This window comes from Bradyrhizobium algeriense (assembly GCF_036924595.1).
GTDB lineage: Bacteria > Pseudomonadota > Alphaproteobacteria > Rhizobiales > Xanthobacteraceae > Bradyrhizobium > Bradyrhizobium algeriense.
Genome location: NZ_JAZHRV010000001.1, coordinates 5,165,711 through 5,279,814, shown reverse-complemented (window position 1 = coordinate 5,279,814; position 114,104 = coordinate 5,165,711). Strand labels below are relative to the sequence as shown.

110 protein-coding genes, 1 tRNA gene and 1 pseudogene (2 of these 112 running past the window's edge) are annotated in these 114,104 nt (G+C 61.5%); 64 read left to right on the top strand and 48 right to left on the bottom strand.

Going from position 1 to position 114,104, the window contains the following annotated elements; genetic code table 11:
- The 4 genes from V1286_RS25510 to V1286_RS25495 all read left to right on the top strand — a co-directional run.
- Positions 1-1,363, top strand: the 3' portion of a protein-coding gene (locus tag V1286_RS25510; protein WP_334484156.1) for an alkaline phosphatase D family protein. It extends 224 nt beyond the left edge of the window; 1,363 of the gene's 1,587 nt are visible here — the last part of the coding sequence; the start codon falls outside the window, past its left edge; it ends in the stop codon at positions 1,361-1,363.
- Positions 1,364-1,543: 180 nt separating this feature from the next.
- Positions 1,544-1,984, top strand: coding sequence for a GlcG/HbpS family heme-binding protein (locus V1286_RS25505; protein ID WP_334484154.1), 441 nt, complete (start codon positions 1,544-1,546; stop codon positions 1,982-1,984).
- A 25-nt stretch (positions 1,985-2,009) separates the two neighbouring features.
- A complete protein-coding gene (locus tag V1286_RS25500; RefSeq protein ID WP_334484151.1) occupies positions 2,010-3,026 on the top strand; it encodes a Gfo/Idh/MocA family protein in 1,017 nt (338 codons plus the stop codon).
- Positions 3,027-3,057: 31 nt separating this feature from the next.
- A complete protein-coding gene (locus V1286_RS25495; RefSeq protein WP_334484149.1) occupies positions 3,058-4,053 on the top strand; it encodes a Bug family tripartite tricarboxylate transporter substrate binding protein in 996 nt (331 codons plus the stop codon).
- Between the two features lie 35 nt (positions 4,054-4,088).
- On the opposite strand, the gene V1286_RS25490 is transcribed toward V1286_RS25495, so the two are convergent.
- A complete protein-coding gene (locus tag V1286_RS25490; RefSeq protein ID WP_274542286.1) occupies positions 4,089-4,217 on the bottom strand; it encodes a hypothetical protein in 129 nt (42 codons plus the stop codon).
- Between the two features lie 134 nt (positions 4,218-4,351).
- Here V1286_RS25490 and V1286_RS25485 point away from each other — a divergent pair, with 134 nt between their 5' ends.
- Both V1286_RS25485 and V1286_RS25480 read left to right on the top strand, forming a co-directional pair.
- Positions 4,352-5,170, top strand: a complete 819-nt coding sequence (locus V1286_RS25485) for an aldo/keto reductase (RefSeq protein WP_334484144.1) — start codon at positions 4,352-4,354, stop codon at positions 5,168-5,170.
- 100 nt (positions 5,171-5,270) lie between these two features.
- Positions 5,271-6,443, top strand: coding sequence for an acetyl-CoA C-acyltransferase (locus tag V1286_RS25480; RefSeq protein WP_334484142.1), 1,173 nt, complete (start codon positions 5,271-5,273; stop codon positions 6,441-6,443).
- A 77-nt stretch (positions 6,444-6,520) separates the two neighbouring features.
- On the opposite strand, the gene V1286_RS25475 is transcribed toward V1286_RS25480, so the two are convergent.
- Positions 6,521-6,751, bottom strand: coding sequence for a hypothetical protein (locus V1286_RS25475; protein WP_334484140.1), 231 nt, complete (start codon positions 6,749-6,751; stop codon positions 6,521-6,523).
- A gap of 309 nt (positions 6,752-7,060) precedes the next feature.
- On the opposite strand from V1286_RS25475, the gene V1286_RS25470 reads away from it, so the two are divergent.
- Positions 7,061-8,341: an amidohydrolase/deacetylase family metallohydrolase gene (locus V1286_RS25470; RefSeq protein WP_334484138.1), complete on the top strand. Its 1,281-nt coding sequence runs from the start codon at positions 7,061-7,063 to the stop codon at positions 8,339-8,341.
- 5 nt (positions 8,342-8,346) lie between these two features.
- On the opposite strand, the gene V1286_RS25465 is transcribed toward V1286_RS25470, so the two are convergent.
- Both V1286_RS25465 and V1286_RS25460 read right to left on the bottom strand, forming a co-directional pair.
- Positions 8,347-9,216, bottom strand: a complete 870-nt coding sequence (locus tag V1286_RS25465) for a DMT family transporter (protein WP_334484135.1) — start codon at positions 9,214-9,216, stop codon at positions 8,347-8,349.
- Positions 9,217-9,223: 7 nt separating this feature from the next.
- Positions 9,224-10,894 (bottom strand): FAD-dependent oxidoreductase, encoded by a 1,671-nt coding sequence (locus tag V1286_RS25460; RefSeq protein WP_334484132.1) that lies wholly within the window; start codon positions 10,892-10,894, stop codon positions 9,224-9,226.
- A 144-nt stretch (positions 10,895-11,038) separates the two neighbouring features.
- Between V1286_RS25460 and V1286_RS25455 the strand changes: the two genes are divergently transcribed.
- Positions 11,039-11,911 carry a Bug family tripartite tricarboxylate transporter substrate binding protein gene (locus V1286_RS25455; RefSeq protein ID WP_334484129.1) on the top strand — a complete coding sequence of 291 codons (873 nt, stop codon included), beginning with the start codon at positions 11,039-11,041 and terminating at the stop codon, positions 11,909-11,911.
- A gap of 231 nt (positions 11,912-12,142) precedes the next feature.
- On the opposite strand, the gene V1286_RS25450 is transcribed toward V1286_RS25455, so the two are convergent.
- Both V1286_RS25450 and V1286_RS25445 read right to left on the bottom strand, forming a co-directional pair.
- Positions 12,143-13,384 carry an aminotransferase-like domain-containing protein gene (locus V1286_RS25450; protein WP_334484127.1) on the bottom strand — a complete coding sequence of 414 codons (1,242 nt, stop codon included), beginning with the start codon at positions 13,382-13,384 and terminating at the stop codon, positions 12,143-12,145.
- Between the two features lie 87 nt (positions 13,385-13,471).
- On the bottom strand, positions 13,472-13,990 hold the full coding sequence (locus V1286_RS25445) for a DUF3124 domain-containing protein (protein WP_334484125.1): 519 nt from the start codon (positions 13,988-13,990) through the stop codon (positions 13,472-13,474).
- A 76-nt stretch (positions 13,991-14,066) separates the two neighbouring features.
- Between V1286_RS25445 and V1286_RS25440 the strand changes: the two genes are divergently transcribed.
- The 5 genes from V1286_RS25440 to V1286_RS25420 all read left to right on the top strand — a co-directional run bounded on the left by V1286_RS25440 (position 14,067) and on the right by V1286_RS25420 (position 21,489).
- A complete protein-coding gene (locus V1286_RS25440; RefSeq protein ID WP_334484123.1) occupies positions 14,067-15,794 on the top strand; it encodes a cation:proton antiporter in 1,728 nt (575 codons plus the stop codon).
- Positions 15,795-16,404: 610 nt separating this feature from the next.
- A complete protein-coding gene (ltrA, locus tag V1286_RS25435) occupies positions 16,405-17,778 on the top strand; it encodes a group II intron reverse transcriptase/maturase (RefSeq protein WP_334484120.1) in 1,374 nt (457 codons plus the stop codon).
- A 194-nt stretch (positions 17,779-17,972) separates the two neighbouring features.
- On the top strand, positions 17,973-19,049 hold the full coding sequence (ribB, locus tag V1286_RS25430; RefSeq protein WP_334484118.1) for a 3,4-dihydroxy-2-butanone-4-phosphate synthase: 1,077 nt from the start codon (positions 17,973-17,975) through the stop codon (positions 19,047-19,049).
- 168 nt (positions 19,050-19,217) lie between these two features.
- Entirely contained in the window at positions 19,218-20,432 is a 1,215-nt protein-coding gene (locus V1286_RS25425; protein ID WP_334484116.1) for an acyl-CoA dehydrogenase, read from the top strand.
- 133 nt (positions 20,433-20,565) lie between these two features.
- A complete protein-coding gene (locus tag V1286_RS25420) occupies positions 20,566-21,489 on the top strand; it encodes an MBL fold metallo-hydrolase (protein WP_334484114.1) in 924 nt (307 codons plus the stop codon).
- Positions 21,490-21,606: 117 nt separating this feature from the next.
- Here the strand turns inward: V1286_RS25420 and V1286_RS25415 are convergent, their stop codons facing one another.
- The gene (locus V1286_RS25415; protein WP_334484112.1) at positions 21,607-22,455 is read right to left on the bottom strand and encodes a DUF1499 domain-containing protein; all 849 of its coding nucleotides are present in this window, start codon (positions 22,453-22,455) and stop codon (positions 21,607-21,609) included.
- Between the two features lie 447 nt (positions 22,456-22,902).
- Between V1286_RS25415 and V1286_RS25410 the strand changes: the two genes are divergently transcribed.
- From V1286_RS25410 to V1286_RS25400, 3 genes are all read left to right on the top strand, one after another.
- The gene (locus V1286_RS25410) at positions 22,903-24,159 is read left to right on the top strand and encodes an SEL1-like repeat protein (RefSeq protein WP_334484110.1); all 1,257 of its coding nucleotides are present in this window, start codon (positions 22,903-22,905) and stop codon (positions 24,157-24,159) included.
- 248 nt (positions 24,160-24,407) lie between these two features.
- The gene (locus tag V1286_RS25405) at positions 24,408-24,722 is read left to right on the top strand and encodes a TAXI family TRAP transporter solute-binding subunit (protein ID WP_334484108.1); all 315 of its coding nucleotides are present in this window, start codon (positions 24,408-24,410) and stop codon (positions 24,720-24,722) included.
- Positions 24,716-24,877 (top strand): hypothetical protein, encoded by a 162-nt coding sequence (locus V1286_RS25400; protein WP_334484105.1) that lies wholly within the window; start codon positions 24,716-24,718, stop codon positions 24,875-24,877. The genes V1286_RS25405 and V1286_RS25400 overlap by 7 nt, the downstream gene beginning before the upstream one ends.
- Before the next feature lie 175 nt (positions 24,878-25,052).
- Here the strand turns inward: V1286_RS25400 and V1286_RS25395 are convergent, their stop codons facing one another.
- Positions 25,053-26,681 carry a fatty-acid--CoA ligase gene (locus V1286_RS25395; protein ID WP_334484102.1) on the bottom strand — a complete coding sequence of 543 codons (1,629 nt, stop codon included), beginning with the start codon at positions 26,679-26,681 and terminating at the stop codon, positions 25,053-25,055.
- 86 nt (positions 26,682-26,767) lie between these two features.
- Here V1286_RS25395 and V1286_RS25390 point away from each other — a divergent pair, with 86 nt between their 5' ends.
- Positions 26,768-27,934, top strand: coding sequence for an extensin family protein (locus V1286_RS25390; RefSeq protein ID WP_417021184.1), 1,167 nt, complete (start codon positions 26,768-26,770; stop codon positions 27,932-27,934).
- A 28-nt stretch (positions 27,935-27,962) separates the two neighbouring features.
- Here V1286_RS25390 and V1286_RS25385 read toward each other — a convergent pair whose 3' ends face one another.
- Positions 27,963-28,652 (bottom strand): L,D-transpeptidase, encoded by a 690-nt coding sequence (locus V1286_RS25385; protein WP_334484096.1) that lies wholly within the window; start codon positions 28,650-28,652, stop codon positions 27,963-27,965.
- Positions 28,653-29,042: 390 nt separating this feature from the next.
- On the opposite strand from V1286_RS25385, the gene V1286_RS25380 reads away from it, so the two are divergent.
- A complete protein-coding gene (locus tag V1286_RS25380) occupies positions 29,043-30,020 on the top strand; it encodes a magnesium transporter CorA family protein (protein WP_334484094.1) in 978 nt (325 codons plus the stop codon).
- Positions 30,021-30,149: 129 nt separating this feature from the next.
- Positions 30,150-30,368, top strand: coding sequence for a hypothetical protein (locus V1286_RS25375; protein WP_108518681.1), 219 nt, complete (start codon positions 30,150-30,152; stop codon positions 30,366-30,368).
- A gap of 174 nt (positions 30,369-30,542) precedes the next feature.
- On the opposite strand, the gene V1286_RS25370 is transcribed toward V1286_RS25375, so the two are convergent.
- Entirely contained in the window at positions 30,543-31,295 is a 753-nt protein-coding gene (locus V1286_RS25370; protein ID WP_334484092.1) for an SDR family NAD(P)-dependent oxidoreductase, read from the bottom strand.
- Between the two features lie 40 nt (positions 31,296-31,335).
- Positions 31,336-31,977, bottom strand: coding sequence for a pyridoxamine 5'-phosphate oxidase (gene pdxH, locus V1286_RS25365; RefSeq protein WP_334484091.1), 642 nt, complete (start codon positions 31,975-31,977; stop codon positions 31,336-31,338).
- Positions 31,978-32,099: 122 nt separating this feature from the next.
- Here pdxH and V1286_RS25360 point away from each other — a divergent pair, with 122 nt between their 5' ends.
- Complete coding sequence (locus V1286_RS25360; protein ID WP_334484088.1) at positions 32,100-32,507, top strand: RT0821/Lpp0805 family surface protein; 408 nt, start codon at positions 32,100-32,102, stop codon at positions 32,505-32,507.
- 162 nt (positions 32,508-32,669) lie between these two features.
- On the top strand, positions 32,670-33,644 hold the full coding sequence (locus tag V1286_RS25355) for a DnaJ C-terminal domain-containing protein (protein WP_334484085.1): 975 nt from the start codon (positions 32,670-32,672) through the stop codon (positions 33,642-33,644).
- A gap of 432 nt (positions 33,645-34,076) precedes the next feature.
- On the opposite strand, the gene V1286_RS25350 is transcribed toward V1286_RS25355, so the two are convergent.
- Both V1286_RS25350 and V1286_RS25345 read right to left on the bottom strand, forming a co-directional pair.
- On the bottom strand, positions 34,077-34,847 hold the full coding sequence (locus tag V1286_RS25350) for an anti-sigma factor family protein (protein ID WP_334484084.1): 771 nt from the start codon (positions 34,845-34,847) through the stop codon (positions 34,077-34,079).
- A 67-nt stretch (positions 34,848-34,914) separates the two neighbouring features.
- Positions 34,915-35,403, bottom strand: a complete 489-nt coding sequence (locus tag V1286_RS25345) for an RNA polymerase sigma factor (RefSeq protein ID WP_057855117.1) — start codon at positions 35,401-35,403, stop codon at positions 34,915-34,917.
- Between the two features lie 213 nt (positions 35,404-35,616).
- Here V1286_RS25345 and V1286_RS25340 point away from each other — a divergent pair, with 213 nt between their 5' ends.
- Together V1286_RS25340 and aroC are read left to right on the top strand one after the other, a co-directional pair.
- Positions 35,617-36,216, top strand: coding sequence for a histidine phosphatase family protein (locus V1286_RS25340; RefSeq protein ID WP_334484079.1), 600 nt, complete (start codon positions 35,617-35,619; stop codon positions 36,214-36,216).
- 147 nt (positions 36,217-36,363) lie between these two features.
- Positions 36,364-37,452 (top strand): chorismate synthase, encoded by a 1,089-nt coding sequence (aroC, locus tag V1286_RS25335; RefSeq protein WP_334484076.1) that lies wholly within the window; start codon positions 36,364-36,366, stop codon positions 37,450-37,452.
- Between the two features lie 16 nt (positions 37,453-37,468).
- Here aroC and V1286_RS25330 read toward each other — a convergent pair.
- A pseudogene (locus tag V1286_RS25330) lies at positions 37,469-39,155 on the bottom strand (GMC family oxidoreductase).
- Between the two features lie 122 nt (positions 39,156-39,277).
- Between V1286_RS25330 and V1286_RS25325 the strand changes: the two are divergent.
- Complete coding sequence (locus tag V1286_RS25325; protein WP_334484073.1) at positions 39,278-40,462, top strand: adenylate/guanylate cyclase domain-containing protein; 1,185 nt, start codon at positions 39,278-39,280, stop codon at positions 40,460-40,462.
- A gap of 100 nt (positions 40,463-40,562) precedes the next feature.
- Here the strand turns inward: V1286_RS25325 and clpS are convergent, their stop codons facing one another.
- Positions 40,563-40,868: an ATP-dependent Clp protease adapter ClpS gene (gene clpS / locus V1286_RS25320; protein WP_108518712.1), complete on the bottom strand. Its 306-nt coding sequence runs from the start codon at positions 40,866-40,868 to the stop codon at positions 40,563-40,565.
- 554 nt (positions 40,869-41,422) lie between these two features.
- Between clpS and V1286_RS25315 the strand changes: the two genes are divergently transcribed.
- Positions 41,423-42,295 (top strand): DUF1194 domain-containing protein, encoded by an 873-nt coding sequence (locus V1286_RS25315; protein ID WP_334484069.1) that lies wholly within the window; start codon positions 41,423-41,425, stop codon positions 42,293-42,295.
- A gap of 175 nt (positions 42,296-42,470) precedes the next feature.
- Here the strand turns inward: V1286_RS25315 and V1286_RS25310 are convergent, their stop codons facing one another.
- The 10 genes from V1286_RS25310 to V1286_RS25265 form a co-directional block, all read right to left on the bottom strand.
- The gene (locus tag V1286_RS25310; RefSeq protein WP_334484067.1) at positions 42,471-43,718 is read right to left on the bottom strand and encodes a class I SAM-dependent RNA methyltransferase; all 1,248 of its coding nucleotides are present in this window, start codon (positions 43,716-43,718) and stop codon (positions 42,471-42,473) included.
- Positions 43,711-44,466: a TlyA family RNA methyltransferase gene (locus V1286_RS25305; RefSeq protein WP_334484064.1), complete on the bottom strand. Its 756-nt coding sequence runs from the start codon at positions 44,464-44,466 to the stop codon at positions 43,711-43,713. Before V1286_RS25305 ends, V1286_RS25310 begins: the two co-directional genes overlap by 8 nt.
- Positions 44,467-44,483: 17 nt before the next feature.
- Positions 44,484-45,047 (bottom strand): nucleoside 2-deoxyribosyltransferase, encoded by a 564-nt coding sequence (locus V1286_RS25300; protein WP_334484061.1) that lies wholly within the window; start codon positions 45,045-45,047, stop codon positions 44,484-44,486.
- Positions 45,048-45,146: 99 nt separating this feature from the next.
- Positions 45,147-47,093 carry a 1-deoxy-D-xylulose-5-phosphate synthase gene (gene dxs / locus V1286_RS25295; protein ID WP_334484059.1) on the bottom strand — a complete coding sequence of 649 codons (1,947 nt, stop codon included), beginning with the start codon at positions 47,091-47,093 and terminating at the stop codon, positions 45,147-45,149.
- A gap of 330 nt (positions 47,094-47,423) precedes the next feature.
- Positions 47,424-48,719 carry a hypothetical protein gene (locus V1286_RS25290; RefSeq protein WP_334484056.1) on the bottom strand — a complete coding sequence of 432 codons (1,296 nt, stop codon included), beginning with the start codon at positions 48,717-48,719 and terminating at the stop codon, positions 47,424-47,426.
- A 119-nt stretch (positions 48,720-48,838) separates the two neighbouring features.
- The gene (locus tag V1286_RS25285; protein ID WP_108518728.1) at positions 48,839-49,090 is read right to left on the bottom strand and encodes an exodeoxyribonuclease VII small subunit; all 252 of its coding nucleotides are present in this window, start codon (positions 49,088-49,090) and stop codon (positions 48,839-48,841) included.
- 131 nt (positions 49,091-49,221) lie between these two features.
- Positions 49,222-50,148 (bottom strand): histone deacetylase family protein, encoded by a 927-nt coding sequence (locus tag V1286_RS25280; RefSeq protein WP_334484053.1) that lies wholly within the window; start codon positions 50,146-50,148, stop codon positions 49,222-49,224.
- Positions 50,149-50,237: 89 nt separating this feature from the next.
- On the bottom strand, positions 50,238-51,908 hold the full coding sequence (locus V1286_RS25275; RefSeq protein ID WP_334484050.1) for a bifunctional metallophosphatase/5'-nucleotidase: 1,671 nt from the start codon (positions 51,906-51,908) through the stop codon (positions 50,238-50,240).
- A gap of 235 nt (positions 51,909-52,143) precedes the next feature.
- Complete coding sequence (locus tag V1286_RS25270; protein WP_334484048.1) at positions 52,144-52,458, bottom strand: DUF6678 family protein; 315 nt, start codon at positions 52,456-52,458, stop codon at positions 52,144-52,146.
- A gap of 41 nt (positions 52,459-52,499) precedes the next feature.
- Complete coding sequence (locus V1286_RS25265; protein WP_334484045.1) at positions 52,500-53,264, bottom strand: crotonase/enoyl-CoA hydratase family protein; 765 nt, start codon at positions 53,262-53,264, stop codon at positions 52,500-52,502.
- A 131-nt stretch (positions 53,265-53,395) separates the two neighbouring features.
- Here V1286_RS25265 and V1286_RS25260 point away from each other — a divergent pair, with 131 nt between their 5' ends.
- The 5 genes from V1286_RS25260 (at position 53,396) to V1286_RS25240 (ending at position 57,769) form a co-directional block, all read left to right on the top strand.
- On the top strand, positions 53,396-54,349 hold the full coding sequence (locus V1286_RS25260) for a ring-cleaving dioxygenase (RefSeq protein ID WP_334484042.1): 954 nt from the start codon (positions 53,396-53,398) through the stop codon (positions 54,347-54,349).
- 207 nt (positions 54,350-54,556) lie between these two features.
- Positions 54,557-54,760 (top strand): type II toxin-antitoxin system VapB family antitoxin, encoded by a 204-nt coding sequence (locus tag V1286_RS25255; RefSeq protein WP_334484040.1) that lies wholly within the window; start codon positions 54,557-54,559, stop codon positions 54,758-54,760.
- On the top strand, positions 54,757-55,158 hold the full coding sequence (gene vapC / locus V1286_RS25250) for a type II toxin-antitoxin system VapC family toxin (RefSeq protein ID WP_417021183.1): 402 nt from the start codon (positions 54,757-54,759) through the stop codon (positions 55,156-55,158). The genes V1286_RS25255 and vapC overlap by 4 nt, the downstream gene beginning before the upstream one ends.
- Before the next feature lie 375 nt (positions 55,159-55,533).
- Complete coding sequence (locus V1286_RS25245; protein WP_334484037.1) at positions 55,534-56,727, top strand: DUF262 domain-containing protein; 1,194 nt, start codon at positions 55,534-55,536, stop codon at positions 56,725-56,727.
- Positions 56,720-57,769: an MAE_28990/MAE_18760 family HEPN-like nuclease gene (locus V1286_RS25240; protein WP_334484035.1), complete on the top strand. Its 1,050-nt coding sequence runs from the start codon at positions 56,720-56,722 to the stop codon at positions 57,767-57,769. Before V1286_RS25245 ends, V1286_RS25240 begins: the two co-directional genes overlap by 8 nt.
- Positions 57,770-58,664: 895 nt before the next feature.
- Here V1286_RS25240 and V1286_RS25235 read toward each other — a convergent pair.
- Positions 58,665-58,880, bottom strand: a complete 216-nt coding sequence (locus V1286_RS25235) for a hypothetical protein (RefSeq protein WP_334484033.1) — start codon at positions 58,878-58,880, stop codon at positions 58,665-58,667.
- A gap of 678 nt (positions 58,881-59,558) precedes the next feature.
- Between V1286_RS25235 and V1286_RS25230 the strand changes: the two genes are divergently transcribed.
- From V1286_RS25230 to V1286_RS25220, 3 genes are all read left to right on the top strand, one after another.
- Positions 59,559-59,750: a hypothetical protein gene (locus V1286_RS25230; RefSeq protein WP_108518742.1), complete on the top strand. Its 192-nt coding sequence runs from the start codon at positions 59,559-59,561 to the stop codon at positions 59,748-59,750.
- Positions 59,747-60,853: a hypothetical protein gene (locus V1286_RS25225; RefSeq protein WP_334484030.1), complete on the top strand. Its 1,107-nt coding sequence runs from the start codon at positions 59,747-59,749 to the stop codon at positions 60,851-60,853. The genes V1286_RS25230 and V1286_RS25225 overlap by 4 nt, the downstream gene beginning before the upstream one ends.
- A 128-nt stretch (positions 60,854-60,981) precedes the next feature.
- The gene (locus V1286_RS25220; protein WP_108518747.1) at positions 60,982-61,311 is read left to right on the top strand and encodes a GcrA family cell cycle regulator; all 330 of its coding nucleotides are present in this window, start codon (positions 60,982-60,984) and stop codon (positions 61,309-61,311) included.
- Between the two features lie 116 nt (positions 61,312-61,427).
- Here the strand turns inward: V1286_RS25220 and V1286_RS25215 are convergent, their stop codons facing one another.
- Positions 61,428-62,777, bottom strand: a complete 1,350-nt coding sequence (locus tag V1286_RS25215; protein ID WP_334484025.1) for a hypothetical protein — start codon at positions 62,775-62,777, stop codon at positions 61,428-61,430.
- 207 nt (positions 62,778-62,984) lie between these two features.
- A complete protein-coding gene (locus tag V1286_RS25210) occupies positions 62,985-64,769 on the bottom strand; it encodes an acyl-CoA dehydrogenase (protein WP_334484023.1) in 1,785 nt (594 codons plus the stop codon).
- Between the two features lie 278 nt (positions 64,770-65,047).
- Between V1286_RS25210 and V1286_RS25205 the strand changes: the two genes are divergently transcribed.
- Positions 65,048-65,122: transfer RNA gene (locus V1286_RS25205), tRNA-Gln, on the top strand.
- A gap of 316 nt (positions 65,123-65,438) precedes the next feature.
- Positions 65,439-66,296, top strand: coding sequence for a hypothetical protein (locus tag V1286_RS25200; RefSeq protein WP_334484021.1), 858 nt, complete (start codon positions 65,439-65,441; stop codon positions 66,294-66,296).
- A gap of 1,147 nt (positions 66,297-67,443) precedes the next feature.
- Here V1286_RS25200 and V1286_RS25195 read toward each other — a convergent pair.
- On the bottom strand, positions 67,444-68,793 hold the full coding sequence (locus tag V1286_RS25195; protein WP_334484018.1) for an MFS transporter: 1,350 nt from the start codon (positions 68,791-68,793) through the stop codon (positions 67,444-67,446).
- Between the two features lie 280 nt (positions 68,794-69,073).
- Here V1286_RS25195 and V1286_RS25190 point away from each other — a divergent pair, with 280 nt between their 5' ends.
- From V1286_RS25190 to kce, 9 genes are all read left to right on the top strand, one after another.
- Positions 69,074-70,057, top strand: a complete 984-nt coding sequence (locus V1286_RS25190) for an NADPH:quinone reductase (protein WP_334484015.1) — start codon at positions 69,074-69,076, stop codon at positions 70,055-70,057.
- An 86-nt stretch (positions 70,058-70,143) separates the two neighbouring features.
- Complete coding sequence (locus tag V1286_RS25185; protein ID WP_334484012.1) at positions 70,144-71,073, top strand: LysR family transcriptional regulator; 930 nt, start codon at positions 70,144-70,146, stop codon at positions 71,071-71,073.
- A 107-nt stretch (positions 71,074-71,180) separates the two neighbouring features.
- On the top strand, positions 71,181-72,959 hold the full coding sequence (locus V1286_RS25180; protein WP_334484010.1) for a CocE/NonD family hydrolase: 1,779 nt from the start codon (positions 71,181-71,183) through the stop codon (positions 72,957-72,959).
- Positions 72,956-73,834 (top strand): FAD binding domain-containing protein, encoded by an 879-nt coding sequence (locus V1286_RS25175; RefSeq protein ID WP_334484007.1) that lies wholly within the window; start codon positions 72,956-72,958, stop codon positions 73,832-73,834. The genes V1286_RS25180 and V1286_RS25175 overlap by 4 nt, the downstream gene beginning before the upstream one ends.
- Entirely contained in the window at positions 73,827-74,315 is a 489-nt protein-coding gene (locus V1286_RS25170) for a (2Fe-2S)-binding protein (RefSeq protein WP_334484004.1), read from the top strand. Before V1286_RS25175 ends, V1286_RS25170 begins: the two co-directional genes overlap by 8 nt.
- A gap of 2 nt (positions 74,316-74,317) precedes the next feature.
- Positions 74,318-76,708, top strand: a complete 2,391-nt coding sequence (locus tag V1286_RS25165) for a xanthine dehydrogenase family protein molybdopterin-binding subunit (RefSeq protein ID WP_334484001.1) — start codon at positions 74,318-74,320, stop codon at positions 76,706-76,708.
- A 9-nt stretch (positions 76,709-76,717) separates the two neighbouring features.
- Positions 76,718-77,320: an SRPBCC family protein gene (locus V1286_RS25160; protein WP_334483998.1), complete on the top strand. Its 603-nt coding sequence runs from the start codon at positions 76,718-76,720 to the stop codon at positions 77,318-77,320.
- Positions 77,317-78,063, top strand: coding sequence for an SDR family oxidoreductase (locus V1286_RS25155; RefSeq protein ID WP_334483996.1), 747 nt, complete (start codon positions 77,317-77,319; stop codon positions 78,061-78,063). Before V1286_RS25160 ends, V1286_RS25155 begins: the two co-directional genes overlap by 4 nt.
- 38 nt (positions 78,064-78,101) lie before the next feature.
- Positions 78,102-79,034 (top strand): 3,5-dioxohexanoate:acetyl-CoA acetone transferase, encoded by a 933-nt coding sequence (gene kce, locus V1286_RS25150; RefSeq protein WP_334483993.1) that lies wholly within the window; start codon positions 78,102-78,104, stop codon positions 79,032-79,034.
- A gap of 444 nt (positions 79,035-79,478) precedes the next feature.
- Here kce and V1286_RS25145 read toward each other — a convergent pair whose 3' ends face one another.
- From V1286_RS25145 to V1286_RS25135, 3 genes are all read right to left on the bottom strand, one after another.
- Positions 79,479-79,853, bottom strand: a complete 375-nt coding sequence (locus tag V1286_RS25145) for a nuclear transport factor 2 family protein (RefSeq protein ID WP_334483990.1) — start codon at positions 79,851-79,853, stop codon at positions 79,479-79,481.
- A 147-nt stretch (positions 79,854-80,000) separates the two neighbouring features.
- Entirely contained in the window at positions 80,001-81,209 is a 1,209-nt protein-coding gene (locus V1286_RS25140; RefSeq protein WP_334483988.1) for an ABC transporter substrate-binding protein, read from the bottom strand.
- 66 nt (positions 81,210-81,275) lie between these two features.
- Entirely contained in the window at positions 81,276-82,217 is a 942-nt protein-coding gene (locus V1286_RS25135; protein ID WP_334489879.1) for an NAD(P)H-dependent flavin oxidoreductase, read from the bottom strand.
- Between the two features lie 293 nt (positions 82,218-82,510).
- On the opposite strand from V1286_RS25135, the gene V1286_RS25130 reads away from it, so the two are divergent.
- Together V1286_RS25130 and V1286_RS25125 are read left to right on the top strand one after the other, a co-directional pair.
- Positions 82,511-83,263, top strand: a complete 753-nt coding sequence (locus tag V1286_RS25130) for an SDR family NAD(P)-dependent oxidoreductase (RefSeq protein WP_334483986.1) — start codon at positions 82,511-82,513, stop codon at positions 83,261-83,263.
- 233 nt (positions 83,264-83,496) lie between these two features.
- Positions 83,497-84,516, top strand: coding sequence for an NADP-dependent oxidoreductase (locus tag V1286_RS25125; RefSeq protein WP_334483983.1), 1,020 nt, complete (start codon positions 83,497-83,499; stop codon positions 84,514-84,516).
- Between the two features lie 172 nt (positions 84,517-84,688).
- Here V1286_RS25125 and V1286_RS25120 read toward each other — a convergent pair whose 3' ends face one another.
- Both V1286_RS25120 and V1286_RS25115 read right to left on the bottom strand, forming a co-directional pair.
- Positions 84,689-85,822: a CaiB/BaiF CoA transferase family protein gene (locus V1286_RS25120; RefSeq protein WP_334483980.1), complete on the bottom strand. Its 1,134-nt coding sequence runs from the start codon at positions 85,820-85,822 to the stop codon at positions 84,689-84,691.
- A gap of 126 nt (positions 85,823-85,948) precedes the next feature.
- Positions 85,949-86,770 (bottom strand): TetR/AcrR family transcriptional regulator, encoded by an 822-nt coding sequence (locus V1286_RS25115; RefSeq protein WP_334483978.1) that lies wholly within the window; start codon positions 86,768-86,770, stop codon positions 85,949-85,951.
- 532 nt (positions 86,771-87,302) lie between these two features.
- Here V1286_RS25115 and V1286_RS25110 point away from each other — a divergent pair.
- Positions 87,303-88,091, top strand: a complete 789-nt coding sequence (locus V1286_RS25110; protein WP_334483975.1) for an SDR family NAD(P)-dependent oxidoreductase — start codon at positions 87,303-87,305, stop codon at positions 88,089-88,091.
- Between the two features lie 85 nt (positions 88,092-88,176).
- Here the strand turns inward: V1286_RS25110 and V1286_RS25105 are convergent, their stop codons facing one another.
- Complete coding sequence (locus V1286_RS25105; RefSeq protein ID WP_334483973.1) at positions 88,177-88,950, bottom strand: crotonase/enoyl-CoA hydratase family protein; 774 nt, start codon at positions 88,948-88,950, stop codon at positions 88,177-88,179.
- Between the two features lie 191 nt (positions 88,951-89,141).
- Between V1286_RS25105 and V1286_RS25100 the strand changes: the two genes are divergently transcribed.
- The 9 genes from V1286_RS25100 to V1286_RS25060 all read left to right on the top strand — a co-directional run bounded on the left by V1286_RS25100 (position 89,142) and on the right by V1286_RS25060 (position 97,393).
- Complete coding sequence (locus V1286_RS25100; protein ID WP_334483971.1) at positions 89,142-90,695, top strand: class I adenylate-forming enzyme family protein; 1,554 nt, start codon at positions 89,142-89,144, stop codon at positions 90,693-90,695.
- A 15-nt stretch (positions 90,696-90,710) separates the two neighbouring features.
- Positions 90,711-91,958 carry a thiolase family protein gene (locus V1286_RS25095; RefSeq protein ID WP_334483968.1) on the top strand — a complete coding sequence of 416 codons (1,248 nt, stop codon included), beginning with the start codon at positions 90,711-90,713 and terminating at the stop codon, positions 91,956-91,958.
- A 32-nt stretch (positions 91,959-91,990) separates the two neighbouring features.
- Positions 91,991-92,752: an enoyl-CoA hydratase gene (locus tag V1286_RS25090; RefSeq protein ID WP_334483965.1), complete on the top strand. Its 762-nt coding sequence runs from the start codon at positions 91,991-91,993 to the stop codon at positions 92,750-92,752.
- Between the two features lie 151 nt (positions 92,753-92,903).
- On the top strand, positions 92,904-93,866 hold the full coding sequence (locus V1286_RS25085) for an NAD(P)H-dependent flavin oxidoreductase (RefSeq protein ID WP_334483962.1): 963 nt from the start codon (positions 92,904-92,906) through the stop codon (positions 93,864-93,866).
- 188 nt (positions 93,867-94,054) lie between these two features.
- Positions 94,055-94,213: a hypothetical protein gene (locus V1286_RS25080; protein WP_334483959.1), complete on the top strand. Its 159-nt coding sequence runs from the start codon at positions 94,055-94,057 to the stop codon at positions 94,211-94,213.
- A 126-nt stretch (positions 94,214-94,339) separates the two neighbouring features.
- Positions 94,340-94,483: a hypothetical protein gene (locus V1286_RS25075; RefSeq protein ID WP_334483956.1), complete on the top strand. Its 144-nt coding sequence runs from the start codon at positions 94,340-94,342 to the stop codon at positions 94,481-94,483.
- A 2-nt stretch (positions 94,484-94,485) separates the two neighbouring features.
- Complete coding sequence (locus V1286_RS25070) at positions 94,486-94,731, top strand: ABC transporter substrate binding protein (protein ID WP_334483953.1); 246 nt, start codon at positions 94,486-94,488, stop codon at positions 94,729-94,731.
- Positions 94,732-95,111: 380 nt separating this feature from the next.
- On the top strand, positions 95,112-96,032 hold the full coding sequence (locus V1286_RS25065) for a hypothetical protein (protein WP_334483951.1): 921 nt from the start codon (positions 95,112-95,114) through the stop codon (positions 96,030-96,032).
- Positions 96,033-96,853: 821 nt separating this feature from the next.
- On the top strand, positions 96,854-97,393 hold the full coding sequence (locus V1286_RS25060) for a DinB family protein (RefSeq protein ID WP_334483948.1): 540 nt from the start codon (positions 96,854-96,856) through the stop codon (positions 97,391-97,393).
- 1,563 nt (positions 97,394-98,956) lie between these two features.
- Here V1286_RS25060 and V1286_RS25055 read toward each other — a convergent pair.
- Entirely contained in the window at positions 98,957-99,148 is a 192-nt protein-coding gene (locus tag V1286_RS25055; RefSeq protein WP_334483943.1) for a hypothetical protein, read from the bottom strand.
- 219 nt (positions 99,149-99,367) lie between these two features.
- Positions 99,368-99,544 carry a hypothetical protein gene (locus tag V1286_RS25050; protein ID WP_334483940.1) on the bottom strand — a complete coding sequence of 59 codons (177 nt, stop codon included), beginning with the start codon at positions 99,542-99,544 and terminating at the stop codon, positions 99,368-99,370.
- Positions 99,545-100,037: 493 nt separating this feature from the next.
- On the opposite strand from V1286_RS25050, the gene V1286_RS25045 reads away from it, so the two are divergent.
- The 4 genes from V1286_RS25045 (at position 100,038) to V1286_RS25030 (ending at position 102,673) form a co-directional block, all read left to right on the top strand.
- Positions 100,038-100,181, top strand: a complete 144-nt coding sequence (locus V1286_RS25045; RefSeq protein ID WP_334483938.1) for a hypothetical protein — start codon at positions 100,038-100,040, stop codon at positions 100,179-100,181.
- A 148-nt stretch (positions 100,182-100,329) separates the two neighbouring features.
- Positions 100,330-101,232: a non-homologous end-joining DNA ligase gene (gene ligD / locus V1286_RS25040; RefSeq protein WP_334489876.1), complete on the top strand. Its 903-nt coding sequence runs from the start codon at positions 100,330-100,332 to the stop codon at positions 101,230-101,232.
- 427 nt (positions 101,233-101,659) lie between these two features.
- Positions 101,660-102,223, top strand: a complete 564-nt coding sequence (locus V1286_RS25035; protein ID WP_334483936.1) for a hypothetical protein — start codon at positions 101,660-101,662, stop codon at positions 102,221-102,223.
- 291 nt (positions 102,224-102,514) lie between these two features.
- Positions 102,515-102,673: a hypothetical protein gene (locus tag V1286_RS25030; RefSeq protein WP_334483934.1), complete on the top strand. Its 159-nt coding sequence runs from the start codon at positions 102,515-102,517 to the stop codon at positions 102,671-102,673.
- A gap of 1,478 nt (positions 102,674-104,151) precedes the next feature.
- Here the strand turns inward: V1286_RS25030 and V1286_RS25025 are convergent.
- The 6 genes from V1286_RS25025 to V1286_RS25000 all read right to left on the bottom strand — a co-directional run bounded on the left by V1286_RS25025 (position 104,152) and on the right by V1286_RS25000 (position 108,306).
- Entirely contained in the window at positions 104,152-105,024 is an 873-nt protein-coding gene (locus tag V1286_RS25025; protein WP_334483932.1) for a tetratricopeptide repeat protein, read from the bottom strand.
- Positions 105,025-105,210: 186 nt separating this feature from the next.
- Positions 105,211-106,029: a Crp/Fnr family transcriptional regulator gene (locus V1286_RS25020; protein ID WP_334483929.1), complete on the bottom strand. Its 819-nt coding sequence runs from the start codon at positions 106,027-106,029 to the stop codon at positions 105,211-105,213.
- 255 nt (positions 106,030-106,284) lie between these two features.
- On the bottom strand, positions 106,285-106,617 hold the full coding sequence (locus tag V1286_RS25015) for a hypothetical protein (RefSeq protein ID WP_334483926.1): 333 nt from the start codon (positions 106,615-106,617) through the stop codon (positions 106,285-106,287).
- 54 nt (positions 106,618-106,671) lie between these two features.
- Complete coding sequence (locus tag V1286_RS25010; protein ID WP_334483923.1) at positions 106,672-107,367, bottom strand: cupin domain-containing protein; 696 nt, start codon at positions 107,365-107,367, stop codon at positions 106,672-106,674.
- Between the two features lie 82 nt (positions 107,368-107,449).
- A complete protein-coding gene (locus V1286_RS25005; RefSeq protein WP_057902424.1) occupies positions 107,450-107,818 on the bottom strand; it encodes a VOC family protein in 369 nt (122 codons plus the stop codon).
- Between the two features lie 236 nt (positions 107,819-108,054).
- Positions 108,055-108,306: a DUF1488 family protein gene (locus tag V1286_RS25000; RefSeq protein WP_057902425.1), complete on the bottom strand. Its 252-nt coding sequence runs from the start codon at positions 108,304-108,306 to the stop codon at positions 108,055-108,057.
- Between the two features lie 443 nt (positions 108,307-108,749).
- Between V1286_RS25000 and V1286_RS24995 the strand changes: the two genes are divergently transcribed.
- Positions 108,750-108,995, top strand: a complete 246-nt coding sequence (locus V1286_RS24995; RefSeq protein ID WP_334483915.1) for a hypothetical protein — start codon at positions 108,750-108,752, stop codon at positions 108,993-108,995.
- 237 nt (positions 108,996-109,232) lie between these two features.
- Here V1286_RS24995 and V1286_RS24990 read toward each other — a convergent pair whose 3' ends face one another.
- Both V1286_RS24990 and V1286_RS24985 read right to left on the bottom strand, forming a co-directional pair.
- Positions 109,233-109,469 (bottom strand): zinc-finger domain-containing protein, encoded by a 237-nt coding sequence (locus V1286_RS24990; RefSeq protein ID WP_334483912.1) that lies wholly within the window; start codon positions 109,467-109,469, stop codon positions 109,233-109,235.
- A 180-nt stretch (positions 109,470-109,649) separates the two neighbouring features.
- On the bottom strand, positions 109,650-110,423 hold the full coding sequence (locus V1286_RS24985; protein WP_334483909.1) for an RNA polymerase factor sigma-32: 774 nt from the start codon (positions 110,421-110,423) through the stop codon (positions 109,650-109,652).
- Between the two features lie 350 nt (positions 110,424-110,773).
- Here V1286_RS24985 and V1286_RS24980 point away from each other — a divergent pair, with 350 nt between their 5' ends.
- Positions 110,774-110,932 (top strand): hypothetical protein, encoded by a 159-nt coding sequence (locus tag V1286_RS24980; protein ID WP_334483906.1) that lies wholly within the window; start codon positions 110,774-110,776, stop codon positions 110,930-110,932.
- A 245-nt stretch (positions 110,933-111,177) separates the two neighbouring features.
- Here the strand turns inward: V1286_RS24980 and V1286_RS24975 are convergent, their stop codons facing one another.
- Positions 111,178-111,477: a hypothetical protein gene (locus V1286_RS24975; RefSeq protein ID WP_334483904.1), complete on the bottom strand. Its 300-nt coding sequence runs from the start codon at positions 111,475-111,477 to the stop codon at positions 111,178-111,180.
- 1,323 nt (positions 111,478-112,800) lie between these two features.
- Between V1286_RS24975 and V1286_RS24970 the strand changes: the two genes are divergently transcribed.
- The gene (locus V1286_RS24970; protein ID WP_334483901.1) at positions 112,801-112,992 is read left to right on the top strand and encodes a hypothetical protein; all 192 of its coding nucleotides are present in this window, start codon (positions 112,801-112,803) and stop codon (positions 112,990-112,992) included.
- Between the two features lie 468 nt (positions 112,993-113,460).
- A complete protein-coding gene (locus V1286_RS39020; protein ID WP_417021182.1) occupies positions 113,461-113,739 on the top strand; it encodes a DUF2934 domain-containing protein in 279 nt (92 codons plus the stop codon).
- Here the strand turns inward: V1286_RS39020 and V1286_RS24965 are convergent.
- Both V1286_RS24965 and V1286_RS39015 read right to left on the bottom strand, forming a co-directional pair.
- Complete coding sequence (locus V1286_RS24965) at positions 113,717-113,941, bottom strand: hypothetical protein (protein ID WP_334483899.1); 225 nt, start codon at positions 113,939-113,941, stop codon at positions 113,717-113,719. The genes V1286_RS39020 and V1286_RS24965 overlap by 23 nt on opposite strands.
- Before the next feature lie 103 nt (positions 113,942-114,044).
- Positions 114,045-114,104, bottom strand: the end of a protein-coding gene (locus V1286_RS39015; RefSeq protein ID WP_417021181.1) for a hypothetical protein. Its footprint extends 414 nt past the window's final position; 60 of the gene's 474 nt are visible here — the last part of the coding sequence; the start codon falls outside the window, past its right edge; it ends in the stop codon at positions 114,045-114,047.

Sequence of the window (114,104 nt, the reverse complement as noted above, 5' to 3'; positions counted from 1 at the left end):
ATGTTCTGTTGTCGAGAGCTTCAAGACCATCCTTCGCATCGTTACCGCCGATGCCTTGCCGGACAGCGACTTCGTCTCAAAAGTTCTGCTCGATGGCCTGCCGGCGGGGCAGGACATTTTCTATCGTGTGCGCTTCGACGATATCAGCGAGAGCGGCATCGAAGGCGAGGTGCAGGTCGGGCATTTCCGCACCGCGCCCACCGCGCGAAGCCATATTTCGTTCGCGTGGTCCGGCGATACCGCCGGCCAAGGTTGGGGCATCGATCCCTCGCGCGGCGGTATGCGCACCTACCGCACCATGCTCGACAACCGTCCGGACTTCTTCATCCATTCCGGCGATCACATCTATGCAGACTGTCCGGTGGAACGCGAGCTGAAGCTGCCCAATGGCGAGATCTGGCGCAACATCGTTACCGAACAGAAGTCCGTGGTGGCGCACAGCCTCGAACAGTTCCGCGCCAACTACAAATATAATCTGCTCGACGACAATCTGCGCGCCTTCAACGCCGAAGTGCCGATGTTCGCGCAATGGGACGATCATGAGGTGACCAACGACTGGGCGCCGATCGGCACCGCCGACGAGACCGGCTATGCCGAGGACGGCTCTTCGCTTCTGGTGGCGCGGGCGCGCCGCGCGTTCCATGAATTCATGCCGATGCGCGTGACGCCGGCGCAGGACGGCCGCATCTATCGCAAGATCGTCTATGGCCCGCTGCTCGACGTCTTTATGATCGACATGCGCAGCTACCGCGATTCCACCTTTAACAAGCGCGACGACCAAAGCGAGACCTGCATCCTCGGCGCGGCGCAACTGGCCTGGCTGAAGCGCGAACTGGTGGCCTCCGATGCGACCTGGAAGGTGATCGCCGCCGACATGCCGATCGGCCTGATCAGCGAGGATGCTATTGCGCTCGGCGATGGCCCGCCGGAGCGGCGCGAGCACGAGATTGCCGATCTGCTGTCGTTCATGAAGCGCGCCGGCATCCGCAACACGGTGTGGCTGACCGCCGACATGCATTACACGGCCGCGCATCATTACGATCCGAACCGCGCGGCGTTTCAGGATTTCGAGCCGTTCTGGGAGTTCGTCTCCGGCCCCTTACATGCGGGCACCTGGGCGCCGGCGCCGCTCGACAACACGTTCGGGCCGAAAGCTGCGTTCCAGAAGGGCTGCAGCGCGGAGCAGGGCGAGAATCTCGCGCCCTGTTTCGGCCTGCAATTCTTCGGCCGCGTCGACATCGACGGCAAGACCGAAGTGATGAGCGTGACGTTGAAGGACGTCGACAACCGTGACCTCTGGTCGGTCGATATCGAGCCCCGCCCGGATGCGCGGCCCGGCCGGATCATGGCGCAGCATATCTGACGCTTCGATCGCGAGACCGTTGGATCAACCCCTCCATGTTCGCGCCGCATAGTTTGGCTAGGCTTCGCCGCTTGCCGACGCGTGCGGTACAAGATCGCATCCGGAAGTTGCGTATTAATTCTTGAAGGAGGCGCAGCGGTGGCGCACACTTCGCCTGTCCTTCCCGACCGGAGCGCTGCCATGTTTGTCGCCGAGAGCAAGCGCCTGACGCATCAGGGCGCGAAGATGATCATGGCGACGGCGGTGGAATTGGCCGGCCAGGCCAAAATCGCGATCTCCTGTGCGATCGTGGATTCCGGCGGGCATGTGATCCTGATCGAACGAATGGACGGCGGCCGCTTCCATACCGTGCACTCCTGCACCACCAAGGCGGTTTGCGCCGCGTCAAACCGGCGCCCGACCACGGCCAAAGGCGCGGCCGGCCAGGACCTCGACGTCAGCCATGCGATCGGACTTGCGCTCGCCGCCGGACCGGAACGGTGGACGGCCATGGAAGGCGGCGTACCGGTGCTGGTTGGCTGCGAATGTATCGGCGGCGTCGGCGTGAGCGGCGGTGATTGGGAGACCGATTTGCGGATCGCCAAAATGGCCGTCGAGTCGATCGGCGCGAATTGGGAATGACATCGTCCTGGGGGAGAGCAAAGTGATGAGCGCCGATCCGCTCCGCGTCGCCTGTATCGGGATGGGATGGTGGTCCGACGTTCTGGCGGATGCCATCCAGCGCTCGGGCAAGTTCGAGATCCGCGGCTGCTACACCCGGTCCGAGGAAAAGCGAAAGAATTTCGCGGCAAAATACCGCTGCCGGCCGGCCGCGAGCTATGAGGCGCTGCTGGCCGATGCCGAGATCGAGGCGATCATCAATACCACGCCGAACGACGTGCATCTGACGACGACCTGCGCGGCCGCCGCCGCCGGCAAGCACGTATTTCTGGACAAGCCGATCGCCAACAGCATTTCCGACGGCCGCGCCATCACCGAGGCCTGTCGCAAGGCCGGCGTGGTCCTGGCGCTCGGCTATCAGCGGCGGCGCGAGAGCCATTTCCGCTGGATCAGGCAGCAGATCGATGACGGCTTGTTCGGCAAGCTCGTCAACGCCGAGGCCAACATCAGCCGCGACCGTCTCGGCAAGATCGATCTCACCTCGTGGCGCTACCAGGCCGCGGGAATGCCGGGCGGCGTGATGCTGCAGATCGGAATCCACTATATCGACGTCCTGGAATATTTGATCGGGCCGATCCGTGCGGTGCGCGGACAATCGGCGCAACTGGTGCTGCCCGGCGACAATCCGGATGTCGCGAGCCTGATTCTGCAGCACGAGAACGGCGCGCTCTCCACACTGAACGCGAGCTACGCCTCGGCGTCCGAATACTATCTGATGAACGTCTACGGCAAGGACGCCACCGCCTACTACGATTTGCACAACGGGCTTCGCCTGCTCAAGCGCGGCGAGATCACGCCGGTGGTGGTGCCATGTGCTGAGAATGACACCCTGGTCGAGGAACTGGAGGAGTTTGCGGCCGCAGTTCGCGGGCAGGGCCGGTACGAAGTCGGGGGCGAGTACGCGACGCGATCGCTCGCCGTGGTACGCGCCGGCATACTCTCGGCGCGTGAGGGACGTTCGGTCGAGATTGCCCAACTATTGAACGGCGATGCGAAAATGTGACGGCGCAGAGCTAAGGATAGGAGCGCGCGTTATGAAACGTGGCATTTGTGTCTGGAAAGCTTGTGTTGGAGCATGCGCGGCGGCGATGGTATTGGCCGGCATGGTCGGGCCGGTGCGCGCGCAGGACTACCCCTCCAGGGCGATCACGGTGGTCGTGCCGTTCCCGCCCGGCGGCGCCAGCGACATCGTTGCGCGCATCGTCACCAACCAGATGTCGAAGATCCTCGGGCAATCCATCGTCATCGAGAACGTCAGCGGCGCCGGCGGCACCGTCGGCAGCGCGCGCGTGGCGGCGGCTGCGCCCGACGGCTATACCCTGCTTGCCGCGGCGATGGGCTCGCATGTCGCAGCTCCCGTGCTGACGCCGAACCTCAAATACGATCCCGTTGCCGACTTCGTGCCGATCGGCTTCACCGCCCACTCCCCGGCAGTGATCATCGCGCGGAAGGATTTCCCGGCACAGGATCTCAAGGAATTCGTCGCGGCGCTGCGGCAACGGGGCGACGCGGTGAAGCTGGCCCATGGCGGCATCGGCGCGTCCTCGCATATGGCGTGTCTTCTCTTCACGGCGGAAGTCGGCGCGAAGCCGGCGCTTGTCGCCTATCGTGGTTCAGGCCCGGCATTGAACGATCTGGTCGGGGGGCACGTCGATTTCATGTGCGAGCAGTCGGTCAGCGTGGCTGAGTCGGTTTTGGCCGGCTCGGTCAAGGCCTTCGCGGTGTCTGCCGCGAAACGCCTTGAAACGCTGCCTGACGTTCCGACCGCGAAGGAGGGCGGCATCAACTACGAGATGAGCGTCTGGGCAGGACTGTTTGCGCCAAAGGGCGTTTCGCCCGAAATCATCGCCAGGCTTTCCGCAGCGCTCGACCAGGCGCTTGATGAGGCTGTCGTGCGCGAGCGGATTGCCCAGCTCGGCGGCTCGATACCGGCAAAGGACGAACGCAACCCGGCTTCATTCGATCGTTTTGTCCGGTCCGAGATCGCACGCTGGTCACCCATTCTTGCGGCGGCCGGAACGGGGAAATGAGGCGTGTGCCGAAGCGGTGGGTCGGCGAGGACCGCTCAGGGCCTCGCCACGAGATAACCGACCACCACCATCAGTACGGAAATCGTCATGACCACGCCGAGCACGGCGGCGATGATCGCGGGCAGTTGATGGTTGTCCAGCCATTGTCGCAACGCCCTTACCATCGCACCCCCTGATCTTGATTTGCCCCGCGCCCTGCGCGCAAACTATTCAATAGCGGCCTGTTCTCCTCAATGAAATACTGTTGGGGCGGCTTTCGCTACGCACGCGGCGCTTTTTCCTTTCCGGGAGAGCCATCATGGAACATCTGCAAACCCAAGGTATCAGCCTGCCGAAGCTTGGTCTCGGCACCTTTCGCATGCAGGGCGATGCCTGCCGCGCGGCCGTGGAGGGCGGGCTGGCGTTGGGCTACCGGCATCTCGACACCGCCGAAATGTATGACAATGAGGAGGCCGTGGGTGCCGCGATTGCAGCCTCGCGCGTTCCCCGCAAAGACCTGCATGTCACCACAAAAGTCTGGAACGAAAATCTGGCGCCGGATGCGCTCCGCCTGGCGTTCGATACTTCCTTGAAAAAACTCCGGCTCGACCATGTCGACCTCTATCTGGTGCACTGGCCGGCGCCGAATATGAACCTGCCCAAGATCTTCGAAACGCTGATGCGGCTGAAGGAGGAAGGCCGCACCCGCGCCATCGGCGTCGCGAATTTCAACGTTGCGCTCGTGAAGGCGGTGGTCGAGGAGATCAGGGCGCCGATCGCCTGCAACCAGGTCGAATACCATGTGATGCTGGATCAGACTCGGCTGCGTCAATTTCTCACTGCGAAATCGATCCCGCTGATCGCCTATTCGCCTCTGGCCAAGGGCCTTGCGGCTTCCGACGCAGCGCTCGCCGCGATCGGGCGCAAGCACAACGCCAGCGCCGCGCAAGTCGCGCTGAAATGGCTGCTCGATCAGGATGGCGTTGCCGCGATCCCGAAGGCGTCGCGCGCGGAAAGCCAGCAAGCTAATCTCGACGCGCTCAAGCTGAGCTTGGATGACGCCGACAGGCAGGTGATCGCGGCCTTGCCGAAGGACAAACGGTGTGTAAATCCCGGCTACGCGCCGGCGTGGGATTGATGAAGATTCTTTCCTTTTCCGTCCGCCGGAATTCGGGTTTTTGCTACACACGGGCGCGGCTCCAGTCCATACTGGATCGCATCAAAGGGAGGTCTTCAAAATGCGTGAAGCTGTCATCGTTTCCTATGCACGTACCGGGCTGGCGAAGTCCGGCCGCGGCGGGTTCAACATCACTCCGCCGATGTCGATGGCGGCCCACGCCATCAAGCACGCCGTCGAGCGCGCCGGCGTCGAGAAGGAATATGTCGAGGACTGCTATCTCGGCAATTGCGCGCATGGCGCCCCGAATATCGGCCGCCAGGCCGCGTTGCTCGCCGGCATGCCGAAGTCGACCGCGGGCGTTTCCGTGAACCGCTTCTGTTCGTCGGGACTGCAGACCATCGCGATGGCCGCCAACTCGATCCGCTCCGATGGCGCCGACTGCATCGTGGCCGGCGGCGTCGAGAGCATCTCGATCCCCGGCGGCGGCTCGCCCAAGGAATCGATCGACCCTGATTTGCTCAAGGCCGCGCCCGACATCTTCATGGCGATGATCGACACCGCCGATATCGTCGCCGAGCGTTACAAGCTCAGCCGCGAATACCAGGACGAATACTCGCTGGAATCGCAGCGCCGCATGGCGGCCGCCCAGCAGGCCAACAAGTTCAAGGACGAAATCGTCCCGATGAAGACCAAGATGAAGGTGGTCGACAAGGCGACGAAAGCGGAAAGCATCGTCGACTACACCGTCGATCGCGACGAGTGCAATCGCCCCGAGACCACCATGGAAGGCCTCGCCAAGCTCGAGCCCGTCAAGGGTCCCGGCAAGTACGTCACCGCGGGCAATGCCAGCCAGCTCTCGGACGGCGCGGCCGCCGTCGTTCTGATGGAAGCCAAGGACGCCGAGAAGCGCGGCCTCAACCCGCTGGGCCGCTTCGTCGCCTGGGCGGCGGCGGGCTGCGAGCCGGACGAGATGGGCATCGGGCCGATCTACGCCGTGCCGAAGCTGTTGAAGCGCCATGGCCTGAAGATCGACGACATCGATCTCTGGGAGCTCAACGAAGCCTTCGCCAGCCAGTGCCTCTATTCGCGCGACAAGCTCGGCATCGATCCCGAGAAGTACAACGTCAACGGCGGCTCGATCGCAATCGGCCATCCCTTTGGCATGACCGGCGCGCGTCTCACTGGCCACATCCTGCAGGAAGGCCGCCGGCGCAAGGCCAAGTGGGGCGTCGTCACGATGTGCATCGGCGGCGGCCAGGGCGGCGCAGGCCTGTTCGAGATCTATAGTTGAGCTGACAAGCTCACGTCACTGACACGAACAAAGAAAATGGCTCCGCAAGGAGCCATTTTCAGTTTGAGGTGTCGGCCTCAGTAGCGATGCCTCTTGATGATCACGACCTTGTCGCGATGACCATGCCGCCATCCGCGATGGTAGCCGCGGTCGCGGTGGCCTCGGAATTCGGCACGCGCGCCATAGCCGTGATGATGATGACCATGGTAGCCGCCACGCTTGATCACGACGGTCTCGGCGCTCGCAATCGACGGCGCCGCGATGACAAGTGCGCCAAGTGCGGCGATAACGTATCCAAGCTTCTTCATTCCAATTCTCCTCAATTGAGCGAGGATAAAACATTAGATTGCAGGGAACGTTCCCGAGGAACTTCGAGAGAATTCTGAACGCTTGTTCAGACGCGTGTGTCGCGCGCGTATGCCGTTAGTTTCGTAGGATGGGTGGATATGCCGGTGGACAGTCGGTGCGAGCTCCGGCAGGCAAACGCGCTGGTCTGCCCACTCCGGGATGATCGGCTCCACGATTGGTTTTGCGTGGGACGATGCACGCGCGGCTTGCGGAATGCCGGTGCCCGGCGCATCATCGCAGCATAAAAAATCACAGGGGGGAGCGTTGCCATGAGCGGGGTTTCACGCCGTCATTTTCTGAGTCTGAGCGGCTCGGCCGCGGTCGCAGCCATATCGGGCCCTGCCAACGCCGCAATGGGGCCGAACGACAAGTTCGATCTCGTGATCAAGGGCGGCGACGTGCTCGATCCCAGCCAGTCGCTGCGGGGCAAGCGCGACATCGGCATTCGCTGGGGCGTGATCGAGGCGGTCGAGAACGAGATTCCGGCCGCCCGTGCCGCCAAGACCATCGACGCCTCGGGCAAGCTTGTAACGCCTGGCCTGATCGATCTGCATTCCCACGTTTACCCCTACGGCTCTGCGATCGGCATTCCCGCCGACGAACTGGTGCAGGCGCAGGCCACCACCACGGTGGTGTCGGCGGGCGATGCCGGCGTCAACAATCTCTCCGCGCTGCGGCGCTACATCGTGGCGCAATCGCGGGCGCGGATTTACGCCTTCGTCCACATCGCCAATAACGGCCTATCCGGCTTTCCAGTCGCCGAACTCTACAACATCGACTATGCGCAAGTGGAAGCCTGCGCGATGGCGCTGGCCGAAAATCCGGATTTCCTGCTCGGTGTAAAGGTCAGGATGTCGGAAAACGTCATCGCCAGGCACGGCGTGGAGCCGTTGAAGCGCGCCATCAAGGCCTGCGAGATGTGCGGCTGGCCGGCCAAGATGATGGTGCATATCGGCGGCGTCGAGACCAAGGAATTGATGTCGGATATTCTCGACCTGCTGCGGCCGGGCGACGTGCTAACCCATTGCTATTCCGGCGCGCCGAACATCGCCGGCGCCTTCACCAACATCGTGCAGGATGGCAAACTGCTCCCGGCGGCGCTCGCCGCCAAGCAGCGCGGCGTGATGTTCGATGTCGGCCATGGCGGCGGCAGTTTTGACTTTACCGTGGCGGACGTGGCGATCCCGGGCGGCTGTACGCCGGACACGATCTCCTCCGACATCCACGTCTTCTCCGGCAATTCGCCGGGCATGCCCTATCTGCCGAACGTCATGAGCAAGTTCATCCCGCTCGGCCTTACACTGGAGCAGGTGGTGGCGGCGGCGACGGTGACGCCCGCAAAAATCATCAACCGTGCGCCGAAGATCGGCACGCTGCAGATCGGTGCGCCCGGCGACGTCGCGATCATGGAGCTGGTGGAGGCGCAGACCTCGTTCGTCGACACCCGCAACAACAAGCGCGAGGGCAAGCTGCTGCTTAAACCCGTGCAGACCGTGATCAACGGCGTGCCGTTCGGCCGGCCCTACCAGGCGCCGTTCGCGGTGCGGTGAATCAGTCAGCGCTGCGTGCGGCTGTCGCCGACGATGTCGGCAATGACGGCGCCCATCACCAGGGCGCCGCCGATGAGAACCCGCAGCGCGGGAATCTCGGCAAATCCCACCCATATCCAGAACGGCATCAGCGGCGTCTCCAGCGTGGAGATCAGGGCTGCCTGGCCGGACGGCAGCAGTCGCGAGCCGAGGAAGAACAGCGTGAGGCCGATGGCGACCTGAAAGCATCCGAACATCGCGAGAATGAGCAGGTCGAACCCGGTTATCCCTGCTATTCCGTGGGCGAAGGGAATGCTGATGACGCTGCCCAGGATGTTCGACATCGCGGCAGCGGCGACCATCGATGTATTCTTGTGCCGCCGTACCATCACCGTCATCGCGGCGATCGCCAGCGCCATGAAGCAGGCGAGGGCTATCCCGAGAACGTCGGAACCGGAGCGTGCGCTGCCGACGATGACCATGACGCCGCAGAGCGCCACGATGCTCGCCAGCATGGTTCGCAGATGGGGGATTTCCCGCAGCCATACCCAGGCGAGCGCCGCCGCGAGGAAGGGACCCGTCGCGATGATGATGGCGACATTGGATACATCCGTGAGCTGCAGCGAAGGGATGAAGGCGATCATCGCCAATGTCGAAAACAACGCAACAAGCCAGCCGTTTTTGTCGATCCTGGTCAGATCCCGCAGGCCGGCACGCCCCTGCAACAGCACCATCAAGACCATGATCATGCCGCCGCCGAACAATCCGCGCCAGAACAGGATGGTCCAGGAGTCATAGGGAAGCAGCCGCGTGAACAACGGCGCCGTGCTCCAGGCGATGGCGGCGGCGACAACAAGGGCAATGCCCAAGCGATGCTGGGAGCGTACCTCCGCCATGAGGCGATCAACCCGGACTGGGGTTGGAGCTTCGGCCGAGCAGCTTGTCGACGAGGTGCGCTGGATTGTCAGGGATCGCGTCGCCGCGCCAGGCGACGTGCTGATCGGTACGCGCAAGAATGAGTTTGTGATCAGGATCAGGAGCGGAGGCGTCGACGATTGTAAACGGCACGCCGTTGACACGCATCGCCTCGGCCAGCGGCGCTACTGCTACATCCGGATCGTAGCGCAACAGTGTGTAGCCCGGCCCGAGCGCGTCATAGATCGGCCGGCCATCGGATAGTTTCGCGAACGGAAGCCGGCAGCCCGGCGTTGAGGACGGCGTGAAATCCGCCATCGTAAAACCCGGTTGCTCGGCGCCGTCATAGGCGATGATCGGGGAGCGATCGTAGAAATAACCGAAGTTGAGGCCGGCGCAGCAATATTGCTGCACGTTCAGATCATAGGCGGCTTGACCCACCTGCTTGCGGACAGCATCACCTTCAGGCCCCGGCTGTTCGATTTCATCGGGAACGGTGCGACGCTGGCTTAGCACCTTGCCGGCCATCTCCATTGCAAAGCGGGACACCTGTTCGGTGATGGGAAGGCGTTCGGCCTCATAGGCATCGAGGATGGCGATGTCGGCCCACCCTTGCAGATAGGCGGCCAGCAGCCATGCGAGGTTGGTCGCATCAGCGATCCCGGCATTCATGCCGTAGCCGGCATAGGGCATCCACAAATGCGCGGCGTCGCCGCAGATGAACGCGCGGCCCTTGCGAAACCGGTCGGCGACCAGGCGGCGGCCGACCCAGTCCTCCTTGCTCAGCACCTCGTATTCGAAATCGGGGCCGACGCCGAGGATAGCGCGGATCGAGGCGTCGCGATCAACGGATTCGAAGGTCTCGTCTTCGCGATTGAGATGGTTATGGATCAGCCATTTTTCGCGGCCGTCGATCGCAACCACCGTGCCGCAGCGCCGCGGATTGAGCGACAGCGTCATCCAGGCGGGGTGGTCCATCAGGGCGAGCAGTCCGGGCGCGTGTATGTAGGTCGATTGCACGCGCTGGATGATCGGCGTTCCCTGCAGATTGGCGTCGATGGCCTTGCGAACGAGCGAACGCGCCCCATCGCAGCCCACGATGAAATCGGCATGAATTTGGAGGGCGGTTCCGGTGTCGAGATTGCGGACGGTCGCAACGACGCCGTCATTGCCTTCGCTAAAATCCTCGAACGCGGTGCGGTTCAGAATCTGAAGCCCGTCGATGGAAGCCGCGTGCGCGAACAGCACGGGTTCCATGTAGATCTGGTTGATGCGGTGCGGCGGCTCGGCCGTCGGCCAATCGGTATCCGGCCCATTGGTGGCGGTATAACGATCGCGCCGGCAGGGAATCAGGATGCGCGAGAGCTCGATGCCCGTTGCCGTGGTGCGGTAGGAGCAATCGTTGGGGTAGTCGGCCGGCAATCCGGCGTCGCGCAGCTTCTGCGCCAACCCGAGCCTGCGGAAAATCTCCATCGAACGGGACGAGACATGGTTGCATTTCACGCTTGGCGGTTCCCCGGCGGCGCGGGTTTCCACGATAGTTACGGATATTCCCCGCGTTGCGAGGTCCATTGCCAGAGTGAGTCCGACCGGACCGGCCCCCACCACCAGAACGCGAGTTTTCACCATGTCGCTTGCTGCCCCTGGACGATCATGCATAAACTAAATGCCACAGAGATCATCGGGGGACCCTGAATGTTTCCGTCGATCCGGCGAGGCATGATCCATGCCCTTGTTGTTGTTTTGTCGCTGTCAGCGATTGAAGCAGCAAACGCATATCCTGATCAACCGATCAAGATCATCGTGACGTTTCCACCCGGCGGCAGTGCCGACATCGTGATCCGCGCCCTGCAGCCGGCGCTCGCGGAATCCCTGAACCAGCCGATCGTCGTCGAGAACCGGGCGGGCGCGGGCGGCAATATCGGGATCGGGGTCGTGGCGCAGGCCGCGCCTGACGGATACACGCTCGGCGTCGCGGCGGCCGGCGTGCTCACCGTCAATCCCCATCTCAATCGTGCGGCGATGCCGTTCGATCCGGTCAAGGATCTGGCGCCGGTGACGATGCTAGCGGAAATCCCGTTCGTGCTGGTGTCCTCGCAGCAGTCGGCCATTGCCTCGGTCGCAGACCTCATCGCCAAGGCCAAGGCGCAACCGCAGGGCCTGTCGATCGGTCATGGCGGCAACGGCACGGCGATGCACCTGACTTCGGCCTTATTCAACCAGAAGGCCGGCGTCGGAATCCAATTGATCGCCTATCGCGGCACCGCGCCGGCGACAACGGACGTTCTCGCCGGCCACGTCCCGCTCGCGGTGCTGGACATTCCCGCATCCAAGCAATTGATTGGCGACGGCAAGCTGAAGGCGCTCGGGGTCTCCGCCGCCAAGCGCGTCGCCTTCCTGCCCGATGTGCCAACCTTGGCCGAGCAGGGCCTGAGCGGATTCGAGTCCGTCGGCTGGTTTGGGATCGTCGCGCCCGCCGGCACGCCGCCCGAAATCATCGGCAAGTTGAACGCGGCTTTCGTGAAGGCATTGAGCGATCCCGCCGCGATCGAGAAAATCCGCGTTCTCGGCGCCGAACCCGCGCCCACCTCGCCCGAGGCTTTTGCAAAATTCATCCAGAGCGAAAGCGCGAAATGGGGGAAGCTGATCGCCGAGGCCGGGATCAAGAGCGAATGAATTAAGTACTGCGCCGGAGGCGGTAGCAGCTAAAAGCTGGATTGCTTCGTCGCTAACGCTCCCTTGCGCAAACGCTTCGCGTTTGTCGCAGGCAATGACGTTGAAGCAGTCACACTCCCGTCATTGCGAGCCAACGGGTCGCGCGAATGCGCGCCCGGCGACGAGCGCAATTGCGCTCGCACAGTGATGACAGGCTCCGCGAAGCAATCCATAGCGCGGCATAGTAAGGAGCTAGCCGCGTTTGCGCTCCACGTTGGCAATCCGCGCCGGCACGCCAAATTCCTTGCGGCAGACTTCGGCGAGCAGGGCGACGCCCTCGCGGATCTGTTCGCGCGATGGGCTGGCGAAGCACAGCCGCAGCCGGCTGCCGGCATAGGCCTTGTCGGTCGACCATTCCGGTCCGGGATTGATCGCGACGCCGGCGGCGAGTGCGGCCTGATAGAGTTTTAGCGTGTCGACATTGTCGGGCAGCTTCACCCACAGGAAGATGCCGCCCTCGGGCGCTTCGAATTCGGCCGCGGTGCCGAACTGCTCGTTGAGCGCTTCCATCAGCGTGTCGAGCTTGGCGCGCAGGCCGCGCGTCAGTTTTGGCACATGGGTGGAAAAATGCGGCGCGCAATATTCCGCCAGCACCATCTGTTCCAGTGCGCCGCTTCCGGCATCGGTCTTCAATGCCAGCATTCGCGACATCATTTCCCAGGGCGCGACGATGAAGCCAACGCGCAGGGCCGGCGCAATCGATTTCGAGAACGAGCCGATGTGGATGACGCCGCCGTGCCCGCTCATCGCGTAGATCGCGGGCGGCCGCTCGCCGTTCCAGATCAGGTCGGCATAGCAATCGTCCTCGAAGATCGGCACGCCGTATTCTTGCGACAGCTTTAGCATCCCCACGCGCCGGGATTCCGGCATGATCGATCCGGTCGGATTCTGCACGGTCGGGATGGTGTAGATGTATTTCGGCGTGATGCCGCGGCTCTTGTGGTCGGCGAGGGCTGTCGCCAGCGCGTCCATCCGCATGCCCTGATCGTCAAGGGGAATGCCGACCGCCTTGACGCCGAGTCGCGTCAGCCGGGTCAGTGCGCCCTGATAGGTCTCCTGCTCGACCAGCACGGTGTCGCCGCGCGCCAGCAGGGTCTGGTTGACGAGATCGAGCGCCTGCAGCGAACCCGAGACGATCATGATGTCGTCGGCGGCGCAGGCGATGCCGGCGTCGCGCTTGAGTTTCGTCGTGAGGAATTCGCGCAGGGGACGATATCCCTGCGGGCCGCTGGCGAGGCCGTAGGTCGCGAGCGTCTTGCCCTCGCGCCTCAGCACGGCACTGACAGCCTCGATCAGGCCGTCGACCGGAACCTGGTCGGGATCGTTGTTGCCGCCGACGAAACTGTATTTGGCAAGGCCCGTCCACCGCGCGGCCGGGGCCGGCAATCCGGCGGGCAGCAATGGCGCGAAATCGAAGGGGGTTGCGGCAGACATGGATGTTCACTCCCGTTTTGTTTTTCGTTGAGAAGGCTGTGGAGCCTTCTTGCAGGCTAGTTCTTGCAGGCTTGTTTCTTGACAGGGCTAATTCTTGACCACCTTGATCGGCCGCCCCTGGCTGATGAAGGCATAATGCCCGGCGCCGACGCCGCCGACCATCAGCGCCTCGACCGTGGGCTCGGCGATTTCTCCTGTGGCCGCCCAGTCGACCACGAAATTGGCTCCCGTTCCGCCGCGCACGTCATTCGCGGCGATGAAGACTTCGACAGTTGCGAACGGTTTTAGCGCAACCGGCGACTTGAGGTAGCTCTCCACGATCTTGCCTGATGTGTCGAAATAGGCGATCCGCTTCAGCACCAGCGGGCGGGTTTCGGAAGCGTTGTGGACGCTGAGCGTGACCGAAAAATCCGCCCGCAGCTTGCCCTGGCTCATCGAGACGCTGGAATAGACCGGCACGTAGAATGCGCCTGTGACGGCGAGGCCTTCCGCAGGCACCGCGGTGAGCGAGGCGGCGAAGTTCTGTTCGATCGCGCCGGTCTGCGCGCCCGCGACCGTGGAATAGAGTATCGACAGTACGGCCAGAATCGCGAGAAAAGCCTCCATTCCATGGCTGTGACACATTGCTTGTTTGACCCCCGCGCCGGGACCTCTAGGTTGGGGTAGGGGCAAGATCGGACCTATGCACGAACTTATTCGCGATATCACCTTATGTATCCTGTTCGCCTGGGTGCTCGGCCTGTCGGCGCATTTTTCCCGGCAGCCGCTGATCCTGGCATACCTTATCGCCGGGTTCCTCATTGGTCCATTCGGCATGGGCTGGGTCAAGTCCCAGGAATCGATCACCGTCATCTCCGAGCTCGGCCTGATCTTCATGCTGTTCATGATCGGGCTGGAAATCGACCTGAAGAAGATCGTGCGCGCCGGCAAGGTCATTCTGTTCGCCGCCGGCGGGCAACTGATCGGCGGCGTCCTGCTCGGGATATTGTTCTTTGTCGGGATCGGGCTGTCGATGGCCAATGGCCATTTCGACGCGCTCTATCTCTGCATCGCCTGCGCGCTGTCGAGCACGGTCATCATCGTCAAGGTGCTGTACGAGAAGCGCGAACTCGACACGCTGCCGGGGCGGATCACGCTCGGCGTGCTGGTGCTGCAGGACATTTTTGCGATCCTGTTTCTCGCCGTGCAGCCGAGTCTCGGCAATCTGCAGGTCAGCGTGATCCTGTTGTCGATCGCCCGCGTCGGCGTGCTGGTAGCGACCGCTTTGGTGCTCAGCCGCTACGTGCTGCCGCGGCTGTTTCACCAGATCGCGCGCCGGCCGGAACTGGTCCTGCTCGGGGCGCTGGCCTGGTGCTTTCTGATCGGCGAGATCGCCGAAAAACTGCATCTGTCGCGCGAGATGGGCTCGCTGGTGGCGGGCGTCTCGCTGTCGACGTTCCCCTATGCGCTCGACGTTACCGCCAAGGTGACCACGCTGCGCGACTTCTTCATCACACTGTTCTTCGTCTCGCTCGGCATGACGATCCCGATCCCCGGGGCATCGGTGATCGGGCTGGCGCTGATGATTGCCGCTTTCACGGTCGTCAGCCGCGTGGTGACAACGTTCGCGCCGCTCTATCTGATGAAACAGGGCCTGCGGGCGAGCCTGTTGCCGGCGATCAACCTGGCGCAGATCTCGGAGTTCTCGCTTGTCGTGATCCAGACCGGCGTTGCGGCGCACCATATCAGCACCGAGACCGCGAGCGCAGCGTCGTTCGCCTTCGTGGTGCTGGCGGTGTTGAGCACCTTCGTCATGGGCCGCAGCGACCAGGTCACGCGCGGCCTCATTGGCCCCCTGAAGCGGATCGGTTTGCGCGATCTCGATCACAAGCATGAGGCCGACGCCGGCCATGAGGGCGGGCACGAGGAGGCGCGCCGGATCGTCATCCTTGGCTTCTTTCGCGCCGCCAGCGCGCTGTTGAGCGAGATCGAGCGCCGCAGTCCGGCGGTGCTCGAGCAGATCACGGTGATCGATTTCAATCCGCTGGTGTTCCGGACCCTGACGGACCGCGGCATGCACGTGGTTTATGGCGACATCAGCAATGTGGATACACTGGTGCATGCGGGCGTCGGCAAGTCGGAGCTGATCATCCTCAGCATCCCGGACTCGCTGTTGAAGGGCGCCGACAATGAAAAGCTGGTCCGGCATGTCCGCTCGCTGAACCCGACCGCCAAGATCGTCGCGACCGCGGAGATCCTGGCCAACGTCAACGATCTTTACGAAGCGGGCGCCGATTACGTGACCGTGACCAGGCTCAGCGACGCTGACGAGCTCTATAAAGTCATCGAGGCGGCCCAGGCCGGGCTGCTGGAAGACAAGCGCGCCGAGACCGACGTGCTGCTCAGCGAGCGCCGAGAAGTGCTGCCGTAGCAATGGGAGCTGTAGCGCGCGTAGCCCGGATGGAGCCAACGGGTCGCGCGAATGCGCGCCCGATGACAGGCTCCGCGCAATCCGGGACTCTGGCAAACGGCTCGACTTCCCCGGATTGCGCTGTGTGCCCCGAAGGGCGCGTGTCACCAGTGGAGGAGGAATCCACCCAGATAATTGTCGATAGTCTGGTAGCTGACGAGCAGGTCGGTTGGGTAACTGGCCGATTTGAAGCCTCGTGACAAAGGTCGCCTTGGGCGGCTGAGCGATCCAATGGGCCGTAATGTGAGTGAAGCCTGAGCAGGCCTCGAAAGTGAAGATGCGGATGCCGACCCGCCAGCGTAACGGGGAAGGCCGCACGGATGGGGAAGCAATCGACGCGCGCACCCGTCCGATCCGCCGGGGTAATGGGCACGGCACGCTGGAAAGGTGATGCGGGCAACGGGGGAGACCCGTCGTGGCGAGGGTAGCGGCCTCAACGTCGCTTCAAGGCGGCGGCCCTGACGGGAGTCGGACAGGGACGTAGTACCGGTGAAGCCGGGTAACTCCGGTGGAGGGAAGGACCCTGACTTCTGGTGCGCTGACGAAGAGGGCGAGGATCGGGTGATTGGCGATGAGCCTTGAAACACCGGTAAAGATCAGGAGCCTTCAGAGGAAGCTGTATTGCAAGGCGAAGGCAGAGCCCGCCTTTCGTTTCTACCTGCTCTACGACAAGATCTGTCGGGAAGACATTCTGCGCCACGCCTATGCGCTGGCCCGCGCCAATGCGGGAGCGCCGGGAGTGGACGGAGAGAGCTTCGCGGCGATTGCGGCGGCGGGCGAGGAAGAATGGCTGGCGGGCCTGAGACAGGAACTGACCACGAGGACGTACCGGCCGGCACCGGTGCGGCGTGTGACGATCCCGAAGCCGGGGGGCGGCGAACGCCCGCTCGGCATCCCGACGATCCGGGATCGGATGGCTCAGACCGCCGCGAAGTTGGTGCTGGAGCCGATCTTTGAAGCGGACCTGGAAGAGAGCGCTTATGGCTATCGGCCCGGTCGTGGTGGAACGGACCCTGTCAAGGAAGTGCACCGGCTGCTGGGCCGGGGCTACACCGACGTGGTTGACGCCGATCTATCGAAGTACTTCGACACGATCCCGCATTCGGAGCTTCTCAAGTCGGTGGCGCGTCGCATCGTCGATCGGCATGTGCTTTGGCTGATCAAGATGTGGTTGAAGGCGCCGATCGAGGAGACGGGTGGGGGTGGTGAAGGCAAGCGGCGCATGACGGGAGGCAAGCGCAACACGCGAGGCACGCCGCAAGGCGGGGTCGCAAGTCCGATGCTTGCCAACCTGTACATGAACCGCTTCCTGAAGCATTGGCGGATGACCGGACGCGGCGAGGCATTCTGCGCAGATGTCGTCTCTTATGCCGACGACTTCGTCATTCTCAGTCGCGGACATGCGGCTGAGGCCTTGGCGTGGACGACGCAGGTGATGACAAGGCTCGGGCTGACGCTCAACGGGGCCAAGACCACGTTGAAGGATGCCCGCAAGGAATGCTTCGACTTCCTTGGCTACACGTTTGGGCCCGAGTACCACCGCAAGACGGGTCGCCGATACCTGAGCGCGAGCCCATCCAGGAAGAGCGTCCAGAGGCTCAAAGGCAAAATCGATGGGCTTCTGGTCTCCGGCAACAAAGACCCGTGGCCTGAGGTGCGCGACCAACTGAACCGACTTCTGCGCGGCTGGTCGAGTTACTTCAGCTACGGCACGCGGCTGATGGCCTACCGGGCGGTCGACAATCACGTCTATGATCGCGTGCGACACTTCCTGCGAAGAAGGTGCAAGGTGCAAGGACGCGGCACACGAAGGTTCCCCGCTGACCATGTCTTCGGGACCGTCGGCGTGCTGCGGCTCCGCCGCGTGCATCTTGGTCTCTGCCGCGTGCCATGTGATGAAACCAGTCGGAAAGCCGGATGCCGGAAATCGGCACGTCCGGTTTGATGAGCGGGGAGAGGAAACGGGACGTTGCCGAATGGCCCAAGTCACCGCGCCTCTCCTCGACTCTACTCGCTCCATCCGGGCTGCGGGCCGGCATCCTGGTATGCCTGCGGGCGACGTTGCCCTGCGTATTGATGCTGGCGCAGACCATTAAGTCCGGCTAATGCACTGGCTGAAGATAGCGAGATTTTGAGAAAATGGCCGATACCATCCAGGAAGTTCTGCAAGCCTTTGCCAAGGGTGAACTCGTCGTCGTCACCGACGATGACGATCGGGAGGGCGAGGGCGATCTGATCGTCGCCGCCTCGCTCTGCACCGCGGAGAAGATGGCGTTCATCATCCGCCACACCTCCGGCATCGTCTGCGCGCCGATCACCACCGACGACGCCCGCAGGCTGCGGCTCGATCCGATGGTGGCGCACAACGAGTCCAACCACACCACCGCCTTCACGGTCTCGATCGACTACAAGCCCGATGGCGGTACCGGCATTTCGGCGGATGAGCGCGCCTCCTGCTGCCGCGCGCTCGCCAATCCCAACGCCGGCGCCAACGACTTTGCCCGGCCCGGCCACATCTTCCCGCTGATCGCCCGCGACGGCGGCGTGCTGTTGCGCTCGGGCCATACCGAGGCGGCCGTCGATCTCTGCAAGCTTTCCGGCCTGCCGCCGGTCGGCGTCATCTCTGAATTGATGAACGACGACGGCACCGTAATGAAGGGCGAGCAGGTCGCGCGCTTCGCCGCCACCCACAAGCTCAAGCACGTCACGATCGCTGACATGATCGCCTACCGCCAGGCGCGCGAGAAGCTGATCGAGCGGGTCGCAACATTCACCGTCGACAGTCCGATCGGTCCGCTGCAAGGCTTCGCCTACCGCTCTCCGTTCGACGAGATTGCACATGCCGCGTTCGTCTATAACGGCATCGGCGACGGCAAGAACGTGCTGACGCGATTGCACAAGCCTAACATCGTCAAGGACATCTTCGCCGGCCCCGCGCGCATGCAGATCGTGCTGGACCATTTCAAGCGGGCGGGGCGCGGCGTGCTGGTCTATCTGCGCGACGGCGCGGCGGGAGTTCCCGTCGAGCCCGTCGGCGAACAGAAAACGGCGGAAGCCGATCGCCATCGGCAATGGCGTGAAGTCGGCGTCGGCGCGCAGATCCTGCGTGATCTCGGTATCACCTCGATCGTCAACCTCACGTCGTCCGTGCACGACTACAAGGGACTGTCCGGTTTCGGCATCGAGATCGTCTCCAGCGAAAAGTTGGAGGAATAGACATCGTCATTCCGGAATGGTCCGCAAGGACCAATATCCGGAATCTCGAGATTCCGGGTTCGTGCTTCGCACGCCCCGGAATGACACCGGGAAAGATTTGCGCTTCGGCCGATAGCGCATTATTTTGTCGACAATTTCCATGAGGACAGTGATGCGAAAGGGATTTTCATGAGCGTGCGCCCTCAAGCCAAGGACAAGCCGGCGGCGGCTTCTTTCCAGTGGGACGACCCGCTCCTGCTCGATGACCAGCTCACCGAAGACGAGCGCATGATCCGCGACACCGCGCGCGCCTATGCGCAGGACAAGCTGTTGCCGCGCATCGTCAAGGCCTATCTCGAAGAGAAGACCGACCGCGAGATCTTCAACGAGATGGGCGAACTCGGTCTGATCGGTATCACGCTGCCGGAGGAATATGGCTGCGCGAACGCGAGCTACGTCGCCTATGGCCTGGTGGCGCGCGAGATCGAGCGCGTCGATAGCGGCTATCGCTCGATGAACTCGGTGCAGTCGTCGCTGGTGATGTACCCGATCTATGCCTATGGCGACGAGAACCAGCGCAAGAAATACCTGCCCAAGCTCGCCACCGGCGAGTGGGTCGGCTGCTTCGGCCTAACGGAGCCGGATGCCGGTTCCGATCCCAATGGCATGAAGACCCGCGCCGAAAAGGTGTCCGACGGCTACCGGCTGACCGGCAGCAAGATGTGGATTTCCAACGCGCCGATCGCCGACGTGTTTGTGGTGTGGGCCAAGTCTGCTGCGCATGACAACCAGATCCGCGGCTTCATTCTCGAAAAGGGCATGAAGGGCCTGTCGGCGCCGAAGATCGGCGGCAAGCTTTCCTTGCGCGCCTCGATCACCGGCGAGATCGTGATGGACGGCGTGGTGGTGCCGGAGAGCGCGCTGCTGCCCAACGTATCGGGCCTGAAGGGGCCGTTCGGTTGCCTCAACCGCGCCCGCTACGGCATTTCCTGGGGCGCGCTGGGCGCCGCCGAGGACTGCATGCACCGCGCCCGCCAATACACGCTCGACCGCAAGCAGTTCGGCCGGCCGCTGGCGGCAACCCAGCTGGTGCAGAAGAAACTCGCCGACATGGAGACCGAAATCGCGCTGGGCCTGCAGGCCTCATTGCGCGTCGGCCGCTTGATGGACGAGGGCAAAATGGCCCCGGAAATGATCTCGATCGTCAAGCGCAACAATTGCGGCAAGGCGCTCGACATCGCCCGCGTGTCCCGCGACATGCACGGCGGCAACGGCATCCAGATCGAGTACCACGTGATGCGCCATACCGCGAATTTGGAAACCGTGAACACCTATGAAGGCACGCACGACGTCCACGCCCTGATCCTGGGCCGGGCGATCACGGGTATTCAGGCGTTTTCGTAAGCCGCTAGCTCGTCATTCCGGGGCGCGCCGAAGGCGCGAACCCGGAATCTCTCGCGCCGTATTCTTTTTTCCCACCTCGGGATTCCGGGTTCATCGCTGCGCGATGCCCCGGAATGACGCCAAGAAAAAACCCATGGCCGACAACGACGACATCCCGTTCAACCGCGACTTCCCGCTCAAGCCGGGTGTCGTCGATGAAGTCCGCCCCGGCGTGCGGCGCGTTCTCTGCAACAATCCGAGCCCGTTCACCTTCACCGGCACGGTCAGCTACATCGTCGGCCAGGGCAAGGTCGCGATCATCGATCCCGGCCCTGATGACGAAGCGCATGCCAAGGCGCTGCTGGATGCCGTGCGCGGCGAAACCGTGACGCATATTCTCGTCACCCATACCCATCGCGACCACTCGCCGAATACGGCGCGGATCAAGGCCGCCACCGGCGCGCCTGTCTATGCCGAGGGGCCGCACCGCGCTTCGCGGCCGCGCTTCGAGAGCGAGAAACACAATCCGGAGTCCGGCGCCGACCGCGATTTCAGGCCTGACATCGCGGTCAAGGACGGCGACGTCATCGAGGGGCAGGGCTGGGCGCTGGAGGCGGTCGCAACGCCCGGGCACACCGCCAACCATCTGGCGTTCGCGTGGCCTGAGCGGAAGATCAATTTTGTCGGAGATCACGTGATGGGCTGGTCGACCTCGATCGTCGCTCCACCCGACGGATCGATGATCGACTACATGGCCTCGCTGGCGCGGCTGGAAGCCCGCGAGGAGGATCTGTATTTCTCAGGCCACGGCCCGGAAATTCCGGAAGGGCCGCGTTACGTCCGCTTCCTGACCCGGCATCGTCAGGCCCGCGAAGCCTCGATCCTGCATCGGCTCGCCAAGGGCGAGGCGGATATTCCGACCATGGTGCGCGCGATCTACATCGGCATCGACCCGCGGCTGACCAACGCCGCCGGCTATTCCGTGCTGGCCCATCTGGAAGACCTGGTGGCGCGCGGGATCGTCGCGACGGATGGCGATCCGGTGATCGGTGGCACGTACCGGATGGCGAATGCTTAGTTCGTCATTCCGGGATGGTCCGTAGGACCAGACCCGGAATCTCGAGATTCCCCGGTGCGCAATTGCGCACCTGAGGTTCGCGCTAAGACGCGCCCCGGAATGACGCGCTTTCGCGCGTCACTTCTTCACCGTCTTCGCCTGCGCTTTGGCCGGCGCCTGCGGCTTCTTCTGCGCCGGTTTGGCGTTGTCGACGGCGGAATTGATGTCCTCGATCAGCTTTGTCACGCGTGCGGCGTTGCTGCCGAGGTCGCTTTCGAAATAGCGCGAGGAGGAACGGATATCGACGCGCGATTCCTCGCCGTCGGGCGTGATGCGGATCGAGATGTCCTCGCGGAAACCCATGATCGGCGTCCGTGCCACCGCCTCGATGCGGCCGATACGGCGCGGCGGCTGCGGCGGCCGTTCGTCGATCACGAGCCATTTGCGCTTGGTGACCAGCGCCAGCGTCACCTCATAGGCCCGCTGCGGCGGCACTTCGAGCTCCACGGTCTCGATATCGGGATAGGCGGTCCGCTGCTGTTCGGCCGAATAGAGCCCGGCATAAACAGCGGAGTTGGCGCCTTCGCCGCTGCGTAAGCGCGCCAGCGCCTCGAAGCGCGGCGGATCGATCGGATCGGTGGTGATGTCGTGGATCGGCGGCAGCTTGCGGTATTGCAAAGCGAGGTAGGCCGGGTAGGCGAGCAGCACGGTACTGATCAGGAATGCCAGCAGGATCCGGCCCATGCCGCGCGACCCGTTCTGCCAGATCGCGGCAAAGGCGGCGAGGCCGACCAGGATCGACAGCACGGCGCAACCGAGCGCGCCGAAGAAGGTCGCCAGCGCCGGCTTCATCTCCAGGAAGCCGAAGCGGACGATGAGGATCGAGACCACCACCGCGACCACGGCGAAAATGGCGAGGTTGCGCGACCAGGTGGCGAGGCTGGACACGGGCTCCGACTGGTAGGGAGCGGAAAACCTTCGGGCCATCGGTTGAATCTGCCGTGTTGGAGTCTTGGCCGGCGGGCGGGCCGGGCAAACTCGCAGCTTGAGACCACGGCGGGCCGCGAATTTCAAGGTTTGCGCGATACTAATCGGGTTGTAGCAACCTTGCCGGTTAACTATCCCTGTAAATTGATTATTAGTTGTAGATTGAAGTCGGTCCAACTTTCGTCTACCTATCGCCGCCGGGTTGTCGTATTTGCCGCCACATGGGACTGTCCTGCACTGGACACCGGCGGAACTGCCAACCAGAATGGGGAAACGGCGGATGTTCGCCGGAGGCGCTGCAGGATGATCTCAACTCCCGGTCCTTGTTGCCGGGCGGAGCCGCAGGGATGCGGTTGCGCCCTTCCGGAGTTTCTAGGGATCGCTTAGGGCGCAATCGGTGTACGTCCGCAGGGCCGGTGGAAGGCCCTATCAGGGCGGGTGTTCAGTATGAGTGATGCAAAGCACGAAGGATATGTCGGCCCGAACGATCCGGAATATTATGCGCCGCGCGAGCTGAGGGAGCGGGCGACCAGCGAGCAGCCGAGCCCGACGCTCATGCAGAACAACGATGGGTGGCGTCCGCGAATGCCGACGGAAGGACCGTCCTTGCAACCATTTGGCAAGCCTCCACGCCGCCAGGATTCCGAAATGTTCACCAAAGCCGTCGCCCAGGCGATGCAGGAGGCGAGGGATGTGGCGCCGGTCGAAGCGCCGTCCGTGCTCCGCGATCTGTCGGGGCGGCGCGCGCTGTTCCAGCAGGTCATCCGCTTCTCGATCGCGGTGGCGATTGCGGCGAGCATCGCGACGCTTCTCGTGATGGCCATTCCGTCTTCGCAACGCCCCGCCGGCCAGGACAACGCGTCGCTTTCGGCCGCCTGGCAGTCGGTAAAATCGTCGGTGACCCCGGCGCCGCAGCCGTCGGCGCCACAGAAGCGTACGGCGACCCTGGCGGTGCAGGACGGCAGCGGCTTCGCCAACGATCCTGTGCCGCTCGGCATTCATGTAGGCGCTCCGCCGCCCGGCGCGTTCGTATCCATCAACGGACTGACGGCCGGCGCGCGGCTGACGTCCGGAAAGCGTGTTGGTTCCGAGTGGCGCGTGTCGGCGACGGAGATTTCCGGCGTTTCAGTCATTCCGCCTGACGGATTCACCGGCCAGATGCTGGTCACGGCCGAACTGCGGGACGGTGATGGCGTGGCGCTCACCGCCACCTCCACACGGCTGAGCTGGGCGGCAGCGCCAAGCGTTGCAGCACCAAGCCTTCCAGTACCAAGCCTTGCAGCGGTAGCACCAACAAGGGCCGCCGCGGCGCCGCCGGTTGCCGTGCCGCCGCCGGTCGTTCTGCCGCCGCCGGTCGCCGTGGCCGCGGCCGCGCCATCGGCGATGCCGGCCCCGCCGCAGGCGGAGGTCGTGCGCAGCCTCGATCCGAGGGAAGTCGCTGCTCTGATTAAACGCGGACAGGATCTGCTCGCCAGCGGCGACGTCCAGTCGGCGCGGCTGTTGCTGATGCGCGGCGCCGAGGCGCGGAATGCGCGGGCGGCCTTGCTCGTCGGCACCACCTATGATCCGGCGCTGCTCAGGCAGATCGGCGCCGACGGTCCGCTGGCGGACGCCGCGCAGGCCCGCACGTGGTATCAGCGGGCCAAGGAATGGGGCGAACCCGACGCGCAGCGAAAGCTGGAAGCGCTGGCGCTCTCGCGCTGATTTCGACGCGGCGCGTTCGCACGCGCCCGTCAAAGTTTTTTTGAGTACCGGAGTTTTTCCATGACGATGCGATACGCTACCAGCGTGGCGTCTCGCTGCGCGGTCGCGCTGTTATGCGCGACATCGGCCTTCGCCCAAGGTAACCCTCAAGGCAATAAGGGCGAGATCGATCCGGCCGCAGTGAGCGACGGACTGAAGGCAATATTCAGCTATTCCTCAGGCATATCACCAAGCTTTACAATGAAGAGATGCACGTCGTCGCCGGGACGTCGATCCGCAGCCTCGCCGATCTGAACGGCCGGCGCGTCGCCGTCGACCTGCCGAACGGAGGCACGTTCGTCACCGCGATCACCATCTTCGAACGGCTGGGCATCAAGCCGGTCTACGCCTTCATCGAGCAGCGCGTCGCCTATGAAAAGTTGAAGAACGGCGAACTCGATGCCGTCGTAGCCGTGCAGGGAAGCCCGTCCAGGGCCGTCAGCCAGGTCAAGGGTGACACCTGCATTTCGTCCCGATCCCCTATAGCGGGCCGCTGCAGAGCGATTATCTGCCATCCGTGCTGAAGGCCGAGGACAACACGCGCCAGAAGTTCGATGCGTTCATGGCCGCGCAGGCCCGTGACACCGGCGGGCAGGCCACGCGAACGGCGGAGGACGACACGGCGCTCTACCAGCAATTCCTGAAGTGGAAGGAAAGCCAGCCGGGAGCCAGGCGGTAGCGCTGGTTGCTGCCGATCGGGCGATGCACGTCAAAAGGGCGTGCCGCCTCGTGCCCGACGCACCGCGCCGTTCCGATTTCCTCGTTTGCGGGGAACAGATCCTAATCTCCGCATAGTATGCGGAGATTAGCTTTTTGCGGGAAGGCAGCCTTCCTGTTTCCAGGCAGCCTTCGCCTCACGCCGCCGCGTTCGGGAAGCGGTAGCTCTTGAACTGTTCGCGCAACGCCGTTTTCAGGATCTTGCCGGTCGCGGTGTGGGGAATGCCGTCGACGAAGGCGACGTCGTCGGGCATCCACCATTTGGCGATCTTGCCGTCCATGAATTTCAGGATGTCCTCGCGCGTCGCTTGCTGGCCTTGCTTGAGCTGGACGATCAGAAGCGGACGCTCGTCCCATTTGGGATGATAGACGCCGATCACGGCCGCTTCTGCGACCGCGGGGTGGGCGACCGCGAGATTTTCCAGATCGATCGACGAAATCCATTCGCCGCCGGACTTGATGACGTCCTTGGAGCGGTCGGTGATCCGCATATAGCCATGCTGGTCGATGGTCGCGACGTCGCCGGTGTCGAAGAAGCCCTCGTCGTCGAGAATATCTGTATCGATCTTGAAATAGGCTTTGGCGACCGCAGGGCCGCTCACCTTGAGGCGGCCAAAAGTCTTGCCGTCCCACGGCAGTTCCTTGCCGGCATCGTCGGTGATCTTCATCTCGACGCCGAACGGCGGATAGCCCTGGGTCTGCAGGATGTCGAGCCGTTCCTCGCCGGTGAGTTCGGCAAACGGCGGCTTCAGCGCGGCGACAGTGCCGATCGGGCTCATTTCGGTCATGCCCCAGGCGTGGCGCACGCGAACGCCCATGTCGACGAACGACTTGATCATCGTGCGCGGCATCGCCGAGCCGCCGCACACCACGCTCTTCAGGTGGGGCAGCTTCAGATTGCCGGCCGACATGTGGTTGAGCAGCATCAGCCACACCGTCGGCACGCCGGCAGTGTGCGTGACCTTCTCGGTGTCGAGCAGTTCATAGACCGAAGCACCGTCGAGCTTGGCGCCCGGCATCACGAGCTTGGTGCCCATCGAAGGCGCGGAGAATGCGATGCCCCAGCTGTTGGCATGGAACAATGGCACCACCGGCAGCATTGTCTCGGTGGCGCTGGTGCCGAGCGCGTCGACATTGTTGGCCATCAATCCGTGCAGCACGTTGGAGCGGTGCGAATACAACACGCCTTTCGGATCGCCCGTGGTGCCCGAGGTGTAGCACATCGCGGCCGCGGTGTTTTCGTCAAAGTCCTTCCAGTTGAACTTGCCGTCGGCTTCCGCGATCCAGTCCTCATAGGCGACCGCGTTCTTCAGCGTGGTCTGCGGCATGTGGGCCTTGTCGGTCAGCACGATGTAGCGTTCGACGCTCGGCAGCTGGGCTGCGATCTTTTCCAGGATCGGCACGAAGGTGATGTCGACCATCACCACGCGGTCCTGCGCGTGGTTGATGATCCAGGCAATCTGGTCGGGGAACAACCGCGGATTGACGGTGTGGCAGATCGCGCCGATCCCCATGATGCCGTACCAGGCTTCGAGATGGCGCCAGGTATTCCAGGCGATGGTGGCGACGCGGTCACCGAGCTTGATGCCGTCGCGGTCCAGCCGTTGCGATACTTTCAGTGCGCGTGCATGAATTTCGGCGTAATTGGTGCGATGAATGGGGCCTTCGACCGACCGCGTGACGACCTCTTGCGTGCCGTGGTACTTCGCCGCGTGTTCAATAATCCGATGGCACAGCAAAGGCCAGTCTTGCATCAATCCGAGCATACGCACTTTCCTCCGATGGTTTTGTTCGTTGCCGCACGATCCGCCGACTCTACGGGCGGATCGCGGGTTTGGTTCATGGAATTGACATGAACTCTACCGCGCAGAAGGCAAGCCGAAAATGGGCTAATGGCACCTTTCGCCGCATTGGAGCGGCAATGGTTACCGTTGCCGTCGCGGCAATCCTGATTGGCATGCCAGTCGAGCCGGCCTGGGCGGCGAAACGGTCGCGCGCTGCGCCGTGGGACGACCTGTTCAGGCATTTATCGCCAAGGGAACGGGGAGGGCCGCGACCGACGGCGCGGCGTGCGGCGGCGCCGGTGCTGCCGGTGCCGCTGCCGAAGCCTCGCCCGTCCGAGGCCCCTTCGGCCGAGCGCGACAAGCCGGACAAGGAGCAGCTGGCCTCTCCCCCGAACGGCAAGCCCGACCAGCAGGCCGTGCCGGCGCCGCCGCCTACGCCACAGCCGTCGGCCTGCCGGCTGGCGCTGACGGACCAAGTCGCCATTGCGCCCAGCATCCCCGACATCAAGGGCGCCGACGGCTGCGGCGGCGAGGATCTGGTGCGGCTGGAGGCGATCGTGCTGCCAGACAAGCGGCGGGTTTCGGTGAAGCCGGCGGCGATCCTGCGCTGTACCATGGCGTCCGCGCTGGCCGAATGGATCCGCAGCGATATCGCGCCGCTGGCGGAGCGCCTCGGCAGCTCCATCTCCGATCTCGACAATTTCGACTCGTTCGAGTGCCGCGGCCGCAACCGCATCGTCGGCGCCAGGCTCTCCGAGCACGGCCGCGCCAACGCGCTTGACGTTCGCGCCTTCAAGTTCGCCGACGGCAGCTTGATCTCGCTGACCGACCGCACCGTGCCGCGGGGATTGCGCGAGAGCGTGCTGCATTCCGCCTGCAAGCGGTTCTCGACGGTGCTGGGTCCAGGCTCGGACTGGTACCATGAAGACCATATCCATCTCGACCTGATGGAGCGGCGTGGCAATTACCGGATCTGCCAGTGGGACGTGTGGGACCCGCTGCCGCAGAAAGCGCCGCTATTGCCGGCCGAGCGGCCCGACGAAGCGCCGCCGCGCGAGGTCGTCGCCAAACCGGGCGACGCCAAGTCTGATGCGAAGTCTGGTGCGAAGTCTGATGCGAAGTCCGATGCCGAGCTGGACGCTGAAAAATCGAATGCCGAAAAAACTGAAGAGGCCGAACCGCCGCGCGAGGAGAAGCCTGCAAAGAAAAAGCGCCGGCAAAACCGGCGCTCTTGATCTTCGGCTGCGGAGTAGCCGGCGCCGGCTACTGCGGCGTCGGGCCGTTGTGGCCGCCGCCCTGCAGTGCCATCTTGGAATTGAACGGCGAGTCGCCCTGCTTGGGTTCGAGCACGACGACGACCGTACCCTGCTTCACCCGGCTGTAGAGGTCGATGACGTCCTCGTTGGTCATGCGGATGCAGCCCGACGAAATCGAGGCGCCGATATATTCCGGCTGGTTGGTGCCGTGGATGCGGAACAGCGTGTCCTTGTTGCCCTGATAGAGATAGAGCGCGCGGGCGCCGAGCGGATTGTCGACGCCGCCGGGTACCGAGGCCGGGAGGCCTTCGATGCGCTTGTGAATGTCGGCGGTGGGTGTCCACTTTGGCCATTCGGCCATGTTGCCGACGCGGGCGATGCCGGAGAAGGCGAGGGCTTCCTCGCCGACGGTAACGCCGTAACGGATCGCCTTGCCGCCGTCCTGAACCAGATAGAGATAGTGGTTATCGGAATCGACGACGATGGTGCCGGGCAGTTCCTTGCGGTGATAGTCGACGATGGCGCGGCGGAACGGCTCTGCCGGCGGAACCGCGGCGTAGCGCGCCTTGGCGAGCTGGGCCTTGTCGTTCGGCTTGAGGGTGGCTTCAGGGGCGGCCTGATAGGTGGTTGCCGGCATGCAACCAGACAACGCAAGGCCGGCGGCGAGCAGCCCCAGGATTACTTTCAGCGACGACATGGTACACTTCCAATCGAAAGTCTGGCGTTCGCGGCAACAGATGTTGCGCCAAAAACGCGACGATTCCATTAATCCCATTATCCGCAAAAGCTGGCATTTATGCCAGCGTTTGCACGCCCGTTTCGCGCTGCGGAAGCGCGGCTGTGGCTTTTATGCCGCAAATTTTGCGACCTGCGGTTGAGTTCCGGACAGGGGGTACGCCGGGGCCGAATCTCGGCCGCGTGGGCGCCGCCTCACCGCCACAAATGTGGATCGGCGGTTAATGCGCCGGTCATCAAGCGCTTGCCAGAATCGGGTTTAGTGCCGCTGGGTGCTCTGGCGTTTTCAAGCGAAATGGGTACCGGTTCGCGTCGAGACGAGAGATTTGCCGCCCTGTTTCCGGAGTTGCCCATGTTTTCGGTGTTTGTTCCCTCCGAATCCGCCCTGAAAAAGCTGCCGGCCGTCGAGCCGGCACTGTTGCCGGACAATGCGGTCTGGATCGACCTGTTGAACCCCACGATGGAGGAGGACCGCGCGGTCGAGCGGCTGGCCGGAATCGCGGTCCCGACCCGGGAAGACATGCAGGAGATCGAGATTTCCAGCCGGCTCTATATCGAGAACGGCGCCCGTTACATGACCGCAACGCTGATGTGCCAATCCGACACCGATATGCCGAAAACGACGGCCGTCACCTTCATCCTGGCCGGTCACCGCCTGGTCACGGTGCGCTACGACGAGCCGAAGCCGTTTGCCCTCGTCGAGCACAAGCTGGCGCGCTCATGCATGCCGGGGATCTCGGGCGAAATGGTGCTGATGGAACTGCTGGACGCGGTGATCGACCGCTGCGCCGACATTCTGGAGCGCGCCGGCGCCGAGGTCGATCAGGTTTCCCACGACATCTTCGAGCCTGAAAGCGCGCGCCACGGCCAGGCCAAGCGATATTCCCAGATCCTGATCGCGATCGGCCGCAAGGGGGATCTGGTCTCGAAGATCCGGGAGAGCCTGGTCTCGATCGGCCGCGTCGTCACCTTCCTGTCGGCGGTGGTGGAAGGCGTCAAATGGTCCAAGGACATGCGCGAGCAGCTCAAGACCATGCAGCGCGACGTCGCCTCGCTGACCGACCATTCGTCCTATCTCTCCAACAAGATCACCTTCACGCTCGATGCCATGCTCGGCGTCGTCAATCTCGAGCAGAACAACATCATCAAGCTGTTCTCGGTGATGGCCGTCGTCCTGATGCCGCCGACGCTGATCGCCTCGATCTACGGCATGAACTTCAAGGCGATGCCGGAACTCGAATGGGCGCACGGCTATCCAATGGCGCTCGTCATGATGCTCATGGCAGCGGTGCTGCCGTATTTTCTCTTCAAGTGGAAGAAGTGGCTGTAGATCAGCGGTTCCCTGCCGTTCCACATCTGCGAAGATCGACTCAATTCCACCGCTAAAATTTGAGCAGTGCGCTGAACGAATGATCGAAACTTGTCTGCGATAACGTATTTCTCAGGCCGCGAGGATCCCATGGTTGAGAAACTCATAATGTCGCCACGCAACGTCATCGATCTTGCGCGCTATCAGCAGGCCCGCGTCGTTGGCAAGGCGCAGGCGTTCTCGACGCGGCTTTGCCGGCACTGCGGTGCTGTGCTGGCGGACGGCGAGAACGAGGACGAGTGTTCGAGCACGCTTAACGTTGCTGCGACCACACTGCGCACGGCGCAACGAAAGTTTTACGCGGAGTGATGTTGCTTCCGCAATCACCGACCTCATCCCGAGGCACGCGCCGTTGCGCGTCTCGAAGTCGCGTAGGGTGGGCAAAGGCGCACTTGCGCCGTGCCCACCAGCATCCTGCGCTGAAAGAAATGGTGGGCACGCTTCGCTTTGCCCACCCTACGCGACCTGTGATCACATCCTGCGCTAGACGTGCTGGCCGCCGTTGATGTGGATCTCGGCGCCGTTCACATACGAACTGGTTTCCGTGCACAGCACATAGATGATCTTCGCGACTTCGTCCGGCGTGCCGAGCCGGTGCATCGGAATCTGCTGCTCGACGATCTTCTCGGTGCCCGGCGACAGGATCGAGGTGTCGATCTCGCCCGGCGCGATCGAGTTGACGCGGACGCCGACGCGGCCGAAATCGGACGCCATTTCCCGTGTCAGTGAAGCCAGCGCCGCCTTCGAGGTCGCATAGGCGACGCCGGCGAACGGGTGCACGCGCGAGCCCGCGATCGAGGTGACGTTCACCACCGCGCCCTTGGCGTGCTTCAACTCCTCGATCAGCCCGCGCGCCATCATGATCGGCGCGAAGAAGTTGACGCGAAAAACATGACTCCAGGTGTCGATGTCGGTGTCCATGGTGCCGAGCCGGCCGCCGCCCGGGCCCTTCGGCGAGATCGCGGCGTTGTTGACCAGCGCATGCAGCTCGTCGTTCTCCAGCCGCCTGCGGATCTCGGAGATCGCGCGCGTGGTGTCGGCGTGGTCGGCGAGGTCGACCTCGATGTGGTCCTCCGGGCCTGCGCCCCACGGGCAGATTTCCGGAAAGGCGTGCCGCGAGCAGGTGATGACGCGCCAGCCGGCCGAGGAGAACCGGATCGCGGTGGCATGGCCGATGCCGCGGCTGGCGCCGGTCAAGAGTAGCGTGCGCCGCGGCGCGTTGGATGAAGAGGGCATGTAGGTCTTTCAGCTTTGAACAGCGTCTAGGCTCGTGGCATCAGGGATAGAGCCGCACCTTGCTCCAGGCTTGTGCCGGCGCATCGCGGCGGAATTCGATGCGGTCGTGCAGGCGGAACGGGCGGTCATGCCAGAATTCGATACGTGTGGGGTGAATGCGCCAGCCGCTCCACCCCTGCGGGCGCGGGACTTCGCTGATGACGTATTTGGCGGCGACCTTGGCGATCGCCTGCTCGAAGGCAAAGCGGCTCTCCAGCGGCTGCGACTGCTTGCTGGCCCAGGCGCCGATCTGCGCCTGCTTCGGGCGCGTGGCGAAATAGGCGTCGGCTTCCTCTGATGTCACCGGCGACACGTTGCCGCGGATGCGGACCTGACGGCGCAGCGACTTCCAGTGAAATAGTAAAGCCGCCTTAGGATTTGCGGCGAGTTCGCGGCCCTTCTGGCTGGCGATGTGGCTGTAGAACACGAAACCATCCGCATCATAGCCCTTCATCAGCACCATCCGGACGTCGGGCAGCCCGTCGCTGTCGACGGTCGCCAGCGCCATCGCGTTGGGATCGTTCGGTTCGGACTTCACGGCTTCCGCAAACCATTCGGCGAACAGCGCAAACGGTTCCTCGGCCGCGGTAAAATCACCCGATGTTAACGGTGCCGGGTGTTTGATGGAGGTCGTGTCCGTCATGGCAGGAGTCCCAGTTGCGTCCATTCGCGTCCCAGAGCGCGTTGCAGCCCCGATACGGGCTCGCTCTATATAGGGCATGGGGACGCGTTGGCCTATCGGCGATCGGGCCGAGCGGCGCAGTGATGACCTTGATTTTGATCGGTCTCGGCTCGGGCGGCTGCAGCCTGTCGCGCCCGGACGCCTATGCCAGGATGAACGCCGCCGACGTCACGGGTTCGCTGAGCAAGCAACCGGGCACGGCGCCGGCGCCGACCGAGAGCGACCTTGCCTTTGCACGCACCGCCGCCTCCGACGTGCTGACCAAGGGCGACAAGGATTCCAGCCAGCCTTGGGAAAATCCGGAAACCGGCGCGCGCGGCTCGGTGACGCCGCTGTCGCAGGCCTATTCCGCCGAAGACGGGCGCACCTGCCGGGATTTCCTGGCGAGCTACGTCAACGGCCGTGCGGAAAGCTGGCTGCAGGGCGCTGCCTGCAAAGCCGGCCGTGGCCGATGGGAGATCCACACCATCAAGCCCTGGACGAGGGGATAAGGCCTGAAAGGTTTTCGAGCCAAGCCTTTTTCCAGCCAAGACTTTTTCAAGCAAAGCCGTCAGGCTAGTTGCAAAAATGCAACTGGATCCCCAGATGAAGCCAAAGCGGGCGAATTGTCCTAAGCTTCAACAAACCGAATTCCCGTGAAGGAGACCTGACGGATGCGCGACCCCTATGAGGTCTTGGGGGTGCCGCGGGGCGCCAGCGCTGCGGCGATCAAGAGTGCCTATCGCAAGCTCGCCAAGAAGCATCACCCGGATAACAACAAGAACGATCCGAAGGCGGCTGCGCGCTTTTCCGAGATCAATTCCGCCAACGAGATCATCGGCGACGAGGATAAGCGCAAGCAGTTCGACCGCGGTGAGATCGACGCCGAGGGCAAGCCACGTTTCCAAGGCTTTTCTGGCAGCGGTTTTCCCGGCGGCGACCCGCGCGGCCGCGCCGGTGGAGCTGGTGGCTTCGAGTCCTACAGCTTCCGCACCGGTGGCGGTCCCGGCGGCGCGGGCGGGGCGGGCTTTGAGGATATCCTCAACAGCATGTTCGGCGGCGCGGCCAGGGGTGGACGTCCGGGCGGCGGCCGGACCTTTGAATTCGACACCGGCGGGATCGGTCTCGATCTCGATCTGAACGTCGCCATGACGGTGTCGCTGGAAGAGTCGGTCAGGGGCGGGGAAAAGCGCGTTCGCCTGCCGACCGGCAAGGAGCTCAACGTCAGGATTCCGGCAGGCGTCATCGCCGGCCAGCAGATCCGGCTGAAGGGGCAGGGCGAAACCGCGCCGGGCCACCCGCCGGGCGATCTGCTGATTACGGTCAGCATCGCACCGCATCCCTTTTTCAAGGTCGAGGGCAGCGATTTGCGGCTGGATCTGCCCATTACGCTCTATGAGGCGGTGCTGGGCGGCAAGGTCCGGGTGCCGACGCTCGGCAGCGCGGTGGAACTGTCGATTCCGAAAAACACCTCCAGCGGCCGCATTTTCCGCCTCAAGGGCAAGGGTTTGCCCAAGGCGGGGGGAACCGGGGACCTGTTCGTCACCACCCGAATTATTCTGCCCGACGGGAACGATGCCGAGCTTGAGGCATTGATGGAAAAGTGGCGCGACGGCCACCCTTATAATCCGCGCAGTGATTTCGGCTGAGTCGAGTGATTCGGCCGCGATTCGCGCCACGAAAACGCGTGTCGAACAGTACGGGGCCTGGCAGGAATTTTTCCCGACGAATCAGTCTATTTCCTTGAAAACAAATGGTTTCTTGGAAAAAGGGGCGGCCTCGAAAGGGGGACCAGCGCGGTACCAAACCCCGATCGAGGCCGCTTGCGCCGATCGGCGGATCGAACGCTGCTCATTTTCGCGTGATCACCCGGTGCATTAATGAGACGCGCTGGTGGTTTGATTCCAGATTTTCGATGTCAGAATTTGGACAAGCGGTGCGGTGTTGCTTATCCGCCGCTTTTCTTGGCGGTAGCGGAGCCAACGGGTCGCGCGAATGCGCGCGCGATGACAGGCTCCGCGCAATCCGGGAACACGCCATCCGCTCGCACTGATCCCAGGTTTCGCTGAGCTTCACCCGGGTTAGCCCTTCTTCTCCATCTGGTCGTAGATGGCCTGGGCGACCTGGGTCAGTCGCCCCCGGTCGACGCCGGTGGACACCACGGCATAGATGACGCCGTCATCGGCCCAAAACAGCGTGCTTTCCTTGCCTTCCGCCGCGTATCGCATCTGCGTCGCCTCGGCGTTCGATTTCGCGGTGTAGATCGTAAAACGTTCGCCCGAGGCGCTTTCGTACATCATGAAGGACGCCGGACCCCCGGAGCCCGGCAGCAGCCGACCGCCGACCAGCTTCAATCCGGCATTCGTCAGTTCTGGCGCGCGGACGACCCAGCCGCAGCGCTTGGTCAGCCATTGCTGCAGATGGTTGCGTTCGTTGCCCGGCACCTCGACGGGATGCCGCACCTCCACCACGTAAAGCCGGTGCGCTTCGATCGCGTGCACCGTCAGATTTTGGAAAGCGGAGGGTGCCGCCGTCGCGCCGCGCGCGAGCCAGCCGACGCTGCCGCCGACGATGAACGCCGCCAGCGTGGCCGCGATCGCGCCGTAGACCAATTTGCGCGGCTGTTGCACCAGCCGCTCGATTTCGAGCCGCTTCGGCACGGCTTCATCGACAACCGAATCGTACCTGGTGTGCAGCGCGTCCGCCATCGCGCGCCACGACTGCACCCGCGCGGCATCGTCGGGATGCGAGGCGAGCCACGTCTCGACGTCACCGCTCCGTTCCGCCGGCAGCTCGTTGTCGACGTAAGCATGCAGCTCGTCTTCGGTGACGGGAATGTTGCGATCGGTCATTGTCGTCGTCTCTGTCTCTTCCTGATCCTGCGTCTATTCTCTGATCCGCCTGTACGTCACGTTTTCATCACTTCACCCGCCGCAGCGCCGCACGCTCGCCCTCGAGCGAAGCTTTGACATGCGCGCGTGCGCGTGCAAGCCGGGACATTACGGTGCCGATCGGCACGCCCTGGATCTCGGCGACCTCGCGGTAGCTCAGTCCTTCCAGCATCACCAGGAGCAGCACCGAGCGCTGTTCTTCCACCAGCGTTGCCAGCGCGCGGGCGATATCGCGGCCCTCCGCCTCGGTGCCGCTGGCGTCGGGGTTGTTGTCGAGCAGCGGCATGAATTGCGGCCGCCGCGCCAGCGACCGCCGCCGGTTCTTGTTCAAATTGGTCAGGATCGTATAGAGCCAGCTCCTGACGTCGCCGCCGAGAAACAGCCGTTCCGAACGCAACGCACGCACCAGCGTGTCCTGCACCAGATCATCGGCGATGTCGGCATCGCGCGCGAGTGCACGTGCATAGCGACGGAGCGCCGGAATCATGGCTTCGACACTTTGACGAAACGCGCTCATCGGTACCGGATTGCAAGAGTTACGAGGCGCGAACGCCTTACCCAACATAACACCCAATTGACGTGTCTATTCCAGCCATCGAGGCGCATCGGAAACAGCGTTAATCCGAAGCGCGGATTTGGGCTCGACCGCGCGGGAGTGCTGGTGTACCTCCAGGCTCCAGAACAAAGCTCGCCATCGCCTTTTCCGAGCAAGGAATAGCCTGATCGTCCGATGCCCGCGCCCGTGATCTATTACATCCGCCATGGCGAGACGTCGTGGAATGCGGAAGGCAGGCTGCAGGGCGCGCAGGACATTCCGCTCAACGATCTCGGCCGCAGGCAGGCGGCGCATGCCGGCAATGTCCTCGCCGAGCTGCTCTTGCGCGATGGCCGCGACAGGTGCGCGCTGCCGTTCGTTGCAAGCCCGCTCGGCCGGGCGCGGGCGACGATGGAGCTGGTGCGCGGTGCCCTGAAACTTCCACTGGAAGACTACGCGCTCGACGATCGCCTGCGCGAGATCGGCTACGGCGTCTGGGAGGGCTCGACGCTGGCCGAGATGCAGGCCGCCGACCCTGTGCTCTATGCCAAGCGGCTGACCGCGAAGTGGACGATGGCGCCGGAAGGCGGCGAGACCTACGCCGAGGTGCAGCACCGGATGCGCGACTGGTACGATTCCGTGACGACCGATACCGTCGCCGTGGCCCATGGCGGCACGGCGCGGGCGCTGATGGTGGCGCTGGGCATCGAAACGCCGGCCAGCGCCGCCGACCTCCTGATCGAGCAGGGGGCGGTTTATGTGTTCAGGGACGGCGGGTTGAAGAAGTATAGTTAACCAGTCTCCGTCATGCCCGGGCTTGTCCCGGGCATCCACGTCTTCCTTCGAATGCGCCGCCAAGCAAGACGTGGATGGCCGGGACAAGCCCGGCCATGACGATGAGAGGGCATTTGACCCCTCCAACGGCGCGCGTTACGACACACCATGTCCCACAACACCTTCGGCCATCTGTTCCGGGTCACGACCTTCGGCGAAAGCCACGGGATCGCGATCGGCTGCGTGGTCGATGGCTGCCCGCCGCTGATCCCGCTGACCAACGAGGACATCCAGCGCGATCTCGACCGCCGCCGTCCCGGCCAATCGCGCTTCACCACCCAGCGCCAGGAGCCGGACGCGGTCAAAATCCTGTCCGGCGTGATGGCCCATCCGGAGACCGGCGTGCAGGTGACGACGGGAACGCCGATCGCGCTGCTGATCGAGAACACCGATCAGCGCTCCAAGGACTACTCCGAGATCAAGGACAAGTTTCGTCCCGGCCACGCCGACTTCACCTATGAGGCCAAATACGGCCTGCGCGACTATCGCGGCGGCGGACGGTCGTCGGCGCGCGAGACCGCCACGCGCGTCGCCGCCGGCGCCATTGCGCGCAAAATTCTCCCCGACGTGAAGGTGCGCGGCGCGCTGGTGCAGATGGGCCCGCACAAGATCGACCGCGACAAATGGGACTGGGACGAGATCGCGCGCAATCCGTTCTTCTGCCCGGACAAGAACAGTGCGGCGTTCTTCGAGACATATCTCGACGGCATCCGCAAGAGCGGTTCCTCGATCGGCGCCGTCATCGAGGTGGTCGCCGAAGGCGTGCCGGCCGGATGGGGCGCGCCGATCTATGCCAAGCTCGACGGCGAACTGGCGGCGGCGATGATGAGCATCAACGCGGTGAAGGGCGTCGAGATCGGCGCAGGCTTTGGCGCTGCCGAATTGTCGGGCGAGGAAAACGCCGACGAGATGCGCACCGGCAATAACGGTACGCGGTTTTTGTCGAACAATGCCGGCGGCGTGCTCGGCGGCATCTCGACCGGCCAGCCGGTGGTGGTGCGCTTTGCGGTGAAGCCGACCTCGTCGATCCTCTCGCCGCGCCAGACGGTCGACCGCAAGGGCGCCGACATCGACATCATGACCAAGGGCCGCCACGATCCCTGCGTCGGCATCCGCGCTGTGCCAGTGGGCGAGGCGATGATGGCCTGCGTGCTCGCCGATCACTTCCTTCGCCACCGCGGCCAGGTCGGCAGGTAGGCCGCGCCGGCCTCTCTCACTGCATGGCGTCTGCGATCTTTTCTGCCGCCATCAGGACCGGGAAATTGGTGTTGGCGCACGGCACCACCGGGAAGATCGAAGCGTCGACCACGCGCAATCCCTGCACGCCCTTGACCCGGCCTTGCGTATCGACGACCGCCATCGGATCGTCCGCCCGACCCATCCGGCATGAGCAGGAGGCGTGCCACACGCCGATCGCCGCCTTGCGCACGAAGGCTTCGAGCGCCTCGTCGTCGCGCATGACCTGCTCGAACGTAAAACCTTCGACGATGAAATTGTCGATCATGTAGTGGCGCAGCGCCGCCGGCCCGTCCATCAGCGTTGCGGCAATGGCGGTGAGGATCTTGTTCTTCGTGTTGACCACGCCAATCTTGCGCACGCGGTCGGAATACGAGGCCGGGAATGGCTTGTCGGTGACAGCCTTGAGCGGCGCGCTCATCTGCAGCGCCGCCATCTTGCGAAAGCCGCTCATCAGGCGGTCGAGGTCGCGCCTGTCGGACAGCAGGTTGAACTCGACAATCGGCTCGGCCTGCGGGTTGCGCGAGGCGAGTTTCACCTGTCCAGTCTCGGAATAGGTCTTGTTGACGAAGGTGAGCAGCGAGGCGATCTGCTCGCCGACCGAATGCCAGGCCGACTTCGTGAGGACGGCGACGAACATGTCGCCGGCAGGTACGCCGGGAAGTCCCGAGGAATAGCGCAGCCCCATCTGGATGTGGCGTCTGGTGTGCTCGTTCATGCGCGCGCCACGACGGACAAAGGATGACAACGCGATCGAGGGATGATCCATCAGGCCCTGGCCGACGCCCGCGAGGCCCATCACGACCGGAATGCCCATCTCCTTCAGGTGCCCGACCGGCCCGATGCCGGCGCGTAACAGATGCGCCGGCGAATGGATCGCACCGCAGGAGAGGATGACCTCGCGGCCGCGGAACTCCTGCTGGCGGCCATCGACCAGCGCCTTCACGCCGACGCATTGCGTGCCCTCGAACAGCAGCTCCTTGACCTCTGTGTTGGTCGAGATCGTCAGGTTGGCGCGCTTGCGTGTCTCGCGATCGAGATAGCCCATCGCGGCCGAGACGCGTTGCTCGTCCTGGTTGGAGTGTGTCACCGGGAAATAACCGTCTGTGAACTCGCCGTTCTGGTCGGGCAGGAACGCATAGCCGGCGAGCTTGCAGGCTTCGCCCATCGCCTGCGAATGCCCTGTCCAATGCTGCTGCGGAATGCGGCGGACGGGGATGCGGCCGTCCTTGCCGCCCGTCGAAATCGAGGTCGCGCTCGACCTTTTTGAAATAGGGCAGCACGTCGTTCCAGTTCCAGCCCGTGGCGCCGCGGGCCTCCCATTCCGCGTAATCGGTCGGCGCGCCGCGGTTGGCCATCTGGCCGTTGATGGAGGATCCGCCACCCAGCACGCGCGCCTGCTCATACTTGCGCAATGGCGGGCGGCTCTCATCGGGATTGTTGTGGCTGACGATTTGGGTCGTGACCTTCAGTTCAGTCCAGTGGAAGCGCGGATCGAAATACGCCAGCCCCGAATAGCTGTCGCGGATCTCGGGCGGCTCGTTGCCGGGCGGCGTGTCGTGGCCTGCTTCGCAGAGCAGAACCTTGTTGGCGCTTCTTGCGGAGAGGCGGTGGGCCATGACCGAGCCCGCCGATCCGCCGCCGACGATGATGATGTCGTACACTTTGACGTTTCCTCTTGTTTTTTTGCACCGTAAAGCTAGCGCAGCTCCGTCGTCGGGTCACGCCGGCTGTCGTTGCGAGCGCGCTTGACGCGCGCTGCAGTTGCGCGGCAAATACCGGCGTCATGGACGCATCACGACTGCGAGAACTGACCGACTGGCTGATCGACGGCGGAAGGTCGGCGACCAGCCCGACCCGGTTTATGGCCGAGTGCTGCGAGCGGATGGTCGCGGCGGGGCTGCCATTGTGGCGTGTCGGCGTCTTCGTTCGAACGCTGCATCCCGAAATCTATGGACGAAATTTCATCTGGAAGCCGGGTGCCGAGGTCGAGATCGGCACGGTTGACTACAACATCCTGGAGTCTCCGGTTTTTCACAACAGCCCGCTGATCATCGTGTTCCGGCAGGGGCTTGAGGTTCGCGCCCGGGTCGACGATCCCGCCAGCAAGCGCTTTCCGATCATCGAGGACCTGCGCGCCGAAGGCGTCACCGATTATGTCGCGCTGCCGCTGCCCTTCATTGGCGGCACGGTGAACGCGTCGAGCTGGACCACCAAACAGCCGGGCGGTTTCACTGAGGAACAGTTGGCGGCGCTGCGGAGCCTCGCGAAACCGCTGGCACGGGTGGTCGAGATCCTCAGTTTGAACCGCATGGCGGCGAGCCTGCTCGACACCTATGTCGGCAACGGCGCCGGCGAGCGGATCATGGGAGGACAGATCAGGCGCGGCCACACCGAGACGATGAATGCCGCGATCTGGCTCTCGGATCTGCGCGGATTCACGGCGCTGTCGGACCGGCTGCCGGCCGAGACCGTCGTCGACATTCTGAACCAGTATTTCGATTGCCAGGTCGCCGCGATCAAGAAGCATGGCGGCGACGTGCTGAAATATATGGGCGACGGGCTGCTCGCGGTGTTTCCGATCGACGAATATGTCGGCGACGAAAAGCAGGTTTGCTCGAATGTGCTGGAAGCCGCCCATGAGTCGCGCACCAGCGTCGCTGACATGCAGTATCCGATCGGCGACGCCGTTGAACGGTTTCGCTTCGGCGTCGCCCTGCATGTCGGGCGGATTCTCTACGGCAATATCGGCGGCGGCAACCGGCTCGACTTCACCTGCATCGGACCTGCGGTGAATCTGGCGGCGCGGCTGGAAAAGATCGCGAGCCAGACCAGGCGCACCATCGTGGCGTCGGAAGGGTTTGCCGGCATCTGCCGGGGAGGCTGGAGCGATCTCGGCGAGTTTCCGGTCGCCGGCTTCGCCAAGGCCGCGCGGGTTTACGGATTGGCCGACGAGACGTCAGCGGCCTGAGGAATCCCGTAGCCCGGATGGAGCGCAGCACAATCCGGGATTCGCGCCGCGGCCTGAGGTGTCCCGGATTGCGCTGCGCTCCATCCGGGTTACGGAAGAATCATTCCTCCGGCTCGGTCGTGAACAGCAGCGGGTAGCCTTTGGCGCGGCCGGCATCGGTGGCGCGGGTCGCCTTGGTTTCGGCGACGTCCTTGGTGAACACGGCTACCACGCAGACGCCGCGGCGGTGCGCGGTGATCATCACCTTGTGGGCCTGGTCCTCGGTCATGCGGAATTCGGCCTTCAGCACCGTGACGACGAATTCGCGCGGCGTGTAATCGTCATTGACAAGGATGACCTTGTGCAGGCGCGGCCGCTCGGTCTTGGTTTTGACCTTGGTTTTTGGCGTGGCGGTGGTATCGGGCATTTCCAGTCAAGTCCGGCAAGCGAGCGAAATTCCAACGGGCCGCCGCGCTCAGTTGGCGCGGCAGTTCGCCAGGCGCTGCGCCATGGTCGGATCGCCGCGGCTGACGGCCGTCTCGATTAGTTTACAGGCTCCGGGCCGATCCTGAAACGGGGCCGAGAGTTTCAGCTCGATCAGGGCTGGCCGCTTTAGGCTGCGTGGTGCCGGACCGAGGCGCTGGAAGCGACAACGCAATCACCATGCCGAAGGCGAGCAGGCCGGTCGACACAATGGCTGTGCGCATCAACGGCGACGGGCTGTCATTTGCAGGATGTTTTGCGGGCGTAACCATGATCGTGCCAATGCGGCCCTTCTTGGCCGGCCGCATCGCGCCGGGCGCGCTAATCGTTCATTCGGAGCCGGATACCGGACAGGCGCATCGCTGCGCGGAACCAGCCGAGCAAGCGGGCTTGCACGAAGCCTGCTCCTAAAGCGAATGTGAAGGACAAATGATTTCAGCGCTTTGCGTCGGCCGTTTTGCATGTCACCATCACTGTCGTTCGACGGGAGGGCCGCAAATGCGCTGGTATGTCTCGATCGGGGTCGTGCTTGTCGCGGGCGTGCTCGCCGGCGGCGATGTGGCTGGTTTTGCCGCGCCGTATCAGACGAACCGGCCGGGCCAGCAGCCGAACGCCGCCAGCCGTCAACTGGCCGACAAGGAAGCCAATCCGACCGTCGACGTCGAACTCGTGCTTGCCGTCGACGTCTCCTATTCGATGGACATGGACGAACTGGCGCTGCAGCGGGAGGGCTACGCGCAGGCGATCGTCTCCAAGGAGTTCCTGCAGGCGCTGAAGAGCGGCCCGAACGGCAGGATCTCGGTCACCTATTTCGAATGGGCGGCATCCACCGACCAGAAGATCATCATCCCGTGGCGCCTGATCGACGGGCCCGAGACGGCGGACGCCGTCGCCAATGAAATCATCAAGACCCCGATCCGCCGGGCGTCGCGTACCTCGATCTCGGGTGCGATCCACTTCGCCATGCCGCTGTTCGACGAAAATCCGCACCGGGGCCTGCGGCGGGTGATCGATATTTCCGGCGACGGCCCGAACAACAACGGCGCGCCCGTCACCATCGCCCGCGATGCCGCGTTGGAAAAGGGCATCGTCATCAACGGCCTGCCGATCATGGTGAAGGAGCCGTCTTATTCCACGATGGATATCGACAATCTCGATCTCTATTATGAGGACTGCGTCATCGGCGGCCCCGGCGCGTTCGTGGTCACGATCAAGGACCGCGACAAGTTCAAGGAAGCGATCCGCACCAAGCTGCTGCTCGAGATCGCGGGCCGCACCCCTGAACACCCGGTCGTGCCGGCCGCCGGCAAGGAGCCGCGCGTCAACTGCATGATCGGCGAGAAGATCTGGCAGGACAGGTGGGGAAGGTAATCGTTCTTACCCTCCCCTGGAGGGGGAGGGTCGCCGCGTAGCGGCGGGGCGGGGTGACGGTCTCTCCACATCCAACAGTGCCGCGTGGAGGGACTGTCACCCCACCCCGCCCCGCATTTCGCTACGCTCCATGCGAGCCGACCCTCCCCCTCCAGGGGAGGGTGAAGACATGGGCTTATCTGCTGAACCTTGCCACCAATTCCACATGCGGCGTATGGCGGAACTGGTCGACCGGGGTGACGCCGTCGATCTTGTAGCCGCCGTCGATCAAAATCTTCGCGTCGCGTGCGAACGTCGTTGCGTTGCAGGACACCGCGACCACCGTCGGAATCTTGCTGGCCGCGAGCTGTGTCGCCTGCGCCTGCGCGCCCTGCCGCGGCGGGTCGAACACGACCGCATCATAGTCGCGCAATTCCTGCGGCATCAGCGGGCGGCGGAATAGATCACGCGCCTCGGCCTTGACCGGCTTCAGCCCCGAGGTGGACGTCGCGGCCTTCTGCAAGGCCGCGACCGCGCCGGCGTCGCTGTCGAAGGCGGCGATGCGCGACTTCGCCGCGAGCCGCAGCGCGAAGGGGCCGACGCCGCAGAACAGGTCGGCAACATGTTTGGCGCGCTTGCAATGCTCGGAGGCGAGCGCCGCCAGCGTTTCCTCGCCCGCCACCGTAGCCTGCAGGAACGAACCGGGCGGCAGCGCCACCTGCGCGGCGCCGATCGACATCACGGGCGGCGTTCGCATCAGCACCAGTTCGCCGTGGCGCGTCAGCCGCGCCAGCCGATGCTGTTCCGCGATGCGCGACAGCCGCGCGATCATGGCTGACGATACCGGGCCGGAGCCGCGCACATCGACATCCAACCCGCTATTGGTCGCGGTGATCTGGATGTCGAGCGGCTTGCCCATCGAGATCAGCGGCTCGGCGATGGCCCAGGCCGCCTCGATCGCGCCGTTCAGATGCGGGTCGAGGATCGGGCAGCGGTCGATCGGGATGATGTCGTGCGAACCCGCCGCCGCATAGCCGACCTTGAGCACGTCGTGGGTTCCCATCCGCCCGTGCAAAGTGATGCGCCGGCGGCCCGCGCCATGGGCATCGACCAAAGGTGCCACGTCGCAATCGATTCCCGCCTGCGCCAGCGTCGTCACCACGAGTTCGCGCTTCCAGGCGCGATAGGGCTCGGCGTCCCAATGCTGGATCGCGCAGCCGCCGCAGACGCCGAAATGCGGACAGAACGGCGCGATCCGCTCCACGCTTGCGGCCTCGACATTGAGCAATCGCCGGCGGTCGGGATGGTGGCCGGGAACCGCACCGACCTCGATCGTTTCGCCGCCCAGCGTGTACGGCACATAGATGTTGCCGCCGCCCGCGATCGCGACGCCGTCGCCGTGATGGCCGACATGGTCGATCACGAGGCGCTCGCTGTCAGCCACGGCGCGCGCCCATGAAGAATTCGATATTGCCGTCGCCGCCGGTGATCGGCGACGGAAACACCTGGATATCGGTGCAGCCGAGCAAAGTGGCAAATTCCGTGATGTCGTCGCAGATTTCCTGATGCACCATCGCGTTGCGGATGATGCCGTGCTTGGAGTGTTTCCGCTCCGCCTCGAATTGCGGCTTGATCAGCGCCAGGAGATGCATCGGCGCGGCGGCGAGCGACAGCGCCACCGGCAGCACCGCCTTCAGGGAAATGAAGCTGACGTCGATGACGACGACATCGGGCCGCGCGGGCAGCCGCTTGCCCTCGAATTGGCGGATATCGGTTTCTTCCATCGATACGATCCTGGAGTGATCGCGCAGCGAGGGATGCAACTGGCCGCGCCCGACATCGATGGCGAAGACGAGGCTCGCGCCGTTCGCCAGCAGCACCTCGGTGAAGCCGCCGGTGGAGGCGCCGACGTCGAGGCAGACATGGCCCTCGATCTCGATCGGATACAGCTCCAGGGCGCCTGCGAGCTTGACGCCGCCGCGCGAGACCCAGGGGTGCGCGGGCTGCGCGGACAATTCGGCATTGGCGGCGATCATCTCCGACGCTTTCAGCACCGGCCGCCCGTCGGCCGTCACGCCGCCGGCGTCGATCGCGGCGCGGGCGCGCGCGCGGCTTTCGAACAGGCCGCGCTCGACCAGGAGCACGTCCACGCGCTTGCGGGGGGAGGTTTCACTATTGCTCGTCTTCGCCAAGGTCAGTCCGATTTGCCTCAGTCCGATTTGCGGGTGGCGCGATCCGCCGCGAGTGCGACGCAGGCCTCGAACGAGGTGAGATCGTGCCAGATATCCAGAGGCCGCTGCCGCGGTGTCACCAGTCTAGCACCATGCAGATCGAGCGTGTGGATCATCATGAGATTGTCGGGCAGCCCAAAATCTTCCACCGTCAGTCCGTCATCGTCGATCAGATGGCCGCCACTGGCTTTCGTGACCGCAAAGGATCGCGCGACCCGCTCGGCATAGTCAGCGGGATCGTTGCTGTAGGCGAAACAGAGCTTGCCGCGCCCGGCCATGTAGCCGAGTTCATAGACGGTGCCGGCGTCGGCACTGGGGCCGCGAAACGGCGTAAGGTTGGCAATGATCGCGTCCGCCGCGTCCATCATGGCCTCGTTACCCTCAAATATCGCCAGCGAAGCATCAGCGGCCGAAAGATCGACCGCATTGTCGAGCGGATAGAGCCCGCGCACGCCATGGCGGGCGCAGATCGCGGCCTTGCGGCGCCCGATCTCGATCGCGTCCGGCAGGAACACATCGGGGCCTGCCAGATAGATCTTCATGGGATTACCGGCGAAAGAGCCAGATATTCGGTTCTGCGAGGCCTTCGATACTGCAAGGCCTTCGGTTCTGACCAGGTCAGAACCGAAGGGGCTACCGCCTCAGGCGAGCTTGACCGTCTCGGTCTTGTAGTCCTTGCCGAGCGCATCGAACACCTTGGCGACGATGCCCTTGGCGTCGAGTCCGGCATGGGCATACATCGCGTTCGGCGAGTCGTGGTCGATGAATTCGTCGGGCAGGATCATCGCGCGCATCCGCAAACCCCCATCGAGCATGCCGTTGTCGGACAGCGTCTGCATCACGTGCGAACCGAAGCCGCCGATCGAGCCTTCCTCGATGGTGAGCAGCACCTCGTGGTCGCGCGCCAGCTTCAGCACCAGATCGACGTCGAGCGGCTTCATGAAGCGCGCGTCGGCGATGGTGGTGGAGAGGCCGTGGGCGGCGAGTTCGTCGGCGGCCTTTTCGCATTCGGCCATGCGGGTGCCGAACGAGAGCAGGGCGATCTTGTTACCCTGGCGGACGATGCGGCCCTTGCCGATTTCGAGGGGGATGCCGACCTCGGGCATTTCGACGCCGCGGCCTTCGCCGCGCGGATAGCGCACCGCGCTCGGGCGGTCGTTGATCGCAACCTGCGTCGCGACCATGTGCACCAGTTCCGCCTCATCGGATGCGGCCATGATGACGAAATTCGGCAGGCAGCCGAGATAGGCGCAGTCGAAGGAGCCTGCATGCGTCGCGCCGTCGGCGCCGACGAGACCGGCGCGGTCGATCGCAAAACGAACCGGCAGGCTCTGGATCGCGACGTCGTGGACCACCTGATCGTAGCCGCGCTGCAGGAAGGTCGAGTAGATCGCGCAGAATGGCTTGTAGCCTTCGGTGGCGAGGCCGGCGGCAAACGTCACCGCATGCTGCTCGGCAATGCCGACGTCGAAGGTCCGGTCGGGGAAGGCCTTGTTGAAGATGTCGACGCCGGTGCCGGACGGCATCGCAGCGGTGATGGCGACGATCTTGTCGTCCTTCTCGGCTTCCTTGACGAGGCTCTGGCCGAACACGTTCTGGTAGGCCGGCGCATTCGGTTTTGCTTTGGCCTGGGCGCCGGTGGCGACGTCGAACTTGACCACGGCGTGATACTTGTCGGCGGAAGCTTCCGCCGGACCATAGCCCTTGCCCTTTTGCGTGACGACATGAACCAGGATCGGGCCGGTTTCCATGTCGCGGACGTTCTTCAGAACGGGCAGCAGATGGTCGAGATTGTGGCCGTCGATCGGGCCGACGTAATAGAAGCCGAGTTCCTCGAATAGCGTGCCGCCGTCCATCATGAAGCCGCGGGAATATTCCTCGACGCGGTTGGCGCGGTTGGCGAGGATCTTGGGCAGACGCTTGTTGATCTGTTTGGCCGCCTCGCGCAGCGAGCGATAGGTCTTGCCGGAGTAGAGGCGGGACAGATAGGCGCTCATCGCGCCGACCGGAGGCGCAATCGACATGTCGTTGTCGTTGAGGATGACGATCAGGCGCGAGTTCATCGCGCCCGCATTGTTCATGGCTTCATAGGCCATGCCCGCCGACATCGAGCCGTCGCCAATCACGGCGATAACGTTGTTCTTGCCGCCGGATAGGTCGCGGGCGACCGCCATGCCGAGGCCGGCGGAGATCGAGGTCGAGGAATGCGCGGCGCCGAACGGATCGTAATCGCTCTCGGTGCGCTTGGTGAAGCCGGACAGGCCGCCGCCGGTGCGCAGCGTGCGGATGCGGTCGCGGCGGCCGGTCAGGATCTTGTGCGGGTAGGCCTGGTGGCCGACGTCCCAGATCAGGCGGTCGCGCGGCGTGTCGAAAATGTAATGGATCGCGGTGGTGAGTTCCACGACGCCGAGGCCGGCGCCGAAGTGGCCACCGGTCACCGAAACGGCGTCGATGGTTTCCTGGCGGAGTTCGTCCGCGACCTGACGCACCTGCTCGATCTTGAGCTTGCGAAGATCGTCGGGCGTGCGGATGGTATCAAGAAGCGGCGTTTTACTAAATGTGGTCACAGCGATATTCCAATTTTGCATGTCAGGGCGAAACGGCCCGACGCGAGACGGGAAGCGCGTTAACCGCGCCGTGAAATTCCAGACCCCGGTGCCATCTCGGCAGGCCGGTACCTGATTTGAAAGCCTAGATGCACTCCGGCCTAAACCATGTGATATGCATCACGTTAGTAGCTTCGAAACCCTTCCCGGTTCAGTTTCTTTAGCTATTTCAAGCGCTTGCTGCCGTCGAAAGTCGCCCGGCAGGCGCTCTCCCCAGCCCATAGAACCGCAACCTTTACACCAAAGCTGCCGCCAAAGCCAACCCGCAGCGCCGATTCGGTTCCCTGGCGCGGGCCGGAAAAACTCGGTTTTTCAACCGCTGCGGCGGGCAGATGGTTCCAATTTGCTCAAATCGGCGGCACTTGCGGCCGTCGTGGCCGCTTCGATGCTTTTCCAGGCCCGGTTGCGCACGCCAGAATCGCCGGTGGCCACATCAAGCGCGGCGTCGGGGACGGCCACGCGCGCGCTGAGCGGGACCGGTCCGCAGACGATCATGAAGAAGTCGTAGGCGTTGGGCAGTTCGTTGGCCATCACGAACTGGAAATGCACGCGGAAGAACTGCCAGCGAAATTTTTCGTAGTGCTCGGGCCGGATGATGTCGCGGAAGCGGACCGGCACGATCTTCGGGTTGCGCCTGGCGGCGCCGACGTCGATGCCGTGGCTCGTGATCGGATCGAACTGGTAGAAATTCATCACGTCCTTGCGGGCCTGACAGTCGATCCAGTCGATCGACGGCTCGATCGCGAGCTGCCGCAGATGGTCGCGGAATTCTTTCGACACGGCGTGATAGCCGACGATCGGGAAGTTGCCGCCGAGCGTCAGCAGCACGATCCGCGGACCGTGACGGCCGAGCGCGGGGTCGAGCTTCAGCGCGCGCGCCAGCATTTCCGTCGACAGGAACGATCCGGAGCTATGGCCGACGATGACGATTTCTTCGGCGTCAGTGCTTTTGGCTGTCTTGACCAGATGCTGCGCGAAGCGGTCGATGCGCTGGTCCCATTCCGGGCGCTCGCGGTGCGAGAACTCCCAGGTCCAGATCGTGTCGCACAGCAGATAGAGCACGTAAGTGGCGTTCTCGGTGTATTTCAGCACGGTCCCGAGCAGCGCCACGAAGATGGCGGTTGCGATGGCGATACTGAACGCGTCAGGAATGCCGATGGCGTTCAGGCCCTTCTCGAAAACGAAGGCGATGGCGGCGGCACACGCAGCTTCGAGCAGCAGCAGCAGATGCGGGTAGGTGATGAAGGTCGCAAAACGCCAGTTCGCCTTGCCGAAGCGGGCGATGGTGCCGGCGAAGACCAGCCGCCAGTAGATCCACACCGCGCTCAACACCGTGCGCCAGATCGGCGACGCCAGATCCTGCTGGATGAAATCCTCGAACCGGAGGAAATCGTAGGCCGTGCGGGTCTGCCAGTCCTCCGCCTTGGTATCGATGGTCCAGGACGCGATCTCGTCGTCGGCTGCGACCTTGGGCCGGCTGATGGTGGCCTGGAGCTGGTAAAGCCGGCCGAACTTGCGCAGTTCGGTCCGGAACATGCGGTAATATTGCGCCAGCCCGCGCGGATCGTAGCCCTGAATATAGATGATATGGCGGTGCTGGACGCGCACGTACTGTCCCCGGGTGGTGGCCGACTATAACAGGCTGGGCAGGGCGCCAGGAACTAAATCGGCTACTAAATCGGCTGCCAGGCGGAGACTGATGAGGTCGATATTGCGGCCGTCCGGGATCACTGCACGTCGAGCGGCTCGGTCCCGGTGACCTGGCCGTTGGCATCGGTGGTGATCTTGTCCACGCGGGCCTCGGCCTGCCGCAGCAATTCTTCGCAGCGGCGCTTCAGCGCCTCGCCACGCTCATAGATCGCGACCGATTCCTCGAGCGGCACCTTGCCGTCCTCCAGCCGCTTCACGATCGATTCGAGCTCCTCGATCGCGCGCTCGAAGGAGAGTTTTTTGACGTCCATTTGGGTATTTTCGGCCATATCAAGTTCCCGAATGCGCCCCCTAAGAGCGCAGAATCAAAACTATAGCGTTTTCAAGCGAAGTGGGTACCGGTTCGCGTGAAGAAAACGCGTCAAAACAAAGGTTTTTGCGCGCCTATTGTGGCGGGGATTTACGCCCCCATCAATGCGGTGACATGGGCCGCAACCGACTCTTTCAGCCCCTGCAGGTCGTAGCCGCCCTCCAGCACCGAGACAAGGCGGCCACCTGCGCTTGCTTCGGCCTGGTCCATCAGCTTGCGCGTGACCCAGCCGAAATCATCGGCCTTCAGGTTGATCGAGGCCAGCGGATCGCGGTGATGCGCGTCGAAGCCGGCGGAGATGATGATCAATTCCGGCGCGAACTTCTGCAATTGCGGCAGGATCAGGTTTTCGAACGCGGCGCGGAACTTGGCGCTGCCGTCTTCGGAAGCCAGCGGCGCATTGACGATGGTGTCATGCTCGCCGCGCTCGCCGCTGGCGCCGGTGCCCGGAAACAGCGGCATCTGATGCGTCGAGCAATACATCACAGTCGGATCGTGCCAGAAGATATCCTGCGTGCCGTTGCCGTGATGGACGTCGAAATCGACGATCGCCGCGCGGCCTATGCCGTATTTGCGCTGGGCGTGGCGGGCGGCGATGGCGACATTGTCGAAGAAGCAGAAGCCCATCGGCTTCGAGACCTCGGCATGATGGCCGGGCGGCCGCACCGCGACGAAGGCATTCGGGTGGGCGCCGGACATCACCGCATCCGTCGCCGCCACCGCGCCGCCGACGCCGCGCATGACAGCTTCCCAGGTGCCCGGCGACATCGAGGTGTCGCCGTCGATATAGATCATGCCGCTCTGCGGGGCGATATGCCGGAGCTCGCCGACATAATGCTCGCCGTGACACAGCGTGACGGAATCGAGATTGCCTTCCGGCGCCTCGCTGCGCGTGAGCGGCTTGAAGCGCTCTTCACCCAGCACCTCCGCCACCGCGCGCAACCGGTCGGGACGTTCCGGATGCCCGGGGGGCGTGACATGGTCGAGACAGGCGGTATGCGTCAGAAGCAGCGTCATGCAAAATCCTGGCGTTGAGGCGCGCGCCGGCGAGGGATCGGCTAATCTAGGCGGTTAGCGGCCGCTCGGAAAGGCCCACGGCGTCAGGCTCAATTGATCCTGATAATGCGATCGGCGGCGGTCGGGCCGACCGGGCTGTTCGCCCCAAAATAGGCATGCAGCGCGTCGACGTCGTAGATGCCGACCTGCGGCGCGGTTCCCTGGGTAAGCACGGTGAAACCGTCGCCGCCGACGAACAGGAAATTGTTGACGGTGACGCGATAGCTCGCGGCGGGATCGACCGGTTGCCCGTTCAGCGATATCCGCTCAGGCAGCACGCGTTCGCCGTCGCTCTTCGATCCGTCCCACGCATAGGCGAATCCCTTCGATACCTGCAGGATTCTTGGCCGTTTCGGATCGAGCCATTGCTGCTCCAGCATGTCCTTGATCTGTTTTCCGGTCAGCGTGATCGTCACCAGTTGATTACGGAACGGCTGGCTGGCGAACAGGTCGCCATAGGTCACCGCGCCGGTTTCCTTGTGCGTAATGTCGGTGCGGATGCCGCCGGGATTGGTGAAGGCGATGACCGCGCCGCCGTTCGCGGCCGCACGGGTGGCGGCGAGCTGCGCGTCAGCGATGATATCGCCGAGCGGGCTCTCGCCGGTATTTTTTGGCGTGCGCGACAGCGTTTCCGTTAGCCTACCCGCCGGACGGTTGGCGATGGGGGCGGCGACCCTGTCATAGGCTTCGATCAGCGCGGTCTGGTCGAGATTCTTCGAAAGCGTTGTTGACCGCACGATGGTGTTGTCGGCTTTGGCGCTGACGACATCGCGCGTCGTCGGATCAAGCTTGAGATCGATCGCGGTGACGAGCGTGCCGTATTTGTCGCCAGAGGTGACGAGCCGCCCGTCGATCTCGCAGACATAGGCGCGGTGGGTGTGGCCGGAGACCACGACGTCCACAGCGTGATCGAATTTTTTGACGATATCGACGATCGGTCCCGAAACGCCGGGGCACTCATTGTAGTCGCCCGTCGGCAATCCACCCTCATGGATCAGCACGACGATGGCCTCGACGCCGCGCGCCTTCAGTTCCGGGATCAGCGCATTGACCGTACTGGCTTCGTCGCGGAATTCGAGGTCCGCAATGCCGACCGGCGAGACGAGGCCCGGGGTGCCCTTCAGGGTCAGGCCGATGAAGGCGACCGGAATGCCGTCGAAGCTGCGGATTTCGTAAGGGGGAAACACGGTCTTGCCGCTGCTCTTCTCGAACGTGCTGGCGGCGAGATAACGAAATTTTGCGCCCGTGAACGGATGCGGCCCCTGGCATTTGTCGACCGGGTGGCAGCCGCCATGCTGCATGCGCAAGAGCTCCTCCTTGCCCTCGTCGAATTCGTGGTTGCCGACCGAGGAAATCTCCAGCCCCATCATCGACAGCGCCTCGATCGTCGGCTCGTCATGGAACATCGCCGACAAAAATGGGCTGGCGCCGATCAGGTCGCCGGCCGCGACGAAGATCGTGTTCCTGTGCCCCTCGCGAAGCTGGCCGACCAGCGTCGCCATATGTTCGGCGCCGCCGGCCGGGACGGTGATTTTCTTTGTTCTGTCCTCGGGATCGGCAATCGTGATCCCGCCCGGCGGCGGGCGCAGGTAGCCGTGAAAATCGTTGATCGCGAGAATGCGCAGATCGACGGGGGTGGGGGTCTGGGCCTTGCCCGGTGCCGTCGCGCAGACCGTGGCGAGCAGTGCGAGTGCAGAGATAGGACGAGGAAAAGCTTTCATGGCTTTGACATAGCAGCTCAGTGTGTCTCCGTCATTGCGAGCGCAGCGAAGCAATCCATCGCGCCGCGTCAAGAAAGAATGGATTGCTTCGCTGCGCTCGCAATGACGGTGGAGAGAGCAGGTAGCCCGCATGAGCGCAGCGACATGCGGGACGGGCGGGAGTTGAAAACCCCGGATGTCGCTGCGCTCATCCGGGCTATGCTTGCTTGCTGGTAAGTCGTTGATCTTGATGCTGTCACAGGTAATCCAGCATTTGTCCCCGTTCGGCGTATCCGTAGATGCGGAATCCGTCGTCGGTTTCTTCGCCGGGCACATGGATTCGTTTTATTGCCGTTCTGATGCGCTCTCGATGTTCGCGATCGTCGGCAAGGATATCTACGTAAACTATGTCCTCATATCCGCCGTCTCGAAAATGATAATACCACTCGCGGTCGGGGGCCGAGCGATATCCATTTTGGCAAAGGGTACTCCAGCGCGGCGTGGGGTCGGTATTGTACATCGCGAGCCGCAGCTCGTTCCACTTCGTATTGTTCATCACCGGGTGATGCATGGTACTCGCTCGTTACACGCCTGTTTCGTTGTGTTTGAAGCCTACCCATTCTTCCGCGTAAAGAACGCCTGGAACGCCGCCACCGCTTCCTTTGAGTGCATCCGTTCGCCGAACAGATGGCTCTCCTGGTCGATCCGCCGCGTCATGTCCTCCGGCGGCAGCTTCAGCAGCTTCCGCGAGATCGCGACCGCTTCCGCCGGCAACGCGCAAATCTCGCGGGCCACCTTGCGCGCCTCGGCTTCGGTGTGTCCGGGCGCCACCACCACATTGACGAAGCCGGCCTCGCGCGCCTCCTCGGCGGAAAACTTGCGCCCCATCACCAGCATGGCGAAGGCGCGCTGGTGGCCCATGGTGCGCGGCATCAGCAGGCTGGATGCGCCTTCCGGCACCAGTCCGAGATTGATGAACGGCGTCGAGAAGGTAGCCGTCGTGCTGGCGAGCACATAGTCGCAATGGAACAGCATCGTGGTGCCGATGCCGATCGCGACGCCGTCGACGGCGGCGATGATCGGCTTGACGTTGTGCGCCAGCGAATAAAGCAGTTTTACGGCGTTGGAGGCTTCGCGCGGCGCATCGGTATTCGAGGTGCTCTCTTTGAGAAAGTCCTCGAGATCGTTGCCGGCGGTGAACACACCCGAACCGCCTGTTATGATGATGCAGCGGATGTCGGGATTGTTCTGCGCCTTGTCGATCGCATCGCTCATCCCGCGATACATGTCCTGGGTGAATGCGTTCTTTTTCTCCGGCCGCCGCAGCTTGATGACGCGCGTCGCATCTTCATCCGACACAATGAGGTGTTCGGTCATGAACTTGTCCCTGGATCGCGGGCGGCAACGGTGCCGCTGGTCAATCATCCGGCCATATCCTACATGATCCGGCAAGGGACCAAACTGTCCCGGCGGATTTTTCCCATGGATGTGACCAGTAGGATGACGCAATGCAGCTAGGCGGAATTCATCATCTGACCGCGATCTCGGCGAAGCCGCGGGATAATCTGGCCTTTTACACCGGCCTGCTGGGCATGCGGCTGGTGAAAAAGACCGTCAACCAGGATGACGTCAGCGCGTACCACCTGTTCTACGCCGACGGCAAAGCCAATCCCGGCACCGATCTCACCTTCTTCGATTTCCCGGCTGCCCCCGAGCGGCGCGGAACCAATTCGATCTCGCGCACCGGCCTGCGCGTCGCGGGCGAAAACACCCTCGGCTACTGGCGGGATCGCCTCAAGACAGCCGGCGCTGTGGCACGCGATATCGTCGAGGTCGACGGCCGGCTGACGCTGCCGTTCGAGGACGGCGAGGGCCAGCGCCTGGTGCTGGTCGACGATGGCGGCAAGGGCACGGCCTCGCCGTGGGAGCGCAGTCCGGTGCCGATAGAGCACCAGATCCGCGGCCTCGGTCCGATCGTGCTGACCGTGCACGAATTGTCGCGGACTGCGTTCGTGCTGACGGACGTGATGAACATGCGCCGCGTGCGCGACTATGCCGCCCACGGTGCGGAGATTCATGTGTTCGAGATGGGCGAGGCAAAGGGACAGAGTAGCCCCGCCGCCGAACTGCACGTGCTCGAAGACAAGGAATCGCCTGTCGCGCGGCAAGGCGCCGGCGGCGTCCACCACGTCGCGTTCCGCACCCCCGACGAGGCGCAGTATCACGCCTGGACGCAGCGCCTGAACGAGCTTCGCATTCCCAACAGCGGCGAGATCGACCGCTTCTATTTCCGCAGCCTCTATTTCCGCGAGCCCAACGGCATCTTGTTCGAGATCGCGACGGATGGACCCGGGTTTGCGACGGATGAGCCGATGGAGACGCTGGGCGAAAAGCTGGCGCTGCCGCCGTTTTTGGAGCCGCGAAGGGCGGCGATCGAGGCGGGGCTGAAGCCGATTGGGTAGCTCTCGTAGGATGGGTAGAGCGAAGCGAAACCCATCACTGTTCTACATCGCATTCGATGGGTATCGCTGCGCTCCACCCATCCTACGGGCTGAAGCCATTTCGTACGAGAGCGCAACGAAACCCAAACGCCTTAATGCCGCGCCTATTGTGGCGTGCTGATGTGTATAGTAGTATCGGTCTATACACATAGCGACGGAGCGCTGGCCATGCGCACCAATATCGAGATCGACGACGCGCTGATGGCGGAAGCGCAAAAAGCCTCCGGACAGCAAACCAAGAAGCAGACGGTGGAACAGGCGCTCCGCTTGATGATCCGGCTGCGAAGGCAGCAGGAAGTTGGCGGGGCGTTCGGCAAATACCGCTGGCGCGGCAACCTCGCCCGCAGTCGCAAGGGACGAGCGGCCGGGTGATCGTCGTCGACAGCAGCGTCTGGATCGACTTCCTCAACGGCCGCAATAAGCCGCACGTCCGGCACCTCCGTGCGCTGTTCGGCACAGAAGAGATCGTCGTGGGCGACCTGATGCTTTGCGAAGTGCTGCAGGGTCTCGACAGCGAGCGGGCGGCCCGGGAGGTCGAGGCCCTGTTGCGACGCTTCGAGATCGTATCGATGGCCGGCGACGCGATCGCCACCGCAGCCGCCCGCAATTTCCGTTCCTTGCGCCGGCGCGGCATCACGGTTCGCAAGACCATCGATCTCTTGATCGGCACCTGGTGCATCGAAAATCGCGGGCCGCTGCTCCACAACGACAGCGATTTCCGGCCTATGGCGCGGTATTTGGGACTGATCGAGGTGCCGGTCCAAAGATGAAGGCGGCGAGCGAGGGTGCAGAACGAGTAAAGTGCACTGGCACCGTGATCCCGCGCTAACCTTGAGCGGTCATTTTTGCGGCCGCTTTCGATCTCGGTGTATTCGGAAATTAATGCGGCATCGCCGCATAGGCGATCATTTACGGCCTTCCGCTGGGCCTCTAGCCCGAGCCCCGACCTACCCTGGCGTTGTGTGCTTACCTGGTAATAGCAATAAGCGGCCGCTTCGCATTGGGTCTTCCCTGTAACATTGTTTGCAACGTGGGTTGCACCGAATGTCACGTCGGCCGTATCCAGTAAGATCGCGAATTATAACAACAGTTGCCTTTACGGCGTCGCTCTACTGATAGTATGAAGAAGGAATTGGGGGAACGTTATGCCTTTTGCTGCCAGCGAACTAAAGATGTGGGAAACCACCAAAGACGAAGTTGCCTTGCCGAGCGACGATCGAGCCATCGATGAAAGATATTCTCGCGGCGAGGGGCGGATTGTCATCGAGACGAACCGTGAAAAGCTTCCTGGCTTCGTGGAAGCGATGAAAAAGCCAAACTACATGGATCTTCGTCCATTCTATCAGCGTCGTCCGCGGTGGGACGCCAAAAAGCAAAGCTTGCTGATTGAATCGTTCATCATGAACATACCGGTTCCTCCTATCTTCCTTTATGAAAAGGAATTTAACTCTTACGAAGTGATGGATGGACAGCAGCGCGTCACCGCGCTGAAGGAATTCTACGACAATAACTTGAAGCTTACTGGGCTTGAAATGTGGCCGGAGCTGAACGGGCGGCTGTATCGGAATCTGCCGGATAAACTTCAGGCCGGTATAGATCGCAGGTCCATTACCTCTATCGTGCTTTTAAAAGAATCTACTGCCGATGAGGATGAAGCCCTTTTCCTGCGAGAGACTGTCTTCGAACGATTGAATACAGGCGGCGTTGCATTGGAGCGCCAAGAAATCAGGAACGCTTTGTATAGAACTGATTTCAACGATCTTCTCTTGCAATTGTCTAGGTTAGATGCCTTCCGGAAAGCGTGGGGCTTACCTCGATATGTTCCAGATGAAATCGAGAAGAACTCAACTCTTTTGAGCAGTTCGTTTTACTCAAAGATGGGTGATCTTGAATTGGTCCTTAGATTTTTTGCTCTGCGTCACGCCGATCATTACACGAGGGGAATGCAAGGTTTTCTAGACCTCTACATGGCGAAAGCATCGAAATTCGATAGCGAAGATATTCAGGAATTAGGTCAGCTGTTTGCGACCACACTAAATCTCGCAACGTTCATATATGAAGACCATGCGTTCCGTCCGTTCGACCCGACTAACAATCGTTGGGAGGCGAATCCTCATAAGGCGTTTTATGATGCTGTGATGGTCGGGCTTTCCAATCATATCGGCAAAATTGCGGAATTGTCAGCTCGATCGGCTCTAATAGTTGAACAAACTAAAGAGCTTTTTCGCTCGAACGAGGACGGCGTCTTCACCGGCCGAGGCAATACCAAAAGGGACGTGCAAGACCGCATTCGCCTCTTCTCTGAGATGCTTGAGCGGGCGTTATCCTCTCATGTATGAAATACTTGCGGAACGCGTTCGTCAAAATATTGAGTCTGTGAAGAAGCATATAAGCTTTTCTGCAAACGTGCGGATGATGGTCAACAATAAAGCGCTGCGATGCAATAACGCAGCCGGACTGTGCTTCGATGTTGGACTGCTTTATCAAAGCGCGCCCACTTCCATCGAATGGCGCATCATAGATCATTGCTCTGCAATTACTCGCTTATACGGGGTATACGAAAAATTTGTTGAGGATCTCCTAACTGCTCATCTTCAATTCATCGAGCGTAACGTTGCCTACACTGACCTAGATGATAAATTTCAAACGCAACATCGGCGAGCTGTCGGTCAAATATTAATTGATTTAGATCGGGAAAGATACAAAAGCACCATCAGGTTTGAAAGCGTTTTGGATGACATCAAAAATATATTCAACGGTGGTACATATCGTTTGTTGCCGGAAGCATTATTGTCGCACGATCAAAATCTGCGAATGAGTGAGTTAACGACCCTATTCGAAAAATGCGGCATCCCCAAAGTAAAGGAATGGATAGATGGTCATCGAGCGATTAGGCGCTTTTTGGCCGAGAACGGTCAAGAAGACAAAGCCGAATCAAAATTGGGCCAGCTAGTTCAGTATCGAAACGATGCTGCCCATGGCGGTATTGAAGTTGACGACCTTCTCGGCACCGAAGCGCTTTTGGAGTTCGCCAATTTTGTTGAATCTCTCTGCGCTGCTTTGACCGAGTGCGTTCAGTGGGCGTGCCTGAGAAAAGTCAGGGAACTGGGCAGAATTGATCGCGCGGGTGTGATCAAAGAGCGGTTTTCGAATGGAGCCGTCGTTGCCGTTGTACAAGAAAACACGTTTGATCTTGGAGCGAGTTTTTATTTGGTCGGCGAGGCCTTTTGTTATCCCGCAAAGATTTGCAGCATCCAAGATCAGGGCGTGTCGATGGCGTCGATCACTGTCTTAGACCCGAAAGAAATTGGCTTTAAATTCGATATCGATCCTCCGAGAAAGGCAGACATGTATTATTGGCCGGAGAGAGCACGTTCGTGACGTGCCGTGCAAACTGTCGATCCAGCCGTTTGCGTTTTCGTTCGGCATTGATCTTCGCATTACGGTGACAGTGCACTCAACTACCGTCCGCCTTCCGCTCCAGCGGTTTCAACCATCCATGGACGTTGCTCGAAAACGCAAATTTGCTGAGCCAATTCAACGTGATTTGCCCCGTCCAGTCCCTTCTGAAAAAACAATTTCCTTTTCGATCACCCCAAATCAGCACTAAAAATCTCGCCGTCTCATCCCTCACGAGGGGCGGATCGCGATCGTCACGGACGCGGGGTGGGATGCGGTGGACGCAGCAGCGTCGGGCGCGTGAAGGCGTTCGCAGGGCGGTTATCCGTGAGCGAACGCAGCGCGCAAGACGTACGGCGCTGAAGCGTACGGCAAAACCGTGTGGTCCTGGCATCCGTGGCTGATGCTAAGCTGCCGGCGGCGCAATTGATCCAACCGGATCGGTTGAGCCATCAAGCCGGCAGCGACGGAGGCCAGAGGAATTCGGCTCCGGGGAGAGCACGGCATAAGCCGTCAAACCATTGCGCAGGGAATGCCGGAGTGCTCCGGCTGTACCTGTATGCTCGTGTGCGCACTTCCTTGTGCCCATTGCACACGAGACCGCGGGTGCAGCAAGCACCCGGCATTCCCTGCTCCCTCTGTTTTGAGGGAAAGGTTCATGCAAACCTCGGGCGCAGCGCGCCGCGAGAACGCGAAGTCACATTCAGTCGTGATCACCCGCGCATGCGGGTGATCCAGTATTCCAGAGATGTCAGTGATTGAAACGATAGGCCGCAGCGTACTGGATACCCCGCATGCGCGGGGTATGACAGCGTTGTGTGTGGCGCCACAGCGTGACGTAGCGCGGCGGATCAGCGGCAGCTTCGCCGCTACTGGCTCAGGCTTCGTTCTTCGGAACGTACTTCCCGAGCACGCATTTGTAGCGCTGCAATCGCCAGTCGCGATACGGCCCTTTGGCGAGCCAGTCGGCAATTCCGATCTGCGCGTTGACCGCGCAGGCGCTCATGGTGATGCCGGACTGGTCACTGGTGGTGACGACTTTTTCGAGACAGAGCTGGCTGTTGCAGAGAACGGCGACGAGAGTGACGAGCATGGTGACCTTCGTTGATAAGGAATATCCAATTCGTTCAGCTTCATTCAGCCAATGCAGGGTTCGTGCCAACATTGGTGCACGCCGTTTTTTTTGGACGCCCCTTACGCGAATTGACCTGCAAATACGCAACCCTTCCGTAGCCGTGCTTTTTTGCGCGGGACGGATACCAGCAAACGCCAGGGGATGCGAACTGTGCTGAGAGTAGGGGCGGGCATGGACGATTCGCAAAGCGTAGAACTACGGGACCGTGCCGGAATGGCTGTGACTGTCTTAACGCTGCAACAGTGCTGGATCGCCGTGTCTGGGCTCGCGATGATCGCACAGCTCGTAGGATGGGTAGAGCGCAGCGAAACCCCACCGTCCCGGGCGGCAATATTGATGGGTATCGCTGCGCTCCACCCATCCTACAAATTGGGCTCGCTCGCTACTGGGTTCGCTCGCGAACTCGCAAATTCAGATCGTCCGGTTGATTTCGTCTTCGACGCGCATTTCAGACTCAATCCGGACATCGCGCCATGTTCGCTTCACGCTCCACATGTAGAGCGGTTCCCTCCCGCGAGCAGGATGAGACATTAGTGCAACAACCATCGTCCTAAATTCCGGAAGGCGAATCGTTGGGCAGCGTCAGCCTGCCCGTGGAGATATAATCGCATCGACGAATCCGAAAAGGAGTTTTCGATGGCGAAATTTGCGGTTGGTGAGCAAGTCGAAAACGTTGCTAACGATCACGAGTCGGGCACGGTTGTCGCGGTGTTTCCGACCGTTGACGGAAGCTTCAGGTATGCCGTCGACACGGAAGGTTACGGCACACTCCAGTTCTTCGCCGAGGAGAAGCTGGCGTTTGCCGTTACGAGGCAGGGGGCCACATGACACGCCGCGCAACCACGCAAGCGATCTCCGCGACCGAACCGACGGAGGGCGACAGCGATGCTGTGCGCATCAGGCATCAGCTTGACGCCTGGGCCAATGCCTCACATCGCACGCCTCGATTGGTGGCGACGCCTATGGAAGACGTAAGCGTTGAATCATCCGGCGAGGCGCCGTTGCCGGCGACGAAACGCAGCCGCGCCTCTCCGGCATCCAAGGCCGCTAAAGGCACCAAGGCTAAGGCAGCCAGGACAGCCAGGACCAAGACGACCGAGGCCGATGGCGAGCCAGAGGCGCCCAACGCGCCGCTCGAGCCGCCAGAGTTTTCCGCACCCATCGTGCCGGAGGCCGTTCCCGCCACGCCGGAACGCGCCCGCGCCAGCCGCGCCTTTGCCCTTGCCGCAGCGCTCGCCCTGGCGACGGTTGCGGCATACTTTTCCGTCGCGGGCATGGCCGAGATATTTCCCGGCGCGCCGGTTGCGGTCATGGTGCTCGCCGCCACGATGGAAGCCGGCAAGCTGGTGATCGCCGGATGGCTGGCCGCGCATTGGCGCCGGACCAACTGGAAAATGCGTTTCGTTATGGTGGCCCTCGTTGCCGGCCTCGCGCTGATCAATGCCGCCGGTGTGTTCGGCAAGCTGGTCGAGGCGCATGTCAGCGTGGCGGCCACGTCGCGTTCCGGCGTCACCGAGCGCATTGAGGCGCTCGACGCCCGCGTCACGGCGCAAAAGGCTGCCGTTGCCGACCTGGACAGCCGCATTGCGCAGATCGACCGGGCCGTCGACGAATCGACAAGCCGCGGCCGGGTGACGCGGGCGATCAACATCGCGACCCAACAGCGCCTGACGCGGGATGGGCTGGATACGCAGCGGCAGGCGGCAACCGCAACGCTGGTCGGTCTGCAGGCGCAACGCGCGGCGCTGGCTGGTGAACGTTCCCGCGTCGAGGCATCCGCAGGCCCGATCCAGTATCTTGCGATGATGGTCGGCGTCGCGCCCGAAGTCGCGGTGCGGTGGCTGATATTGTTGATGGTGCTCTGCTGCGATCCGGCAGCGATCGCCTTGACGGTCGCGGCGGCTGGTTCGCGAGTTCGCGATCCGAAGTAAGAGCTGACCGCAGTCATCAACTTCGCGAGTGATGATGATGGCTGCATTAACGACGAGATCAACCATCGGCCAACGAACCATCAGCAACGACTCGCCTGACGCCGACATTCGGTGTATAAGTATCTCCCATGAGTTGGGATGCGAAAGACGTAGCACTGCTCAAAGAACTCTGGGCCGCGGGCTACAGCGCCGGTCAGATCGCAAGTCGACTGGGCTACAGCCGCAACGCAGTGAGCGCGAAGCTGAAGCGCTTGGGCCACAAGCGGGGTCACAAGCCACCGACGGCCAACCCCAGGATCGTGGCCGTGCCGACGCGAAGGCAGACGCTCGCAGCAGCCTGCGCCCGGCCAGTGGATAGGGTGGTGTCTACGCAGAAGCCTGTCGCAAAGCAGACCAGGGAGCTCACCAAGCGCGAGCTTTACGCCATGCTGGCCAATGCGGTCAGGAATACGGGCTGACGCTTGCTGCCGTCTGGTCGAGAGGATGGGTATGATTGATGCGCTCCTGACAGGAGCGTAGGCAGGGCAAGCTTGCAGTCTTCCCGCCGGGGGCGGGAAGTGCGTGCTTGAACCGGTCACATGGTCCGGCCTCTGGACAATTTCGCGGTTCTCGCGCCTTTGGACAATTTTACGTTTCGCGCGCGTTTGGCCACGCTGTGGTCGCCTCGAGCAGCCAGCCGCTTGCCTTTCTTGATTTTCGCTTCCGCCACGTGCGTTTTCGGCTTCGCTTCGGCCACCTGAGTCTTCGCGCCACCTCGGCGAGAGGTATATTCCTTGCCGTCGATCGGCGCCACGTGCGGCGGATCCCTGTCGAGATAGGGCCGTCCGATTCCAAATTCCTTGCCGCGTTCGTCGACCCATTTCCAGAGCTTTTCAGTCGAGACCCATCGCTGCGCCCGGGTCGCGCCCTTGACGCTCACGATGTCGGCCGCAAGCCCGCGGCCATAGCCGCCACGGGTACTCCCACCGTGGTAGGATCGATCGGTTGCGGCCTTGAGGCCGGTGGCGATCGATTGACGGTAGTCATCGCGGAACGCGCTGGTGATGCCGGGCTGCAGTCCAGCCTGCTCCGCCGCGTGGAGCGTATGAAACAGCTTTATCTTGAAACTCCGGTCCATGCCGCCGATCACGTAGTCCATCATCGCCATGCCGGCTTTGTCCGCCGCCTTCGGGTCTTTCCACCCAAACTCCTCGTCGACACGCCTGGTGAAGGTCCTGGTGACGGTCACCGTCTTGCCCTTCCGCTTGATCGTGACTTTCCGCCGCTCAGTCACCTTGATGGCGTCGATCTTGGGCGCCCGTTCGTAGAGCGCCCACAGGTACCGATCGATGCAGATCTCGGCTACCAGGCACTCCTCGTTGATTTCGATGGTGCTCACAGCCGGCAGGGCAGGCTCAGGCGCCGTTGCGACTTCCTCGGGCGAAAATACCTGCGACGGATCGGTTGAGGCCACCACAAAAGGCTTCGGCTCATCCGGGCTTGCCGTCGCGTCGGCGGTTTTCGCTGGCGCGGGATCAGGCATGCTCGCCTGCTTGCCCTCGGCGGACGGTGTTTCGGCCGGAACTACCTGTGACGATTCCGGCAGCGAGGCCACGACAAAAGGTTTCGGCTCATCCAGGCTTGCCGTCGTGTCGGCGGCTTTTGGCGTGGCTTCGGCGGCCGTTGCCGTCGCAACATCACCGATGGCGGCGTTCGCTACTACTGTCGCCTGCGGCATAACCGTAGGCTCGACGCTTGCGACCAGAGATGGTTCGTGGCGTTCCACGACTGTCTTTGCGCCGGCGTTCTCGACGGAAGCGCTGATGTGCTGGGTGGAAGCCGAACCGAAGCCTGCGAGCCAGGCGAGAACACAACTCGCGAGAGCCAAGCCCGCGACTAAATTGATGCGGCGCTGCGCCTTCGTTGCCAATCGCCATGGGTCCATGATCCGGCCTCCCCAGGCTCCGCATGAGCCCAATTACACAGCCAAGCACGCGACGACGCGCATTGTTCGCACTGCGAAATGAATGCGCAACTGCGGGAAGCTACGGGATCATCTAATTTTTTGAAAGTGTTGCTTCAATACAACGCGGGCAGCATGGAACTTGCTGTGTCATTTTGCGACGCATGCACATTCACGCGACTGCGTCACTTAGCCCAGCAACACCGCATCCGCGCCGTTCACGGCTTCCGCGCTGTCGGTGACCGTCTTCTCCAGCGATCCCGCTTGCACGGTGACGTTCTCGGCAAAAAACCGCGCCACCGTCACGTAGCGCTGCGGATCGCCGCCGGCTTCGCCGTTGCCCTTCGCGGCCAGCGCTTCGCCGGCCAGCATGCAGCCGCCGAGCGTCGAGCCGAACAGGCGCAGATATGGCGTGGCGCCGGCGAGCGCGTCGTTCGGCGCGGACGCCACGCGTTCCAACAGCCACTTGCTGGCGCGCTCCAGCGAGCCGAGTGCATCGCGCAGTTTCGCGCCTGTGGTCCCGAAGGCGGGATCGTTCGTGGCCTCGACCTGCTTGACGATGCCGCTGAGTTCATCGAGCAGGGCCCAGACCGATGCGCCGTCGTTCGCAGCGAGTTTGCGCGTGACGAGGTCGATCGACTGAATGCCGTTGGTGCCCTCGTAGATCGAGGTGATGCGCGCGTCGCGATAATGCTGCGCGGCGCCGGTCTCCTCGATAAAACCCATGCCGCCGTGGATCTGCACGCCGAGATACGTCACCTCGTTGCCGATGTCGGTGGAGAAGGCTTTTGCAATCGGCGTCAGCAGCGCGCCGCGCGCGGCGGCCTCGGCCCGCACCCTGGCATCCGTGGCGCGCGTGGAAATGTCGAGCGCCACCGCCGTGGCGTAGCAGATCGAGCGGGCGGCGGCCGTCAGGCTGCGCATCTGCAACAGCATGCGCTTGACGTCGGGATGCACGATGATCGGGTCGAGCCCGTCGCCCTTCTTGCCGACGGCGCGGCCCTGCTTGCGCTCCTGCGCAAAGGCCAGCGCCTGCTGATAGGCGCGGTCGGCAATGCCGACGCCTTCGAGGCCGACGCCGAGGCGGGCCTGGTTCATCATCGTGAACATGCAGAGCATGCCGCGATTTTCCTCGCCGATCAGGTAACCGACGGCGCCGCCGTGATCGCCCATCGTCATGGTGCAGGTGGGGGAGGCGTGCATGCCGAGCTTGTGCTCGACGCCGGACGGATAGATGTCGTTGCGCGCGCCCAGCGAGCCGTCGGCGTTGACCATGAATTTCGGAATCAGGAACAGCGAAATCCCCTTGGTGCCCGCGGGCGCATCGGGCAGGCGGGCGAGAACGAAATGCACGATGTTATCGGTCATGTCGTGGTCGCCATAAGTGATGAAGATCTTGGTGCCCTTGATGCGGTAGGTACCATCACCAGCGCGCTCGGCGCGGGTACGCAGCGCGCCGACATCGGAGCCGGCCTGCGGCTCGGTGAGCTGCATGGTGCCGGTCCATTCGCCGGAGACGAGTTTCTCCAGATAGATCTGCTTCAGCTCCTCGCTGCCATGGGCGTCGAGCGCCTCGATGGCGGAGAGCGTCAGCAGCGGGCAGAGGCCGAAGGCGATGTTCGACGCGCTCCAGATTTCGGTGCAGGCGGCATTGATCGCCATCGGCAGGCCCTGGCCGCCAAAGGCTTCCGGGCCCGACACCGCGTTCCATCCGCCGGCGATCCAGCGCTGATAGGCGTCCGGCCAGCCGGGCGCGGTCGTCACCTTGTCGTCGGCGAGCTTGATGCCGTGTTCGTCGCCCACTTTGTTCAGCGGCGCCAGCACGTCGCCGGCGAATTTGCCGGCTTCCTCCAGCACGGCCGCGGTGATGTCGCCGTCGAAATCGCCGTAATGACCGGCCTTCACGGCCGCCTGCAGGCCTGCGCCGTGGTTGAGGGCGAGCAGGATGTCGGAGATCGGCGCGCGGTAAGTCATGACGATAATCTCGCTTTTTGGCTAATGGCTGCCGCCGTCTTCCCACGAAACCGGGGTTCTCTCAACTCTCCGCTAGGCGGTATTCGCCCCGCCCGGGGGCGGGAAAACCGGCCCGGCGCACCCAAAGCAATGACCCTTTATATAAGGGTAGATCGACGGGGCCCGATTTTGGGGTGAAATTCGGCCCCGCAGCCTGTTGAAATAGCGTTGCTCCCTCTATAGACCGGCGGTGCCGGAACAGGTCGCGCTGGTCGATCCCATGTTCCGGCCCGGACTGTTGGGGCGTAGCCAAGCGGTAAGGCAGCGGATTTTGATTCCGCCATTCGGAGGTTCGATCCCTCCCGCCCCAGCCAGTTGATATTGCTCAGCAATCGCACTTTGTTCTGGGGGTTCATTCTGAACGGCTGGCTGCTGCTCATTCTGAACGTCTGTCGCCATTTCGTTCGCCAGCCTGTGCGCGTGCCTCTTGCGGGTTGCTGCCAGGACGCGCTTCTCAGTGCGCTTCGCGTAGCCGATGTAGCTCTGCCGCGTCCGGTGCGCCGACAGCGCACGGCCCTGTCCGTCGGTCAGCTCTGCCTCCTCCAGCTCAGTCATGCCGCCGTGCCGGCAGGCGTCGAAGGTAAAGTGCGACGGCAATCCTAGCTTCGCGCGCATGCGCTGCACCTTGTGTTGCATCGTGCTGAAACTGAACGGCTTGGCCTTACCTTCCTCGAGTTCGTACAGGATCATTGGGGTGCCGAGACGCTTCAACTGCGACAGTACCTCCTCAGCTTCCTCATAAAACTTGACGTCGCCATCTTCGAGCGGATGGTCGACGATCTCACCGGTCTTGTGATGCTCGATGCGGATCGTGGGCTTGGGACCGGTACGGTAGCCGCTCCATTTGATATGTCCGGCGATGACGTTTTCTGGGCGCTGCAGCCACTCGAAACAAATGACGGCGACCGCCGCCGCCTCGATCTCGCCGTGCTCGATGCAGCCATGGGCAAATGTGTAGACCTCGTCTCGCGTCACGGCCGGCTTTTTCTTTTTCACGCGCGTCTTCATTGTGACGCCGACCCATGGGTTCGGAACGTCCTTCGGAAATTCGTCTGGGAAGAGGCGACGGACCACACGCCAGGCTTTGCGGCAGAGCACGACCAGCTTTTCGCCCGTCCTCAGGCGCTCACCGTCTTCGCGCTCGATGAACTTGTCGTAGAGCTTGTCAGCGGCGCGTGGCGTGATCGCTTTGACAAGGCGGTCACCGACGCGATCCCCTTTCCTGGTGAGTGTGTTGCAGACCTGATCCATCGCCCATTCATAATCATCGCGCGAACGCACCGCGACCTTATCGAGATAGGCCCTGCTGATCTTGTACTCTCGGAACAGCCAATCAACCGTGCCGTACTTCGGTATATTGGGCGCGCTGATCGGAAGCCCCTTGCGCTGCGTGTCCCATTCATCGAACTGGCCGTTCAGTACACCTGCGCGCTTCGTCATCACGCCGAAGTCGGTGCCAAGCGGCTCGTTCTCGACTGGGCACTTTAGCTTTCGGTACTTTGTCGGCACATTATAGTAGTAAGCCGTTTCGCCGCCCGCGAGCTGTTTGGGAATGACGTGGCGGGGCAATGGCACAGTCACAGTCACAAATCCTCGGCGAGATCGTTTTGCACTATGCTTGGCGCTATCGCCGCATCCAGATCGTCGATCAACCATAGCCGTCTACGCCCTTCTGCCACACGAGGCAGAGGATAATCCTTTCCGACCCGTTTGAGGAAGTCGTCTACGGTCGTCTCACCGCAATATCCTGCGGCCAGTTCGGCCTGCATACGCCGAGGCCAGCAGCCCACCGGAATGATCGATGGACGCCTCGGGCGGGTCAAAATACAAGCCCTCTCGCACTCCATTGCAGCGAAAGGTCAGCCTCTGCGTTGCCATGGTCCCAATCACCTCCGTCGACGCCGCCCCATCTAGTGGGACGCTCATCCAACGATGTGTGCACCTCTCTCGCAATGTGTGCGTTTGGCATCGGCTTGCATCTAAGAGAAGTGATTGGCGCTCTATCCAGCGATCTTGCAGCAACATCAGATGGAGAAAACCTGCCGCAAGGAAGACTATTTTCATCTCCGGCGGCATTTGGCGTCCCTAGCGCAGAAACGAAAAGATTGCCGAGGTTGGAGGGGGATGCTGAGTCAGAGGAAGGGCGCCAACCTCCAGCCCGCATCGTGGCCCCGATTTGCCATGGCGCTAATCAGGGCTTGGACGATCTATCGAAGGAGCGAGAAATAAATCAGTGCTGCTCGCGGGCCACGCGGGCAGGCTCGGTAGGGATGGTTCTTCTGAATTCGTTTCGAAAGCTGGATGGTACCCTCGACCAGACCGTCATGAGCGGGAGGATATCGACGAGCTTTGTTGATTTTGCTGCGTTTTCGTCGCGATTCGATCGCGTTTGTTGCGGTTCGTTGGGTTCGTTTCTGGTGCGAAACTGGTGCGGTGGGGCGCTCGAGCTTTCATCGCGTAGCTCAAGGCAAATCCGGCCCCAAGGTTGAGCCTGCTGGTCGGCGACGTGATCACGCCCGGGGAAGGTTGAGTTCAGATCGCGTGCTCGATCCGCGTCAACTTGAGCCGAGGGGGGAAGGGTGGCGTTCGTGGACGCCACCCTTCGAGCAAAATCCGAGACCGTGCAGATCCGGCTCTACTGCGGTAGCGCTTCGTCTCTCGTCTCCCTCCCGATCGCAACCGCGAGGATGCTGAGCAGAGCAAAGCAGGTCATGACGCCCGCGGCCGTGCCGAAATTGCCGCCGAAGGGCGCAACGAGGAGCCCGGCAACCAGCGGGCCGAAGCTCGTGATGATACGACCCGTGCCATTGCAGAACGACACGGCAGTGGCGCGCACGTGCGTTGGAAAGAGCTCCGGCAGGTAAATGGCATGGCCCGAGAAAACGCCCCATACGAAGTAGCCGAAGACGAAGAGCAGGTACGGGTAGACGGAATAGCTGTCGACCACAAAGTAGAGGTAGAGCCCGACCGCCAGCGTGCCGACATTGTAGAGGGCAACCGTCGCGCGGCGTCCGATCGCGTCGGCGATAAAACCGAAACTCGCGTAGCCCAGGATGCCGCCGATGCCCCAGAGCTGCATGCCCGAGGTCACGCGGCGAATGGCATCGGCCCCGGTGACGCCCTCGCGCTCGAGCATCAGGCTCTGGATGGTCGGCAACCAGATCAGGCTGGTCCAGATCGAGAGCAGTGTCCCGAGGCAAAAGAGCAGGCCGACCATTGTGTTGAAGCGCAATTCGCGGCTGAACAGCTGCAAGGGTACGAATTGCAGGAATTTGCGGTCCTCTGGCGCGGTCGCGTCACCCGCCGCGCGGGCGGCGGCCCGGCGCGCCTTGACGGCTTTGAATGGCTCCGGCTCCACCATGCCACGGCGGAACAGGAACAGCAGAACCGCCGGCGCGACGCCCGCGAAGAAGACGTAGCGCCAGCCGAACGGTGCGAGCTGGCCGTAGACTGAGGCGCCGAGCAGGCTGCCGAAGGCGCCGCCCGTCATCATGATGCCGGCGACCTTGGCACGATGCTGATGCGCGAATGCTTCGATCAGGAGCGGAATGCCGACGATGATTTCGGCACCGGCGCCCACTCCGGCCATGAATCTGTATATGCCGAGTTCGAATGGCGACTGCGCAATACCTTGCAGCCCGGTAAAGGCGCTGAAGATCAGGATGCTTAACGCAAGCGTCCGAACCCGACCGATGTAATCGGCCACAACGCCGAACACAAAACCGCCGAAGGCCCAGCCGAGCAGGCCGACCATGCTGAGCAACCCGCCGAGCCGGCCGATCTCCGCAAGGCTTGCCTGCGCACCAAGCAGTTCGGTCAGCGCGGGCCGGAGCACATAGGAGAACAGTCCAAAATCCGTCGAATCCAGCACCCAGCCGAGCCAGACGACCAAAAAGACGCGCCATTGATACGGCGTGATCTCGCGGACCCAGCTCCATGACGTCCAGGACGTCAACGATCCTTCCGCAGGCGAAATCTGCTCCATGGATACCTCCCTCAGCTCCGGCCTTTTCGGCTTTCGTGTCCGAAGGGATAGCGGGTCGCAAGCAAGGCCAGGAAATACTGTCTCGGCATGATGGGCATACGAGCTTGGCGCGCAGGAGCGGTCGACCGGCCCACGCTGACGCGTATGACGGGCATGCCAAGAGAGCATTTGCCGAAAGGCTCACGGGAGCGGCAATTTCCCGCAGAGAACCACAGGCTCGACGTGGCCCTTCGCCTCAGCGCTGACGGGTTCTCAAGTGTCGGGTCGAACGGAGGTATCGATGCGCGCCGCATTCTATGATCGACAGGGCCCCGCTCGGGAGGTGTTCCAGATTGGCGAGCTGCCCACCCCGGAGCCAGGAGCCGGCGAAGTTCGGGTCAGGCTGCGCACCTCGGGTGTCAATCCGTCGGACTGGAAGGTGCGCAAAGGCGGCTTCGGTCGAGGTCTCGTGGCGCCGCTGATTGTCCCGCACAGCGATGGTGCAGGAGTGGTCAATGCCGTGGGGCCGGGCGTCGCGGCGAGCCGGATCGGCGAGCGGGTCTGGATCTGGAACGGGCAGTGGAAGCGCGCATTCGGCACCGCCGCCGAATATATTACCTTGCCGAGCGATCAGGCTGTCGTTCTTCCCGAGACGACGGCTGACGACGCTGGTGCTTGCCTTGGCATTCCGGCCCTGACCGCGCTGCACGCTGTTTGTGTCGCTGCTGTCGGTCCGGGGTCGAGCGTTCTCATCGCCGGCGGCGCCGGCGCGGTCGGGCACTACGCGATCCAGTTCGCCAAATTGCGGGGCGCCCGCGTTCTGACGACCGTCAGCGGAGCTGAAAAGGCAGCGCATGCCTCGACCGCTGGCGCGGACGCGACCATCAACTACCGCGATGAGGATGTCGTGGAGCGCGTGAAATCGCTTACTGAGGGGCGGGGCGTTGATGCCGTCGTCGAGATGGACTTGACCCGCAACGCCAAATATTACCCTGGCGCGCTGCGCCCATTCGCAAGGGTCGTGGTTTACGGTATGTCGGGGAGCGAGGCCACGCTGCCCAGCCTCTGGATGATGCAGAACAGCATTCTCCTGCGCTTCATCTTCATCTACGAGATCACGGCAGAAGACCGATCGGCCGTCCTCGCCGAACTGACCGATCACCTTGCCGCGAACCGTCTCAAACATACCATCGCGCGCCGGCTGCCGCTGGCGCGGATAGGCGAAGCGCATGACCTCGTCGAAGGCGGTGAACTGATCGGAAATGTGGTCCTCGACGTTGCGTGAGCCCATCCTCTCTATCGCCGTTCTAGTTCGCTCCTGTTAGGCTCAGCCTCCGCGCCCATATGGTGCGCTCGAGCATGGAACGTGCGATGAACGTAAGGCAGTTGCGCTTCTTCCTTCAGATCGCGGAGATCGGCAGCGTCACGCGCGCGGCCTCCTTTCTGCATATCGCGCAACCGGCCCTCTCGCGCCAAATCCGCCAGCTCGAGGATGAGCTCGGCGTCACCTTGTTTCAGCGCTCCGATCGGGGCGTTGTCCTGACCGACGCTGGACGCCTTCTGCGTGATCGCGCGGTTGCACTCCTGCGCCATTTTGAGCGGGTGCGGCAGGAGGTACGGGACGAATTCAACGAGCCCAGCGGCGAGTTGACTGTCGCTATGCCGCCTTCGATGTTCGATCTTGTGACCCTGCCTGCGGTCACGTCCTATCGTGAACGTTATCCGAACGTTCAGCTCAGGGTGATCGAAGGAATCAGCGGTATCCTAAACGCATGGTCGATGGTCGAACTCGGAAGGGCGGATCTCGCGATCGTCACCAATATCGAGCCGCTCGCAACCCTTGATACCGCCCCCTTCTTGCACGAAGCCCTTTGCCTGATCGGTCCCAAGGGTGCGGGTCTCGATCCCGACAAGCCTGTCGGGCTCGAGGAGGTGGCGCGCCATCCGCTGATGACGCCGAGCCGACCGAACAGCTTGCGGCTCATCATCGAAACTGCGCTCGCCCAGCGCAAGCTGCCGCTCGATGTCAAGCTGGAAGGCACTACGCCCCATCTTCTCCTCGGCCTGGTCGAGCAGGGGGCGGGCTTCGCCACCTTGCCGTTTTGTTCGGCCTATCGTCGTCTTCGCGAGGGCCGTGTCTGCCTCGCGCCGATCGAGGGTGTCGAAGTGTCGTGGACCTTGATCCAGGCCCGTGAACAACCGCTTTCGACGGCAGGAGAACGCATGAAGTCGCTCTTGCGCGACGTCGCCACCGAGCGCGTCGCCGCCGGCGAGTGGAAGCTGTGTCGGGTTGCACCATGACGGATATGCCTTTCATGCCGAGATAGTATTTCCTGCGGTCACTGTCATTCCGATAGCCCTCACTGCGCGGGGCGCCGCGCTCCGGTCGAATTCATCGGAGCGAAGCCATGATGCCGCAGGACCAAACCGCACAGATTCTCGATCGCGCGCCCGGATTAGGGGCAAGCATGACGATCGACTGGGATGTGCCGCTTGAAATGGACGATGGTGCTGTGCTGCGCGCCGACGTATTTCGTCCGGCAAAAGCCGGCAAGTTTCCGGTGGTCCTCAGCTATGGTCCCTACGCCAAAGGCCTCTCCTTCCAGGAAGGCTATCCGACTGCGTGGGAGAGCATGGTGATGCAATTCCCGGAAGTCGAGCGCGGCTCAAGCGGGCTTTATCAGGCATGGGAGGTGGTTGATCCGGAAAAATGGGTACCACATGACTATGTCTGCGTGCGCGTCGACGGGCGGGGCGCTGGGCGCTCGCCAGGGTTTCTCGAACCGTGGTCGCCGCGCGAGACAGCCGACCTTTACGGTTCCATCGAATGGGCGGCCGCACAAAACTGGTCCAACGGTAAGGTCGGCCTCAACGGCATCTCCTACTACGGTATGAACCAGTGGCAGGTGGCTTGCCTCAAATCACCTCACCTGGCAGCAATCTGCGTATGGGAAGGCGCAGCCGATTTCTATCGCGATGTCAGCCATCATGGTGGCATCTATTCGACCTTCGTCGCCAACTGGTATCGCAAGCAGGTCACATCGGTGCAGCATGGGCTCGGTGCGCGGGGTCCGCGCAGCCGCGCCACCGGCGAGCTCGTGTGCGGACCGCAGACTCTCGGCGAAGCGGAGCTCGCCAAATCTCGGTGTGACCTCGGTGCCGACTTTTTTGCGCACCCTCACGACGATGGCTATTTCCGCGTGCGCTCGGCGCAGTTCGAGAACATCGATATCCCCCTGCTCAGCGCCGCGAATTGGGGTGGTGCCGGACTGCACCTGCGCGGCAACGTCGAAGGTTTCCTCCACGCGGCCTCGACGCAAAAATGGCTTGAAATTCATGGCCGCGAGCATTGGACCGAGTTCTATACGGACTACGGCATTTCACTGCAGAAGCGCTTTTTCGATCATTTCCTCAAGGGCTTGGACAATGGCTGGGATCGCGAGCCGCCGGTCAGACTGCAGATCCGACATGTTGACAGCTTCCTCGAGCGTGCCGAGGATAGTTGGCCGCTAGGCAACACGCGCTGGACCCAACTCTACCTCAATGCCGACGCGTTGACGCTCCGCGACACTGTTCCGGCCAAAACAACGCGTGTCAGCTATGAGGGGTTCGGCGATGGCGTGACCTTCCTGCTGCCGCATGCCGAGAAGCCAGTGGAAATCACCGGCCCGCTCGCGGCCACGCTCTACGTATCTTCGGAAACTATCGACGCCGACCTGTTCGTGATTGTCAGGGCTTTCGCGCCGGACTTGCGCGAGATCGTCTTTCAAGGCGCGCTTGATCCGCACACACCCGTCGCGCAGGGCTGGCTGCGCGCCTCGCACCGCAAACTGGACCCGGCGCGATCCAGGCCCTGGCGTCCCTATCATAGCCACGACGAACGCCAGCCGCTCGTGCCCGGCACGATCTATCGCCTCGACATCGAGATCTGGCCAACCTCGATTGTCCTGCCCGCGGGTTATCGCCTCGGTCTTACCATCCGCGGGCGCGATTACGAGTATCCGGGCCCAGCGGGGCAACTTTCCAACATTGCTAATCCGATGCGCGGCTGCGGGCCATTCCTGCACGATGATCCTCGCGATCGCCCAGCCGATATCTTCGGCAAACGTGTGACGATCCACTGCGGCCCCGAAACGCCGTCGAGCCTGCTGGTGCCGATCATTCCGCAGCAAGGCAGCGCGCGATGAAGCCGGCGCCCTTCGCCTATCATCGCCCGGCGAGCATGCCTGAGGCGATCGCGCTTCTCGCCAGGCTGGGTGACGCCAAGCTCCTTGCGGGTGGGCAGTCGCTTGTGCCGATGCTGAACATGCGTTTCATCAGTCCCGACCACCTGATCGATATCAGCCGGATTGAGCAACTCGCCTTCCATGAATTGACCGACGACGCGCTCCACATTGGCGCGATGACCCGGCAGGCGGAGCTTCTCGCCTCGCCGTTGGTCCGGCGGCATTGCCCGCTTCTCGCCGAAGCACTTGTACACGTAGGCCACCAGCAGACCCGCAGCCGGGGTACGATCGGTGGCAGCTTGTGTCACCTCGATCCTGCCGCCGAGATTCCGCTCGTCGCGCTGGCTCTCGATGCCACCCTTACCGTGGTCGGAGCGAAAGGTGAGCGGAAGGTGCCGATGAACGATTGGCCGGCCGGCTACATGATGCCGGAGCTGGCGGCGGACGAAATACTGACCGCAATTCGCATGCCGAATGTGCAGCCAGACGAAGGCCACGCCTTTATCGAATTTGCCCGCCGGCGTGGCGATTTTGCCATCGTCGCCGTGGCGGCGGTCTTGCGCATCGGGCAGGACGGCCGGATCAGCTCGGCTGCGATTGCGCTTGGCGGCATGGGGGGCGCCGCCTTCCGGCTCCGCGACGCCGAGCACTTCCTCGTTGGCGAACTACCACGGCTTAGCGAAATCCGTCGCGCGGCTCACGCGGTCGCGCATGTCGACGTTTCCGATGACGCTTACTATACGGGCGCCTATCGGCGCCATCTTGGCGAGGTGCTTGTCGAGCGGGCGCTCCTGCGAGCCGCCGAGCGTGCGGGTAGTGGAGGCCGCGATGTCTGAGCTGCATGCAATCGCTTTGGCGGTGAACGGTCGGAAAGTCGATGCCAAAGTGGAGCCGCGTCGGCTGCTTGCGGACTTCCTGCGCCGCGATCTCGACCTCACCGGTACCCATATCGGTTGCGAACATGGCGTGTGCGGCGCCTGCACAATCCTCGTCGATGGCGTGCCGGTGCGATCCTGCCTGATGTTCGCGGTACAGGCTGACGGCTGCGAGGTCGTCACGATCGAAGGGCTCGCCGGAGAGGACGGCAGGCTTTCGCCGCTGCAACAGGAGTTTCGCGAGCATCACGCTCTGCAATGTGGATTCTGTACGCCCGGCGTTCTGATTTCGCTGACGGGCCTGCTTGACGCCAGCCCCGACCCCGACGAAGCCACCATCCGCGACGTCGTCAGTGGCCATATCTGCCGCTGCACCGGCTATCAGGCGATGATCGCTGCCGCGCGTGCAGTGGGCGGGCGCGTCGCCTCCGGACGGAGCTGACGATGGCAACACGCTATCTCGGTGCCGCCGTACGACGCGTCGAGGATTCTCGCCTTCTCAAAGGCGAAGGGTGCTACCTCGACGATCTTGCGCTGCCCGCGGGACTCGAGACGGCTTTCGTGCGCAGCACGATTGCACACGGTCTCATCCGCGCGGTCGACGCGTCAGCTGCTCGCGCCTTGCCTGGCGTCCTTGCCGTCTATCTCGCAGAGGATCTCGGGCCGTCCGCCAGACGGCCGATGCCGCTGGCGGCGCCACACCCGCTTCTTACCCAGCCCCGCACGCAGGCGCCGTTGGCAACGGACGAGGTCTGCTATGTCGGCCAGCCGATCGCGCTGGTCGTTGCCGACAACCGTTACATTGCCGAGGACGCCGCAGCGTTGGTCGCGATCGACTATGACCCGCTGCCAGTCATCACCGATTGTCGGCGCGCGCTCGATTCCGCCGCCGCACTCGCTCATCGAGGAGCGGACCACAATCGCGCCGCCACGCTGACAGCGCGTTTCGGCGACGCCGCTGCCGCCTTCGCCGGCGCGGCGTTTAGCGTGGTCGAGCGGATCGAGATGGAGCGGGGTGGCGCGCATAGTATGGAGGGACGCGGTGTCGCCGCCATGCCATCACCCGATGGCATGGGCATCACATTGTGGAGTTCTACGCAGGCGCCCTACATGATCCGACGCCTGCTTGCTGCGCACCTTGACTGGGATGAAAGCCGGATTCGTGTGATCGCGCCGGATGTTGGAGGCGGCTTCGGACCGAAGGCCGTGTTCTATCCCGAAGAAGTCGTGATTCCGCTCGCTGCGTTGAGGCTACGCCGGCCGGTGCGTTGGGTCGAGGATCGGCGGGAACATTTTCAGGCGACGACGCAGCAGCGGTTGCAGGCCTGGGATGTCGAGGTCGCTGCGGACGTTGCGGGCCGGCTCATCGCGATCCGCGGGCGAGGCGTCCACGACGCCGGCGCCTTCGTTCCCTACGGCGTGCTGCTTCCGCTCAGCTCGCTCTGGCCTTTCCCGGGTCCTTACGCACTGGAGGCGCTCGATCTTTCGCTCGACGTCGTCTTCACCAACATGGTGCCAACCTCTCCGGTGCGCGGTGCCGGTCGCCCGTACGCCAACTTCGTCATCGAACGTCTCGTCGATCGTGTCGCCGATGCGCTGGCGCTCGACCGCGCCGAGATACGCCGCCGCAACTTCATCCCGCGCGACAAGTTCCCCTATGCGACCGGCATGACCTACCGCGACGGTTCTAAAGTCACCTACGACAGCGGCGATTTCGAAGCCTGCCTCACCGAGGCGATGCGCCGCGCCGAGTATGCCGACTTCGCGACGCGGCGTGCGGCTGCGGCCGAGCGAGGCCTGCGTCGCGGCATCGGTCTTGCCAGTTACGTCGAAGATACAGGCGCCGGCCCGTTCGAGGGCGTCAGCGTGCGGGTGCTGCCAAATGGCCGTGTACACGCCGTGACCAGCGCGGCGAGCCAAGGCCAGGGGCACGCGACCATCATCGCCCAGATCTGCGCCGATGCGCTGGGCATCTCTCCCGATCTCGTTACGGTGACGTCCGCCGATACCGACGCGCTCGCGTACGGCATGGGAACCTATGGCAGCCGCGTCGCTGTCGCCGCTGGCTCGTCCGCGCTCAATGCCGCCGCTGCGGTGCGCGCCAAGGCGCTGCGGCTGGCGGCGAGCCTGCTGCAATGTGCGAGCGACGACCTGACAATCGCTGAGGGCAGGATCGTGCGCCGTTCCGGCCCGGCCGACACAGGGCTCGACCTTGCGCTGCTTGCAGCGCGGCTCGCGGGAACACCCGGCATCCCGTTGCCGGACGGCTTCGCTCCCGGGCTCGAAGCGACCGACTATGCCCCGATTGCCGCGACGGCGACCGCGAGCGGCACCCATATTGCGGAAGTTGAGGTCGATCCGGCGACGGGCGCGGTCGCCGTTGTTGCTTATGTGGTGGCTCACGATTGCGGCAACGTGCTCAACCCGCTGCTGGTCGACGGACAGATTCTCGGCGGCGTGGTCCACGGCATCGGCAATGCCCTGTTCGAGCAAATGGTCTACGACCCAACCGGGCAGCCGCTCAGCTCGAACTATGGCGAGTACCTCTTGCCGCTCGCCTCCGAAATGCCCCGCATCGACATTGCCCATATCGAGACACCGAGTCCACACAACCCGCTAGGCGCCAAGGGCGCCGGAGAAGGCGGCACCATCCCTGCGGCCGCCGCGCTCATCTCGGCGCTCGAAGACGCTCTACGCGGGGAAGGTGCCCGTTTCTCCAAACATCCCGTCTCGCCTGAGGACGTCATCGAGGCGATCCAGTTGGGACGCTGCGTAAGGGAGGTTGTCCCGTCAGCCAGCCCTGGCGGCGGCCTCCTGGAAATTGCTGGCGGCTGAGGAGCGATCATGCGGCTTGAGAATAGTTTCGACGTGCAGCGCCCGGCCGATACGACCTGGCAGATCCTGCAAGACGTCCCGGCAATAGCGCCTTGCGTTCCCGGCGTGCGGCTGACCGAGGTCATCGACGACCGCACGTTCCGCGGCGTCGGGGAAGTTCGACTCTGCCCGGTTCAGCTTGCCCTCAGAGGCGAGGTACGCCTCGAGGAGCTGGACCCTGCGGCGCGGACCATGATGATCCGCGGCGCGGGGCGTGACTCGAAGGGGCGTGGCGGGACCGAGGCGACTGTGCGTGTCTCTCTCGCGCAGATCGGAATCGCGACGACACGGGTGGCGCTCGTCACCAGCGTCGAGCTGAGTGGATCGATCGCGCAGTACGGGCGGGCGAGCGGTGTCATCCATGGGGTCGCAAGAGAAATCACCGCGCAGTTCGCGGCAAATCTCGATGCGCTGCTCGCGGCTGAGCCGCCTGGCGCCGAACCAGCGGCCCGTCCGGTTCTCGCTGCGCGCTCACCATCGCTGCCCGCGATTGTTTTCCGCGCCGTCATTGGGCTCGCGCGTGCGCGACTGACAGCGCTGTTTGCGCGCCGTAGAGCCGGAACTGGACAATGACCGGGATTATGATCGTGACGGGAGCGAGCCGGGGCATCGGCGCAGCCATCGCGCGGAAGGCGGCCGTCAGCGGCTACGCAGTTGCCGTGAATTATCACCGTTCGGCCGCCGCCGCCGAGGCGGTCGTCGCCGACATCCTGACCGCTGGGGGGCGGGCGGTCGCGCTTTGCGCAGACATATCGCGCTCCGAGGAGGCGGCGCGGCTGTTCGCAGAGGTCGATCGCGAACTTGGCGCGCCCGATGTCCTCGTCAACAATGCGGGCATGATCGGCGCGCCAACGCCCATTGAGGCGGCGAGCGCGGCACATCTTGCCGACGTCTTCGCGGCGAACGTCCTCAGCATGTTCTTCTGCTGCCGCGAGGCGACGCTGCGGATGTCATGCCGGCGCGGAGGAAACGGCGGCACGATCATCAACATGTCGTCGGTCGCAGCGCGCCACGGTGGGCTGCCGAATGAAGCACACTATGCTGCGAGCAAGGGTGCGATCGATAGCCTGACACTCGCGCTCGCCAAGGAGCTTGGACCGCAAGGAATTCGCGTCAACGCCGTCCGCCCGGGACTGATCGACACGGCGATCCACGACGCGCATGGCGGCAGGGCGGCAATTGATGCGCTTGCACCCGGCGTGCCTCTCGGCCGCGCCGGGACTGCGGAGGAGGTCGCAGACAGCGTCATGTGGCTGGTCTCCAGCGCGGCCGCGTATGTTCATGGTGCCTTGGTCGATGTGTCGGGCGGGCGCTGATTTCACGCCGCGCCGTCGCGACCAGCTTTCAGGGAAGGATGTTCATGAGTCGCAAGACGATCATTACCTGCGCCGTCACGGGGTCGATCCACACGCCGTCGATGTCGCCACATCTGCCGGTAACGGCCCAGGATATCGCCGATTCGGCGATCGAAGCCGCCGACGCCGGTGCGGCGATCGTCCACCTGCATGCGCGCAATCCCGTGACGGGCAAGCCGGACCAGCGGCTCGAGGCATTCGCGCCCATCCTCAGCGTAGTCAAGCAGCGCTCAGGGGTTGTCATCAACCTGACAACCGGAGGCGCGCCGACGATGAGCGTCGAGGAGCGGCTGCAACCGGCGGCCCACTTCAAGCCCGAGATTGCCTCGCTCAACATGGGCTCGATGAACTTCGGGCTCTACCCAATGCTGAACCGGTTCAAGACATTCAAGCACGATTGGGAGCGGCCCTATCTCGAAGGATCGAACGACCGCGTCTTCAAGAACACCTTCAAGGATATCGAGTACATCCTGCGTACCTGTGCCGGCAATGGTACGCGCTTCGAGATCGAGTGCTACGACATCGGGCACCTTTACACGCTTGCTCACTTCCTCGATCGCAGGATCGTCGAGCCGCCGCTGTTCGTGCAAAGCGTGTTCGGTATCCTCGGCGGCATCGGCCCGCACCCCGAAGACGTCGCTTACATGAAGCGAACGGCCGACCGCTTGTTCGGCAGGGATTACGCCTGGTCAGTGCTCGGCGTCGGACGCCATCAGTTGTCGATCGCTGCGATGGCCGCGACCATGGGTGGCAATGTCCGCGTCGGGCTCGAGGACTCGCTCTGGGCGGGCAAAGGCCGGCTCGCAAGCTCGAACGCCGAACAAGTTCGGCTCGTCCGCCAGATCATCGAAGGGCTTGGTCTCGACATTGCGAGCCCCGATGAGGCGCGCGACACCCTGAAGCTCAAGGGCGGAGGCAAGCTCGAAGTGTGACGCGATCCGGCTCGCAGATTGCCGAAAGGGCGAGAACAGGGCCCTTTCATCGAACGGATCAGGGAAGCTTCAGCCCGCGGATCGTGGTCCTGCTTTTCTCATAGAACCCGGGATTGGAGAGTCTGCTGCCAAGACCGTTCGCGGGCAGTTCGATATGCGATTGCAAATAGCCGTCCGGCCGTTTCGCACGAGAGGGCCGCCGATTCTGCGATGTAAAGGTAGAAAACATAGTCAGTTCGCGATGGGAACATTAGCTTAGTCGTACTGAACTACGCGTTTCTGGTACGCTGACTCAGATGAGCACTAAAGCAACGGGAGCTAAGCCGTTGATTTACTGGTGGGCCCGGCAGGACTCGAACCTGCAACCAGACCGTTATGAGCGGCAGAATATCGATCATCCCAAAACGCAACATGAGTGAGCTCAAAATGCAAATTTCTTAGAGTTCAATTTGGATCTTTTGCAGATGGCGCAAAGGTAGTAATTTTCGAAATCTTTCCGTCGCGATCGACGGTGATTTGGTCACCTCCTCGAGCAAACTCCTCGCCATCGGCCTGAATGATAACCCAAGTTAATAGAGCCACATTGTGGTGCGAAGAGACACCGCCTATTTCAAAATGGCCTCCCGGGAATCTCTCATGAAACGTGGCCATATCTTCAACGACTTGCGATCGACCGGTGCACAAATCATGTCTAGCGGTCTGATACTCTATGTTCTCACTCAAAACTTCGTTGGCGATTTTCAAGCGCTGCTCAATCGAGGTCGTATTCCATGCGCTTAGATATTTTTCGTACAGCTTCCAGGCTTCGTGATTAGTCATAACTGATCCATCTCTTTTTCGCTGTATCCGGAGCTGCTTGTGCAGAAGCCGAGATCATAAAACTCACTAAACTCATTAGGAGGCGCGAGAGTTGGCAGGTGCGCTGGCAAATCTCCTGGCATTTACAAAAGCGCGATTGTTCAGTCATCACGTGGCTGACCCGTCGATTAGATCGCCGAAGCGCTCCCAATGCGTGCCGGTCCACCTTTGAAGTTGCATTTGTCGTATCGGACGGAAATTTTTCGAGTCGGTGTTGACCATAATGCCGGGAAGCAAGCATGAGAGCGCCAAATTGCGAATGTTCGTTGCCTCCTTCATGATGTTCTCACGCGAAAAATTCCCGTCGCACTGCTTGAGAACATGCAGCGCGGTCTCGGCGACGCTATAGGCGAAAACATAGTTCGAATCACCCAAATCTGCATTCGGCATATATTGCTTCATAAACCTGCGAAATGCGTTCATGCCGGGGTCATCCTTCCAGGCGGGATCGCCGTTGTCTTTCAGATAGCCGGTAGAAACGACGCCTACTGCCTTCTCGGGTCCCACAGGATTGATCACAGCCGCAACGGAAATTCCTGTGTTGGTGATCAACGTCAACGGCTTCCAGTTCAGCTCATAGATCTTTCTGATCGCCTGGGCCACGTATTTGGGCGTTGCGGTAATCACTAGAACATCGGCTCCAGAGTCGTGCAATCGGACAATCTGACTCTCGACTATGGGGTCGCTCGTTTCGTACGTTGCCACTCGAACAACCTTCTTATCGAAGTTGCCTCCCCATACCGACCTCAGTCCTGCAACGTAATCCTTGCCGGCATCTTCCGATGAGTGCAGCATGGCGACCCGTCCGTTCGGTCTCTCAGCATCAACATACCGCGCGTAGATTGATGCCTCGGTACGGAAAGTAGGCTGCCACCCAATTGACCACGGAAGCGCATCCGGTTGGCTCCATTTGTCCACGCCGGCCCCCACGAACAACTGCGGCACTTTCCGTTGATTCATGTACCGCTGAACGGCCAACTGCGGAGCACTGCCGATCCCGTTGAGTATGAACGCTACCTCATCGCTCTCCACGAGGCGCCGCGTTTGCTCGACCGTCTTGGGCGGACTGTAGGCATCATCGAGCGAGATGAAGTTTATCTTGCGTCCTGAAATGCCTCCGTTGTCGTTTACCTGCCGGAAGTATGCGCTCAGTGCCTGGCCGATCACGCCGAACGCAGACGCAGGACCGCTGTAGGGCGCCGTATTGCCGATCTTGATTTCGGTCGAAGTAACGCCGGGCGTCTCCGAAGCCGACGCACGTCTATTGACTCCAAGAGCAGTAGCCGCCGCAAGCAAGAGTAGAGTGCGTCGATCCATGGCGTTTCTCCCTTTCGATTCCTTATTTTTCCAACTCACGTCGAGTGCGATCGTGCGGCTCACCCACTACCGCGATAATTCAACTGCTGAAGTATCGGAAAGACTTGACCCCGCGATCCGAACGTTTCCGTTGTGCCTATGGGGGTCTACCTGAAGTCGCTCCGCGGCCGAGAAATACTCATGCTCGGTTCTCTCGACCAACTCAGCAACTGTCGGAATGTCGTCTATCGAGCCGACGCCCTGTCCGGCGCTCAGAATATCGCGCCAGCGCTTATGGTCAGATAGCAACTCCGCAAGACTTGCGCCCGGCTTGTCACTGCCAACCGGCTTGTCCGGAAGCGTCTGTCTCAGCCAGTTGGCCCCGAGACCATCGATTTCAGAGGAATATACGACGTCCCGAATGTCGGATTCGATCACCAACTGCTTCATACGCTCGGACGCGATGCTCTCCTTGGTGTTTACGAAGCGAGTGCCGAGGTATCCGAGGTCCGCGCCAGCAGCTATCGCTCCCGCAAGGGAATGACCGTTACCGATACAGCCGGACAGGATAAGCGCCTTATCGCCCAAGAGGGGTTTCAATTCGCCTATGAAGGCAAATGGATTATACGTGCCCGAATGCCCGCCGGCACCCGCGCACACGGCGATTATCCCATCCACATTCGCGTCGAGTGCCTTCTTTGCGTGCCGTACATTTATCGCATCGTGAAAGACAAGACCCCCATATGAGTGCACGGCGTCCGTCGCCTCTCTCGTTATTCCTATGGCGCTGATCAAAATAGGCACCTGATACTTAACGGTCAGCGCGATGTCTTCCTCCATGCGCTTATGCGTGTGATGAACCGCGAACTGTATCGCCCAAGGCGCATCAGCGTCCGTAAGGCGCGATCGGATATCTTTCAGCCAAGCCTCGCATCCCTCGGAGGTGCGCTGATTGAGGCTTGGAAAGCTTCCTACCAATCCGGCCCGGCTGGTCGCGACTACTAGGTCAACGCCCGAAACCAGGAACATCGGCGAAGCTATGGCGGGGAGTCGCAAACGACCCTTCAAAGCGGGGGGCAGCATCCAGAACCTTCTCTGCTCGTTGCAGGTTGAGCGGTAAATCTAGAATACAATAAATTGACTATTGCGTCAATTAGATCGTATCGTGGCCGTTGCAACCGGCTCCTCGATCGTCCAATCAAGGCCGTCGATAGGAGAGTTGCGTCTGGCGATCTGCGTTTCCTGAAAGCGAGGTTGGCGTGTTGAACTTGCTACCATCGAACGGCGCTGCTCCCAGGCCGGGACGACTGGAGGGTCGCCGCGTGCTTGTCGTCAAAACCGAGCAGCACGATGTCGCGCTTGCCGCGGCTCCCACAGAAGCGACAATGAGTCGTCTGTTTGCCCGCGAAGGCGCGCGGGTCGCGATTGCCGACCCCGACGAGAGAGCTGCTATGGAGACTGTCGACCGGATCCAGGGCGATGGAGGAGATGCGTACGCCATAAGAGCCGATCTCGCCTTTGAGGCCGACGTAGGCTGGATGATGCGCGAAGCGTGCAAAGCCTTGGGAGGCGGCCTTGATGGGCTAGTATTGAATGCTGTCAGCGGAGGTAACGTCGAGCATCATCAACTCGATGCGCAGGAATGGACGCGCATTTTCGATCTGAATGTACGTGGCCCGATGCTATGTTGCCGCGAAGCGCTATCCAATTTCAGGGACGGCGGCTCGGTCGTCTTCACCGCCTCGATAAATGGCCCTGGGACGGGCCGGCAAAGGATGGCGTACGACGCGGTCGGAGCAGCCATCGTCGGACTCATGCGAAACATCGCCGAGGAAGTGGCCTCGCGCGCTATTCGAGCAAATCTCGTGTATTGCGGCCCTCAATGCGCGCCGCCCTGCTTTGGCCCCGACGCTTACACTCTCTTCGACCATGATCGCATGGCGCCTGGCAGCCGAGCAGCCGCGGCAGCCATCGCCAACGCGGCGCTGTTCTTTCTCTCCGATGAAAGCGCCGGCGTCACCGCGCAGATGCTTACGGTCATGCACAGACATGATCGCGCCAGGTTCGAAGGTTGATCGGCGATAAGGACATCTGTCGATTGAGGCCCGGATCGGCAACGAAGGATCGATCGCTTGGGTCAAAAGGCAAAATGTACTCGCCGATTGGACCGAATGCGACCGCCGAAAGCAATGTATGCGCCGCCGTTTATCGGCGGTCACGTCCCATCATCGAACGCTTAGCCAAACGCGTTCAAGGACCATACGCAGGGACGTTACCATCGTCGACGCAAACCACGAGGAGCGAAAAGATGCCGCAACCGGGTCGTACGAACGCACACGTCTTGCTTGCCAAGCGCCCGACAGGATGGGTCGATGAATCCTGCTTCCGGATCGAAGATCGTGAGGAGCCGTCCTGTGGACCCGAAGACGTGCTCGTCCAAGCGGTCTGGTTGTCGGTGGATCCCTATTTGCGGGGCCGGATGAACGAAGAAGCCTGGTACGCGCCCAGTTTCGAAGTTGGCGAGCCTCTAGCTTCGCGCGTTGTAGGTCGCGTCCTTCAGTCTAGAAACGCGCGTTTCAGCCAAGGAGATTATGTGTGGGGCTTCCTGGACTGGGCCGAACGCACCGTGCTACCGCGTGGGGAGGGCCTCCACTTGATCGACCCCGCACTAGGCCGTCCAACCCTGGCGATTTCCGCTTTAGGCATGCCGGGTCTCACCGCTTGGGTAGGCGCGATAGAGTTGGGTCAACCGCAACCCGGCGACACCGTGTACATCTCATCAGCCGCGGGCGCGGTCGGTCAGTTGGCAGGGCAGTTCGCCAAGCGCGCCGGCGCGCGCGTGGTCGGCTCGGCTGGCAGCGACGAAAAGGTGTCCTTCGTCCAGACGAAATGCCGGTTCGACGCGGCGTTCAACTACAGGACGCGGGCAATGGATGAAGCGCTGCACGAACTGTGCCCAAAGGGGATTGACGTCTACTTCGATAATGTGGGCGGAAGTACGCTAGAGGCTGCACTGCGCCATGCAAATGTAGGAGCGCGCTTTCCGATATGCGGAATGATATCCGAGTATAACGCGGTCAACGAAAGCGGTATCAAGGGAATGCAGGCGATGTTCGCAAAGCGCATCGCAATGACCGGATTCATGGTTTCCGACCACGTGCATAAGCTTGCTGCGTATCAAACTCGAGTAGCCGCGTGGCTGCAGGCTGGCGAGATATATTTCCATGAGGACATCGTTCAAGGGTTGGAGCAGGCGCCTTCAGCGCTGATCAGCATGATGCGTGGGACTGCCATCGGCAAAAGGCTGGTCCAAATTGTTCCGCAATAGGGCTTCACAAGCGGGGAATTGAGCTACGCGCCAGTGGTTCGCGCCGTTCTCCGGTCGGCGACCATGAAATGTCGGCGAGATGGGCGTCTTCTGGCAAAGGGAAATTGGAGACGCGGCAGGCCAACAGGAGGCGGGTCCAGCGACCCCGTCAAGGGCGCGAACAGATACGAACCTAGATTGCTCCGGACGATCTCAGTTCCCTCATACTGCCGTCATCATAGCCGGTCTCGCGGAGGATCGTTTCGGTATCCTGGCCAATACGCGGCACACCTCGCCGCCAGTCTGTTGGAGCGGTCTGAGAAAAGCGCGGGGCCGGAGCTGCCTGTAATACTCCACAAACTTCGGCAAATACCTGTCGCGCTGCCATATGCGGGTGGCGCGCCGCCTCCGCGGGATCGTTTACAGGGGCGAAGCAAGCATCGGTTCCTTCGAGTATCGCGCACCACTCGGCCCGCGTCCGCTTGGCAAAAGTCTCCGACAATACAGCCCGCTGTAGAGGCCAATCCGCGGCGTCGGTCCGGTTCTCGAATATGGGATTCCCAGCAAGTCCGATTCGTTTGAGCAGTTCTTCGTAGAATTTCGTCTCGAGAGGCGACACGACGACCCAACCGCCGTCCGAGCAACGGTAGGTATTGACCGAGGGACCGCAATCAAAATGATGGACACCTCGTTGATAGCCCGCGTCGTTCGCGGCCAGCGCACTGAGTAGCAAGTTCAACATATGCGCAGAGCCGTCCACGATGGCTGCGTCGACGACCTGTCCACAACCGCTCTGCTTTGCCTTCAGAACGCCGGCCAACAAACCGATCGCGAGGTAGAGTGCACCGCCTCCGACATCTCCGATCAAGGTTGGAGGGGCTACTGGCGCAATACCCGGAGGACTTGAGTACCAAAGAGCGCCCGACAATGCGGCATAGTTCCCGTCGTGCCCCGCCGAGTGAGAGAGCGGACCATATTGTCCCCACCCCGTCATACGGCCATAGATGAGCGAAGGGCGATGCTCCAGACAGACCTCGGGAGCGAGGCCCAACCTCTCCATGACGCCGGGGCGCATGCCTTCGATCAACGCATCGGCCCGTTCGACGAGCCGCAATACCACCTCGATAGCTTGCGGTTGCTTCAAGTCCAGTGCGATCGAGCGTTTTCCTCGGTTCACAATGTAGTCCGGGCGCGGCAATGGCGTCGTCGCATCCTTGCGCTCAACGACAATCACATCCGCACCCAAATCCGCAAGAAGCATGCCGCAGAACGGACCGGGGCCCAAGCCGGCAATCTCGACGACGCGTAAACCTTGCAGGATCGACATATCAACCTATCGCAAAAGCTGACCAGCTCTCAACGAAGCTAGAGAATGCGCTCTCCGACTACCGTTCGACTCCAAGCGATAGGACTCCCAAAGCTCGAGCGCGAGGGTACGGGACGCGACCGCAAATCAGGGCCGGCTTTTCTTTGCGGTGGTTCCAGGCCGGGGTTCTCCGGTCTGCTGTACGCGACGACGCCTCGCTTTTTCCGGCGAGCCCATATCAGCGCTTTTAGATGCTGCCAGAGCGATCGACGCGTCTGCAGCCTGTTTGGCGGTTTCGGCGCCGAACACGTCATGAGGGACTTCAGCAGGGATTTGGATGAGGTCGATATCGTCAGGATTTGCGCTCGTCCCCAAGCCATGCATTAACAAATCAACCATCCCGTCTGCGATCTTGTCCAATCCGAGCCGACCTTTTGGCGAGTACCAGCTCTGAACATTCGTCACCGCTCCCATGAACGTAAAGACGGCAAGTTTTGGATCGACCCGCCGGATCGTGCCGTCCTCAATACCTTCCTCGATAAACGAGACGAGGCGATCCTCGATCTCGTCACGCCTGGCAATTACCTTACGTCGATCCGCAGGGCGCAGAGCGGTCACGTCCGACGTCACGCCGCCGGCGCCTAGGGCTTGGTTCTGCCAGCGGATGTAGGCGCGCAGGTTTAGCCGGAGCTTCGCATAACCCGTCGTTCCATGCTTCTCCGCAAAGGCGGCGGCTTGCAACCCCATGTCGAGCGACATCATATGGCACTCGAAAAGTATCTCGAGCTTGTCAGTTACGTAGTTGTATAGCGTGCCCTTCGAGACCTGAAGGGCTTCGGCGACGTCGTCGAGAGACGTGTTGTGAAAGCCTTTTCTCGCGATGATGCGCGTTGCCTCTCGGAGCACCGCGTTCCGCTTGACACGATAAACCTCATCACTGGTTTGAAGGACATTCTTCCATCGGGGCACTTCGTTCTCAGCTCCTCATTGTGGGCAGTGCGATATCGTGTCGACTCTTCAGCAATTTGATCGGAAGACAATCCAACAACAGAAGTGCTCGCGTCAATCATCGGCCGAATTCTTGACTTTGAAGTAATCCTTTTACATTCTTGAGTAAAGCAAATTGGCTGCTCGGTAAGGGCCCAGCTCGCAAGGGCGTTTAGCGATGGGCGGCGGGTCGACAATTGTCGGCACGCAAATCCGCTCCGACCGTTGGCGGCGGGCATTTTTTTTGGCCGCCGGTCGAGTGGGAAGCCGTCATATCGTTGGCTCAGGCGCGCGGACGTCCCCTTGGGTCCTGAGGACCAAGCCCATAGCCTGCCGCCCAAGGACGTCCGAAGCGCGCTGGATCCGGCATGCGCCACCTCAGCCGCAGCAATCTCCATAAATTGTATTGCAAGATAAATAAATTGACTTCATAGTCATTCGTGATTTATCGCAGGTATTGGAAATCGATAGAGCGAGTGCCAACGCCGGCGGGAGTTTCCGGAGGGAGAGATCGATGAGCATTCTTGACTTGAATAGCAAGGCGGCAATCGTTACCGGTGCCGGGCAGGGAATTGGCCGTCAACTTGCGCTGACGCTCGCGGCTCACGGCGCAAAGGTCGTCGTCAACGATTATTTTCTGGAACGCGCAACCCAGGTCGCACGGGAGATCGTCGATGCCGGCGGTCAAGCGATCGCTGTTCAGGCGGATGTTACCGACCTCAATGGGGTTAGGGCCATGATGCGCCGCACCGTCGATGAGTTCGGCACGTTGGATGTGCTGGTGAACAACGCCGGCAACGAGGGGGCTAACCCGTCCAGCGCTCCACCGAAGCCATTCTGGGAGACGTCTCCGGAAGACTGGCAGCGCTGGCTTGGTGTCAATCTTTTCGGTGTGATCGCCTGCGTGACCGCCGCAACACCCTTTATGGTCAAGCAGCAGAGCGGAAGGCTAATCACTATCATTTCCGACGCGGGTCGCGTTGGGGAGTCTGGGATCGAGGTCTATTCGGGCGGCAAGGCTGGCGCGGCCGGCTTCATGCGAGCGGTGGCACGGACCTTGGGTCGCTACAACATTACCGCGAATTGCGTCGCGATTGCCGCAACGCTGACCCCGACAATAGCGCCGGTAATCGAGGCGCAGCCTCCCGAGACGACGAAACGTCAGCTTGAACGCTATGTCATCCGCCGCTTTGGACGTCCCGAAGACATTTCAGGCCTGGTGACACTGCTCGCCAGCGACTCAAGCTCGTGGATGACCGGACAGACCTATCCGGTCAATGGCGGATTCTCATTCGCCATGTGAGTGAGGCCGGACACGGTCCTTCCTCGGCGCGACCGATAGAACGATATCAAAAGCGGCGCGCCGCTGCGTTGACGTCGAATGTGATCTACCGACCCTTCCAATGGGGTTTGCGCTTTTCGGCGAAGGCTCGCAGGCCTTCCTTTGCATCCTCACTCTCGAGCGCAACCCGGGCAATCTTCCATTGCTCGCTCCAAGCTGCTTCATCAGTCCAGTTGTTGGACTGAAACATGATTTCGCGGCTTGCCCATACGGCGGTCGGTCCGTTGGCAAGAACTTCTTCGGCAAGCGAAAGCGCAACGGATAAGGCCTGACCCTCCTGGGCCAGGCGATTGACGAAACCAAGAGCGTGAAGATCCTCGGCGGTTCTGAACAGCCCGGTGATCGCCATCTCCATAGCGACATTGTAGGGAATCCGCCTGGGAAGCCGAAATAGGGCGCCTCCGACCGCCACCACGTTGTGGCGTACCTCAGGTAGTCCGAATCTTGCGCTTCGCGCAGCGACGACGAGATCGCAGGATAGGCAAAGTTCGAACCCGCCTCCCACCGCGAAACCTTCGACCGCAGCAATCGTCGGCTTGAGCGAGGGGCGGGCAAAAGCACCGAAGCCGCCGCGGCGTTCGGTGATCGAGCTCTCCCCTTTGGCGGCCGCTTTGAGGTCCGCTCCTGCCGAGAAGGTCTTGCTCGACCCCGTAATGATGCCCACGCGAAGTTCGCGATCCGCATCAAGCACATCCAGGGCGGCTTCCATCTGCAGCGACGTCTCATAGTCCACGGCGTTGCGGGCTTCGGGGCGGTCGATGGTTATGATGAGGGTGTGACCGCGACGCTCGCAAATCACCTTCTGTGTCTGGCGCTCCACGCTTTTCTCCTGTTCCCAAAGAGAGTTATATCAGATTGACTTTTAAGTCAGAAAATGAGACGATCAAGTAATAAATGCATTCGGGGCTCGCTTGTGCTGGTCTCGCGTCGCTACGGGATTAGGCGGAACATGCGATCGGCCCCTCAAAGGCAGTTCGGGCAACAAGAGCGTGCCTCGTCTGGGAGAAAAGAGTGCGGGTATCGGACCACTTCGAAAAGACGGCGATTGCCAATCCCGACGTCGAGTTTGCGGTTTTCGGGGATCTGCGCGTGAGCTACGCGGAAGCGCGCAGGACAGTGCACGCGATTGCGACGGCTCTGAGCCGCGAGCCCGGATTGAGGGCGGGTGCGGTGATCGGCATCTACAGCTCGAACGATCCCCGCATCTCCATGCTGCAGATGGGGATCAACCGGGCCGATTTCGCCTGGGTTGGCGTGCACGATCGCAATGCCGTCGAAACCAACGCGGAAGTGCTCGACTTCATGGATGGCGAGCTAGTCTTTTTCAACAGCCGTTACGAAAAGGAAGTGCGACAACTGAGGGCCGGCAACAGCAGGGTCCGCAGGTGGATCTGCATCGATGCCGATTCACCCGAAGGTGAGAGCTTGGCGAGCTGGCTGGACGGAAAGTTCGAAGAGTTTCCGTACTCCAAGCCCGATATGATGCGGCGGGCATGTCTTGTGCCGACGGGAGGTACGACTGGTCCGTCGAAAGCCGTCGTGCACACCCATTATACGCTCGAACAAGGATTGATTGCCCAGGAAAAGGCCTTCAGGATTCAATCGCGCTCGCGCGTTCTATCCATAGCTCCGCTTTCGCACGCCGCCGGAATGTTTGCCATGGCGTTCTATCCGTCTGCGGGCACCAATGTAATTATGTCGGGCTTCGACGCCGAAAAAGTCCTTCACTTGATCGAGCAGGAAAGGATCACGCACCTGTTCATGCCGCCAACGATGATTGGCGCGCTCCTGGTGCATCCAAAGGTCAAAAGCACCGACTTCTCATCCGTGAAGATGTGCCTGACCGGGGCGGCCCCGATCGCGCCGGAAAAATTCAAGGAGATCGTCGCCCTGCTGGGACCCGTTGTGTGGGAATCCTATGCGCAGTCGGAAACGCATATGCCCGTGACGGTCAAGGCGCCCGAAGACTACATCTTGAAGGACGGCTCATTCAATGAGTCAGTTCTGCGCTCCGCGGGGCGTGCGGCGGAGTACGTCCGCATCGAAATTATGGATGACGATGGCAATATCCTCCCGCGTGGGCAACGGGGAGAGATCGTGGTCAGGATGCCATCCCTGATGCAGTGCTACTACAAGAACCCCGAAGCTACGAACGAGGTCAGTGCATTCGGCTTCCACCACACCGGTGACGTCGGAATCATGGACGATGCGGGATTCGTCACGATCGTCGATCGCAAGAAGGACATGATCGTTAGCGGCGCGTTCAATATCTTCCCCTCGGAAATTGAAAAGATCATCCACGAGATTCCGGCTGTTCTGGACTGTATCGTTGTCGGAGCACCGCATGAGAAGTGGGGAGAGGCCGTCACCGCGGTCATCCAACTCAAGCCGGGCCAGGCCTTGAACGAAGACGAGGTATTGGCGCTATGTCGCGAACGCCTCGGCGGCATGAAGACTCCCAAGCGCGTGGAGATCTGGAGCGAGTTGCCGCGCAGCCCCGTGGGCAAGCTGTTGAGACGCGTGGTGCGCGAAAAATTCTGGCAAGGCCACTGGCGCTCTATCTAATTCGGAGGAATTCACATGGAAGACGTCTATATCATCGGTGTCGGGATGACACCGTTCGGTCGACATTTGGATAAGAGCCTGAAACAGCTTGTCGCGTGGGCTTTGAATGATGCGTTGAGCGATGCAGGCATCGACAAATCCGAGATCCAGGCTGCTTTCTTTGGAAACGCCGTCCAAGGGTTCATGGAGGGGCAGACTTGCATCCGCGGGCAGGTCGCGCTGTTGCCCCAAGGCCTTCATGGAATCCCGGTCTTCAACGTGGAAAACGCCTGTGCGACGGCGTCGTCCGCGTTCAATCTCGCGGTGAACCATCTGCGCGCCGGAGCCGGTGAGGTCGCCCTCGCAATAGGCGCCGAGAAAATGTACGACGAGGACAAGGCGAAGATGTTCGCCATCTTCGATTCGGGTTGGGATGTCCATACACCGAAGGAAAATGCGAATCGGTTGATTGCTCTCGGTCAGGGTATCGATCCGCCTCCCGGGAGTGTGTCCGATCGGCCCTACAGTGTCTTCATGGACGTCTACGCCGCTCTTGGTCGACAGTTGATGCGTTTGCACGATATCACCCAGGAGCAAATGGCCTTTGTCGCCGCCAAGAACCACACCCATGCGGTCGACAACGAAAGAGCACAGTATCGTAAGCCAATGACTGCCGATGAAGTCCTGGCGGGGCGCGCCATTTGCTACCCGTTGACGCTGCCCATGTGTGCGCCGATTTCTGACGGCGCTGCGGCCGCCATCATCTGCACCGGCGCGGCGCTCAAGCGTTTGGGTGTTCAGGCGTCTCGCGCGGTCAAGGTACGGGCGAGCGTCATTCGCTCCGCGACGGCGCGCGGGGGTGATGATCTCGAGAATCATATCACCCGGCTCACGGCTAGAGCTGCCTATGAACAGGCGGGCGTAGCGCCCGAGGATGTCGACGTGGTGGAGGTCCATGACGCCACCGCGATCGGCGAGCTCATCCAGAGCGCCAATCTCGGGCTGTGCGAGCTCGGAGCCGCCGGCAGGTTTGCGCAGAGTGGGGCCACAACGTTGGGCGGCCGCGTGCCCATCAACCCATCGGGCGGCCTCGAATCGAAGGGCCATCCGATCGGGGCGACCGGCATTGGACAGATCTTCGAACTCGTTGCGCAGTTGCGAGGCGAAGCAGGGTCGCGCCAGGTGAATAATGCCCGGATTGCCGTCCAGGAAAATGGTGGGGGGCTTTGGGGGTTCGAGGAAGCCGTCGCCCACATTGCTGTGTTCGAACGCGGCGCTGCCTGAATCGCTGGATTTCTGTGACTAAAGAGCCGCTCATGATGGACAATGTGCTGACCGAAATCGGTGATCGAACTCTAACCATCCGACTGAACCGACCGGAAAAGCGAAACGCGCTCACTCGCACGATGTATTCATGCCTCGCAGATGCCCTTGAACGGGCCGAGGCCGACGCTTCCATCAGGGTTGTCGTCCTGACGGGGAATGCTGATTGCTTTACGGCGGGCAACAACTTATCCGACGGCATTATCGAGGGGCTCGACGGACCCCACGGTCGGTTCATGAGTGCTTTGGCGGAATGCAGCAAGCCAATCATTGCCGTGCCATGCGGCATTGCCGTTGGGATCGGCGTGACGATGCTTCTGCACTGCGATCTCGTCTACTGCGGATCACATACAAATTTCAGAATTCCGTTCGTGCCGTTGGCGGTTTGTCCGGAGTGTGCATCGTCTTACCTATTGCCCCGGCTGGTCGGACATCATCGCGCGAGCGAAATCCTGCTCACGGGAGAATCGTTCGACGCGACGACGGCGCTCGAGCTGGGGATCGTGAACGGCGTGTTTCCCAACGACCAGGTTGAAAAGGTTGCCAAGGCGAAGGCGGCGCTCATCGCGACTCAGCCGCCTGCGTCGGTTCGGACGACGAAAATGCTGATGAAGAGGTCAATTGCGGAAGGCGTTCGCGAGACGATCAAGGTCGAAATAGAGCATTTGGTTCGGCTTCAGCATGGAGCTGAAGCAATAGAAGCGGTTAACGCATTCAAGGAGAAGCGCCGCGCCGACTTCTCGCGATTTACCTGACTACAAGCGAATGCAGTTCAAGAGCAGCAACAGACCCGGATCATGACGCTCGACCGACTGGTTTTCCGAAGCGTGGCGCGCAGGAAGGGCGTCAAGTCCGTGCACTGAATCTTGTCCTTCGATCGAACCGGCTCAGTAAAAGGCAATCGAAATGGGAAATTATGGCGATCCGCAAGTGACCGCTCGGCTCCAGGCCAAGCTCAAGTTGCCAGTCTTTGTCGCGCCGATGTTTCTCGTTTCCGGTCGAAACCTTGTCGTCGCGTCGTCGTCAAACGGCGTTCTTGGGTCCATTCCGGCTCTCAACGCGAGAACTACTGAGATCCTAGACTCCTGGATCAGCGATATTGCCGCGAAGCTGGAAACTGCGAGCGCGGCGGCTCCATTCGCAGTAAATCTTATCGCCCATGCGAGCAATACGAGACTCGATGCCGACGTCGACTTGATGATCAAGCATAAGGTGCCGATCGCCATATCCAGCGTAGGCAGCCCGGACCGGCTGATAGATAGTATCCATAGTTATGGTGGTCTGGTCTTCTCCGATGCCGCGACGGTTCGCCACGCAAAGCGCGCTGCGTCAGCAGGGGTCGACGGATTGGTGCTTCTAAGCGCCGGCGCTGGTGGCAATACGGGCTGGCTAAATCCATTCTCGTTCCTGGCGGAAGTTCGCCAATTTTTTGATGGTCCGATCGCACTTGCGGGAGGTCTTTCGTCAGGACGGCAGATCGCCGCTGCCGAGATGATGGGAGCGGATTTTGTGCTCATGGGCACTACTTTCATCGCAACGCATGAAAGCGAGGCGGATCAACGCTATCGAGACATGCTCATCGAAAGCGGCGCTGACGACGTTGTGACGACTGACAAGCTGACTGGCATCCCGGCAAACATGCTGCGCGCCAGTCTGGAAAAGTCCGGCTTTATCGATGGCGGAAATCACAAAGGTTTCAGCGTAAATCGCGATACCGAACTTATGAAAATGTGGCGTGATATCTGGAGCGCCGGCCATGGAGTAGGAGGCGTAACAAGAATTGCGAGTGTACGCGATGAAGTCGAAAGGTTGGTGCAGGAGAGGGCGGTTACCCTCATGAGAAATCAGTCAATGGCCGAAGTGTACTAGGCGATGAGACGACCCGTCGCGGCCGGCCTGTGAGGGCGGTTCCACGTTCCGCGTTTCATGCGCGATTGGGCAAAGATAGCGCGTGAACTGCGCGGACTGTTAGGCTGGTCGGCTATGCCACGTGGGTTCTGCGATCTAGCGGATCGAGCGCTCGCAAGCTCAGCGCGTCCACCTCTGCGGAAGCACCGATGTACACGGTCCGCTCGCAGGCTCTTAACGGTCGAATGGTTGGTCTCATCGTAGAAATGCAGCCCGCTGCTTGCACGTCCATCGCGAAAATGCCGCCGACCAAGCTGCCGATCTCGCAGGACAAGCGGGCGATGTTCATTGCAGCCAGTAACGCATAGCGTGCGGCTGACTACCTAAATAGGCTGCAAGCCGGTAACGAATAAGCGCGGGCCGCGTGAGCGGCCCGTACGGTTCCACCGTTATTTGGCGGCTGCTTCGAACGCGCAATTATACTGGTATGTCGCGTGGCCGATCCAATCCTTGTTTCGGCCTTCGCCAAGCGCCCGCCAGGTTATATTGAAATCGGGATGGATCTGGCGGTAATGCTGCGCTTGCGGTTCGCAAAACTCAGCCGTGACCTCCATCAACCCATGGTGACTGATAATTAGGAATGGATCTATCCATTCAGCGACTCGGTCCGGCGAGGGGGACTAATGTCGTACTCGACCAACCTTTCAAGCTATGGCAACGCGCCGCGGGCTATGTTGATCGCATCCTCAAAGGGGCGCGTCCGGCGGAGCTTTCCGTCGAGCAGGCGACGGACATTACCCTGAGTATCAACCTCAAGACCGCTAAGGCTCGCGGCCTCGACATTCCAATTACGCTGCTCGGCCGCGCCGACGAAGTGATCGAATAGCGACCACAATTGCTTCGGTGCCTGAGTCCGCTCCTTGCACCATTGCGACATGGCGACCGACCCTGACGATGTCGGTTTCCAGGGGAAGACCGGAAGTAGTCGGCCGACGACCAAAATGACGCCTTTGACCCACAGCCGACGTTGGCCACGAAATCGACGGGCCGGGCGCTTCCTTACTCATAAGCACTGCAACGGCCTTAGGCAGTTACAAAAAGTGAATTTTGGAGGCTTGCAGTTCGAGCCGAAGGCTGTTGCGCGCATGCTTCGAGTGTCGTTGCTTTATCGGGTGGAGTGGGCTGGGAGATTTGTTCGAAAGGACGCTCCCGATGGCACGACAGCAGATTGAGAGGTTAGATTTAGATTTCGCAGACCGGAGCAGGATGACGTATCTCCGAACGGATCAGGAAACCGGATCTTGTTCTGGCGCAGGAGTTTATTTCAAGTTTTGCGAAAGCTGCCACCATATGGCGGCGGCAATTACCCGGGCCGTAGCCGACGCGATCCGGCCTCCTGATCATTTCTTCGGATCGTATGCAACGGCTGCATCTTTCACGCTGGCGGACCTGAGGTTTGCCTGGGTCGGCGTCGTGGTGGGCATCGCCGGGCTGGCTACGCTGCTTCTTTTCGTCTGGAGCGAAATGGGGGCAGGCACGGTAAGTGCGACCGAACGGCGCGCAGATCCTTCAAGCCTGGCCGCCGCCGTCCCTTGGGTTGAAACGCAGGCTGAGAGGATGGAAGCGATAAGACGATGGGGTCTGGATTTGTTGCGGGCGGACATTCCCGAAGACGAGCCGTCCCAACCGTTGGCGCGCGGTGACCGCCTCAAACTCCACGACGGGACCACAAAGCCAGTCATGCGCATCGCAACGGCCGGCGAGGACTACGACAACGTTGCTGCACCCGCTCCATTGCCGGCACAGCCTGCTGCGAGCAAACCTGCCAAAGCAAAAGCAAAGGAGAAGCATGCAATGAAGGAGCGTCCGGCCCATGGTGGTCATGCGCGGCGTGATTCAAGGTATTCCCGTGATCGGGTCAGTGTGGCACACGCCAAGAACGTGCAGGTCGCGAGCGAGCCGCAGATCACCTCAGCCAGCGGACCGCGGGCGGAGCGGGCGCCGCCGGAGGAGAACAAGCCGTTCGGCTGGATCAAACGGCTGCCGGACACGATCGTGCCGTCCTCGTGGATAGGCGGCTGGGAGAACCTGTGGGCGAAAGGAAATGGCGGTGAAGGTTCATCCTGCAGCCCGTCTGTAAATCCGGCCACAGGATGCCCGCGGGAGGCTCATGCCGGCCCGCGATAGCGGTCACAAGTGGCGGCCTGCAATCGCCGACGACGTCCTCCAGCTGCGTGGCCAAGAACCCGTAAAGGACCTGAGAAGGTTGCGAGAACGCGCCCGCAGAGACCGTCATCGTCTCGCTGCCGAGCGGCAGTCGAAGGATCTGGTCGAACAGGAAACAAAAGGTCTGTGACAGAAACAGGCTGCCATACTTCTGCTGATGGCTCCTCTGAAACATGACGGTCGGCCATTACGGCGTCGCGGGAAGAGCGGAAGTAGCCGGCCGAGAGCCAACATGACGCGATTGACCCCTTTCGGACGTTTGGGTCACTGGTTTTGAACCGAATTGCTTCTGCCGCGCCCCGGCCATGTGAGGCCTCTTTTGGATGAACGTGGGATCGGGTAGTCTTCTTTAGAGCTGCTCATCGAGGCGGGACGTGCCGACGTCTCCGTTGGAGGTGAATGGGCAGCGGGGGATGCCGTCAGCGGGCATCGCACTCTCAATACAGCCCGACAGTCCCCTTGACCGGTCTCTCCACTGAGCACTCGCTGCGCGCGCGGCACACGGCGATGATTACGCAAAATGCTTATTTGGCGCCTGCTAGCTCACCTCGGGCGCAGGCCGTGCCCTCTTCGCGATGTGATCGTTTGGGGTCCGCTTCAGTTGGCGCTTCACAGCAAAGGGAGAACGCACATGGTTAGAAAAACAAATCCCGAACCAGGCGATCCGACGGCGGGTAACGGAGTTCTAAGCCGCCGAGGGCGCGACTCGTTTGCAAATCTCAGTCCTGCGTTTCAGCGGCAAGAATGCCCAGTGACCCCAATTAACGGCGGGAGGCAAAATCATGACCATCTCCCAGTTTCGGCAACTTGCGGCCTACAATCGCTGGGCCAATGCGCGCCTGTATGCCGCTGCACTTGATTTATCGGATCAGGCATATCGGCTTCACATCGGCGTCGTCTTCGGCAGTCTGCACGGCACATTAAACTACTTGCTGCTGACCGACCGCCTCTGGCTGAAACGGCTGACCGGTGAAGGCAACCATCCGAATCGTCTTGACGCTATTTTGTATGAAGACCGTGCCGAATTAACCTGGGCGCGTATCGATGAAGACAATCGGTTGATGGCGGTTGTCGATCAGTACGACGAAGTGACACTTGCCAGTCTCCACGGCTACAAGACATCCTCCGGGATGCCGCAGTCTCAGGTCCTCGCGGATATTCTGTTGCACCTATTCAATCACCAGACCCATCATCGCGGACAAGCACATGCGTGCTTATCGATCTTGACGGGTGGCGAACCACCTTCGCTCGACTTGATGGCGTTTCAGCGCGGCGGCACAGCGCCCGATCTCAAAACGCTGATCCGACACGGCCGGGTGTAGCGAGGTTGCCGAAGTGTGTGGCGCACGGAACGACGGATCGGAGTGGCGTTTTTGGGCGTCGCCGACGCGCGCGCGGCGCTTCGGCCAGCTTGGGCGAAGCCATGAGGTGCACCCTCTGCGAACCCTGGCGGCTTTCTCAAGCGCGTGGAGGGGTGCGGTAACAGTAACGGTTGTTTCCACTGTCACGGCGGGAATCGGTAGCTCCAGAAAGATCAGATCGGCCCCCAGATGAAACGGCTCTCAGGGCGTGATGTCGCTTATTGGCCCTTCTGCGAAGTGTCCGCACACCTCGTCGAGGTCCGGACAGCGGGGTATAGCGGACCCGATTTGCTCACGTTGGGTTCTTCGCATCTGACCCAAAGGGGACCTCCACCGCCGCTGCCATCTCGGTGAAATCATCGACCGTCGTCGCCGGCGGCTCAGGCGGCGCATCTGCAGGCGCAAACGTGCTGTACATCGGAATGCGCTCTGGTGATCTAATGACTAGTGAGATACGAACCTTGGCGGCTTCGTCGAGTTCAGTCTCAAAAAGATACGCCGCCGGGCTCGAAATACGCTGTCCCGGCGGTGCCTTGTCTCAGACTGGGCACTAAAATCTCAGTCGTTGGGTATGTAGCAAGCCCGTGCCACATGGGGGCGGGCCGCTCCGAGGGCGAAGCGGCCCCTAATCGCGCAGTACACAGGCGGGGACTATTAGCCATCTGCGCGACCTGCCACCACGCTAGACCTGCTAAGACCGGCTGCAATGAAACTCGCGTGTTAAGCTTGATGTCGGCGCTGCCGGTTAATTCTGGAACATTGGCCGGTCCATGCAGAACCTCATATTCAAACGCCACGCCTTCCCGGTCGTTCTCCTCAAACCATTTTTCGCTGCGTCCGCGGTCTGGTCCTTGTCGCCATCGACGCAGTGCGCCGAACGGCGGCTTTTCGTGCCTGTCACACCGGGTCGGTTCAGCGCGGTATGCACATCATGGATTGCCGACTCCATCGGTGATATGGGCCGCAAGGGGGAGATGGCTGGGATGTGGCCGGGCATACGTTCCGAACTGGCAAACCTTGCTGCCATCCATCGCGGACACAAGCCCCTTCAGACGTGCTGCTGCACCCGACTCCACATCCCCCCGTAGCCGAGGCTGGCCCAGTAAGAGCGAAAGCTACAAAGAAGGCCCCAAAGCCAGCAAAGCGGATCATCATGGCGTCTCCTCGTTGTCTTGAGTGCACGGGTAAAATTGGCGCCGTAAATATCGTTCCTTTGCTCTATCCAAGCTGCCGCCGGTTCACGCTGGCGGGCCACTAATGGGCACCCCAAAGATCCGATTGGACACCCTAAAGCGTCAGTACGAAGCAGTCTGCCATTTGCTATCAAGTGGATGTGCCGAAGTTAGTTTCTCGGCACAGGAGACGCATCTCACTTACGGCCCCAGGCCGCCCCAAGCCCCGCTGGGGCCGTATTTTAGTTGTCGGCCATTTCCCAGTCTACAACGACCCCGGCACCTGCCAGACGATCGCTAGCGCCAAGATCACGAGCATGGCGTAAGTGGTCCTGCGGCCAACGCGGTTCATTTAGCTGAGAATCTCCTTGACCTTGATGCCCCGCAAGGCATCGATGCAGTCAGCTACCAAATGCAAGAACTCTTGCCGCTTTATGCTTTTCACGTGACGCCCTTCCATATTGATGAGAATGAACCTCGCCATTTCGTAGGCGACTTCAAACTGCGATTTGCCGGTAACCTCAACATCGATTCTTTCAGCCATTTCGCTCTCCGCTAGTTGTAATTGGCAAGGCAGCGGTTCACTCCAGAACCTCATACTCAAAGGCTACGCCTTCGGGCTCGTTTTCCTCGACCATTTTTCCGCGGCATCCGAACACTGTGATGTGGTCGACGTCGCCGACAGCTTGCTGGTGTTGACGTAGACAAAGACGGTCATTGGTCTCTCTTCAGCTTGCGCTTGCCCCAATGATGACTTTTGCGATCAGGATCGAATACCCGTTCGACGTGGCGGTTCAGAACGCATGACGCCGATCCGGGCCAACATCGTCGGGCCGCCGTTCTCCGCAACCAGGATCAGCGCCTCCATGGCGTCCTGCCATTCCTCGGTGGAGTGTTCGGCCTTCGACAGCTTCGTGATGTAGCTCGCGGCATCCCTCAAGGTGAGGAGCCGGCGGCCATTCGGAAGCGGTATTGGGTCTCAAACGAGGGTCGACCAGGGCAATAAAAAGTACTCGGGCAATGATCTTGGGTGTTCCGCCCCAGAACAGCCTATTGTCATCTTGTTCACGTTTTGTACTATAGTGAAATGAAAAGCGCCCGTGAAATCGAGATCCTGTTCAGGCGGCTGCGCCTTTACGGCCAGCTCGGACGCCGTGCCGAGGGGCTCATTCGAACGATCCAGAGGAGTATTGGGGGAGCGCTATGGGCCTAGATCGCGTCCGTTCCGAAATCGAGCACATGCGCGTCCAAGTCGGAAGACAGCGTAAGGAAATTCTCCAGCTTCAGCGCGCTGGCATATCGACTGCAGCGGCTGAACTCTTGCTGCAAAGAATGCTGGCGAAGATCGACGGCCTTTGTGACGGGCGGGACCGGCTCAAGAGGGAGGAGGACGGCCCAACGAAAGGGCGCGTGCTTGGCGGCCGGAGCTGGTGATGACAGAGCCCCTGAAATGGTACGACGAGAAGGCCGACAACTCGCCATGGATCACCGCGCTTGCCGAAGTGCGGCAGCGGGCAACGCGAGAGAGCTACTGCTACCAACCAAGCGATCACAGTGGCGATCGATCAATACGCTGAAAAGGCGCTGGGCAACCGGGACTATTTCCTCAGCAAGCCATACAGCATTGGTAGCGGCAGGAACGATCACGTCCCCTGATTGTTCGAGATTTCTGAGAACTGCGCAAGAATGCCCGCTTTCCCGGCGGGCTTTTTTGTGAGTTGAGTTATTGCCAAATCGTATTCAGATGCCGGGCTTCAGCCCCAGCTTGCGACGCTGAGGTCGAAGGCGCCGAAGGGCGACCAGTGGCTCCATGAAATCAAGTTTGACGGCTACCGCGTGCAGGTTCACGTAAATAGCGGACGGAAGAAGGTATACACCCGCACCGGGCTGGACTGGACCAAACGGTTCTCTGTCATTGCTGGCGCCTTCGATATTCCGGGTCAAGCCATCGTCGATGGTGAGGTGGTCGTCGTCCATGAGGGTCGCACGAACTTCTCGGAACTGCAGGCAGAGCTAGCCGCGGGCAGACAGGATCGACTGGTTTTTTATGCATTCGACCTCCTCTGGCGCGACGGAGACCTTCGGAGGCGACCGCAGATCGAACGCAAGCAGCTCCTGTTAGACTTGCTCGGCGAAAACGACATCGAACTGCCGGTGCTGTTCTCCGAGCATCTCGTCGGCGACGGGCAGAAGTTGTTCGAGCATGCCGTCAAGTTGAACTGGGAGGGCATCATTTCGAAGCGGGCAGACGCGCCGTACCGATCGGAGCGAAATGAAGCATGGCTGAAAATCAAAGCCGTGCAGAAGGGCAAGTTTCCGGTCGTCGGATTTGTCAAAGACCCAAGCGGCGTCGCCGCGCTGTACCTTGGCAAGCAGGAAGGCAAAGACCTTGTCTACATGGGCAAGGTTGGTACGGGCTGGTCTCGCACTGTCTCTAGCCAGATAAGAAAGCAGCTCGATACGGTGGTTAGCCCCAAGTCAAAGTTAACCAGAGCCATCAGGAAGCCGAAGGCGACGTGGGTGGAGCCGAAGTTCTTTGCCGACGTTGAATACCGGGACATCACGTCGGAAGGCTTGCTACGTGCCAGTTCGTTCAAAGGACTGACCAAGGGAACGGGGCGCACCTGACAACCTTCGTTCTTATGTCCGTTGCTAAGTGTAAAGCTGACCTAAGCCGGTAATGAGCAGATGTCGCCTTTTGACCCTGGCTGTGTGAAAACGTGAAATCCCGGGAAGGGCGGAGAATCTGCTTCTGAGATGCCACGGCGCCGAAGTTCAGCATGCTCTTCACGCTCCTAGAGCGAGCTTCCAAAGAAATACTTTTCTCCGCAATTTGCTCGGCGCTGCGTTTTCACACGGCCAAGACCCATTCCGGACTCTGTTGTCGCGACGGTGCGCGCTCAGCGGCCAAAGCTCTTTCAAGACTAAATTCGCGAGGGCTAGTTGTTGCACCAGAACCACAGACGCGCCGCGCCAGCCGCCGGCGGCGCCACCATGCCTTTCTTTCAACAAACAACGGACATCCCCTGCCGACTGCAACGTCAGGAGAGCATCCATGCCCATCTCAATTCTGCGGCTGCTCGCGAGTGTCCTTTGGCTGGCGCTCATAGTCTCTACATCCGCGACTGCAGAACCGAAACTTGAAATGCATCGTGTCGGCGTTAACGTAGACGATGGCTCGGGATGGTATCCGGCTGTTTCGACCAAGGGCTTGTTCTCGATCCTCCTGCCAATTCCCTTCAATGATTTCACGACTCGCGACCCGGGCACGGGCGAAGTGAGCCATGTCGTCGGCGGCAAGAGTTCTGAGGGAATCAAGTTTACAGCGGTTGAACTGCCGGTAACTGCAAAGACGCCTGTCGACCTCGCGGCGATCCCCAAATCTTTCTCATCCAAGCCGGCTAACAAAGTGTATGATGAAATCCGCAATACCAAGGATGACGTCGATAATCTGTTCTTCTCAGTCGCCAACTCGGCAACGACTGCGCATTTCCGCTACATCAGGATGAAAGGTACGCTCTACATACTAACGATTGAATACCCCAACGCGTATCGCGACGTGGTGGCGGAAAAGAAAGATAAATTCTTCGGATCCTTTAAATTCAAGGGGAAGTCCTGATCGAGCAGAATGGGGATTATCCGATCGGAATGTCTCCTCCTCGCACCTTGAGACATTACGACCGGCCATTACGGGGTCCGCTTACAGGGGAAGAGCGGAAATAGCCGGCCGAGAGCCAAAATGACGCGATTGACCCGCAACGGGTAGGTGGGGAATCCCGGTCAAGAGCAATAGGCCGCCGCGTCTCGTGGCCTTCTAGGCGAAGCCGCGATCGGAAGCCGGCCAAGGAACTGTTTTGGCAATTGCCGATTGAATGAGGGTCCCCCAATGCTTACGAGGAGGGCTACTGCCGTGCACCTTCACACATACCGGGACGAAAGCCGCTCCTGGCATCTCGACCTGATCGGTGGACGCGGGCGTCCCTGGTCAATCGATCTGGTCGTAGTAATAGCTTCGGGCATCATGTTGATCGGCCTCGCCTGCGCCTTCGCGGCATTGCTGATCCGATAGCCTACGGCACCGCCGCGACCCCCGGGCATCGTGCATCGCGCGGCGGCTGGGCGCGGAAAAAATTTATGGCGGCCGCGTATGTGGCAGCGCCTTCGATCACGAAAACAGAAAGACGCCAATCAGCAAACCTGCTGCGAATGCCCACAGGCCTAATGTGCAAGCTGAGATAACGCGGACGAGGTTGAGGTCGTCCTGCGGGATCTCGTGGGATCGATGCGTCATTGCACCCGCACCCCTGCGGTGGCCGCTGGCCCGTTACGAGGGCCGTCACGCTCCTCCCCATACGTGCCCAAAAGAAGGCAATAGATGATCACGGGGGATCACGATTTACCAGACCAGGTGGGACATCCCCGACCCCCTCGAATGTACCATTTCAAATTATGGCCATTCTGTAAGGCGTTCTCGACACTGAATGCGAGAAGTCCTTTATTTGCAGGCACAACTCGCAATTTATCGCTGGCGCCGTCGAAAATGCTATTTACCGAGCCGACGAGGTGATCGAATAAACTGTCAATTGCTGCAGTGCGTGAGTCCGGTTCTGGCACTTTTGAGACATGCCCGCCTAGTCTGAGAATGTCCGTTCACCGGGATAGACCGGAAGTCGCCGTGGTCCGGTCAACCGACGCGAATGACCCTTAACGGACATTCGTTCATTGTTGAGCGCGGGAAAGAGGACTGTACGGCTGTCAATCTGTTCGCTCGCGCGCGGCCAGTGCTCCCGGTTTCGATCCTCAGTGGCCGAGTTTGAAATTTGCAGTGGCCCAATTTGAAATCGTTCTCAGGGCGAAACACAATCAAATCGGTCGTAAACGTGATATCCTCCGCTCCGGGACGTAAACAGCCGTCCGGGCATTTGGGAGGACGGGTCTATGAGGTTTTCGTCACTCTTCGTTGCAGGTCTTGTGTGCGGCCTAAGCGGCACAGCAATGTCACAAACTGAACCACCCTCGGGCGGCGTCACCTCGCTTCCTAGCGTCGTGATCGGAGCGCCCAAGCAATTAGCCAGACCACAGAAACCGGGGCCTCGGTCGGTTGCCCACAGAACCGTGTCGCGTCGGACGGTTGCATCCGCGAGCGATGCACCAGTATACGGCCGCGTTACTCTCGCCAGCACGACCGGCAATTGCTCGACCACGACATGGCCCACTGTGTCGCCGGTTCAGTGTACAAAGCCTCTTGCCCGCAACTACATCGAATGCACCGAAATGGTCACGAAAGGTGGTAATAGACCTAGCGATGCCTGGTGGTGGTGCAGCAATCAAGGTTTCAAGAACTGACCAACTCACATCAAGGAATAAACAGAGGCCGCCTTAGTTGGCGGCCTCTTTCATTTCGCTTGTCGCCTATTGGCACCTCTGAGACATGCCGACGGGATCAGAAAACGTCTGCTTATCGGGGTAGACCGAAAGTGATTGACGCCCCGTCGGAACGACGCGATTGACCCACAGCAGACATTGCTTCCGCGACGCACGGGAATACTACCGTTCCGGTTTCGACTTCCACTCAACCGCCAGCTTCTGCGCTTCGGCGATCTGTGCCGGGGTCATCTGCTGCGCGACGCGATTTCGATTGCTGATCGCATCTTGGTCACTTCGCGCAGCCGCCAAACTGAGCCACATGTATGCTTGAATATTGTCTTGCGGCACGCCTAGTCCCGTAGCGTAACAGAGGCCAAGATATACCTGCGCTCCAATATGACCTTGGTCTGCAGCGCGGCGAAACCACTTCGCAGCCTCGATCCGGTTCTCGGACACGGCCACGCCCGCGAAATGCAGGACCCCGACGTTGAACTGCGCACCATCGTTACCGCGCTCGGCGGCAAGGTGATACCACTTCAATGCTTCAGCTTTGTTCTGAGGCACCCCATTGCCGTTGTCGTACAAGGTCCCCAGGTTGTACTGGGCGAAGGTATGGCCTTGATCGGCTGCGAGGCGCCACCACTTTGCAGCCCTAGCGTAATTTTTCGGCACACCTTGGCCGCCGTCGTACATGAACCCGAGTGCGTACTGCGCCTCGGCATTGCCTTGGTCGGCCAGCGGACGCCAGAGCCGTAGCGCGGTTGCGTAGTCGCGTCTGCTATGCGCCGCCTGCGCATCCTCAAACGGCCCCGCAACAGCGCCTCCCGCCATCGACAGCGGCGAAGCGAGCGCGAGAAGGACCAGGAGGATTCGCACGATCGGCATGGGAAACCTCAATTGGCGTCGCGCGATCGGCGCGGCATGCGCCGCCGTCGCGACGACGGCGGCTTGTTTGTCGCGGGCCGCCCGCGAAAGGTTCACCGCCGACGGCCTCTTGCGGACACAAACGAACGACCATTGCGCATTAGCCCGGATCCGTGCCTTTGCAAGCATGTCGCCTATTGGCACCTTTGAGACATGCCGACGCACCCTGCGAATGTCTGCTTATCGGGGTAGATCGGAAGTGGTCAGTGCACCGGCAAATCGCCGCGAATGACCCACCGGATATCGTTGCGTCGCGAGACCCGCACTGCGTGGGGACGTCCTGTTACCCAAAGTGCGGACATCAAGAGCCAACGGTTAAGCTATATCATCCGTGGCTGGAGTCTGCCGCGCGGCTTTTTCTTGTGCGATAATTCCTTCTAGCCGCGAGATGTTCTCCAGCAGGCGCTGGCTGGTCAGCACGAGAAAGTAGTAACCGAATTGCGGATTTTGAAAGTAGATCTCGAGCAGCCTATCATAAGTTATAGTCATCACCTGCCCGTCTTCAATGCATTCGACGGTCGCGGTTCGCCGTTTATTGGGAGTAAGGAAACCAAGCTCGCCCATCAGTCGTCCCGGCGGAAGTTCGACGTCGATTTCCCTGACCAAAAACTTTCCTGTGACCGTCAAGAACATTTCGGTGGCCGCATCATCCTTCTTGAACAATTTATCGCCCCGGCGATATTTGCGCTCGGTCATGAAAGGTTTGAGCCATTCCAATGAGGTATCGCCCTCCGTCGCGATACGTGCCCTCTTGATCAGATTGAGCATTTGACGGAGGCGAATTGCATTGATAGGCAGCAACAGCAGATACAAGATAAAAGTCGCGACGTTTCCTGAAAGCGCGCCAAAGGCGACGAAGAATGTACAGCCGGCCATGTTCGCGACGCGCAGCGGCACCATTGTATGCATCAGCAAGGTAGCGACAAGAAAGACGGCGCCAACCAGAGCGAACATGTTGGCAAGCGTAATGTTGGCTAGCACAATTTCCAGCAGCCGATTGAATAGTGCGTCGTAGGTGATGCTGTTGGGATCGAGGCCCATCTGAACCAGAATCTTTGCGATCCTGAGGTTGTCCGCCGCCGTATCAAGAATGCGGTTTAGTATCGTCGAAAAATCTGCACTGCTCGACTCCATCGGATCTTCCCCCGCGCAAAGCCGTCGGTATTTCGGTCGGATAACGCTTGCTGAGAACGCTGTTCAAAGAACGCAGCGCTTCCGACGAGGTGATCGATTAACCCTTAACGTTTCGCCTGCCATTTGGGCTCCTTCAGGAGCATTCGTTTGGCCTTCTTCTCCGCACGCTTCTTGAGATCGGCCTTAATCTTATCGATCAAAGTCCGTGTTCCCGGCGTCCAAACTTTGAGAGTCGAGTTCACTTTCGCCTCGACTTCATCGCTTCGTTTTCTTTGCAACCTTCTTAGCGGTCGTTGCTGACTTCTTGACGGTTTTCTTAGCCGCGTTCTTACCAGACTCTTTTGGCGCGTTCTTCGAAGTTGATTTCTTTCGACGAGGAATTACCACAAATGGCGGCATCATAGGGTCGGCTAGTAAACCGTCACCGGCCATCGGCATATAGGTAACGGGTTGTTCGCCCGGCTTCACGGGGTCTGGCTCCATTGCATGTTGCACGGCGTCCGATACCGTGGTTGTTATGTTTTCGACGGCGTCGTTGATCTTATCGACCAACTTCTCGATTACGTTTTTATCCTTGTCGTCGTCCATCGCGCCCTCCAGGAGTGGAATGCGGGCATGACACTGTTGGCCGCCCGTCGGTAGCTAGAAGGCCAAGAATATCAACGGCTCGTCGCCTGGGTTTCCCCATTGGTGCACGAGGCCGTAGGGTTCATAGATCAAAGAACCCGGTCCCCTTGCTTCTGTCTTACCGTCGACCGTGTTGGCCCCGGTGCCGGAGATGATAAAATATAGAGCCGCGCCTGACCGATGGTGTGGAGGGTTGGAGGGCATCCGCGCCGGAAATGTGACTCGCGTGAGATTGAGATCATAACCGCCTGGCTTCAGGTCGGGGATCGGATTCGCTGTGCGATACAATTCTCTCACGGCGGCAGGTGCCGTCTCGGCAGGCCGACCCAAGTCCACGGCGGGCGCGAGGAAGAAGTGGAGGAAAGTCGATGGCCCTCCGCTGCCCGCCGTTAGCGCCGCGGTCTTTCCGCCGGCGATGAACAGCCCCTCTCCGGCGTTGAGCATTTTGGCCTCGCCATCGAGCGCGACCTCGGTCGATCCTGACATCTGGTAGAGGATGCCGTTGGCTCCCAAAACGCCGCTCTTCTCATCCGGCTGAAGAGTGACGCTCACTGCTTTGAAATGGAGCGGCACGTCTGTGACGGTCGGCAGTTTGGTTGCGGCGATCACTGTTCGTGTAATTGCCGGTGGAGCGGGGGTGATTTGTGCGGTCCCGGAGGCGGGAAGCGCCATCGCGCCGAGCAACAGTAGTCCGGTTGTCCTGAATTGCATGATTGCCTCCCAGGTTCAGCGGATAATCGGAGCACCATACGCTCTCCCAGCGCTTCTTGGAATGGGAGGCCGCTTCGAGCTGCTATTGGACGGAAACCGGGAGCAAAGGCCGAGCGAAACTGAGTTCGTGGCCGTCGGGGTCAATTAGGTGGAAGAAGCGCTCACCCCATTCGGCATCGCGGGGCACGGTAGCTGGCTGGTATCCCGCTGCGAGCGCACGGTCGTAAAGTGCGTCAACATCGGCAACGTAGAAGATTACCCGCCCCCACCAGGACCAGCGCCGCTCGGCTGGCTGGGCGATGAGGTTAAGAAAGCTCGCCCCTGCTCGAAAGCTGGTGAGGGACGACCCTTCGCCGCCATGCAGGACCTCAAACCCCAGCGCGCCGTAGAACCGGACAGCTCGTGGCATTTCGTGGGTGCCCAGTGTGACCGCGCTGATCCCCTCGATCATGGACAGAACTCTCCTGTTTCATTTCCCCGCGCCGCTTGTAGCCGACACTTCTCCACGGGTCAGAACAAAGCCGAGTGCGCGACGTACGGGCTGACCGTCGCCTCATGGATCGACTGGGGCAGGAATAACCGCAATGGACGAAGCCGGTTCATCGGATAACCTAAACGAACGGCGCTCAACAGCTAGTGGCCACGTCGTCGCTTGCGCAAGAGTTGGCGTCGAACAGCCAGCCTGCATCAAGGGTTCAGATCCTCAGTGGTCACTACAACACCGCGGTCAGAGTGCCCCTCCCGCTGCAACTTCGCGCGAGCGAGATGTTCGATCTCGGCTCGGTGCCTTACAAAGATAGCGATGAGTTGTGCATGGCCTGCGTCCCTTCTGCTCATACGCTCTCTGTTCAGAAGGGCAGTCTCCGTTACCCGGCACTTTTCGATTTTGCCGCCGTACTCCACCACGAAATGGACGTAATCGCCGCCAGCAACAACCATGAGAATGGTCCTCAGACGGGGGTAAGACTAACATATGGTGGTTTATCCGGACTCCTACAAGCGAGGGCTGCATGAGCGCATCAATCTGCCAGCGCCCATCTTCCCTAGACCGCCGCGATAAGCGTTTGGGCAATGGCCAAGCCCGCTCGCGTCGGCATCGGATCAAGCCTGCAGTAGGTCCAATTCGGCTCCGTTCCTTTAGGGAACAGGCGAATTAACGCGCTAAATGCATCGCGTGTGCGGATCCATCGCCAGAAGAAGGCACTCGGCCAAAAGTTCGGCTGCGGATTTATGCGGCATCTCTCCATCAAGGTTCTCCGGCTTCGGGAGTGCTGCGGGGTGCCGTGGCGCGCCTTTTTCTTTGCAGTAATGGGTTGCTCCGGACTTGCCCGGACCGGAATCGCACCAATCTAATAGGCATCGCTTTATATGGAGTAGCAGCGATGGCAGGGCTCAAGACCCCGCGTCAGCTGGCGGACCGGATGCGCGATCATCGCGCGCAGCACCGCGCCCGCGATGGTTTCGTGCGAGAGACCTTCACCCAGCGCCGTGACGACGCCCGCCAAACGGTCAGGGAGTTCCTCGATCACTACCCGAAGCCGGCCTACATGAGCGAGGTCGAGCACTGGCGCGAGCTGCCAGGCGGGGGGATCGAGTTCACGATGAGGCGGCTGCGAACGGCAGTCTGAACGGGAACCCCGAAATCAGATAGTCGCATCGTGCATGAAGAGACCTGCGGAAATTGCCGCTGCTGCCGCAGCTCTAGCTTCGGCCGTCGTGACGCTTGCATCCTGCCGGCTTGCATCCTGCCGAATTCGGATCGTTCATGGTCATGGTGAACCGCCCCGAAACTGCGGGACGATGGCGCCTGAGGCTGGTTGGCTGCGGCCGGCATGACGAAGGAAGCAGCGTTGCTGCTTTTTGACTCAGTCCCTGTCACCGTAAGCACAATCTGCCGGATCAGCTTCGTGTGCGCCCAAGCTCGGATCGAAGCGGAATAGCGTAGAGCAATAGGGGCAGACGATCTCACTGGCATCGCCCATCTTGAGGAAGATGTGTGGGTGATCTTGTGGCGGTTTATCCCCAATGCACTTGAACTCGCGGCAGCCAATGCGGACGATCGGCACCCCGACTTCGTTATGAAACGTCGGATAACTTTCCATCTGCAGTGCGCGGCTTAGGCGCCCGATCGATGATGCGAAGTGCCGTGCATGGATCGTCGAGCGAGGGCTCGATCAGCACCCGGTGAGCGGCGCCCCTCTCGCGTCGTTCGGTTGCCGTAAAACGTACCCATAGCGACACGTCCATCGTCAGTTTCTCCCACCAAGGGAGAGGGTTGGAAGCTAACGCACCTGTAGAGACGCCGGGGTCGCCATCGCCGCGACGGGGTGCTTCACTGCGTTCTGCACCTTCTCGAAGGCGCTCACCTCGATCTGGCGCACGCGCTCGCGCGAGACGCCGAATTCCTCGGCCAGCTCCACAAGCGTGATCTGTTCCTCGGCGAGCCGGCGCGTCTCGAAGATGCGCCGCTCGCGCTTGTTGAGCACGGTGAGCGCATCGGACAGCGTCTTGCGGCGGTTATCGAACTCCTCGCCCGCGGCGAGCGTCGTCTCCTGGTCCGGGGATTCGTCCACCAGCCAGTCTTGCCACTCGCCGGAATCGCCGTCCTCGCGGATCGCAGCGTTGAGCGAGGCGTCGCCGCCGAGCCGCCGGTTCATGCAAATCACGTCCGTTTCGGTGACGCCGATCCGCCGGGCGATGATCTTCACCTGGTCCAGCCGCATATCGCCATCGTCGAGGATGGAGATTTTGCTCTGGGCCTTGCGGAGGTTGAAGAACACCTTCTTCTGGTTGGCCGTGGTGCCCATCTTCACCAGCGACCACGAGCGCAGGATGTATTCCTGGATCGCCGCCTTGATCCACCACACGGCGTACGTGGCGAACCGGAAGCCCTTCTCCGGCTCGAAGCGCTCGACCGCCTGCATCAGGCCGACATTGCCCTCGGAGATCGCCTCGGAGATCGGCAGGCCGTAGCCGCGATGGTCCCTGGCGATCTTGGTCACGAGCCGCAGATGGCTGGTAACCAGCTTGTGCGCCGCGTCGCGAGTCGGCGACATCCAACGTCACGTCGCGGGACCAGCCCTCGGCGATGTTAAAGGCGACGATGCGCTCGGACGGCTATACTGATCGTCCAACAGGTCGCGGATAAGCGCCTCGTGGTTGGCGTCCTCTTCGGCGGTCTCGCGCCAGACTCGGCCTAGGCGTCCCAAGTCGTCCAACACTAGGTAGGTGTCCTGGTAGGCTCCCGGCACCATCGAGGGCGAGCGAGGCATACGCAACTCCACAGGGCAGCTCCAGCCCCCGGAGTCGAGTGACGGCGCAAAGAGCTGGAGCCGCGGCGACGCTTGTTGGAGCGCCGCACGATTCTACGCCGTGCGACGGAGATCGTTCCTAGGAGTGTCGCGGCTTGGTCAGCCTGTCCCCATACGTCTATGTTCGAGAGGGGCCTGACATCGGCGCCGCGGTGACCGCATGCCCGGCAGGTGAACTTGGGCTCGAGGTCGGAAAGCCGAACGTCGTCACCCCATTGGCTGGCGTCGACACGACTGAATGCGCGCTCTTGTAATCGGCGCAATCGACGAGAAGCCGGGAAGGGCTGGACTGGCGCATTTCCCCGAGCGTGATTTTCTGGGCTCGTGCCATGAGCCATATGTATCCGAAAAGGTGGTCAGGTGACTTGCGGCAGAGTTAAGCAACTGCCGATCGGCGCCGAGCGTCTTATGGCCCCAGCATCCAGCCCCGCGGGGGCCGTTTGATTGTCAATAAAATCAAAGCCCGCCGGTTCGTGCTGGCGGGCCTCATTGCGCGCCGTTAGTCGCAGCGGCGCTCCCTGCGCGTGATCCTGCGGCCGTCGTCCCGTTCGATCGTGGTAGTCTCCATGCGGCAGCGCTGTCGTGGACCGATGGTGACACCGCCTGGACCGACACCAACTGTGGCGTTGGAGTCATAACGCCGACGATCCCTATAGTCGCGGTCGTCGCGGTCTTCGTAGTGGCGCCCGGTCTGCATATCGACTTGGGCCATCTTGACGCCTTGGGCCTTGACCGGAGTGACGAGCGGGGCAGTCGTCAGCACACCTACCGCCACGACTACTAAAGCGATCTTCGTCATGGGGAGTCCTCCTTGGACTTGAAGAGGTGTAACGGGTACGAACACTGAGGGGTTCCATTAGGGAATAGACGATGAGCCGGGTGGGGCCGGACTCGCGCATTTCGCTGAGCGTGATTTTCTGAGCGCGCGGGGCTGGAGTGAGGCGTGCTCTATAATCCCGCCAATTTGATCGATCGTGAAGCCGCTGGAGCTTGGGGCCGCAGCCGGTCGCGCGCACATGATGGCGTGAGGGGAGCGACGGAGCATGCGATGCGTTCTATTATTGCCTTAGGCCTTTTGGTTGCCCTCTGTACTTCTGCCAGCGCCGCAACGGTGCATCACTTCCGCACGCGCCATCATATCACCATTCAGCCCAGCCAAGGTACGTGCGTCCCTCCGGCGTGCTACAAGTTTCCAGGCTATCCGCCCTTACCTCCGGAGGCGATCAGAACTCATGATCCGTCCACCTTCGGAGGCGGTTGACCTTTAGTCGCCGGTTCACGCTGGCGAGCCATTTGCGTTACGGGTGAGCCCCCGGTGTCCTAATGGAGATAAACAGCCGCAGGCATTGGCGCACTGCGGCTTTAGCCGGGCAAATATTCCAATCCATGGTGAAATGACGAACCGTCGGCTCCGGCTTGGTGAGGGCTGTTCGACTCCATAGCCTCAGCCTGACGTCCCCGGAGTTGGGGCTATGGCTTAGGCAAAAAGATCGGAGCCGCTCTGCGTTTGCTTCACGAACGTTCTGCTCTCGTGCCGTCACCCGGTGCCCGCCATTCGTGTTCCGCGGATCGCGCCAATTCCATCCAATCCTCAGCGAGCCGGAGCCACGCCGTTCTATCAACGTCGTCGGTTGCGGTCCTCGCGTTAGCGCGGCACTCGTCAGCCTTCCGGCGATACCGTTCTGTATCTTCAGTTATCATGCCCTATGATGCGCGGCGGGCCGATCCGTTCCAGCGGTGAGCGCGACGCTCATGACATTGCCTCCATGACCCATTCCATCCCGGGATGCTGGCGGTTCTTGACCTTGACCCAATGGTAAGGCGTGAACCACACAGCGCGCCGGAAGAATCTTAGTCACGGAAGCATCCCGCGACAGGAACGATTACCCCGCAGGCTGATTATGGGGGATGCCCCGCGCATAGTGGGACACACTCACGAACTTAAACGGTCTCGCAGTCGGCAAACTCGGGATCGCTGGCGGCTCTGGCGTGATTAGAGCTCCCGCCAGGGCCGTTTTTTAGCAGGGTACCAGACTGAACGCTGGACCTGTTTCGTTGCTCCGGCGTTCTCAGTTGAACACAACGGCCTAGCGGCAATAGCCGACGTGAGAAGGGCGCACTCATGCACGCCTATCGAGCTTACATGATCCCCTGGGACGGCCACATCATCTATCGTGTGGACATTGAATGCGACGATGACGAAGCAGCCAAAGAGCGCGCCAAATTGCTCGTCGACGGTCACGACGTAGAGCTATGGGACGGCGCGCGGAAGATCGCGGAATTCAAGACGGCACACTTCAAGACGGCGCACTAAGGTGGTCAGCAAGGTCGGCAGCAGCCGCAAGTGGTTCGAAGCGGCGGCTCGGCCGTTAGGAACGCGAACTGAGGTGGTGCGTTGAAGCGAATGGCTGGTGGTTGAAGCGATATCGCACCGCGTCCCGCTAGGGTGCGAACCTCAGCCCAAGAAGGGTCTCAGCGGTGCCGCTGGGGCCCTTCTCGAATTGAGGCAAATGGCTCCGCGCCGGCAGTGAACTTCCTCCCGAAGGTGCCGGATCGGCTAACAATTGTTATAGCCGGCGCGAAGGAGAGGCGTAGCCTCGTCGCGTTGCCCGTGTGGTGTGGGCTGCAATTGCTCTGTGAGGGCCTCAGCTCACCCTGAGCCGGGGCCTTTGCCGAGGTCGGTGGCTGCGCCTCAGCGGTTAGAAACGATCTAGTCCCCCGGCCGGCATCATCTGCCGAACCATTCCTGCGTCTTGGCCGTCATATTTGGCGGAGAAGGCCTATGGATGACGCTGAGGATCCCCTCGAACTAGAACGCAAGATTGCACAAGCGAGTCGCATCTCTTCGCGCATTACTGACCAGACGACTTATGAGCGACTTAGGGCGTGGGTAGAGGAACTGAGACAGAGGCTCGGGCAACGTCTCGCCGCCCGCCGAATGCGGGAGGAGATTAGAGCGCGGGCCCACGAACTTTGGGAACAGAACGGACGTCCCTCAGCCCGTGACCTGGAGTTCTGGCTTCAGGCCGAGTCCGAGATCAGCGAGCGCGATCGGCAGTAATCGACTGCCTCAGTGTATTGGGCCACTCGGCCGTGTGCCTCAATGTCTCTATGTGTCGATCCAGTTGCCATAGCTCAATGTCACGACCATCAACGAGCTGCTCGGCGAGCCTGATGGCTTCGGCATCATCATCGCATCGCAGTTCGACACGATTTTGGACATGGCCGTCTGGCCCCATGATGTAGGCGCGATAATCCGGCATTTCCTTTCGCCCTATGTTGGAGGCTTGATGGTTAATTTTGCGCCGGAACAGGGGGAGAGCGAATCTTTTATCTTGCTGCACTTGCGAAACTTTCGGGTTTGGCTCAGGTGATGCAACTTGAGCTAAGTGCACCGGATGAGCAGAAAGCGGCAAGCCCCCGGCC

Coding starts and splice junctions, on each gene's coding strand:
- V1286_RS25505 (WP_334484154.1), top strand. CDS start 1,544: ATGTTTGTCGCCGAGAGCAAGCGCCTGACGCATCAGGGCGCGAAGATG.
- V1286_RS25500 (WP_334484151.1), top strand. CDS start 2,010: ATGAGCGCCGATCCGCTCCGCGTCGCCTGTATCGGGATGGGATGGTGG.
- V1286_RS25495 (WP_334484149.1), top strand. CDS start 3,058: ATGAAACGTGGCATTTGTGTCTGGAAAGCTTGTGTTGGAGCATGCGCG.
- V1286_RS25490 (WP_274542286.1), bottom strand. CDS start 4,217: ATGGTAAGGGCGTTGCGACAATGGCTGGACAACCATCAACTGCCCGCG.
- V1286_RS25485 (WP_334484144.1), top strand. CDS start 4,352: ATGGAACATCTGCAAACCCAAGGTATCAGCCTGCCGAAGCTTGGTCTC.
- V1286_RS25480 (WP_334484142.1), top strand. CDS start 5,271: ATGCGTGAAGCTGTCATCGTTTCCTATGCACGTACCGGGCTGGCGAAG.
- V1286_RS25475 (WP_334484140.1), bottom strand. CDS start 6,751: ATGAAGAAGCTTGGATACGTTATCGCCGCACTTGGCGCACTTGTCATC.
- V1286_RS25470 (WP_334484138.1), top strand. CDS start 7,061: ATGAGCGGGGTTTCACGCCGTCATTTTCTGAGTCTGAGCGGCTCGGCC.
- V1286_RS25465 (WP_334484135.1), bottom strand. CDS start 9,216: ATGGCGGAGGTACGCTCCCAGCATCGCTTGGGCATTGCCCTTGTTGTC.
- V1286_RS25460 (WP_334484132.1), bottom strand. CDS start 10,894: ATGCATGATCGTCCAGGGGCAGCAAGCGACATGGTGAAAACTCGCGTT.
- V1286_RS25450 (WP_334484127.1), bottom strand. CDS start 13,384: ATGTCTGCCGCAACCCCCTTCGATTTCGCGCCATTGCTGCCCGCCGGA.
- V1286_RS25445 (WP_334484125.1), bottom strand. CDS start 13,990: ATGGAGGCTTTTCTCGCGATTCTGGCCGTACTGTCGATACTCTATTCC.
- V1286_RS25440 (WP_334484123.1), top strand. CDS start 14,067: ATGCACGAACTTATTCGCGATATCACCTTATGTATCCTGTTCGCCTGG.
- ltrA (WP_334484120.1), top strand. CDS start 16,405: ATGAGCCTTGAAACACCGGTAAAGATCAGGAGCCTTCAGAGGAAGCTG.
- ribB (WP_334484118.1), top strand. CDS start 17,973: ATGGCCGATACCATCCAGGAAGTTCTGCAAGCCTTTGCCAAGGGTGAA.
- V1286_RS25425 (WP_334484116.1), top strand. CDS start 19,218: ATGAGCGTGCGCCCTCAAGCCAAGGACAAGCCGGCGGCGGCTTCTTTC.
- V1286_RS25420 (WP_334484114.1), top strand. CDS start 20,566: ATGGCCGACAACGACGACATCCCGTTCAACCGCGACTTCCCGCTCAAG.
- V1286_RS25415 (WP_334484112.1), bottom strand. CDS start 22,455: ATGGCCCGAAGGTTTTCCGCTCCCTACCAGTCGGAGCCCGTGTCCAGC.
- V1286_RS25410 (WP_334484110.1), top strand. CDS start 22,903: ATGAGTGATGCAAAGCACGAAGGATATGTCGGCCCGAACGATCCGGAA.
- V1286_RS25405 (WP_334484108.1), top strand. CDS start 24,408: ATGCACGTCGTCGCCGGGACGTCGATCCGCAGCCTCGCCGATCTGAAC.
- V1286_RS25395 (WP_334484102.1), bottom strand. CDS start 26,681: ATGCTCGGATTGATGCAAGACTGGCCTTTGCTGTGCCATCGGATTATT.
- V1286_RS25390 (WP_417021184.1), top strand. CDS start 26,768: ATGAACTCTACCGCGCAGAAGGCAAGCCGAAAATGGGCTAATGGCACC.
- V1286_RS25385 (WP_334484096.1), bottom strand. CDS start 28,652: ATGTCGTCGCTGAAAGTAATCCTGGGGCTGCTCGCCGCCGGCCTTGCG.
- V1286_RS25380 (WP_334484094.1), top strand. CDS start 29,043: ATGTTTTCGGTGTTTGTTCCCTCCGAATCCGCCCTGAAAAAGCTGCCG.
- V1286_RS25375 (WP_108518681.1), top strand. CDS start 30,150: ATGGTTGAGAAACTCATAATGTCGCCACGCAACGTCATCGATCTTGCG.
- V1286_RS25370 (WP_334484092.1), bottom strand. CDS start 31,295: ATGCCCTCTTCATCCAACGCGCCGCGGCGCACGCTACTCTTGACCGGC.
- pdxH (WP_334484091.1), bottom strand. CDS start 31,977: ATGACGGACACGACCTCCATCAAACACCCGGCACCGTTAACATCGGGT.
- V1286_RS25360 (WP_334484088.1), top strand. CDS start 32,100: ATGACCTTGATTTTGATCGGTCTCGGCTCGGGCGGCTGCAGCCTGTCG.
- V1286_RS25355 (WP_334484085.1), top strand. CDS start 32,670: ATGCGCGACCCCTATGAGGTCTTGGGGGTGCCGCGGGGCGCCAGCGCT.
- V1286_RS25350 (WP_334484084.1), bottom strand. CDS start 34,847: ATGACCGATCGCAACATTCCCGTCACCGAAGACGAGCTGCATGCTTAC.
- V1286_RS25345 (WP_057855117.1), bottom strand. CDS start 35,403: ATGAGCGCGTTTCGTCAAAGTGTCGAAGCCATGATTCCGGCGCTCCGT.
- V1286_RS25340 (WP_334484079.1), top strand. CDS start 35,617: ATGCCCGCGCCCGTGATCTATTACATCCGCCATGGCGAGACGTCGTGG.
- aroC (WP_334484076.1), top strand. CDS start 36,364: ATGTCCCACAACACCTTCGGCCATCTGTTCCGGGTCACGACCTTCGGC.
- V1286_RS25325 (WP_334484073.1), top strand. CDS start 39,278: ATGGACGCATCACGACTGCGAGAACTGACCGACTGGCTGATCGACGGC.
- clpS (WP_108518712.1), bottom strand. CDS start 40,868: ATGCCCGATACCACCGCCACGCCAAAAACCAAGGTCAAAACCAAGACC.
- V1286_RS25315 (WP_334484069.1), top strand. CDS start 41,423: ATGCGCTGGTATGTCTCGATCGGGGTCGTGCTTGTCGCGGGCGTGCTC.
- V1286_RS25300 (WP_334484061.1), bottom strand. CDS start 45,047: ATGAAGATCTATCTGGCAGGCCCCGATGTGTTCCTGCCGGACGCGATC.
- dxs (WP_334484059.1), bottom strand. CDS start 47,093: ATGCAAAATTGGAATATCGCTGTGACCACATTTAGTAAAACGCCGCTT.
- V1286_RS25285 (WP_108518728.1), bottom strand. CDS start 49,090: ATGGCCGAAAATACCCAAATGGACGTCAAAAAACTCTCCTTCGAGCGC.
- V1286_RS25280 (WP_334484053.1), bottom strand. CDS start 50,148: ATGACGCTGCTTCTGACGCATACCGCCTGTCTCGACCATGTCACGCCC.
- V1286_RS25275 (WP_334484050.1), bottom strand. CDS start 51,908: ATGAAAGCTTTTCCTCGTCCTATCTCTGCACTCGCACTGCTCGCCACG.
- V1286_RS25270 (WP_334484048.1), bottom strand. CDS start 52,458: ATGCATCACCCGGTGATGAACAATACGAAGTGGAACGAGCTGCGGCTC.
- V1286_RS25265 (WP_334484045.1), bottom strand. CDS start 53,264: ATGACCGAACACCTCATTGTGTCGGATGAAGATGCGACGCGCGTCATC.
- V1286_RS25260 (WP_334484042.1), top strand. CDS start 53,396: ATGCAGCTAGGCGGAATTCATCATCTGACCGCGATCTCGGCGAAGCCG.
- V1286_RS25255 (WP_334484040.1), top strand. CDS start 54,557: ATGCGCACCAATATCGAGATCGACGACGCGCTGATGGCGGAAGCGCAA.
- V1286_RS25245 (WP_334484037.1), top strand. CDS start 55,534: ATGCCTTTTGCTGCCAGCGAACTAAAGATGTGGGAAACCACCAAAGAC.
- V1286_RS25240 (WP_334484035.1), top strand. CDS start 56,720: ATGTATGAAATACTTGCGGAACGCGTTCGTCAAAATATTGAGTCTGTG.
- V1286_RS25235 (WP_334484033.1), bottom strand. CDS start 58,880: ATGCTCGTCACTCTCGTCGCCGTTCTCTGCAACAGCCAGCTCTGTCTC.
- V1286_RS25230 (WP_108518742.1), top strand. CDS start 59,559: ATGGCGAAATTTGCGGTTGGTGAGCAAGTCGAAAACGTTGCTAACGAT.
- V1286_RS25225 (WP_334484030.1), top strand. CDS start 59,747: ATGACACGCCGCGCAACCACGCAAGCGATCTCCGCGACCGAACCGACG.
- V1286_RS25220 (WP_108518747.1), top strand. CDS start 60,982: ATGAGTTGGGATGCGAAAGACGTAGCACTGCTCAAAGAACTCTGGGCC.
- V1286_RS25215 (WP_334484025.1), bottom strand. CDS start 62,777: ATGGACCCATGGCGATTGGCAACGAAGGCGCAGCGCCGCATCAATTTA.
- V1286_RS25210 (WP_334484023.1), bottom strand. CDS start 64,769: ATGACTTACCGCGCGCCGATCTCCGACATCCTGCTCGCCCTCAACCAC.
- V1286_RS25195 (WP_334484018.1), bottom strand. CDS start 68,793: ATGGAGCAGATTTCGCCTGCGGAAGGATCGTTGACGTCCTGGACGTCA.
- V1286_RS25190 (WP_334484015.1), top strand. CDS start 69,074: ATGCGCGCCGCATTCTATGATCGACAGGGCCCCGCTCGGGAGGTGTTC.
- V1286_RS25185 (WP_334484012.1), top strand. CDS start 70,144: ATGAACGTAAGGCAGTTGCGCTTCTTCCTTCAGATCGCGGAGATCGGC.
- V1286_RS25180 (WP_334484010.1), top strand. CDS start 71,181: ATGATGCCGCAGGACCAAACCGCACAGATTCTCGATCGCGCGCCCGGA.
- V1286_RS25175 (WP_334484007.1), top strand. CDS start 72,956: ATGAAGCCGGCGCCCTTCGCCTATCATCGCCCGGCGAGCATGCCTGAG.
- V1286_RS25170 (WP_334484004.1), top strand. CDS start 73,827: ATGTCTGAGCTGCATGCAATCGCTTTGGCGGTGAACGGTCGGAAAGTC.
- V1286_RS25165 (WP_334484001.1), top strand. CDS start 74,318: ATGGCAACACGCTATCTCGGTGCCGCCGTACGACGCGTCGAGGATTCT.
- V1286_RS25160 (WP_334483998.1), top strand. CDS start 76,718: ATGCGGCTTGAGAATAGTTTCGACGTGCAGCGCCCGGCCGATACGACC.
- V1286_RS25155 (WP_334483996.1), top strand. CDS start 77,317: ATGACCGGGATTATGATCGTGACGGGAGCGAGCCGGGGCATCGGCGCA.
- kce (WP_334483993.1), top strand. CDS start 78,102: ATGTTCATGAGTCGCAAGACGATCATTACCTGCGCCGTCACGGGGTCG.
- V1286_RS25145 (WP_334483990.1), bottom strand. CDS start 79,853: ATGACTAATCACGAAGCCTGGAAGCTGTACGAAAAATATCTAAGCGCA.
- V1286_RS25140 (WP_334483988.1), bottom strand. CDS start 81,209: ATGGATCGACGCACTCTACTCTTGCTTGCGGCGGCTACTGCTCTTGGA.
- V1286_RS25135 (WP_334489879.1), bottom strand. CDS start 82,217: ATGTTCCTGGTTTCGGGCGTTGACCTAGTAGTCGCGACCAGCCGGGCC.
- V1286_RS25125 (WP_334483983.1), top strand. CDS start 83,497: ATGCCGCAACCGGGTCGTACGAACGCACACGTCTTGCTTGCCAAGCGC.
- V1286_RS25120 (WP_334483980.1), bottom strand. CDS start 85,822: ATGTCGATCCTGCAAGGTTTACGCGTCGTCGAGATTGCCGGCTTGGGC.
- V1286_RS25110 (WP_334483975.1), top strand. CDS start 87,303: ATGAGCATTCTTGACTTGAATAGCAAGGCGGCAATCGTTACCGGTGCC.
- V1286_RS25095 (WP_334483968.1), top strand. CDS start 90,711: ATGGAAGACGTCTATATCATCGGTGTCGGGATGACACCGTTCGGTCGA.
- V1286_RS25090 (WP_334483965.1), top strand. CDS start 91,991: ATGATGGACAATGTGCTGACCGAAATCGGTGATCGAACTCTAACCATC.
- V1286_RS25085 (WP_334483962.1), top strand. CDS start 92,904: ATGGGAAATTATGGCGATCCGCAAGTGACCGCTCGGCTCCAGGCCAAG.
- V1286_RS25080 (WP_334483959.1), top strand. CDS start 94,055: ATGTACACGGTCCGCTCGCAGGCTCTTAACGGTCGAATGGTTGGTCTC.
- V1286_RS25070 (WP_334483953.1), top strand. CDS start 94,486: ATGGATCTATCCATTCAGCGACTCGGTCCGGCGAGGGGGACTAATGTC.
- V1286_RS25065 (WP_334483951.1), top strand. CDS start 95,112: ATGACGTATCTCCGAACGGATCAGGAAACCGGATCTTGTTCTGGCGCA.
- V1286_RS25060 (WP_334483948.1), top strand. CDS start 96,854: ATGACCATCTCCCAGTTTCGGCAACTTGCGGCCTACAATCGCTGGGCC.
- V1286_RS25055 (WP_334483943.1), bottom strand. CDS start 99,148: ATGGCTGAAAGAATCGATGTTGAGGTTACCGGCAAATCGCAGTTTGAA.
- V1286_RS25045 (WP_334483938.1), top strand. CDS start 100,038: ATGACAGAGCCCCTGAAATGGTACGACGAGAAGGCCGACAACTCGCCA.
- V1286_RS25035 (WP_334483936.1), top strand. CDS start 101,660: ATGCCCATCTCAATTCTGCGGCTGCTCGCGAGTGTCCTTTGGCTGGCG.
- V1286_RS25025 (WP_334483932.1), bottom strand. CDS start 105,024: ATGCTTGCAAAGGCACGGATCCGGGCTAATGCGCAATGGTCGTTCGTT.
- V1286_RS25020 (WP_334483929.1), bottom strand. CDS start 106,029: ATGGAGTCGAGCAGTGCAGATTTTTCGACGATACTAAACCGCATTCTT.
- V1286_RS25015 (WP_334483926.1), bottom strand. CDS start 106,617: ATGGACGACGACAAGGATAAAAACGTAATCGAGAAGTTGGTCGATAAG.
- V1286_RS25010 (WP_334483923.1), bottom strand. CDS start 107,367: ATGCAATTCAGGACAACCGGACTACTGTTGCTCGGCGCGATGGCGCTT.
- V1286_RS25005 (WP_057902424.1), bottom strand. CDS start 107,818: ATGATCGAGGGGATCAGCGCGGTCACACTGGGCACCCACGAAATGCCA.
- V1286_RS25000 (WP_057902425.1), bottom strand. CDS start 108,306: ATGGTTGTTGCTGGCGGCGATTACGTCCATTTCGTGGTGGAGTACGGC.
- V1286_RS24995 (WP_334483915.1), top strand. CDS start 108,750: ATGGCAGGGCTCAAGACCCCGCGTCAGCTGGCGGACCGGATGCGCGAT.
- V1286_RS24990 (WP_334483912.1), bottom strand. CDS start 109,469: ATGGAAAGTTATCCGACGTTTCATAACGAAGTCGGGGTGCCGATCGTC.
- V1286_RS24985 (WP_334483909.1), bottom strand. CDS start 110,423: ATGTCGCCGACTCGCGACGCGGCGCACAAGCTGGTTACCAGCCATCTG.
- V1286_RS24975 (WP_334483904.1), bottom strand. CDS start 111,477: ATGACGAAGATCGCTTTAGTAGTCGTGGCGGTAGGTGTGCTGACGACT.
- V1286_RS24970 (WP_334483901.1), top strand. CDS start 112,801: ATGCACGCCTATCGAGCTTACATGATCCCCTGGGACGGCCACATCATC.
- V1286_RS39020 (WP_417021182.1), top strand. CDS start 113,461: ATGGATGACGCTGAGGATCCCCTCGAACTAGAACGCAAGATTGCACAA.
- V1286_RS24965 (WP_334483899.1), bottom strand. CDS start 113,941: ATGCCGGATTATCGCGCCTACATCATGGGGCCAGACGGCCATGTCCAA.